Genomic DNA, 115,343 nt, shown 5'->3' on the forward strand with positions numbered 1-115,343 from the left:
GCAAGAACGCTTGCGCCGGGTCAGGTTGCAGGACCGGCATGTCTGGGCGCCACGCGTAGCGCGCATGTCCGACCTGGCTCGATCGTTCACGCGAACGGACACGGGGCGCGAAATGGATGATAAGGTCGCCCCGCGGGCCGGTCGCCCGTCCACGTCAGGAGCATACGATGACCGACAATGGCGCGATGATGGTCGGTGCTGCCACCGTATTCGCGGTCGCCGACATGGCGAGGAGCGTGGCCTATTATCGCGACATGCTCGGCTTCGACGTCACGTTCCAATATGGTGAGCCGACTTTCTATACCTGCCTCTGCCGCGACGACGTCGCGCTGCATCTGAACGCGTCGACCAACACCAAGAGACTGCCCGGCCATGGCGGCCTCTGCGTATTCGTGCGCGACGTCGACGGCGTCTATGCCGAGTTCGTGGGACGCGGCGTGCGACCCGTCAGCCAGCCGCAGAACTACGATTACGGCATGCGCGACTTCGACGTCCTCGATCCCGACGGCAACCAGTTGACGTTCGGCATGGGTACCGACAAGGCGCGTTGAAACCGTTCGTGGCGATTCCAAAAATATCGCTCAATCTGTGGTTTAAATCACTATCGGCGCCACCGAAGGGGTGTTTGCTGTCGCGCACCGTCCCGATGCGGGATGGCCGTGCTGATGCCACAGGTTCTGAGACTGTTTGAATCCGAGCACAAGGGAGTGTCGCCATGACTGATCGCAGAAAGCCGCCCGGCGCAGTCCGTCATTATGGTGTCCTGGTCGGCTCGGTGGTGGACGGGTTGCAGCGCGCGGACGGCTCGTCGCCGCACTACGAGATTCACATCAAAGGCGGTGGGGACTACCGGATTGCCGTCAACGTCCAGTCTGTCGACGACAGCGAGGTGCTGGCCTATTTCGACGGCGACTTCGCAAGATCGGGAACTCTGGACCTCAAGCCGTATCTGCATGGCGGGCGCGGCTTCCGGCGGCTCGAGACCGGCCCGTCTGGCTCGGGCGGGCTCGACTATCTCCGCGACAAGCTGTTCCCGGTCGATGCGATGCAGCCGATTCCGGCGACCGGCCACGGCGTGTCGCTGAAAAACCTGCTCAACGCCAACGTCAAGCGGGCGAAGGCGGACCACAGCGCCGTCGTGGTAGCCTTCGGCGAATATTTCGAGGACCACGGCCAGACCGACAAGTATTTCCACTTTCGGCCCGAGCGAGGGATTCACGACATCCACATGATGCAGGGCAATCGCGGGCAGTTCGCAAGCGACAATCGGACCCATGGCGACGGCGCACTGTTCCTCTGCTTCGGCAATGGGGCGGAAATCTCCGCGCTGTTCGTGCGCTTTCAGACGCAGTCGCTTCACACCGATGACCGTACCGGTGCGCCGCTCGATTAGTGCATGATGCGCAGAAGCATGAATCGGCTCTTCTGAAGAGAGTTCGCGCGGCACGAGTTCGTCCGCGTTCCTGGTCAACGTGATTCGAGTGCCGTCAGCGACCGTTCCATCGTGCGCAGATTTGCGAGCGCCGTTCCGAACGCGTGGTTTCCGATGCGCCGCCAGATCGCCGAGGTCTGCTCCATTAGGTCCGGAATCGTCAGCCGAAACTCCGCGGCCTGCTGCAACGCCGCCTTTTCGTTGATGAGATATTCCCCGTTCAGCGCGAACAGCACTTGCGCGACGCAGGTGAGCGCGCGGTAGGCGCAGCCGGCGACATGGATCTGATCCTCGCGCAGCGCGGCAAGCTCGGCATTCTCGATGCTGAACAGGATCTCCCAGCGGAAGCGCCGGATCAGCGCCTCGCGCAGCGGCTTTGGATAGGGCAGTGCGATCGACTTCAGCTCCGCGATCACCGCGCGCTCGTCGCGCAGCGCCTGACAACAGGCGATCTCGCCCATCCAGATTGCCGAACAGAACCCGTGCGGATGTCCGGGCTGATAGTTCATGCTGACCTGTCCCGCCCGGCATGCCTCGATCGTACGGCGGACCGCATCGATGTTCCGGTAGAGCAGGTCGACCTTCTGCCCCTCGATCGTCAGCCAGGCGCCGCCGACGATCCACGGCCCCCATTCGCCGATCGATGTAACAGCCGTTGCCTCGGGATCGTCGGCGAGCCGCCGCGCGACCCGTTGCAGACCATCCGTGTCGAGCATTCCGTTGTCCGAGAAATACAGCCCGATGTCGTAGTCGGAGTTTTCGTGCGACGTCCCCCGCGCTCGCGAGCCGCCGAGCACGATGGCCTCGACGCCTGCGACGTCGCCAAGCGCCGATACCACCCGCTCGATGAGCGGATCTTGCTGGATGTCGGTCTGCGCTGCCATCGGGTGAAGCCCCGCACGGTGCTGTGTGCTTCCGGCTGCGGGTATGGTCCTCTTGCGGAGGATGGTCAACTCCCGGGCGGGTGACTGAGTTTGCATTGCCAAGGGGGCTGCCAGCAGGCAAGACTGGCGTGTCGTCCTGACCGGGTGAAATCGATGGCGAACGCCAGACTTGCCGAAACGTCGGATCTTGCAGGATTGCTCGAACTCTTTCGCGTCTCCGACGTCAGCTCACCTGCGGAGCCGGAAAGAGCCGCGGAGATCTGGCGGCAGACCCTGTCGCGCGACGACCTCGCGGTGTTCGTATCGCACGCCGACGTCCGGATCGCCGCCAGCTGCATGCTCATCACTGCGCCCAATCTGCTGCGTGGCGGCCGACGGCACGGCTTTCTCGAGAATGTCGTGACACACCCAGAGTTTCAGGGGCGTGGACACGGGCGTGCGGTCGTTGCCGCTGCGCTGGAGGCTGCCTGGGCCAAGGATTGCCACCACGTGCTCATGCAGAGCGGCCGCAAGGACGCACGCGTGCACCGCTTCTACGAGCGCTGCGGTTTCGTGCCGGGCCTGCGCGTCGGTTATGTGGCGCGCAGGCCTGGCCCGGCATGATCGACGTCAGATCCGTGCCTCCAGGATCAGGTTGAACGGCGTTTCGGCGGCGCGACGGAAGCGCGTCAAGCCGCCCTCGCGCGCGACCTTGCGCAGCCTTGCCTCGCCAGCCTGGGCACCGAGCGCGAGACCGACTTCCTGATCGAGCGAAGCGGGCGTGCAGATCATGGTCGATGCCGCGTAATAGACGCGCCCCACCGGGTTGAGGTTGTCTTCGAGGCGGTCATTGGCGAACGGCTCGACCAGCATGCAGGTGCCGTCTTTCGCCATGGATTCGCGCACGTGGCTGATGGCGCCGACGGGGTCGCCCATGTCGTGCAGGCAGTCGAAGAAGCAGACGAGATCATATCCTTCGGCCGGATAGGTCTTGGCCGAGTGAACGGCGAAGCTGACGCGATCGCCGAGTTTCGCTTCGGCGGCCGATCGGCGCGCGGCCTCGATCGACCCCTCGTGGTAATCGAAGCCGTAGAAGCGGGAGTTCGGGAAGGCTTCCGCCATCAGCCGTGTCGAGACGCCGTGCCCGCAGCCGACATCGGCGACCTTGGCGCCGCGCTTGAGCTTTTCCACCACGCCCTCGAGCGCCGGCAACCACTCCTGCACCAGGTGATGCTTGTAGCCGGTGCGGAAGAAGCGGGCGGTGCCGCAGAACAGACACTCGCTGCGCCGGTTCCAGCCGACACCCTTGCCGGTCTTGAAGGCGTCCGTAATCTTTGGCTCGTCGAGGAACGTTGCCGCGACGACATTGCCGAACGCGCCGAGGAACACCGGGCTGTCCTCGTCGGCAAGCGCCATCGCCTGCTCCGGCTGCATCGAGAACTTGCCCGTAGCGGAATCGTACTCGATGTAACCGGAGGCCGCCTGGCTCGCCAGCCACTCGCGGATGTAGCGCTCCTTCGTCCCGGTCGCGCTCGCGAGCTCGGCCGAGTTCATCGGACCCTTGGCGAGGGCGCGGTAGAGACCGAGTTTGTCGCCCAAGAGGACCAGCGATGCATTCATCGCCGCGCCGAGCTCGGTGACCATCTTACCCATAAAGGCATTCAACCTGTCGGAATTGACTTCCATCACAGTCTCCATGCAATGCGGGGGTATTTACTTGTACTAGCAGTTGCGCTTTGCGCGGACCGCGCGCGAGCATCGGCCGCGAGGAGAGGGACGCTCTCGAAGTCCGCGGGTTCTCTATGTGGGTCAATCCCGTGCGCGGCAGGTTCAATGCGTAGGCGCACACCTCTCCGCGAGCGCGACAGGAATCGCCTCTCGGAGAAGATTCAGCTGATCTCACCGCCCGCAGGTATCAAGACAAACCCGCCACCAGCGGGCGTTGCAGGTGCTTGGCCATCAGCTTCGCCGCCTCGGCATAGCGCCGCGCTTCCAGGACGTCGAGCAGACGCAAATGCTGACGCACGTGCCGTCGCATGCCGTCGCGGTCGGCGAAGCTGCGATAGGCGAACAGGCGCCTGATCGAGTTGACGCGCTTGAGCGCTTCAACGAAGAACGGATTGCCGGCCCCGCGGATGATCTCCTCATGGAACTCGCAGCCGGAGTGATAGATCTCGCCGATCGTCATCTTCTCGAGTTCGCCTTCAAGGACGCGCAGCTGGCGCTCACGCAAACGTGCGATCACCTCCTGCGGTAGCGTGAAATCGGGCTGCGCGATCGCTGCCGGCTCGATCACCGCGCGAAACGCCATCGCCTTGGCCTGTGCTTCGGGGCTGGAGACGGTCTCCGCAAAGCGCCAGCCATAGCCCGGCAGTCGCGCGATCCACCCCTCGGCCGCGATGCGGTCGAGCATCCGCTGCAGCTCGGCCCGGCTCAGATCATAGCGGCGCATCAGCTCCGCCTCGGCGATGTCAGCCGGCAGCCGGCTCGCGAGAACATCGCCAGCGATGGTCGCATAGACCTGCTCGCTGCGCCTGACCGCCGCGAGCGCCGGTTGGGCTGCACCGCTGGTCGGGTTCTTCGCCAGCACGAAGCCGCGATTCGGCTCGCCGCGCGCCAGCCCCGCCGCTTCAAGAGCCTTAAGGCCGAGCCGGATCGGCGCGCGTGAAAGGTCCAGCGCGTCCGCAAGCCTTTGTTCGATCAAGCGATCGCCGGCCTTCATCCCTTCGCGCCGGGCGAGCGCCATGATCAGGCCGGCGAGGTGCTCGGTACGCTCGGAACCGCCGCTCCTGGCGGCGCGCTGTCGGGAACTGTCGGACGTGGTCATTGCAGTGCACGCAAAGTTTAGGACTTGACAGACTGTCCCATGGATTGTTCTTTTGTGCAATAATATACAATCCAGCAGGGAGAGCCCGATGGCGCGCGCGCCGGATGTCCATATTTGCGAGGTCGCTCCCCGCGATGGCCTGCAGAATCTCGACATCTTCGTTCCCACTGACGCCAAATGCGCGCTGATCGACACGATCGCTGCCGCCGGCGTGCGCGAGATCGATGCCGGATCCTTCGTGCCGCCAAAGGTCGTGCCGCAATTCGCCGACGTCGATGCAGTGATGGCGCATGCACTCGTGCACAAGACGGCGACCATCGGCGCGCTGGTGCCGAACCCGAGGGGCGCCGAGCGCGCCATCGTCGCCGGCGTCAACGCCGTCTATTTCGTCATTTCGGCAAGCGAGACGCACAATCGCGCCAATGTGCGTCGCTCGGTCGAAGAGCAGCTCGACGGGTTTCGCGCCGTTCGTGCCGCGATCGACGCCCGGCCGGTGGACCAGCGGCCGCAACTGATGGGTGCGATCTCCACCTCCTTCGGCTGCTCCCTGGAAGGCGAGGTCAGCGAAGCGGCCGTGTGCCGGGTTGCGCGCGCCTTTGCCGAAGCTCGTGCCGACGAGATCGGGCTTGCCGACACCGTCGGCTACGCCACCCCGAAGCTGATCGGGCGGATCGTCGGAGCTGTCAGGCGCGAGGTCGGATCGCAGATGACGCTGCGGCTGCATCTGCACGACACGCTCGGCGCGGGCCTTGCCAATGCCGTCGCCGGCCTCGAGGCGGGGATCCGCCGTTTCGATGCAGCAGTGTCCGGGCTCGGCGGCTGCCCCTTTGCTCCGGGCGCACGCGGCAACATCGTCACCGAGGATCTCGTGTTCATGCTGGAGCGGATGGGGCTCTCCACTGGCATCGACCTCGATCGCCTGATGCAGACGCGGGAAATTCTCGCCCGCCATATCCAGGCCAAACATCTGACGGGGCATTTGCACGAGGCGGGTATTCCCAAGGTGCTGCGGAGGGCGGCATGACGGCGGCTATCCACGAGACCGTATCGGAGCTTCGTCCGCTGGCCGGCCTTCGTGTCATCGAGTTCAGCCAGATGGTGATGGGGCCGAGCTGCGGGCTGATCCTCGCCGATCTCGGCGCCGACGTGATCAAGGTCGAGCCGCCCAAGGGCGACCGCACCCGCTATTTCAAGGGTCCCGCCGCCGGCTTCTTCGCCACCTACAGCCGCAACAAGCGCAGTATCGCGCTGGACACGTCGACTGCGGAAGGCCAAGCGATCGCGCGTAAACTGATCGAAAATAGCGACGTCCTGATCGAGAATTTCCGGCCGGGCCTCTTGAAGCGCGTCGGCCTCGATTACGAGAGCGTTGCGGCCTTTGCGCCAGGCCTGATCTATTGCTCGCTCAAAGGATATCTTCCCGGCCCATACGAGAACCGCCTCGCGCTCGACGAGGTCGTGCAGATGATGGGCGGCCTTGCGTACATGACCGGCCTGCCGGACCGGCCGATGCGCGCCGGCGCTTCGGTCAATGACGTCATGGGCGGCATGTTCGGCGTGATCGCGATCCAGGCTGCGCTGGCCGAGCGGCAGCGCACCGGCCGAGGTCGCTACATCCAGAGCGCACTGTACGAGAACAACGTTTTCCTGATGGCGCAGGCCATGATGTGCGAGGTGGTCAGCGGCCAGCCCTCAATCCCTTATTCGATCAAGGACAGCCCCTGGCCGGTCTACGACCTCTTCGACACCAGGGACGGCTCAAAGCTGTTCGTCACCATCGTCGGTGAAGAGCAGTGGGAGGCGTTCTGCCGCGCCTTTGATCGCGAAGTCTGGCTTGCGGATCCGCGCTTCGCGACGAGCAACGACCGCGTCGACCATCGCGGCTGGCTCATCCCCGAAATCGCGAAGATCTTCAAGGAATGGAATAAGGCCGATCTCGCCGCGCGCCTTGAGCAGCTCGATCTGCCCTACGCGCCGGTGAACAAGCCCGGCGATCTCTTCGATGACCCGCATCTCAACCAGTCGGGCGGGCTGACCGACATTCACCTGCCTGATGGTGGCGAGGCAAAAACGCCGCTCTTGCCAATTTCCATGGACGGCCGCCGCCTGCCCAACCGCTACGATCCGCCGCAGATCGGCGAGCAAACGAGCGAGATCTTGCGCGAGATCGGCCTTTCCCCGAAAGAAATCGAAACGCTGCGGCAAGCAGGAACGATCAAGGTCCCGCCGTCCTGACTGATCGGCGCGATCAAAGAGAATACAGGGAGGAGCTCATGAGTATCACCAGGCGCCAGGCGCTGATCGCGGGCTCCGCATTGGCGGGCGCATCGCTGCTGCCGGGACGATTGCACGCGGAGGGCAAGCAGGTCTCGCTCGCCTTCGGACCGGTGTCGCCGGTCTACGCCATCGGCATGATCGCGGAGCTGAAGGGGTACTTCAAGGACGAAGGGCTCGATTCGAAGCTCGTGACCGGCAACGCCGGTACGTTCGGTCGCCAGACGCTGGCGGCAGGGCAGGCGCTGTTCGCGCATGGCGATGCCAGCCATCCGCTCCAACTCAGCGCGCGCGGCAAGCCCTGCAAGATCCTGCTCGCGACCGAGATGGTGTGCTCCTATGCCAACATCATGGTCCGGCAGGACCTCTACGAGAGCGGCATCAATTCGGTCGAGAAGCTCGCAGACTACAAGCGCGCGGACGGGGCCAAGCCGATCGTCGCGGCCACCGCGATCGGCTCGGGCACCTGGGTGTTCGGCACTTATGTGTTCGAGGCGCGCGGGCTCGGCGACAGGGTGAACTGGGTCGCCGGCGGCGGACCGAATACGATGTTCCCCTCGCTCCAGACCAAGCAGTTCGACGCCATCATGGCGCCGCCGAGCTGGATCGTCGAAGTCGAGAAGAAGGGTTTTGGCAGGACGATCTACGATACCTCCAAGCCCGGCGTATTCGAGAAGGATTTCGGCGGCACGCTGCCGGTTCTCGTGATCTACACGCTCCAGGACACGGTCGAGCAGGACAAGGCGCTGGTGCAGGCCTACGTCAACGCGATCTACCGCGCGTTGGCCTTCGTGAAGGCGACGCCGCTCGCCGACGTGCAGGCGCTGGTCACGCCGAAATATTTCTCCGGCATCGATCCGGATGCTGTCAGCGCCGAGCTCGGCTTCGACAAGTCGACCTGGGCCTATGACGGCGTTATCGACAAGCCGTCGTTCGAACGTGGCGCCAAGCCCTGGTACCGCAAGGGCACCGACATTCCCGAAACCAAGTACGAGAATGTCGTCGACATGAGCTTCCTTGAGGCAGCCAGGGCGAAATACAAATGATGGCCGCCCCCAACCCGGGCCTCGCGCGCGCGAGAGAGGACGATGACAGGGCCGCGGCTCGCACGCGCATCGCCGTGCAAGGGCTCGCCAAACGTTTCAACACGTCCGGCCGCGAGTTCGTGGCGGTCGATGACGTGTCCTTCGAGGTCAAGCAGGGCGAGTTCGTCGCGCTGCTCGGCCCATCCGGCTGCGGCAAGAGCACCATCCTCAACATGGTGGCAGGACTTTTGCCGCGCTCGGGCGGACGAATCCTGATCGACGAGGACACCATCGAGACCGGCACGGTCAACCCCAGGGTCGGCTATGTCTTCCAGCGCGACACGCTGTTTCCCTGGCGCACCGTGGAGCAGAACATCGGCTATGGGCTGGAGATCGCGGGGTTGCCGAAGGCCGAGCGCGCCCGGCGCGTCGCTTCGGCCGTGGAGAAGGCCGGGCTCACAGGTTTTGCGCAGAGCTTCCCGCGCATGCTGTCCGGCGGCATGCGCCAGCGCGTCGCCTTGATGCGCACGCTGATCCTGGAGCCCGAAATCCTGTTGATGGATGAACCGTTCGGCGCGCTCGACACCCATACCAAGCTCGAGATGCACAAGACGCTGTTGGAGATCTGGGAGCGCGAGCGGCAGACCGTGCTGTTCGTGACGCATGATCTCGGCGAGGCGCTGACGCTCGCAAGCCGTATCATCCTGCTCTCGGCGCGGCCCGGGCGGCTCAAGGAGGATTTCGACGTCGCCATCCCGCGGCCGCGCGATCCCGTGGCCGTGCGCGAGACCGCCGAATTCGGCCGCCTCTATTCCCACATCTGGCATTCCCTCGGCGAAGAATTCCGCCGCACCAGGGCTGACTGACCATGGCCAAAAGCCGCACCGTGATCCTGTTCTGGCAACTGGCCATTCTCGCAGCCGTGCTCGTCATCTGGCAGTGGGGCTTCGAATGGAGCAAGGCGTTGCTGCCGAGGGCTTACGTTCCAAAAATCCTCGATCCTTATTTCGTCGCCAAGCCGTCGCTGATCTGGCAGAGTTTTCTGCGGCTTGGCTGCTTCTCCGACACCGCCGGCTTCACCACGTGCATCAAGGGCAACGACAATAATTTGTGGCTCGCCACGCTGGTCACGTTGAAGAACACTTGGTGGGGATTCCTGTTCGGATCGGCGAGCGGAATCGCGGCCGGCCTGATCCTCGGCCGTTCCGATTTTCTGGCCCGCGTGTTCGGCCCCTACATCGTGGCGCTCAACTCGATCCCGCGCATCGCGCTGGTGCCACTCGTCATCCTGATCTTCGGCCTCGGCGATCTCTCCAAGATCGCGACCGCCTGGTTGGTCGTATTCTTCGTGGTGTTCTTCAACACCTTCGAGGGGACGCGCGCGGTCGATCGCGACCAGATCGCTGCCGCCCGTCTGCTCGGTGCCAGCGAATTCACGGTGCTGCGTACCGTCGTGATCCCGTCCGCGCTCGCCTGGGTGTTCGCCTCGCTGCTGCCGGCAGTCTCATTTGCGCTGATCGGCGTCATCGTCGGCGAGTTCATCGGCGCCGAGCGTGGGCTCGGCAAGCTCATCATCGAGGCCGAGGCACGCGCCAACGCCAGCGAGATGATGGTCGCCATCTTCGTCATGATGTTCGTCGGCATTTTGCTGGCGGTCGCCGTGCGCTCGCTGCAGTCCTACCTGCTGCGCTGGCAGCCGCAATTCGAGCCTTCGGCATAGGGGCTCGCGGCTTCCGTCGTCACCGGCTGAACCGCGCCACCAGCTCGACGTGCGGCGTGTGGCGGAACTGGTCGACCGGAACCACGGTCTCGAGCTTGTAGCCGCCGTCGGTCAGCAGCCGTGCATCGCGGGCGAATGTCGCGACGTTGCAGGACACCGCGATCACGACCGGCACCTTGCTTGCGGCGAGTTTTAGCGCCTGCGCCTGCGCGCCCTGGCGTGGCGGGTCGAATACGACGGCATCGAACTCGCGCAGTTCCTGCGGCACCAGGGGGCGGCGGAACAAGTCACGCGGTGCGGCCGCGATTGGCTTCAGGCCTGGCGTCCGCGCGGCTTTCGCAAGCGCTGCGACGGCGCCAGCGTCGCTGTCATAGGCGGTGACGCGCGCCTTCTCGGCAAGCCTCAAGGCAAATGGGCCGACGCCGCAGAAGAGATCGGCGGTCTCCTTTGCCTTGCCGACGCGCTCGCTCACCAGCCTGGCCAGCGTTTCCTCGCCGGCCACGGTTGCCTGGAGGAACGAGCCCGGCGGCAGCGTCACCTCGGCACGCCCCATGCGCAGCGTCGGTGGCAGCCGTTGCAGCACGAGCTCGCCGTGCCGTGTCAGCCGTGCCAGACAATGCTGCTCGGCGACGCCCGAGAGCGCCGCGACCATCGCCGCCGGCAGCGGACCTGAGCCGCGTACGTCGACATCGAGGCCGTTCTCGGTCGCTGTGATCTGGATGTCGAGCGGCTTGGTCACCGCCATTTTGGACGTCAGCGGCTCGGCGACCGCCCAGGCGGCATCGAGCGCGCCGTCGAGGGCGGGATCGAGGATAGGGCAGCGATGGATCGGGATGACGTCATGCGAGCTTGTCGCGGCAAAGCCCACTTTGAGGATCGCATGCGTGCCGAGCCGGCCATGCAGCGTGATGCGGCGGCGTCCCGCGCCGTGCGCGTCGACCAGCGGCGCCACCTCGCAGTCGACGCCGGCCTGTGCCAGCGTCTCGATCACGATGTTGCGCTTCCACGCCTGGTACGGCGCGGCCGCCCAATGCTGGATCGCGCAACCGCCGCAGACGCCGAAATGCGGACAGAACGGCGCGATGCGCTCAGAGCTTGCCACATCCACCGCGAGCAGCTTCCGACGGTCGGGATGATGGCCGTGGACCTGCTCGACCTCGACGGTCTCGCCTCCGAGCGTATAGGGCACGTAGATCGCCTCGCGCTCGTCGAGGCAGACGCCTTCGCCGCGATGGCCGACGTGATCGATTGTCAGGCGCTCAACCACGGCGCGCGCCCAGGAAGAATTCAATATTGCCGTCGCCGCCCGTGATCGGCGAGGGGAATACCTCGATGCCGGTGCAACCGAGCGAGGCAGCGAAGGCTGCGATGTCGTCGCAGATCTCCTGATGCACGGCGGCGTTGCGGATAATCCCCTTCTTGTTGTGCTTCCGCTCGGCCTCGAACTGCGGCTTGATCAGCGCGAGCAGGCTCATCGGTGCAGCCGCCAGCGACAGTGCCACCGGCAGCACTGTCTTCAGCGAGATGAAGCTGACGTCGATAACGACGACATCAGGTCGCGCCGGCAGACGCTTGCCTTCGTAAGAGCGGATGTCGGTCTCCTCCATCGAGACGATCTTGGGATGCCCGCGCAGCGAGGGATGCAGCTGCTCGCGCCCGACGTCGAGCGCGAACACGAGACTCGCGCCATTGGCCAGCAGTACCTCGGTGAAGCCGCCGGTGGAGGCACCGACGTCGAGGCAGATATGGTCTTCGATGTCGATGGGATAGCGCTCCAGCGCGCCGGCGAGCTTGACTCCGCCGCGCGAGACATAGGGATGCGCCGGCTCGGCCTGGAGCACCGCGTCCTCGGCGATCGTCTCGGATGGCTTTGCGACAGGCTTGTCATTGGCGGTGACGAGCCCGGCCTCGATCGCAGCGCGCGCCCGCGCCCGGCTCTCGAACAGGCCGCGTTCGACCAAAAGAACATCCGCGCGCTTGCGGGGAGGGGACATCAGGCTCTCCGGGAGAGTTTGCTTGAGCATGATCCTTTCGGAAAACCACTGCACACTTTGCGCTAACGCGGCCCTTCGGGTCCGGATCATGCTCTAGCGCTTATGTAGCGAGCAATCGCGCGGCCGCCATCCGGACGCAAGTCTCGAACGCGGCAAGATCGTGCCAGACGTCGATGGGCATCTCGGCGGGCGTCACCAGCGGGCAGCCGTGCAGCTCCAGCGCGTGGACCATCATGAGATTGTCGACCAGGCCAAAATCCTCGATCGTCAGTCCCTGCGCATCGATCAGGCGGCCGTCCTCGTTGGCGATATCCATGAAGCGGCCGACGCGGTCGGCATAGACGGCGGGATCGTTGGAATAGGCGAGACACAGCTTGTCGCGGCCGGCCATGTAGCCGAGCTCGTAGACGGTGCCGGGATCGGCGCCGGCACCGCGGAACGGTGTGAGATTGGCGATGATGGCATCGGCCGCATCCATCATCGCCTCGTTGGCGGCGAAGATCTGGCGCGAAGCATCGCTCGCTGCGAGATCGATCGCGTTATCGAGAGGATAAAGGCCGTCGAGCCCGTGCGCGGCGCAGATCGCGGCCTTGCGCCGGCCGATCTCAACCGCATCCGGCAGGAACACGTCGGGGCCTGCCAGATAGATTTTCATGGAGGTTGCGCTGCTTCGCCGAAGGCCGAAGCCCGCCGTCAGGCGAGCTTGACCGTCTCGGTCTTGACGTCCTTGCCGAGCGCCTCGAACACCTTGGCAACGATGCCCTTCGCGTCGAGTCCGGCGCGGCCGTACATCGCGGCCGGCGTGTCGTGGTCGAGGAACACGTCGGGCAGCACCATCGAGCGGAACCGTACGGCGCCGCTGTCGAGCGCGCCCTGGTCGGTCAGGAACTGCGCGACATGCGAACCGAAGCCGCCGACCGAGCCTTCCTCGATCGTGATGAGGATCTCGTGCTCGCGGGCGAGCTTGAGCACCAGGTCGGTGTCGAGCGGCTTCATGAAGCGCGCATCCGCGATCGTGGTGGAGAGGCCGTGCGCAGCGAGCTCGTCGGCCGCCTTTTCGCAATCGGCAAGGCGGGTGCCGAAGGAGAGCAGGGCGATCTTGCTGCCCTGCCGGACGACGCGGCCCTTGCCGACCTCGAGGGGAATGCCGACCTCGGGCATCTCGACGCCGCGGCCTTCGCCACGCGGATAGCGCAGCGCGCTCGGACGGTCGTCGATTGCGACCTGGGTTGCGACCATGTGCACCATTTCGGCTTCATCCGCAGCCGCCATGATCACCATGTTCGGCAGACAGCCGAGATAGGCGTTGTCGAACGAGCCCGCATGCGTGGCGCCATCGGCGCCGACGAGGCCGGCGCGGTCGATGGCGAAGCGTACCGGCAGGCTCTGGATCGCGACGTCATGCACGACCTGGTCGTAACCGCGCTGAAGGAAGGTCGAGTAGATCGCGCAGAACGGCTTGTAGCCCTCGGTGGCGAGACCGGCGGCAAACGTCACAGCGTGCTGCTCGGCAATGCCGACGTCGAAGGTGCGATCGGGGAATGCCTTGTTGAAGATGTCGACGCCGGTGCCTGACGGCATCGCCGCAGTGATGGCGACGATCTTGTCGTCCTTCTGCGCTTCCTTGACGAGGCTCTGGCCGAACACGTTCTGGTAGGCCGGCGCATTCGGCTTGGCCTTGACCTGCGTGCCGGTCGCAACGTCGAACTTGACAACAGCGTGGTATTTGTCGGCGGAAGCCTCCGCCGGGCCGTAGCCCTTGCCCTTCTGGGTCACGACGTGGACCAGGATCGGGCCGGTCTCCATGTCGCGCACGTTCTTCAGCACGGGCAGCAGGTGGTCGAGATTGTGGCCGTCGATCGGGCCGACGTAGTAGAAGCCGAGCTCCTCGAACAGCGTGCCGCCGTCCATCATGAAGCCGCGGGAGTATTCCTCGACGCGGTTGGCGCGGTTGGCGATGATCTTGGGCAGGCGCTTGTTGATCTGCTTGGCTGCCTCGCGCAGCGTGCGGTAGGTCTTGCCAGAGTAGAGCCGCGACAGGTACGCGCTCATCGCACCGACTGGCGGAGCAATCGACATGTCGTTGTCATTGAGGATGACGATCAGACGGGAGTTCATCGCGCCTGCATTGTTCATGGCCTCATAGGCCATGCCCGCCGACATCGCGCCGTCGCCGATCACGGCGATGACGTTGTTCTTGCCGCCAGCGAGGTCGCGCGCGACCGCCATGCCGAGGCCGGCCGAGATCGAGGTCGAGGAGTGCGCCGCGCCGAACGGATCGTAGTCGCTCTCGCTCCGCTTGGTGAAGCCGGAGAGGCCGCCGCCGGTGCGCAAGGTGCGGATGCGGTCGCGCCGCCCGGTCAGGATCTTGTGCGGATAGGCCTGGTGGCCGACGTCCCAGATCAACCGGTCGCGCGGCGTGTCGAAGATGTAATGGATCGCGGTGGTGAGCTCGACGACGCCGAGGCCCGCGCCGAAATGACCGCCGGTCACGGAAACGGCGTCGATGGTCTCCTGCCGCAGCTCGTCGGCGACCTGGCGGACCTGTTCGATCTTGAGCTTGCGCAGGTCATCCGGCGTGCGGATGGTGTCGAGAAGCGGCGTCTTGCTGTATGCGTTCACGGCGATTTCCAATTTTAAGGGCCGAACGACCGTCCGGCGCGAGATGGGTATGCACAATATTGGCGCAGCGCGAGCCCTGACTGTCGGAGCCACCTGCGCGGGGCAAAGCCCCTTCCTTCAAGCTTAAGTGAGCCCAAGTGCGCTCCGGTTCAGTCTATGTGATCTCTGTCACCCAGCTCGGCGTCACCCGTCCCAGCCAATTTCATTAGCGATTTGAAGCGCTTGCCGTCAGCAATACTTGCTCACGAAAGGCTCTCAAATAGCCATAGTCCGCGCAGCTTTACACCAAAGCTGCCGCCAAAGCCAACCCGTTAGGCCCGTGGACGGGTATGCGCGTGCAAGCCTCGGGCCGGTTTGGTTAACCCCGGCTCCGGGCCGGAGGTTCCATCTTGCCGAGTTCCTGGGCAGGAATTTGTCCACGGGGACAGGAATTTTCCAACTCCAGCCGCCGCCAGGCAAACTCGCGGGCGGAGGTGTCGCCGGTCGCGACCGCAAGCGCCGCGTCCGGCAAGGCCATCCGTTCCCGCAAGGGAACCGGGCCGCACACGATCATGAAGAAGTCGTAGGCATGCGGCCGCTCGTTGGCCATCACGAACTGGAAATGGACGCGGAAGAACTGCCAGCGGAACAATTTGTAGTGCTCGGGCGCGATGATCTCTCGGAAGCGCACCGGCACGATGGCGGCAGGATTGCAGCGCGCCGCACCGACGTCGATGCCGTGGGCCGCGATCGGATCGAACTGGAAGAAGTTCATCACGTCCTTGCGGGCCTGGCAGTCGATCCACTCGATCGAGGGCTCGACCGCGAGCTCGCGCAAACGGTCGCGGAAATCCTGTGCCGCCGCGTGATAGCCGACGACCGGACAATTGCCGCCGACCGTGAGCAACATGACCCGGGCGCCGCGCTGTCCGAGCGCAGGATCAAGCTTGAGCGCACGCGCCAGGATTTCGATCGCGAGGAACGAGCCCGAGGAGTGCCCGACCAGCACGATCTCCTCTGCGCGCGTGGTGCGCGCGACCTTGCACAGATGCTCCGCAAAGCGGTCGATGCGCCGGTCCCATTCCGGCTGGCGGCGATGGGCGAATTCCCAGGTCCAGATGTGGTCACGCAGGAGATAGAGCACATAGGTCCTCTCCTCCGTGTATTTCAGCGTGGTGCCGAGCAGCGCCACGAACAGTGCGGCGGCCGCGAGGAGGCTGAAGGGATCGGGGACGCCGAACGCATCCAGCCCTTTCCGGAACAGCCATGCGACGCTGGCCGCGCACAGTGCCTCCACGAGCAGCACCAGATAGGGGTAGCTGACGAAGGTCGCGAATCGCCAGTTCGCCTTGGCGAAGCGCGCGATGGTGCCGCCGAACACGAGCTGGCAGTAGACCCACAGCGCCGCGAACACCGTCTTGCGGATCGGCTGGGCGAGGTCACGCTTGATGAAATCCTCAAAGCGCAGGAAGTCGTAGGCCGTGCGGGTCTGCCAGTCGTCCGCGCGGGTCTCGATGCTCCAGGACGCGATCTCGCCTTCGCTCACATCCTGCGGCCGGCTGATCGTGGTCTTGAGCTGGTAGAGCCGGTCGAACTTGCGCAGCTCGGTGCGGAACATGCGATAATATCGCGCGAGTCCGCGCGGATCGTAGCCCTGCACATAAATGATATGGCGGTTCTGAACGCGCACTGACCCTGTGATCCCGCAAGCCGGCCTGGGGGCCCCGACAGGAGCCTAAGCCTCTCTCCCCCGATTAACGCGCTTCCTCGACGAAAAACCGTCGATGTTGGTCCGGACCGCTGGCCCGGTCCGCATTTTCTGCCCGGGACTATAGCAGTCCGCGGGACAGGCCAAGAGCTATTTGCAGCCTGGCTGCGCGACCTTCGGGCGCATTCCCTGAATATTCTGAATGGGTTGGGGGTATCGGGGAAGGGCGGCTATTGAACGTCGAGGGGCGCGGTGCCGCTCGCCTGGCCGCTGGCGTCCGTGGTGATCTTGTCGACGCGGGCCTCGGCCTGGCGCAAGAGTTCCTCGCAGCGGCGCTTCAAGGCCTCGCCGCGCTCATAGATCGCCACCGATTCTTCCAGCGGCACCTTGCCCTCCTCGAGCCGCTTCACGATCGTTTCGAGCTCCTCGATCGCGCGCTCAAAGGTCAGCCTGGTCACGTCGATTTGGGTGTTTTCGGCCATATCCGTTTCCGATTGCCCGCCCTTCGCTAGGTTACGAAGCAATATTTTGCGGGCGCAATGTGGCGGGTGTCGTCAGGCGCCCATCAGGGCGCCGACATGCGCCGTAACAGATTCTTTCAGTCCTTGCAGGTCATAGCCGCCCTCGAGCACCGAAACAACGCGCCCGCCCGCGGTCTTGTCGGCGAGGTCCATCAGCTTCCGCGTGACCCAGGCATAGTCCTCCGCGCGCAGGTTCAGCGAGGCCAGCGGATCGCGATAATGCGCGTCGAACCCTGCGGAGATGATGAGAAGCTCGGGGCTGAACTTGGTCAGCCGTGGCAGGATCAAAGTCTCGAAGGCGTCGCGGAATTCAGGGCCGCCGTCCTCGGAGGCGAGCGGCGCGTTGACGATGGTGTCGTGATCGCCGCGCTCGGAGCGCGCGCCCGTACCAGGAAACAGCGGCATCTGGTGGGTCGAGCAGTACATCACGGTCGGATCCGACCAGAAGATGTCCTGCGTGCCGTTGCCGTGGTGCACGTCGAAATCGACAATGGCCGCGCGCTTGATGCCGTATTTGCGCTGCGCGTGGCGGGCGGCGATCGCGACGTTGTCGAAGAAGCAGAAGCCCATCGGCTTGCCGATCTCGGCATGGTGTCCGGGCGGGCGCACCGCGACGAAGGCGTTGCGGTGCTCGCCCGCCATCACGGCCTCGGTCGCAGCAACCGCGCCGCCGACCCCGCGCATGACTGCTTCCCAGGTGCCCGGCGACATCGAGGTGTCGCCGTCGATGTAGACCTGGCCGCTGGTCGGCGCGATGTGGCGCAGCTCGGTGACGTAGTGTTCGTTGTGGCAGAGCGTGACGAGGTCGAGATTGCCCTCCGGCGCCTGATCCCGCACCAGGAACTGGAAGCGTTCGTGCGATAGCGCTTCCTCCACCGCGCGCAGGCGGTCCGGCCGCTCGGGATGGCCTTGCGGCGTGACATGGTCGAGGCAGGCCTTGTGGGAGAGAAGAAGCGTGCTCATCAGGTCGGGCTCACTGGACACGGGCTTTTGACGTCGCTTGGCGCATCCGGCGCCAAAAGGCAATGTAAAACGCAATGTAGGGGTTTGGCCGGGAATGGCAAAGGTGGTCCTGTTCCGGGCCGTTTGATCCGGATCAATTGACGCGCAGGATGCGGCTCGGTGGCAGCGGGCCGATCGGGCCGTGCGCCCGGAAGAAGGCAAACAGCGCATCCGCATCGTAGCCGCCGTATTGCGGCGAGGTGCCTTGCTTGGCGACCGTGAAACCGTCGCCACCGACGGCGAGATAGTCGTTGAGGGTGACGCGGTAGCTCGATGCCGGATCGACCGGCTTGCCGTCGAGCGTCATCTTGTCGGCCACGACGCGCTCGCCGAACGGCTTTGAAGCGTCCCAGACATAGCTGAAGCCGTTCGACACCTGGAGGATCCGCGGCCGCTTCGGATCGAGCCATTGCTGCTCGAGCATCTCCTTGAGCCGGCTGCCCGTGAGCGTCAGGGTAACCAGACGGTTGCGGAACGGCTGGCTCGCGAACACTTCGCCAAAGGACACCGCGCCGTTCTCCTTCGGCACGATGTCGGTGCGGATACCGCCGGGATTGGTGACGGCGATGACGGCGCCCCCGTCCTTCGCATCCTTCGTCGCGGCCAATTGCGCATCGGCGATGACGTCGCCGAGCGCGCTCTCGCCCGCCTCATTGGGCACGCGCGACAGCGTCTGTGTCACCGAGCCAGCCGGACGGTTGGCGATGGGGGCAGCCAGCTTGTCGTAGGCCTCGATCAGCGCGGTCTGCTCGGGATCCTTGGCGAGCGAGGCGTTCGCGACGATCACGTTCTCGGCTTTCGCGCTGACGACGTCGCGCGTCGCGGAATCGAGTGTGACGTCGATCGCGGTCACCAGCGTGCCGTATTTGTCGCCGCTGGTGACGAGACGGCCGTCGATTTGGCAGACGTAAGCACGATGCGTGTGGCCGCTCACGACGACGTCCACCGCGCGGTCGAACTTCTTGACGATGTCGACGATCGGCCCTGAAATGCCCGGGCATTCATTGTAGTCGCCAGTCGGCTCGCCGCCTTCGTGGATCAGGACCACGATCGCCTCGACGCCGCGCGCCTTCAGTTGCGGAACAAGCGCGTTCACCGTGTCGGCCTCGTCGCGGAATTCGAGTCCGGCAATGCCTTTTGGCGAGACGATGCCAGCGGTGCCCTTGAGCGTCAGCCCGATGAAGGCGACAGGGATGCCGTCGAACTCCCTGATCTCATAGGGCGGCAGGATACTCTTTCCGGTCGCGGTCTCGATGGTGGAGGCCGCAAGATAATGGAATTTGGCACCCGTGAAGGGATGCGGCCCCTGGCATCCGTCTTCCGGATGGCAGCCGCCGTTCTGCATCCTGAGCAGCTCGGCCTTGCCCTCGTCGAACTCGTGATTGCCGACCGAGGTGATCGCAAGCCCCATCATCGACAGCGATTCGACCGACGGCTCGTCGTGAAACATCGCCGACAAGAACGGGCTCGCCCCGATAAGGTCACCGGCCGCCACGAAGATCGTATTCTTGTGGCCCTCGCGCAGTTGCTTGACCAGCGTCGCCATGTACTCGGCGCCGCCCGCCGCGACCGTCACCTTCTTCGCCTTGTCCTCGGGATCGCCGATGCGGATGCCGCCCGGCGGCGATCTGAGATTGCCGTGGAAATCGTTGATCGCAAGGATGCGCAGTTCGACCGTCGCGGAGCCCTGGGCAAGAGCGGGCGGGGCACAGCCGAGTGCAAGGGCGAGAGTAGCCGGGATCAGGCGAAGCAGGTGTCGCATGGAACAAGCCTAAACGCTCCGCGCGAAGATTTCACGAAGCTTGTGACGAAGTCGCCGCGAACTCCACTTCCTTCTCCCACAACAAGGGGAGAAGGGAGGGAAACGCGCGCCCTACCGCTTCTTCCTGGCGGCAAAGGCGTTGAAGGCGGCGACAGCTTCATTCGACCGTATGCGCTCGCCGAACAGGTGGCCCTCCTGGTCGATGCGGCGGGTGAGTTCCTCCGGCGGCCCCCGCAGCAGCTTGCGTGAAATCGCGACCGCCTCGGCCGGCAACCTGCAGATCTCGCGAGCGACCTTGCGCGCTTCGGTTTCGGTGTGCCCCGGCGAGACCACAGCATTGACGAACCCCGCCATCTGAGCCTCCTCGGCTGTGAAGGTTCGCCCCATCACCAGCATCGCGAACGCGCGCTGGTGACCCATGGTTCGTGGCATCAAGAGGCTCGCGGCCCCCACCGGAACCAGACCGAGGTTGATGTAGGGTGCAGAGAACGTCGCAGCCGTCGACGCGAGCACATAGTCGCAGTGGAACAGCAGCACGGTGCCAATGCCGATGGCGACCCCGTCCACCGCCGCGATGATCGGCTTGACGTTGAGTGCGAGGGAGTAAAGGAACTTGGCTCCGTTCGACAGCGCCTCCGGGCGCGACGTATCGGCGTTCAGGAAATGGTCGATGTCGTCGCCGGCGGTGAACACGCCAGAGCCGCCTGTGATGATGATGCAGCGGACGTTGGGGTTGTTCTGCGCGGTGTCGATTGCGTGGCCCATCTCGCGATACATGTCCTGTGTGATCGCGTTCTTCTTGCCCGGCCGGCGCAGCGTGATGATGCGCGTCGCGCCTTCGTTGGTGACGATGATCTGGCCGGTCATGCTTCCCAGTCCCCAATAGCAGCCCGCGGCACCGTTGCCCCGGCCTGTCGTTTTCCCGTCAGCCTACATCATCTTGCGGAGCTGCCAAACCTGCGGTGGCTGTTTTCAACGGTGGCGCAGTTGCATACCACCCCCGGCGCCACCGCGGTCGCATATGCGGGACAGGCGATGCAACAAAAGGCTACAATGATTTGGTTGAAAAACCAGGGCGTGTACGGCAGAATCGATCCGATCCGCGCGTTCGGCCTCGTCGGCTTCGTGCGCAGCCTGACCGGCGACGACACGGCAGCGCTGACGCTATGCGTGGTGCTCGACCTCGTCGCGGCGGTCGCAGTTTTGATGCGGCCTAGGCCGGTCCGCGCCTCGGGATGAGGGCGCGGACAGTTCAGGCGTTACCCCAGCAACACCGCGTCCGCCGCTGCGACCGACTCCGCGCTCTCAGTCACGGTGCGCTCCAGCGAGCTCGCCTGCACCGTGATGTTCTCGGCGAAGAAGCGGGCGAGCGAGACGTAGCGGGGCGCATCAAGGTTGCCGTCGCTCTTGGCCGCGAGCGCCTCGCTTGCCAGCATGCAGCCGCCGAGCGTCGCACCAAACTGCTGGAGATAGGGCGTGGCGCCGGCGAGCGCGTCGTTCGGCGCCTCGGCCAGCCGCTCCAGGAGCCACTTGCTGGTGCGCTTGAGCGCGTCCAGCGCCTCGCGCAATTTAACGCCGGTGGTGCCGAAGGCGGGATCGTTGGAGGCCTCGACCTGCTTGATGATGCCGGAGAGCTCGCCGAGCAGCGCGAAGACCGCGGTGCCGCCGTTGGCCGCGAGCTTCCGCGTGACGAGGTCGATCGCCTGGATGCCGTTGGTGCCTTCATAGATCGCGGTGATACGCGCGTCGCGATAATGCTGGGCCGCGCCGGTCTCCTCGATGAAGCCCATGCCGCCATGAACCTGGACGCCGAGATAGGCGACCTCGTTGCCGACGTCGGTCGAATAGGCCTTTGCGATCGGCGTCAGCAGCGCCGCGCGCGCCGCGGCCTCGACCCGCACGCCGGGATCCTTGGCGCGCGTCGAGACGTCGATCGCGACCGCCGTCGCATAGCAGATGGTGCGCGCGGCCGCGGTCTGCGCCCGCATCCGCATCAGCATGCGCTTGACGTCGGGGTGCACGATGATGGCATCGGAGCCGTCGCCCTTCTTGCCGAGGGCGCGACCCTGCTTGCGCTCCTGCGCGTAAGCGAGAGCCTGCTGATAGGCGCGGTCGGCGACGCCGACGCCTTCGAGGCCGACGCCGAGGCGCGCCTGGTTCATCATCGTGAACATGCAGCGCATGCCCTGGTTCTCTTCGCCGATCAGAAAGCCGATCGCGCCGCCATGATCGCCCATGGTCATGGTGCAGGTGGGGGAGGCGTGCATGCCGAGCTTGTGCTCGACGCCGGACGCATAGATGTCGTTGCGCGCGCCGAGCGAGCCGTCGGCATTGACCATGAACTTGGGAACGAGAAAGAGCGAAATGCCCTTGGTGCCGGCAGGGGCGTCGGGCAGGCGCGCGAGCACGAAATGCACGATGTTGTCGGTCATGTCGTGCTCGCCATAGGTGATGAAGATCTTCGTCCCCTTGATGCGATAGGTACCGTCGGCCTGCCGCTCGGCGCGGGTGCGCAGCGCGCCGACGTCGGAGCCGGCCTGCGGCTCGGTGAGCTGCATCGTGCCGGTCCATTCGCCGGTGACGAGTTTCTCCAGATAGATCTGCTTCAGCTCGTCGTTGCCGTGCGCCTCGAGCGCCTCGATGGCGGAGGCCGTGAGCAGCGGGCAGAGGCCGAAGGCGACGTTGGAGGCGCTCCAGATCTCGGTGCAGGCCGCGTTGATTGCGAGCGGCAGGCCCTGGCCGCCGAAGCCTTCCGGTCCCGAGACCGCGTTCCAGCCGCCATCCGTCCAGCGCTTGTAAGCATCCGGCCAGCCTGGCGCGGTCGTGACCTTGCCGTCGTCGAGCTTGATGCCGTTCTCGTCCCCGACGCGGTTGAGCGGTGCGAGCACGTCCGAAGCGAACTTGCCGGCTTCCTCCAGCACGGCTTGCACGATATCGGCGTCGAAATCGCCGTAATGGCCTGCCTCCACGGCGGCCTTGAGGCCCGCGCCGTGATTGAGCGAAAGCAGCATGTCGTTGATCGGCGCGCGGTAGGTCATGGCGTACTCCCGGAAACCTCGTTGGCGCCGTATTCCCACGAAACCGCCGAGGTCTCAATGGCCGGGAGGGCCAAGTTTCGTGACTGGGAGGCCAGGCTGGCTGCGGGGCAGGGCGCCGATATCAGGGTGGCGCAAACCGTGCCCGGAACGGGCGAATTTACGCGCCGAGGCGGTTGAAATGCTCGCCTTCTCTCTATAGACCGGCGGGGCAAACGGGAATCTGCGGTGGCCTGTGCTTTCCGCCGATCCCCGGAGAAGCGCCGTTGGGGCGTAGCCAAGCGGTAAGGCAGCGGATTTTGATTCCACTCGGAATGGCCGGTTTTGCGCCTTTTCGCTCTACCGATTTCTACGAAACCTCAACAAAAACAGGCAAAATCCGCGAACCCTTACTGCAAATTCCAATGCCGTGAGGTTCGCAAAAATTCCCGTTTAATTTCAAGGACTACCAAGCAGTCTCGGCGGCTCCACGCAGCATGGACGCAGCATGGAGGTAAAGCAAATCGAGTGTCCTTGGCGATGAGCCCGGAGCAGATGCTCGTTAGCCAGTCGGGATTTTTCTTTGCAGTTTGAACTCGGCAACCACGCCGCGTGTATCTTCAAACCAAGCATCGACTGCCGCAAATACGTCACGCTGCATGACACGCGACCATTCCTGGACTGTAGCATCCAGTGCTCGCGTGTTTGCCCGTACAAATTCGGGCCGATCGAGCCATTCCTCGCCCTTGCTCAGCAAGTAATCTGTCGCAACGCCGCCCGTCGCTCCTAGGACCCAACCCGCGGCCGTACCAAGGCCTGGTTCAACCATCGTTCCTGCGGCGGCACCAATGATCTGCGGACGCATGGCGGTAACGACTTTGGTTGCGGCCTTTGCGAAGATCGGAGCAACGGCTCGCTCGAAGGCCGGCGCGGCGCTCCGGGCGACCAGGACCGAGACGGACGCGGCCCCTGTTCCCCTGAGAACCGTCCTGAATCCTTCGTCATCCACTGCGTCGCGCGGCGCTTTCCATTTTTGTTGGTCCCATCCGAGCGAAACGTCCAACTTCGCCAGCGGATCGATATGCTCTAGGTGCTTGGTCTCGCGGTTGAGATAGTCTTGAACGCGGTCATCAAGTGTCGTGACCACCCTGAGATATTCCTCGTGCGCCTCGGCCAGAGTGCGCGCGATACCGGCTTCGAGTATCCGAAAAGAACAAGTGCGGCCGTCGTGGACAAGAGCCCCCTGATCGATGCGCGTCTTTGAGAGCGAAACGGCTTGGGCCCAAGCCACCGTATCGCGCGGGAAAGACGTGAAAATGCGTGTTCGCTTCGTGGCGCGATCTCGGGTGCGGCGATCTCCGTTAGATGATCGCGCGGGCCGGCAATATCTGAACTTGGACGCTTTATCGCCACATTCGTCTCCATCGCGGTATTTGGTACGATCGAGATAGGCCATGTAGCCTAGGCGATTCCGCTTCTGCCGGCAATGAAGTGCAGCCGGCCATCCCGACGATCCGGCACGCAAGCGTTCGACCGTGTTTAATCGTCTATCTCGATTCAATCGCGCGAGAGGCCGAAGTCGAGAGGATAGCGCGCAGCAGGTTTCCGCTCGTTGACGGGTATACCTGCATCAACGAGCTGGGTGCGCATCCAGCCGTTACGTTCAGAAGGCCCTTGATGATTTGCAAGCACCACGCGTGCGATACGGATGGCTTCGCGCAATTCTCGCGCAGATTTGGATGTACCCTCCACCCTCTCTTTCGCCAGTTCTGCAAAATCGATCCACCACTGATCGTTGTGCCCCCAATGAAGGAACGTTCCTGGATAAACATCCCCCTCCCAGAGGCGCATGAAGTCAGCCTTTTCGAGATGCTTTCCGTGAAGAGTGCACGCCCCCGGATGGTCAAAAGTCCGATAGAGCCTCCGGGCAGGCAGCAATACTCGAGGAGTTGATATTTGCCCGTGCCGCCGACATGGCTACTCGTTGGATGGTCCCAATGGAAGGTGACCCAACGAAAGTCATCAATCTCAGCCGCCACGATGGATTCAAAATCGTCTTCGCTCTGCCGCACGAAGACGATGCGCCGTGGATTGAGCCGTTGGATGGAATCAAATTGCTCTTCTGCGCCTCGATAGTCTTCTGGATCAACGCGGAAGGGGGTCTGTTTTCCTTCGAGCAGCCACTGCTCGTTTATGCCCAGCGCCCGCGCGAGATTCACCAGCTCCGATGCAATCACATCGGAGCGGCCCTCTGTAATGTCTTCGAGCTTGCGCCAGTCTGGAAATCCAAGGTGCTTCGAAATGCTCTGCAGAGTGAACCGCTCGTTCACGCTGCGCCGATCGTTCATCAATTCGACCGCCGTTGCTAGGCGCGCACCAATTTGCTTTGCAATTGTTGATGCCGTCGTTGCGTCGTGAAATACCGGGCTTGCGACAGCGATGAGGCCGTACCGGATGGCAAGGTCGGCGTGCTCGCTCAAGCGGCCTTCAAGCCAATCCCAACCATGCACTTGCACCTCAAAGCTCCCGTCGCGCGCATGGCGCTCGCTTATCTCGGCGGCCGCCTTCTTTAATCGCACGTCGTTCGGGCCCGTTGTGAGGACCACAAAGACGTCGAGCCTTGGATAGAAGCTGCGCGCCTTCGCCACTTCTTCGCGCAACTCCTTCTGTGTAAGCCGACTATTCGTCCAAGCTGAACCGTCACCACGGCCACGACATTGAATGCCGACTTGGACGCGCGTTCGCTGATCAATGCCCGATACGTCGACACCTGATTGCGGCTGGCCGTTGCGGCCATGCAGGTCCATGTGGACGTCGCCCGTAATCCTAGCGAACAGATCCCGAGTTAGTCGTTCGAATGCCTGCCAATCCTTGGGACGATTGAGCGAGGTGGCACTGCTTAATCCGGCGGCAAAGGCTCGGACTGCTTGACGACGTTCACGTTCGGCGAGTGGTGCCATATTCAAGTCGCGACTTTACGCGCCCCTGTGCCCATGGATGAACTCAAGCCTTACTCAGTCATTTGTCGTGTGCTCCGGAAATAGTCCCGGCATCCAGCGCGAGGCGAGGGTGGCGGGGAAAGCCAGCAGCAATGGGTCGCGCGGGCCTTTTGAAACGAGGACTCCTCGGCTGAGGAGCTCCGAAACAATACGCCGGGCATGACGTGGTGTCAGATCGAGAAGATTGGCAACATCGCCACGCGGCAGCTCGCCGCGATAGAGGATCGCTTCAACCACGGCACCTGCTTTCGGGGGAAGTCTGCTGAGGCGCGTTTCCTCCTCCGCCCACAGCAATATGCGCGTGCGCAACCGATCTGGCTGCATCAGCGATTCCATAAAGTTGACTTGGTCTATGCAGGTCTCCAAGAAGAACCGCGTAAACGAGGCGAGTGCTTCTTCGCTGAGGTTGCCCCGGCCGTCCAAGTCATTGCGCCGCGGAAGATCGCACTGGGTGAGATGCTGTTTATATGCGCCATCACTTCGAGCAAGCCCGCGAGCGACTGACCACACGGCGCCGGTATCGAGCCCGTCCAAAAGCATTGCGTGCGACATCAGGCGTGTGACGCGGCCATTGCCGTCGAGGAAGGGGTGAATCCACAAAAGGCGGTGATGCGCGGCAGCGGTGGCCAAAATCGCGTCGGCTTTTCCAACGCCGCTGTATGTTTTCTCGAAATGGGCGAGGAAGCGCGGAACAGCGCCAGGGCTGACGGCGATATGACGTCCCACTTTTACGTCGCGAAGCCGCAATTCGCCGGGTACAACCCGAATTCGTTCTTTTGTGTCGGGCTCCTCGATCCACAACATCGCGTCGGGAAGGTGCTCGCAGAAACGGCGGTGGATATCCCGGATGCCGTCCGTGGTCACAGTGCGACCGCGCAGATGGCCTTCGTCGATCCAGCGCTGCACCGCGATATGTGCCTTGGCTTCGAGCTGAAGATCGCGCTTTTTGGGATCGGCGCTATAGTCGTTCTTCAGGGCGCGTTCGATATCGACCGGGTGCGTATCGTGCCCCTCGATAAGGTTGCTGTAGTAGCAGTTCATGGCTCGGACGAGATCGGCCAAAGAGCCCAGCAGGCTTTGCGGCAAGCTTCTCTTGAAGCCGGCCGATTTGCCGACGAGCTCGACCGCCAAATCGGTCAGCTCGCCCCGATGGCGGGAATCCTCTCTGATAAGGAGCGGTTCCATTGAGAAGACCGCCTCGCCACGATCAGCAGCCGTAGAAATGTCCTCTTTTTTGTCCTCAATGTTCTTTGTCATAAGTATAGTTATATCAGATACATACGAAAAAATCATCTAAGAAATTGAACGAGCTAAAGTCCTCATAAATGTCCGTCTTGTCGATAGGTTGAGGTTTCCCAACCTTCGCCAATACATTGAAATTGTTCTCAAAATGTTCTTTAGGTCTACCCTCAACCCAGATAGTGAGTCGAAACAATCGGTCCATGTCTGACGAACAACTTCATCCGCCGGCAAGCTGGGACAAATTCGAAGAGATCTGCGCCGATCTCTTTTCGCGCATTTGGAACGACCCAGAACTCGTCCGCTACGGGCGAAGCGGCCAGCGGCAAAAGGGCGTCGACATTTATGGAAAGCAAAACGGCGCCGACTCCGGTGTTCAATGCAAAGGAAAACGCATTTGGCCGCCGACCAAGCTGACGATTTCGGAAATTAATGCGGAAATCGAGGAAGCCAAGAAATTCCGTCCCGCCCTCAAGACCTACATTATTGCGACCACCGCGGATAATGACGTTGCCGTCACGGACCATGTCAATGCGATTTCTGAGAAACATGCCGCTGAGGGGCTTTTTCGCGTAACTGTTTTTGGCTGGCGTGAACTCACGCGCCGCATTGATGATTTTCCTGAATTAAAAGAAAAGCACTTTGACATTATCACGCTTCGCGGAATGAAGCGCACAATGCCGGGCGAGATTGCCGAGCGCCTCGTCGAAGAATTGAAAAATGCGAATATTGTCATTCCGCCAGGCGCAGATCATGGGACCAAGCCCCAATCCAATTTCGTTGATGAAGGCCTCGCCGAAGCTATCGAACGCGATGTCGCGCATCGTTATGAACGAGCCCTTCAACGATCGGTCTTTCCCGAATTAAGTAAACAGGATGAACTGGCGCAGCTTGCGGCTGAAATCATTGACGCCAAAGGCGCAGCCCCGTCACCCGGCTTACGACGAACCATCTTACTGCGGGCCGCAAGATCCGCCGCCGCTCACGGCAACCTGACAAATGCGCGCATTTTTCTGACTGCCGGCCAAAATTTATCAGGCGCCGATTCCGACGCACCAGCCCGCGCGCGCGTGGCAGTCGCCGAGGGCAATATCAACGAAGCGATTCAGATACTGCGCGACCTCTCTGACGCAGATTCACGCTCGGTTCTTCTAAGTATTCTGGCGAAAGAGCGAAGCGAGGACCAAGCCCTAGCCTGGATGACCGAGAACAACGTGTCGTCCGCGCAGCTAACTGCCTTGGGCATCTTTAGTCTCTGCACGATCTATCTGAAGAGGGGCGACCTGGACGCAGTCAGCCGCGTTCTGGCTCAAGTAACGCCGGCGCAGCTCAAAGAACTTCCCTATTTGCATTTTCTGAGGGGGGTTATCAGTTTCGCGCGGCTGCTGCCAGTAATGGAACAGGCAACAGTACTCAGCGGCCTCCCCATGGACGTGCGCAACGCGCGTCCCGTTATCGGCGGGCAGGAGCTTTCCGTCATCCTCGATGCCGCGATCGACGATTTTCGAGAGGCGCTTCCCTACGCAGTAACGCTCGGCCTCACGCATGCTCCGCGGCTTATCCAATTTTACATCAGGTGGTGCGAGTTATTGCATCCGACGCGCAAGCCTGCTGCACTCGCGCAGCTTCGCAGCGACATGGAAGATAACATGCGCGCTGTCGCCAATGTGCAATATGCGTTCGCCTATCTCGATGGCTATTCGCCAGAAGCGCTCGAATCCTATCTTCAGCGCCGCGATGCTCTCGGTGGGCTGAATGACGACGAGCTCCGCGCGGCCTTTGTCGTCAGCTTGAACAAGAACGATGCGTCCGGCCTCGCCTCGCTGATCGCCGCGAAACGGCAGCAGGCCGAGGCCTCGTTTGGCAAGAGTGGCATTCTTTCCCTTGAAATACAGGCACTCGCAAAAAGTGGCGATGCGACGTCGGCGAAAATAGTTCTCGAAGATAATCTCGCGCTCTTCGATGCAAGCCAAATCGCCAGCTTTCGCGCGGAGATCGCAAAAGCTGAAGGCGCCGATCCGGTTGCCGAACATATGCGTCTCTATGAAGAGGAGAAGACGCCCGAAACTCTACGGACGCTCGTCGATGTTCTCGTTTCGAAAAGAGACCATGTCGGCATTGCGAAATACGCCAAATTACTGTTTGCCGAGACCAAAGATCCGCGCGACATCGCGATAGCCGCGGAAGCCGAAAGACTCGCCGGCCTTGGCGACGATTTCGTCCGTACGTTCGATCTGCATCCTTCACTGCAGGATCATCCGCCTTTCCTGAGGTACTATGCATGGCAATTGTTCCGGCTCGGCCGCTTGCCTGAAGCCAAGGCAATTGCAGAACGTATCGAGAAGAACGACTCTGAACATCGCGATCTGCAACTCGAGGCCGCCATCGCCATCGAAACCGGCGAATGGGAGACGCTTGCGGGGCCACTGGCAGCCACTCTCGATCTCTCACAGGCCTCGGACGGCCTCACGCTCATCCGCGCCGCCCACCTCTCGCAGGCGTCGAGCCAGGGGCCTCTAATGGATCTTATCACCGCGGCCATCGCAAAGGGCGGCGACGATCCAAATGTCCTGCTGGGTGCTTATTTCCTTTATGTTGAACAAGGACTCGAAGAGGAGCGCCCGGAATCCCATGAGTGGTTCCGAAAGGCGCTCGCCCTGTCCGGTCCTGACGGGCCAGTTCAATCCTTCGAGATCAAGGATCTCCTCGCGCAGCAGACGGATTGGAATCAGCACACGCGCTTCGTTACCGATAAGGTGGTCGCGGGGGAGTTTCCGCTTGCGGTTGCCGCACCGGGCTTGCGAACAACCATCGTCGATGTCGTACTACGAAATCTGATCCGTAATGCGGCGATGACTGATAGTCGCCGAAAGGTCGCCCTGCCACTCTTTACCGGCAACCGGCTTCCGGCGCCGCCTGGCTTGACGACGTCCCTCGCTCTAGACATCACGGCTCTCCTCGTACTCGGCTGGCTCGGCATCCTGCCCCTGATCCTTGAGACCTTTCCAAAAGTCATTCTACCAGGCGGTGTCTTCGCGGAGCTCTTCGAAGGTCGGCGCCGGATACGCCGCGGCCAGAAGACAAGGCTGCGGAAGGCAAACGAAATACGCGAGGCCATTGCAAAGGGACAGATCAAGGTCTTGCGCTCGCCGGTCCTCGTTCACGACGCTTTGACCGCTGAAATTGGCGTTGAACTCAGCGCGCTCCTTCGCGAAGCCAAAGCAACAAATGGAATTGTCGTCCGGCCCGCACCGGTAACGCGTGTTGGCCTCGCTGAGACCGGCGTCGCCGATATGAGCGCGCATGAGGGCCACCTGTCCGACATGCACAGCCTGCTGAAGGTGCTGACCGATCAGAACGCAATCGATGAAGAGGCGGAGACGTCCGCCAAGCAGTACTTTACTCTCCAGGACAAGATGTGGGCATCACCTGCAATTCCCGACCCCGCACGCCCGATTTACCTGGATGGTCTGGCCCTCTCTTACTTGCAATATACCGGGCTGTTGGTCGCGCTCCTTCGCACGTTCCCCAACGTCTATATCCATCAGTCGGCCGAGGATGAAGCCAACGCCTTGATCGAAGACGACCAGAACGTGGCTGAAGTCTTTCGCGTCATCGATGATATTCGCTCGGCTGTGCGGCAGGCAAATGCGGCCGGGCATATTACGTTCGGGGCCCGGCGTGCGCAGGCCAATGAGTCTGAATTTGACGGCATGCAATCAAGCTTGAATCTGATTTCAGACCTGACCGATGTCGATGCTGTCGCAGTTGACGATCGTGCGCTTAACAAGGAGTTGTTTGCGGCCGATACCGCGGGGCGCCGTGCGCGCATGGTAACGACCCTCGACCTGCTTGAAGAACTCCGTGTTCGCGGTACGTTGACCGATGAGCGGAGCCGGGTATTGCGCTATCGCCTGAGAGCCGCTGGCGCCTTGCTGATGCCGGTCACGGCGAGCGAGCTCGTGGCAGCAGCAAAACGTAATCGTCAGAACGAGGCCCCCGAGTTCAAGGCCATTCGCGATAGCCTTGATCTGGCACGGGTTTCCGAGACGCCACAATTTCCCGGTGAGATGCGCTGGTTCATGAGCCACGTCCAGGCGACCCGTATATCTATCGCTCGCATCTGGAATGAAGAACCCGACGAGCAGCGCGCGCGGATACTTGCTACAGCTATCTTCAATATGCGGATCGTACCAGACGACTGGATCGACCGTTGGGGCGATCATCCGCCTCCGAATTGGGTGGACGCTGTCCGAGGCGCTTTGCTCGGCGGATTTGCGGTGCCGATCGAAATCGGGGATGACGAAAAAGTAGCTGCCTACCAGAAGTGGCTCGACGACGTCGTCATGGCTGATGTTCGCTCCCTATCGCCGGAGTTCTATCAGCGGGTCGTCACCTATCTACGCAGCTTTGCGCTTACACCGTGGAGCAAAGACGAAGAAGACGCGGAGGATGAGGATGAATAAGCCAAATCTCTCGCCCGCCCAACTCGCGCAATACAAGGTCGTGTTCGCATTGCGTCGTCTCGGCTCCACGCTGCAGAGCGATGTCCTGGCAGATGGTGCCATCGCCCGCGAGTCCAGTATCGGAATTTCGAATCCGGTCCATTTGCCCGACGGCGTGACTCTCGATCGCAACAGCCTTTTTGAAGCATTTCAGAAGGCGACTGACGGTGAGGCGATTCCGGCCCTCAAAGACACCGATGGCGCCGAGCGGAACCTTAAGCTCGAAATTCAGAATGAAAACGGGGTTCTTTCCTACGGAACGAACCGTATTGCCTTTCCGCAAGCAGGCCTGCTCTCCAAAAGTCCCGCCAAGAGGCGCTCCCTGCTCACCGGGATTCTCAAGGGTATCACGTTGACGAGACGAGCCGCGGAGCAGCTTGAGCAAATCATAAGCAAGCAAGACTATTCTCAAGCCGACTTCTTCGCCGTGCGAAAGATACTGGCCGGCACTCCGGAAGGATTTGCCACCAGCCTCCACGAAGTCGTCCGCAATAAGGGTGAACTTTCGAAAGACGATTTTCTTCCTTCGGAACCTTCGCATTGGACGAACCTCACCGCGGCCCACCAGGCATCCGAACGGCTCGCCGATTTTATCAGCAACGAGCTTGCCGAGGAACGTTCCTGGCGTATTGCTCAAGATCCTGTTGCAGCAATCGACACAATCTCATTGACTTTCGGGAGCTCAGAGACGGTTCCTTTCGAACTTATGCGGGCAATCAACATAGACGACCTGCTAGCAGGCCTCCGGTCGCTGCTTGAGGTCTCAGATCCCGTCGCACTTGCAGGAGCCTTCGAAATCTGCGCGGATCGGGCGGCTGATGATCTGCGGTTTGTCGAGATGGGAAGTGCCCTGCTTGACCGGCTATTGAGCGACACAGCGCGCCTTCTTCGTGAGCTTGAAACTTTTGCTGCGGCATTTGTCATAGCGACCGCGCATCTTGCCGAACACGAAGATCTTCGCAAGAAGCCCGTATTCTGGCGCCGAATTGCCGCAGCATCCCATGCCTCCCTCGTGGCGCGAATACTTGGCAGCTCACCGGATGACAAGAGTTCGCTCTTGAATTGGGCCATACGAATTCGTGGCAAGACTTACTATCTGTCAGTCCTGAATGACGCTCGCGCCGGAGCACGCTGGCGCGCCGACTGGATCACTCCCAAACATGTAGCCGCAGATCTCTACGGCCGCCTTCTTGGTGCCTTGCAGAAAATAGGCGAGGCCGCGCCACAAGTCTGGCGCGACAAAATCAAAGATGCAGAAAGTACTATCCTGAGCGATAACCTGCCTTTGGCCCAGTCGTTTCCATCCCTTCTCCAAGGCGCAGCCCCCAGTGCGGAAAGACCTCCGATGGAGACGGATGTCGGGCGCATGTATGCCGAGTTCATGAGCGAACCGACAGTCGAGATGTTTCTCTACTTCATGCCCATCGTCTATGCCTTTGGCTTTTCGGCTGACGCGCGCAATGCTGTCCTCACCTCGATTCAAATGCTCCGGGAAAAACTGTCGGCGACGCTGCCAGAGATGGCGCAGGCCGCTCTTGGCCTCGCGGCCACGATCGCGGCACAAAACCGCGACACCGAAATCGCCGATGCTGTCGCGATAATCGCTGTTGAACGCGTTGCCTTTGATCACGGTATCGATCATCTGTTGTGGACCGTGACGACGCTCGTGGAATGCGCAGCAGCACGCACCGATCGCAAAGAGGCGCTTACCGCACTGGCCCGACGGCTAGAAAACCTTGCCTTTGTGGCACCACCCAAATTCCTTGCAGAAGCGGTCGATACGTTGCGGATTTTGCAATCCCTCGATCAGGAATTGGCAGTGTTGCTTGGACGGCCGATTGCAACGGCTCGGCTTGGGCTGTCCGGTTCGTCCAATTGAGGTTTGCTGAGGTGGCACGGAATCCTTCTCACGGGTCTCTAGCCTGAATTGATTGAAACGTTCCATGGCCAAGAAGCAGAGAGAAACAACGAAGGTCCAAGGCGACGACACGCTCGCCGGCGGCCCCATATTGGAAGCCGTACCTGTCAAGGTATTCGATCTTACGCCGGAACAGCGAGATACCGTGGCGCTACTCGATCGTCTGCTCGGAACGGCGATTGCGGATCGTTACACGGACTTTTGTCGGCTCTCCGCCGGAGCGGGCGAGCTGCGGGTAGCGAGACCTATTGCCGCTCACGCGCTTCGTGAACTGGATTCGCTGTTGCGTCATGTTCTTGAAGTGCCCATGGATGCCAAAGCTGCGGAAGACCAAAAGACCACCGAGCTGATTGCGAAAGCGCAGCAGAGCTTGCTGGAGCAAGGCTTCGATGAGCCCACGGTTCAACGTGCCACGAAGGCTCTGAGGCCGCGCTTCAGCCACAAGAACCAGATCCGCAAAATTGTAACCCGCCTCGGTCTTACTCCGGACGGCGATGTTGCGAAATGTTGGGGTGCACTTAGCGATAGTGCCGGAAAGGCTCATCAGCGCTCTTTTCATCATTCGCTCGCGGTCGATGACGAATTCCGAACCCAATATCAACAGCCTCTCGACACAGTCATACGCGCCGTCGCAGTCGCTCTGGAAGGCCGCTACGTCGTGCTGATGCGCCGTGTTGAAGAATTGGCGGCGTTACCAAATCGGTCCGAAGCGGTTGCTCTTTTTGCCAGCGAAATTCCAGGTGCGTTACCTCTTCAGAAGCATTTCTTTGAGAGGCTTCAGTCGGGCGATTGGCTGCCACATCTTGCCAGAGCGCGGCTCCTGGGCGAGCCGCTTGCCGATTCAGCGACTGGCGGTGAAATGCGCTTTCGCCAATGGCCTGCGGGAGGTTTCCTCCTCAGAATGGCCGCATCGGACGATGCTGTGACGCGGAAGGGCGTCGCCGATGCCTTAAGAAGCGTGGCGTCGTCCCTCCATCCTGACATCCATGAGAACGGATTGGAGATCTTGGCAGCGCTTCCGGCTGAAGAGTCAGCGCCGCTTTCCGATCTGGCCGTCGGTTGGCTCAGCCGCGAGAACAGATCATTCTTTCTTCAGGCTCCTGAAAAGCTCCTGAAGAAACTCGCTGAAGCAGGGCAGAAGAGCGCCGCGCTCACCATCGCCCAGTCTCTTCTCCAGATTTGGGACCGTAACGGGGAGATCGCCAGCCTCTATGGCCACCATATGTATGAGCATCATTTGCCGTCGATGGTGGTCCCGCTGACCAAGGCTTGCGGCGAAGATGCGCTCAGGCTGTTTATCGAGCTGCTTCGGGAAGCCACGCGCGTTACGGATCGAGATACATGGGGCTTTCATTCTTCTGATCCCATCGCGAACGACGACCGGGCTCAGCATGATATCTACGACGCACTCTTGAGCGCTGTACGCCGTTCGGTCGAAACGCTTGTTGCGGATAATCCTGGCGAGATGCGTGCCATCGTCGGCATTCTAACTTCTCAAAACTCGAAGATCTTCACGCGGATTGCGTTACATGTTCTGGCCCAGAACCCTGTCGCCGCGCCGGAATTGGCAACACAATATTTGCTTGATCCGGAACTAATCGAGGCATCGTGGGGCCAGCACGAGTATGCCTCGTTAGCGCTCGCATGGTTTCCCTCGCTGACTCCCGAGGAGCAAAACACCGTATTGGCCGTGGTTGACGGCATCCCCGCAAAATATGGCCCTGCGTGGAAGTTAAGGTTTGAGGAACACACCAAGGCACCTCCGACAGCCGAGAATGAACGCAAATTTGGCGCGTCGTCGATCAGGGACGCCGTATGGAAATGGCGTGCCGTTTTGCCGCCCGAGAGACAAGAAGCCCTGAACAAGATCGTCGCCGAACTCGGAGACCCGGACGCCTGGAAAAACCGGATGTTCCCAGAAGAAGTAAGTCCGCTAACGGGAGCGGACTTCTCATCGAGGCCCGTGCCGAACATCGCCGCCTTTCTGAAATCCTGGCGCCCCGAAACAGGGCCACAGCGGCAAACCGTAACAGCACTAGCGCAAGAACTGCGAAACGCGGTAGGCAGCGATCCTAAGGCTTACGCCGCCAGCGCAGACCAATTGATCGGTTTAAAGCCGATCTATATTCGACGAGCGCTGGAAGGAATTCAGAACGCGGCGAACAACGCTCAAAGCTTTGACTGGGGCAACGTGCTCAAGCTGATCGAACATGTCTTCGCTCAGCTTCATCAGAGGATTGATCCAGCGACAGTCGCTGATGGCGATGACAAGGATTGGGTTTGGGCCTGCAAGGCGGCGTGCGATACGCTTGCATCAGGACTGCGGCGCGGAGCCACTGGTATCGGATTTGAGCACACCGCCGCTGTTCGCCTCCTCGTACTTACAATCGCAAAATCGGCTCCACGGCAGCCCGAATTGTCCGATTTCGAGGAACGCTTCGCAAGGGAGCCGTTCTTTGCGGCCCAAGCCACCTTGAGGGGAATTGCCCTCGAGCTCTGCATCCTCCTGATGTTCTGGCTAAGCAAAGACCCATCCAGCACGTTTGGCACGTTGCCACGGCAAACGCTGTCTAATCTCCCTGAAATTCAAAGTATCCTGGAAGTCGAGCTGGCGGATCGCTCATCGAGCGGACGAATCCCCTATGCCATCGTGGGGTCGTATCTCCGCTATTTGCTGTACTTCGGCGAAGATTGGCTCAAGCCGAGGATGAAAGCGCTCTTCCCGACCGACGATGGCGCCTTGCGTCAATCGGCATGGCTGTCCTTTCTTGGATTTGGCCGAGGCCCGCTCATAGATCTAGTTTCTGATCTGCACGATTGCTATGCGGAAGAAATTGCTCGATCCACAACGCCCGACAAGGGGTCGGACCGCGACTTCCGTCAGGAGAGCCTTTGTCAGCATCTCATCATCTTACATCTCTGGGGTGGGTTGCCGGACGATCTGCTTGAGCAGTTCTGGCGCGATGCGCCCGAGCGCATGAAGCGGTATGCGATGTGGTATCTCGGCACTCAGTTGGACCTGCCGAGCTCGTCACTGCCGGACGAGATGCGCGCGCGAGGACTCTCGTACTGGGAACGAAGGCTCGCGGCAGCCATTGCTGCGCCCGACCCCGACCCATTCCGCGAAGAGGTAGGCGCGATCGGGCAATGGTACGTGCGTCGTCAGATCGACGATCAATGGCTCCTCGACCAACTAACAAAAATGCTGCACGCCGGGTTCGTGCCAACGGATGTATTTAGCGTCGTCGATCGGCTTCACAAGATGTCAGAAAATCATCCGAATGAGGCCGTTGCCGTGCTTTCGGCGCTCCTGAAGAGTCCGCGTGTCGAGCGAGCAGCCTATGTTACCCAGAGGGATTTCATCCGAGCGATTTTGAAGGCGGGCCTTGAAAGCGACCTCGCAGAGAGCAAGAAGCTGGCGGAAGAATTGATTGGATTCCTTTCGACGATCGGTGAAACAAGTTACATCGATCTCCTCCGCACACCAGATGCGTAAGGTATCCACGATCATGCGGCCAGGATCTCCAGCAGTTCGGTACGGCTGAGTTCGCGGCGTTCCAATAGCGCTGTGGCTACTTTTTCCACCAACGGCCAATTCTTTTTGAGCAGGTCCTCTGCCTCCTGTCGTGCGGATGCCAAATAGGCGTCGCGGTCGTCTTCGAAGTGCACTCCCTCAGTAACGAACTGCCTCGCCGAGCGATCATCATTGGCATCACCTTCGTCGTGAGCGCGCCCCGGATACTTGATGTCGTGCGCTATGGTCCCTGCGACTTCGATCAGGACACGGGTCCGTATGTATTTTTTCTTCGTCTCGGACTGATCGAAATGGCGAAAGACGCTCGGCGGCAGGTCGTCTTCGAAATCTGTCCTCCCAACTACGCCTTTGCCGTCCCCAACAATTGACACCGAGAGCGGATAACGTTCACGCACGCAGCCCATCACTGCATGTCCCGCTTCGTGATAGGCCGTCTCTTCCTTGTTCTCTTCCATTTGCTCGGACATGGTCGTGCGCGTGCTGGGTGGACAGCGTCGAGTTTAGCCTGTCACTGCCCCTTCGAAAACATCCAGATCAGCCGAGACGTGTGTGGCCGTCAAGGCCGCTCGCTTCCTGCGGCGCTACTGCAGGCCAGGTCGAGCAGCTTCTGACAGTCCCGCCTTCCGATTGGATCGATGCGCTTTTCGTCCACCTATTGACGTGGCGGATCGGGCGAAGGGCGTTACTGGCCGGATTCGAGAACCCTGTTCTCCTGGGTGGCGATGAAGTCCAGCAGCTTTGACTTGCGAGCGCAAAGCATCGAACCAAGCCGAAAGATCGGTAGCCGGGACGACTCCACCAGATAATACACCTTGCGCCGATTGCGGCTGCGTTGATCGTCGCTTGTGCCATGAAAGAGGAAATCGGCGATCGCATCGGCGCCTTTGAGGATATCGTCGGCAAGGTGAACTTGTTTGTTCTGGGGCGCGGCGTCTGGCTGCATTTGTCCTCCTGATGTTGTTGAATCGGCCTCCTGTGAATACGGAAGGCATCCTTCGGCACGAGAGATGAAAAGCCCCCCATGAACGGCCTCTGTGGTGGTCGCTACGGCCGACTGCCAGAAATGGGTAATCCATCTCTTGCGGGGCGGCGCTTGCTTCGAGAAGAGGCTCGAAAGAATATTTCGATTGTCTTTTTTTGGTAGCCCGCAAGTCAATTTGAAAATGCTGCAACGCAAAACATTCGCAACGGCTCCGTGTAAAATATCCCCTGTGCACACCCGGATATTCGACGCACATATCATCGCGTGAGGTGAGGGCCGTGCTCGGGACGTCTGCGAATGCCCGCACGAGGTGCGATCAGGTAGCTGCGGGCGTGTCGTGTTGGTCAAAGAATCGCGCGACGCTGCTCAATGAGCATCGCCGCGGACACGAGTCCGGTTCGCAGTACAAAACCTTCCCGGTATTTCCAGCGCGATTCCCAACCCTTCCTGTCGGGAAAGCTGTGCGCTTTCGCTACACCAGAAGCTCCTCAACCACGAAAAGGAGATCTCCATGAAAGTCCTCACACTCGGGAAAGCGAAAGTTCTCACCATCGGTAAAAGACTTGTGCCTCTCGAACAGGTCGCGTGTGTCGAACCGTTCGACCCGGCAGCTAACCCTGAGTTCAAGCCCGAGAAGGAGTTCAAGTCGCGCTTGATCCTGCTCAACCGCGATATCGTTCTTACCGTGCAGTCGCCGCAGGAATTCGCAACCGAGCATGGCTTTCATCTCTTTACGGAAGATAATGTCGCCGTGAACCAGGCGATCGTCTTTCGGGTCGAAATGTTCGAGCCCACCGAAGACTTCAACCCCACGAAGCCATACAAGACCCGGCTCAAATGGCGCGACCTCGCGGGCAACGAGCGGAGTAAGCTCCTCCTGACCACACCTGAGGCAGTCATCCAGGACCTATTGAAGAGCAAGGTCGAAACACGGGCGAACCCGACGACCAAAGCCCGGCGCCCTGCTCGCGGTCGCAGCGGATCCCGCCGTATGGAAGGATTCCAGAGCTAGGTATCGGATGATTGCGATAGAGGGCCCTGCCGGACCGGATCCGGCAGGGCTTTTCCATGCCGATCAGAAATGAAATCCACGCATGAGCATCACGCGGCGGATGTTCTCCAGCGTCGTGATGGCATCAAGTCGCCCGATGCTGCCTGCATCAAGGCCGTATAGCGTGAGTTCGGTCTCAACAGCCAGATTACACAGCTCCATCCGCGTTAGCATCATCAGTTCACTGACCGTCCACGCCTGCATCTTCGCCTCCATCGTTTCGGCCGCGCCAATCGCGGCCTTCGAGGAGGCCGTTGCGCCGGAGGAGGCGGATGCATCGCTTGCGACCGTAACGCAGTGAAGGAGTGCTGTGCACTTGCATCCGGCCGGACGATCGGTGCGACAATGCTTGGAAGGGCTGCGAAAGACGGTTGGCACGCAGGCCCGGAGTCAGGTTGATGACGCCCCACTGCCCGGACGAGCGGTTGCTTCCTGCGACAATCGGCTGCTAGTCTCTGTTCACAACTGGGGCGGGTGCAAACGGTGACAGACGAGGTTGATCTCGAAACGCGGCTGGCGGCCGCCATAACCGATCCGGACTTCGAGAAGCTCGAGCTGGCGATGCGCGAGCCAAATATTTTTCGGGCGCTTGCAATCGAGCGGCAGGAAATCCGCCACTCAAATTTCTTCGCCTACCTGCTCGACCCCGGGGAGAACCACGGTCTCGGCGATATTCTGCTACGCAAGTTCCTGCGCGACATTTTCGCCGATAGCCGGGCGCAAGGGCGCACCCTGTTCGATGCAGATCTGATGGATTTCAGCGACGTCGACGTGCGGCGCGAGTGGCGAGGTATCGATATTCTGATCGACTTTCCGAACGATGTGATCGTCGTCGAGAACAAGGTCGACTCGTCGGAGCACTCGCAGCAACTCAGTCGCTACAGAGGCATCGTCGATGGAGAGTTCGGCGGAAAGCAGAAGCACTTCGTCTTCCTGACCCCGCTCGGATCAGACCCCGCCGATGAGAGTGATCGAAAGGTCTACATCAACTATTCCTACGAGCAGATTGCGAGCATCCTCGCCAATGTGCTCGAGCTCTACCGGGACTCAATAAGCGACAAGATGGCGCTCTACATCGAAGACTATCTTACAACGATCAATCGTGAGCTTCTCATGAACGACAAGCTGAATGACCTGGCCCGAAAGGTTTACAAGGCCCACAAGTCCGCGTTCGACTTCGTGTTCGAAAATCGCCCCGACCCGGCCAGCGTCCTCTATCCATATTTCGAAGAGGAGCTGAAATCCCGAGGATTCGTCATCGGCTCACGCAACAAGGGATATATACGCTTCACGTCGAAGGAGTTGGCGGAGAAGTTACCGCGAACAGGCGTGGCATGGCCTGACAAGGAGGTGTTTCTGTTCGAAATCGATTACTTCTGGTCAGACAAGAACGCCGTGGCCAAAGCGATCATTTCGCCTGGCAACGAAGTAATACGTGAAGCGATCCTCTCGGCGGCCACTGACTTGAAATTCTTCCGGAAGCCGGAAGGAAAGAAGTGGTCTTCCTTCTACCTGAAGAAGTCCAAGTTTGTTGCTTCGGAGGTGTACAATGAGGATGAGGGTGAGATCAAAGCCAAAGTAAAGCACGTCGTTGAGAACATTGAAGCCGATGCGAACGAAATATTCGGTACCGTGGCCAAGGCCGTTCCGGCCGGTGCATAGCTGCTGCCACGCAGTTGGGGTATGCTAGGTGATCAGGTGGAAATTGGCCGCTGTCAGGCTCGCGAGACTGATGCCCTTGAGCGTGATGTGATCGGTCGGGCTCTCATCGACGATTGTGTCGGCACTGCCGGCTGCCTGGTGCAGATGCGTCGTTGCCCAGGTCGCGAAATCCTGGAAGGCGCCCTGACCGGCTAGTTCCAGGATATCGGCGTTCGATCCGCTTCCAGCATGGAAGTGCGTGACGGTATCGGTGCCTGATCCCGGTTTGAAGACGAAGGTATCGCCACCCGCCGAGCTGCTGGTGAAGAAATCCGCGACCCCGGACGTAGAGGTCAGCTCCGCATTCGCCACATAGGCCGTCTGCTGATGCGAGCCGTCAGTTTGCGTGCGATCAATGCTCACCAGCGTGCCTGCGGAATTGTAGGCATCGTGCTCGGCTGTGTACGTCTTGCCGGTAATATTCGATTGATAGACATCCTTTGAATGGTCGGTATGGACGACCGTTTCGCGTGTCAGAACACCTGCGACATAGCTGAAGCTATCCGAGCTTCCATCGGTATCGACGACGCTGTGTGAGGTGAGGGTGCCTGCCGCGTCATACTGGTTGGTGGTCTTTGTGCCGTCCGGAGCGAGATTGTAGTCATAGTCTTCCGTGCCGTCGGCATGGAAACGGAACACCAGATCCAGCGTGCCCAAACTGTTATAGCCGTCATGTTCGGTGACGTAGGTCTTGCCGGTGATGTTCGACAGGTAGACGTCCTTCGAGTGGTCGGCATGGACAATGGTTTCATTGGTCAGCAGGCCGGCGGTGTATGTTTTGCTGTCAGAGATGTCCGGTGCACCTGCGGCATATTTGATGACGTCACTGGTCAGGCTGCCGTTCGCGTAGTTCGTCGTTTCCGATGAGCCATCGGTATGGACAACGGACTGGGTCTTCAGATTGCTGGAGGCGTCATACTGGTCAGTCGTTTTCGTGCCATCGGCAGCCAGGTTGTACGTGTAGTCGATCGATCCATCAGCGTGGCTACGAACGACGCCCGTGAGCGTACCTGCCGCATTGTACACGTCATGCTCGGCGACGTAGGTCTTGCCGGCAATGTTGGTCTGATAAACATCCTTCGAGTGATCGGCGTGAACGGTCGTTTCGCTGGTCAGGATGCCCGAAGTGTAGTTTTTGCTGTCCGAGATGTCCGGCGCGCCTGCGGCATACTTGACAACCTCGCTGGTGATCACGCCGTTCACATAACTCCATGTATCCGACGAGCCGTCGGCATGGACGATGGACTGCATCTTCAGAAGGTCGGCAGCATCGTACTGATCGGTGGTCTTCGTCCCGTCAGTTGCGAGGCTATAAGTGTAGTCGACAGAGCCATCGGCCTTCGTGCGAACGATGGAAATCAGCACTCCTGCTGCATTGTAGCTGTCATGTTCGGCAACATAGGTTTTGCCCGTGATGCCGTAGTACCAGACGTCCTTTGAGTGGTCAGCGTGCACGATTGTTTCGTTTGCCAGTACGCCCGCCGTGAAATTCTTCGTATCGGAGATATCCGGTGCACCCGCGGCATATTTGAGGACTTCGCTGGCTATCACGCCATTGACGTAGTTCCAGACTTGCGAGGAACCGTCAGCATGGACAACGGAGTGCGACTTCAGAAGGTCGGAGGTATCGTACTGGTCGGCCGTTTTGGTGCCATCCGCCGCCAGGCTGTAGCTGTAGTCGGTAGAGCTGTCGGCCTTAGTACGGATCACGGATAAGAGAACACCGGACGCGTCATAGACGTCGTGTTCGGCAACGTAGGTCTTGCCGGCAATGTTGGTTTGATAGACGTCCTTCGAGTGATCGGCATGAACGACGGTCTCACTGCTGAGGACACCGGTCGTGTAGGATTTGCTGTCTGAAATATCCGGCGCACCAAGGGCATATTTCAGTACGTCACTGACGAGGACGCCGTTGGTGTAATTCCAGACATGGGACGAGCCATCGGCGTAAAGCACGGTGTGGGATTTAAGCGCGCCACTTGCGTCATCAAGATCCGTCGTCCGGTTGCCCGACGCATCCAGCACGTAAGTGTAAGCAAGGGAGCCGTCCGCATGCGTGCGCGTGACGGCGATCAGCACGCCTGCGGGGTTATAGGCATCGTGCTCGGCAACATAACTCTGGTTCTGGTTCTGGTAGATATAGACGTCTTTGGAACCATCGGCGTGAACGACGGTGTCCCGGGTTAGCACACCGGCCGTGAAGGACCTGGTGTCAGACAGATCGGGTGATCCCGATGCATACTTGATGACTTCGCTTGCAATGATGCCGTTGCTGTAGGTCGCCGTATCGGTCGTGCCGTTGGCAAGGACCGTGACCACGCTCGAAATGACACCGGATTTGTAGGTGGTCGTTACTGTTGAGGTGAGGTGACCGTTGGCGTCATAGTTGACGACCTTCGTGGTGGTGGACGTAACCGTGGTCACCGCAAAGGAATAGCCGTCGACAATCTTTGAAAGCGCTGCCTGATCGCTGGCGATTACCTGCGCTATGATGCTTGAAGATGGTTCAGGCAGGACGTGCGTGTCGGTAAGCCAGATGGCTGCGAGGCCCGTCTTTGCGGCGAGGGCATCGAGTTGACTAGCGATACCCCCCGCCGTCCCGACCTCAATCAGGCTTGCAGCAGTCTTATCGCTGACGCCGCCAGTGGCTGAGGTAGCGACCGCCGTGATGGAGTGCTCTCCCGCGGTGAAGGAGGGCAGGTTGGCCGTGAAGGTGCCATCTGCGGCGCTGACAACGACTGAGGAAATCAGCGAAGCGCCGTCATAGAAGTTGACCGTGTTTCCCGATTGCGTCGTGCCCTGAACCGAAGTAACGGGGCCGCCCGCACCTGACGAAAGTCCGGCGACTGACCACGACAGGGTCGGCTTGAGAAGCGCATTGATCTGCTGGGCCGTCAGGTTCGTACCATCGGCGAATTTGACGCTCGCTACCTGGTAGGCGCTGCCAGCGAACCAGTTCTGCACCGTGATGGATTCGTTGCCGATCGCAATCGCAAGGTCACTACCGGACTGGCTGAAATGAAGGCTGGATGACGTAATCCCGGTACCAAATACGATGTTCGAATGGCTGCCGTCCGTGTGAAAATCATTGATGATATAGTTGCCGGCCGTGCTGGCGTAAGTGAAGTCATAGGTATTGTTGCCGTTGCCGCCGGTGATAGCGGCGTTGCCGTGTCCAATCAGGAAATAGTCGCTGCCATTACCACCATTCATGGTGGTGAAGCCCTGGCCCGACGAAAAGTAGTCGCCGCCATTGCCTCCGGTCATCGTGACGGTGCCGGTGCTGTGGCTTGCATCCAGCAGGCCATTCAAACCGTTGCCGGCGATCAGGGTGTCGTTGCCGCTCGTGCTACGGGCCATCAGTTTGTCGTTGTTGCCATTGCCGCCATGCAGCGTATCGTTGCCCGATAGGCTCGCCGTCAGGACTTCGCCGTTGGCGTCATTACCGATCAGGATGGTGCCGCTGTTCGATGCGGCAGTCATGTTGATGAGATCAGTGCTCCTGCCAGCGAGGGAATAAGTGCCGCCCGTGACTGCCGTGATGAGGGCTGTTGGGGCCGGAAAACCTGGAGGAAACGAGCCGTAGACACTCTCGATAGACGTAAAGCCGGCCAGCTGGCTTGCCGTCAGGGAAGTCGCACTGGTGACCCCGAGAGTCTGGATGTTCGTGTAAGTGAGCTGCGAGATATCGCCATTCGCAAACAGCGTGTTGGTACCGCCGCCGCCATCAATGCTCGTGCCCGGAACGGCCGTTCCGTCCACTTCAAAGCCGTCGTCGCCCGCGCCGCCTCTGGCGATATCAACGCCGCTGCCGAGAACAAGATAATCTCCACCATCCCCGGCGATCAGTGTGTCATTGCCACTGCCAGCCATCAGGGTCTGGTTTTGTCCATTCCCTCCAATGAGCGTGTCATTGCCGGACGACTGCGTGGCATTGAGTTGCACGTTGTCGGCATCATTGGCGATGAGTGTCGTATCGGTCGATGAGGTTGTTTGCAGCGCGTAGCCATAAGTGCCGCTGATGGTCTTCCCGACCAGAGACCAGGTACCGCCTGTCGTCAGGGTGAGCAGCAGATAGCCATTGCCTGCAAAGGAAGTGAAGCCATTGAACTGGTCACCGGTAAGCGTGGCATAATTTGTTTGGAGGGTTTCGATGCCGGTGATCGTGTAACCGGTGAGATCTCCGTTGGCTGAAAGGGTATCTATGCCCGTTCCGCCATGAAACTGGCTGCCGGCAGCGGGCGTGCCGTACATGCCGATATTAAAAGTATCGCCACCGTTGCCACCGTTGAGGATATCAAGACCTGCCCCAGCATTCAGCACGTCGCCAGCGCCGTTGCCGGCTGTCAGCGTGTCGGCCCCGGATGTGCTGGCCGTCAGAACTTCGCCATCGGCGCTATCACCGATGAGGGTAGTACCGTCAGAAGACTGTGCGGTCAGATTGATGGAGGCGCTGGATTTGCCCGAAAGATCATAGGTGCCGCCAGTCGTCCCGAATATTGTGCCGGAACCCTCAATCGTGATGTAGGAGTTGAACTGCGCGGCCGTCAGCGAGACGCTGCCATTGACCACAAGCGGGGTTCTGGCCGCGATGATGGTCGGATCCCACATGGTACCATCGGCAAACTGGATGGCGTCGATCTGGTTTGTGGCGCTGCCGAAGTAGTTCTGGACCGTGATGGGGTCGGTACCCTCGGTGATGACCAGATCGGTACCTGACTGGGCGAGGGTTACATCAGACGCCGAAACGCCTGTTACAAATCTGATGATCGTATGATTTGTGCCGGTATCATCGTTGATGATCGTGACATTTTCGGTCGCAGCACCCGAAACAATGTACGTATTGTCGCCAGCGCCGCCGTAGATGGTCGAGCTGCCGGCGCCGACGATGAAGGTATTGCTGCCGGTGGCGCCCGTGGCGTTCAGGACGTCGTTCTGACCATTACCGGCCCTGAGAATGTTGTTGCCCGTGCTGTAGTTCACATCGAGGACATCACCATCCCCGTTGCCGGCGGTGAGGGTATTATCGCCCGAGCTGTAGGACGCGTTGAGTGTGTCGCCGCTTCCGTCGCCGGCCGTGAGGCTGTTGTTGCCGTAAGAGCCAACAGCGGTCAGTATGTCTCCGGCGCCATTGCCGACGGTCAGGGTGTTGTCACCAAAACTTGGAGAGCCTGCCATTGTCGGAAGCGCCATCATCGCGGCGTTCCCCACACTGAGGGTGTCGCCGTTCCCGTCGCCAGCCTTCAGGACATTGTCGCCAACGCTGTCGGCTGCATTGAGAACATCATAGTTGCCGTTGCCGGCTGTCAGGGTGTTGTTGCCAAAGCTGCTCGATGCATCGAGCGTTTCGTGGTCGCCATCGCCGGTGATCAGCTTGTTGTCACCGTCGCTGTTGCTGACGTCCAGACGGTCATAACCGGAGGTGTTGGTCACATCGAGATTATTGTTACCCGAGCTTCCGCTTGCATCGAGCTTATAGCCCTGGCCGGTACCCGCCTTCAGGGAGTTGTCGCCAGTGCTGTCGCTTACATCGAGATCGGAACCGAAACCGGCGCCATTGCTCCCGGCGACGGCATGGCTGGCATCCAGTGTATTGTTGCCGCCTGTTCCGCTCGCATCGAGCGTGTAGTACGCGCCGGAGCCCGTGATCAGGTTGTCGTTGCCAAGTGCGCTGGCCGTCAGGACCTCACCAGCGTTGTCGTTGGCGATTAGCTTTGTGCCGGCATTCGTTTCCGCAGTGAGATCGAAAAAGTCGCTCGTTTTGCTCGATAGATCGAAGGTACCGCCGGTGCCGGCAAAGATAGTCCCGTAGCTGCCCTGGATCGCGTTAAAAGCGGCGAACTGCGAGGCCGTCAACGTGATGTCGTTCGTCTGAAGCGTCTGAATGCCAGTGATCGTGGCGCCAGTGATATCGCCGCTAGCTTGCAGGACATCGTTTGTTCCATACCCCTGAACTTCGCTGCCATAGGCAAGGCCATCGGCTGCCACGAATGTGTCGCCGCCAGTGCCGCCGATTAGTTTGTCGACGCCTTCACCGGCCACGAGGGTAGCACCAGCGCCGTTGCCGGCCTGCAACGTGTCATTGCCGAACAGGCTCGCGGTCAGGGTCTCGCCATTGGCATCGTTGCCAATCAGTGTGGTTGTACCCCAGTCGGTAGCGGTCAGATTGTAGCTATCGGTGGTTTTACCAACGAGCGAGAACTCCCCTGAAGTTGCTGCTACGATCGTGCCGCCGCCGACGATGGTCTGAAAGCCGTCAAACTGAGCGGCGGTGAGTTCTATGCTTCCGCCACCCCCAAAAACGAAATTATTGCTCCCGGTGCTGGGTGATCCGAACACGCTATCCAGTGACCAGCTAACATTCGTCGCGGTGTTCAGCGTCTGAATGCCACTGATGGCAAGCTCGCTGATATCACCGGTGGCAACGAGTATGTTGTTGGCGCCGGCTCCTTCAAGCACGCTCCCAGCCGCTGGAGTTCCTCCCGTACCTCCAGCCGAACCTCCAATGAATGGAGATGCCAAAGTTGCATTTACGATAAAGAGGTCGCCGCCAGTGCCGCCTGTGAGAGATTCGATGCCGGTACCCGCAATGAGCACTTCGTTCTGGCCATCCCCGGCGATTAGCTTGTCATTGCCCCCACCCGCAATAAGCACATTACCGAACCCACCGCCGGCCATGAGGGTGTCATTGCCATAAAGGCTTGCCGTGAAGGTGGTGAGCGTAGCATCAGTGGCGCCGATGAGCGTTGTGCCGGTCCACGAGTCTGCTGTGAATCCGGCATAACGACCGTGAAATTGTGAATCGGTTTGCGAATATGTGCCGCCATCAGCGAGCGTAAGGACATCGGCCCTGCTGCTGGTCGGATAGATCGTCTGAAATGCGTCATATTCTGCGCGCGTGACGATGGTTGTCGAATAGATCGACAATATCAGTTCCTGGACGCCTGAAATCGTGTCGCGTGTGAGATCGTTCGTCCCCGGTCCGGGCTCGATGATATTGTTGGTTACCGTTTCCGTCGTCCCATCCGGCAAGGTGTAAGTCGTCAGGCCGGTCATGATAGCGCCTGGAGCTATCGGCCCATCTTGGTTTGAATTGAAGAGATATTCATGTCCCAAAGGGTACGAATATCCCGTTCCGTTGTATGAGAAGCTTCCCTGATATGTGTATGGTTGGGCCGCAGGATGTGCGGTGTCGAAATGCAGGGCACTGAGTTGGCTCGTTGATAGTGGTGAGCCAAGTTGGGCGAGGTCATTTTCGATGACATCCAGTGGAGGACTGCCGTTACCCGCCGATAGCGTAGTTGGCGCGGTGATCCCGGAAATCTCGATAGTGCTACCGTCCAGCAGAGTCATGGAGCCGGCGGCAGTGTTCGCATTCAGTTCGAGCGTACCTATCGACGCCCCGCTCGCGGTCGTCAGATTGATCGTGTAAGTCCCGGCAAGAAGACTGTGAGAAGCTGACGAATAGGAACCCCGATCGAGCGTTAGGGTCTGTCCATTGCCGAAGGTGATGGTTTGTGTTGCCGGGAGTTTGGATAGGCTGGCATCATGCAGCGTATCGAGTTGTTGTGATGTCGCGACAGATGCGCCGAGCTGTGCGAGGTAGTGGTCGAGCGTCGCCTCGGGTATCGCCGCGGTATCCGTGATAGCGGTCAATTGAGAGGCGGCGCTCCCAGATAGATCAATAACCTCCTGGTCAGTAAGTTTGAGGGACGTCGGTATGCCCGTTGCACTTAACGTGAGGATGCCAAGAGGTAGCCCGCCATCAACCAAGGCAATGTCGATTGTGCCATCAGATTGAAAGCCGACGTTGCTATAGGTTCCAGTAGCGAGAGTCAGAAAATGTCCCGTCGCATCCGGCGTATCGATGATCAGGGCGCCGCTGTCGTGACTGTCGAGGCTCGCTCCGACATAGTAAAAATGGTTCGAGCTGGTAGGATCGATCACGAGTACCTGCCCCGCAGGCGCAGGCGTTAGCGTACCGAAGAGAGCAGAGGAAACAGCTGAAACTGGGACATGCACTAGCGCGCCTGTCTGGAGTGTTGTAGCGGACAAGTCTACGCCGAACACGGCGTTGATGCGTGTTAATGTCGCCCCATCATAAGCGGAATTGAATACAACTGACGGGCTAAGCGCTGCTGCAATACTGTCTGCTGTATCGCCAGAGTTCGCGATATAGTATCCGGCTTGATGCAACGCGTCCGCGGCTACTGCGGAAGTAGTATCTTGTGCGAGTGACGTGTCGTTTTGACCCGTCGTCAGAGTTGGCAAGGCAGGTGCTGTACTTAGCCATGCATCAGCCTTCTCCTGAGTGATGAGTGTCTGAAGAGAATGATTTTCATAGGCGTCATATGCCGCAATTGCTTTGCCAACAACACCTGCCAGTTTCAGTAGTGCTGGCTCTCCTACATGACTACCGAGAAGATTGAATAATTTGGCCGCACCCTTTTGTACGTCGGACACAGGGCTCTTCAAGACCGACGGCTGTGAGTCGAGATAAGCGGCGCCTACAACCGACGTTACCGACGGATCATGTGAAGGAGGCAAAGTTGCCCCTGTCAGGCCGGCCGCAATGTCGGCCAGGGTACCACGCATGTTGGCTTCGACAGGATCATCCTGGACATAGACGTCTTTGAAAATTCCGGTGTATCCGGCGACTGTTTTTCCCTGAGCTGCTAGGCTGCTCACCGCGGAAGGCGAAATCGGCAGTGAGTTCTGGGCGAACCCGCTTAATCCATTCTGTAAGGCAAAGGTTTGCGCCAACCCACCGCCCAGACCGTAGCCATCAGTAAAGACGTTCGAGTCTGGATATTTCGCCTGGATACTTGCCAGCGCTTCATTCGCTTGCGCTTGAATTGCAATCCAAACGCGATTCCCTGCGGTAAGAACGTCCGAAGCCAGGTCGGCGTAGTTTTGTGTGCTACCGAAGACAATGGCTACCTGATGCGTGCTGTCATTGTAAAAAACGAGGAAGCTGCCCAGGCTGGGCACCACGCCCTTGGGCGGGCTGTATTGCGAAAGGGCTCCGTCATATGTCCAGCCATCAGGTATCGCATCGGGATTCGGTAGAAGAGACGGAGGCGTAGCTGCTTCGGCGGCTTGCGAAAGCTGTGCTGCAACAAGTGAATCAATTGGGTTGATACCCATTACCGTCCCCTAAAAAGCGCTTCGCTATCAAAACCGGTTCGATCGACAACGTAAAAAACTCACCTAACGTGAACGAAGTCCAATACTAGGTCATGGGTCACGGCTGGCTTGTCGATGATCCGGATCGCGGCAAAGTCGTTTGTTCCGGATGTGGGAGTCGCGGCCTCGACCCAGGCGGAGTTATCTTTCGGTACGAAATAGAAGTCCTGGCTGTGTTGCAGCGTCGAATCCAGAATGGAAATTCTGGTGTTGTAATCGGGTTTGTCAGGAATGATGGCATCGCCAAACAGAACGAGAGATTGATCCGACGACCGGTACGCGATTTTTGCTTCCCCAACTTCATGATCGACCGAGAAGCGCTTTGTTTCATGCAAGTTGCTGTCCAGGGTCACAGAAACAACCTTATCTGTAACTAAGGCTGTGAGTTGGAGGTCGGGAGACGAGAACGTCGGTCGGGCAATTGAGAACATTCCATCGAGCACTGTCTGTGCCCGCATGTCACCTTGCAAACTCATGCTGACGACTTCAGTCATGCCGCGACGCGCCGCTGCAAAAGCGAAACCGTTTTTGGTCTCTTGAATTTGGCTTATATCGTGCGGTAATCCAACCAGCTTGCTCGAAATAGGAAAAAGGTGCTCCCACTTAGCGTTTCCAGCTTCGTCGAAAGCCATAATCCAGTAAAAATAATCGAGCTTACCCGGAGGGCCTTGGGTACCCGCAGGTTTTGGCGTTGCGCGAAAAGCAATTCCAAGTGCAAGAACAGTATCTGCAACATGAGCGCATCTAGAAAAGCTACCGTAGGCATGATCAGGTTCACTTTGAGGATGAAGCACCTGCTCGCCGAGTAGCCTGCCATCGGCATCGAGGTGAGTTAGCATGGCCAGAAGGCTCTCATGACCAGCGATACCGGGATGAAATCCCGGCTCCTGTCGAACCATTTGGCCACATTCAAAGCTGCTACTGTCGGGCATGACGATCGCCCCATGAAATTCCGGGCTCGCCGACAGGTTTTCCGGGAGAACTTGCAGGGATGCATAGTAACGCCATTTTACTTTACCATTGCTATCAACACGCGTGACGGACGCTTTGTGAATCGGATGGTTCTCCGCGGCGGTAATCAGAAGATCACCATCACCAAAGGAATTGATTGTGAAAGGCTGACTCGAAGCGCTGTTGCGTTCAAGGATGATTTCTTTTGTGAGCGCTATACGATCCGACTTGGATGTGTCGCCCGTCACCGCTGCCGTGGCGGCGTTGGAGATTTTGAAAATCAGAACAATGGCTACAAACGAAAGGAGAAAACAGAACCTGAGCATAAGCCTCCGATGTGTGTCCCAGCCGCAACGGCATTGCGAGATTTGCAGCCATCCTGCTCAACTTCAGGCTGCAAGCAAGGGCGAAATTACTTTCGTCGTAGCGGCGGGCATAGGGGAATGTTTGGTAGGAGATGGGACTAACGAATTTTGGCAACAAACTGCGACTACGGGTTCAGCGAGTCTGCCTGATCATTGGGCAGATGCAGCATGTATGAAACCTGACTGCGGTATGACGCTGGTCGCTTTCTTGTCCGAACGCTTGGCGAGATTCTCCGAAATGGGCCAGTTAGTTCAGGCCCGGTACATCGCCACGCAGCAGGTGTCGGTAGGCCCTGCTCGGTCATCCATCTGGCGCGTGCAAGGTGGCTCTCATGAGCCTGACGCGTGCGTTGGGGCGCGCGTTCAGGATCGATGTGCAGCGCGACGCGAGCAACTTCGCGCCAATCCGCACCTTTGGCATCGGCATACAGCAGGCGGAAATAGGTAATCAGGTGTTCGAAGCCATAGGGCGTCAGTATCGTATCGGCGGGCGCCACGTCGGCGACGTCCGGGTCGAGCGGCAGCTTTCGCATAACGTCTCCTGAGATGGGCCAGACAGTCCCCGCCGGTGAGCTGTGCGGGAAAGTGGGTGATGACGGTCTGAGATTCGTCAATCAAGGGTGGCTCGGATAGTCCCCAAAAGCGCACCACGTGGTGCGCCAGGAGCACCGCCGGACCTGTTTCTCATTAAATGCGGCGCGTCCGCTTTGCGGACCGGGCTCTATGAGCGCGCTCACCGAGCCCCCAGAAGGAAGTAGGGGTCTCGGCCCTCCGGGTAACGATCCCATCGCGCAAGGGCTGATGTGCTCCTCGCCGGGGGCACTCGGAAAAGGGGCTCGCCTGCGGCGACCGCTATCACTGCCCCGTTCCCGGGTGCCCTTTTAACCGGTCTCGTCGCTGCACTCGTTGCGCGTGCCGGCTTCGCCGTCGCTATGCTCACGCGCCCCGGGTGCCATTTCGCGGGACGATGCGCTGCGCGCACGCCGGTTTCAGCTTCGGCTTCTCGTGCCGCTGCCGCGGCGTTGGCTTAGGGCTCCGCCCTCGCGCGCCACAAGGGCAGGCCCTGCGGGTTTTGGCTCCCCCGCGCGCTTTGATTTTTTGCGAGCGCGGTCCCCCCAAAAAAGTTGCTACGCAACTTCCTTCGACCCTTGCGCCTTGCGCACCCGCTGCTCGCCGCGAGGCAGGGGTTATGGCGGCCTTTCGCCGCGCACAACCCCAGCCAGGAAGGATATCATGAACAATCGAAAGACCGTTCCCGCCGAGCGTCTCCTCACCTCCGCCCTGCGCCAGAAGCTGATCGAGAATGGTCGACGTCAGGCCGCGGTCAAGGGCACGCCCGACGAGATCGACTTCGAGCCCGTCGTGAAACTGTTCAACCCGTGCGGAGCGGGTACCTGGCTTCTCACCGAGATCGATCCGTCGGACGAGACCGTGGCGTGGGGCCTCTGCGATCTTGGCATGGGCTTCCCGGAATTCGGCACCGTCAGCCTGACCGAACTGGGCGAGCACCGTGGCAGCCTTGGCCTTGGCATCGAGCGTGACCTGTACTTCAGGGCACGCGGGCCGATTTCGCGCTACATCGATGCCGCGAACAAGGCGGATTGCATTGCCAAGGATATCGACAACTAGGGCGTCGCCAGTGGAGGCGCTTCGTGCGCCTCCCCAGCGTCCTAGCGACCGCGTTCGCGCTGCCTTTCCTGCTCATCCGCTATGTGGCGGCTGACGATCCTGTCCCACGCGTAACCGTCAAAATATTCGATCGAGCCGCCGCCGCCATTCGCGTACCAGCTCCAAGCCTCGGCGCGCTCCTTCTCGACTTGCTGGGCGGCATTGAGACCGCGAAGGGGCTCCCCGGTTGCCGTCAAAGCCTGCGGTTGGTTGTCGCCACTCATTGAAAACTCTCCGTTCGAGGCCGAACATCGTTGGTCGCGTTGCTGCTACTGCTGCGGACGCCGTTTCTCCTGCCGGGCGCGCTGGTGGTCCGTCGAGACGTACAAGGACTGACTTCGGCGCTTCTGGTCGACTTCGTCTTGCCGCTTGTTGGGCTGTGCCGAAAGGTAGGTCTCGCTTGCCGTGACCAACAGATAGCCGCTGTCAAGCCCGCACAGGATTCCCAATACCCACGCGAACCAATTCTGAAAGCCGAACACGAGCCAGAGCGCTAACGTCGCGAACACGAGGCCCCAAGCAAATTGCCAGACCGCGGCGATAATCCGGCCGCCGGATACGACGAACTGAGCAACAGTGCGGAGCGGTTCAGTCATGTGATGCCTCGGAATTAGTCCACGGGTGATGGTCAACGCCCGCACATCAAGGCCCCTCAGCCGCGATGCGGCGTGGTGCCCCGGAGTTGCGGGCGGTTATTGATCGAGAACATCAGCGGACCAGTAGCTCCTCGATGTTCTTGCGCGCCTCGTGCAGAGCGGCCTTGAGCTTGAACTCCGGATTTCGCCGGGATTGGATTTGCTCCAGCAGTGGCAATGCGGCATTCAGAGCGACATGGACCCGCACCAGACGCGCATCCAGATCGTCCATCGCCTTGAGCTCCTGGGCCCACACGTAACCGAGCAGCGTCGATTTTCGGATGCTGAGGCGGTTCTTGAAGTGGAAGGACGGGATATGGCTGCGTTCGAGGGCGAAGTAAGTCGCGCGCAGGGCCTGCGGGTCGCTGCGCGCCTTCCAGTACGTCGCGATGGCCCTGGCACCCACCAACATGTCCTCGGCGAGTGTGGGGTAGTAGACAGCATCCGGGGTCCGGACGCGCACCCTCGCTTCCTCCGGAAGTTCGGATGGATTGACGGTCTTCAAGTCGATGTCGTCGTTCGTCATTGCATCACCTTCGCGGTATGATCCAAACCATTCTTGCGCGGCCGGCCGGGACCGCGCTTCTGCGGTGCCGCCTGTGGGCCCTGCGGCTCGGGCCGCTCGGGCATCTCTGGGGTTTGGTCTTCCGACCGTTCAGCTTCCGCCAATCTGGCTTCATGCACGAGCGCCCTCAGATGTTTTCTGGCTGCCCCCATGCAGTAGGTTGAGGGTCTGCCGATTCCTTTGAGCGTCAGAAAAGCTGCATCGACGCCTAGGATGAACAGGTCGATCAGCACGGTCGGTACGGCCGCCCATGGGTCATCGTGGACGACCTGGAAAAGCGCCTTGATCCTCGCGACCAACGACAGATCGCGCGGCACGAATCCCGGCGACGCTTCGATCGCCGCCTCGATGTTCGACGGCCGGTTGGTATCGAGCCTGTCGAGAATCTGGCGTTTCTCCTCCAGCGCCGCTCGCACCTGTGCTAACCGGCCGTCGTTGGCAACCAGCTTCGACGTCGTGGCGTCCGACGTCTTGCGGTTGGACTGTTTCAAGAGGCGGTCGACCTCAGAGGCGAGGGAAGCTTCCGCACCGAGCGCGAGCTCATACTCCTTCTGCACCCGCGCCCGCTTGGCATCTTCGTCCTTAGCCGCCTTCTGCGCCGCAACCGCATTCAACGAATAAAACTGTTTGGTCAGGACCGTACGGACAGCATCGCCGTTCAATGAAAGGCCAACGAAGATCGCTGTCAGAAATGCCAGCAGCAGCATCAACGCAACCCGGATGGTCTTGCAGACGCGCGAAATCGCGTCGGCGCCGATCGTCACATTCGCGCCAAAACCGCCCCGGCGCAGGGAACGCATGCCCGCCGGAAAGATGGCGGACCGAATGAAGGCGACGTGGTCAACCAGGCCGATGAAGATCGCGACCAGGATCGACATCATCGTGATCAACACGCTGAATGCAGTCTGGAGCAGGTTGTGAACGAGGAAAATGAGCACGATCGTCAGCAGGACGACGTACAACAGGAACAGGCAGCCCTCGGTGATGGCCGTGATCTTCTCGCCCTTCGAGCACTGTGCGAGCAATTCAGGATCATCGTAGCCCGCAACGCGCAATGCGAGCGTTGAAACGGAGTCGAGGAACGAAGACGTTTCGAGTGATTGCAGCGAGGACGAGATCTTTCGATCCTCGTCCGGTTGCGGCTCTGATGTCACAGTGTCGGTCATGCTGGTTCTCCGCTGGTGGATAAAGTGGACGTGAGGAGCCGTGCGGCGCCGAGAGGACGGCGTCGTTGTTCGGTTTCAATGGTCAGGGTTGTGCCCCCCTAGTCGGCGACACAAACTCACAATCGGTCGGGGGCTCTGACCGATTGATTTGGAATAACAAACGGGAGATGCGTGTCGCCGACCTATCAGTTCGGCAACCGCCAGCGCTGCTTATCGTCGGGCCGCCTCAGCTCGGAAGGCCCTGAGCGAGGTTGGCTTGGCGCGGTGGGTAACCTAAGCGATTACGTCGGCGCCAAAGTAAACGCTAAATGCATCATGTATTGCCGTATTTCGGCCGTACGAAGCGCTGGAGAATCTCGATCAGCTCTGGCACCGCCTGATCCGATGTCTGGGATAGAAGCCAGCGGATCAAGTTCAACCTTTCCTGCTCCGCGACACCGCGGGTGAGCAATTCGACTGATTTAGCAATAGGTATCGGTTGCTCGGCTTTTTGAGTTCTTTTGACGAGAGCACAAAGTCCCAGGAAAAAGAACTCTTTGGTGGTGCCTTTCGCACCCTGCGCTTCGGCAGGCGCGTGACCGAAGTGACGAGCGAGATCGGCAACTGATGTCGCGCGATCGGAAAATTGTTCGGCAAGGTATGCGACGCCGGCTTCGATCGACTGAAGCTTCGCTGCATGCAGGGCAAGCGGCCAGACGGTCTTGTGAGCGGCAATATCGAGGCTAAGCTTCGTGTATTTGTAGCGGGTGGCACGCTTTGCATTTGAATTTGGGAGCTCCAGCTCGCCAAAGGACTTCGCTACAATTACTCGCAATTCCTTGATCGACTTTCGGTCGGCCTTCGAGGGAGTCCAAACCGTCGCGGAGTAGATGTAGAGAACAGCGGCGGCCAATGCGTGGAAATTGGCTTCGCGCGCGGTTCTGGCGCTCCGCTCAAGATAGGCGAGCCAAGCGGCTGGCATGGTCGGGTCGCAAATCGCCTCCAGTGCGGCGACCGGCAGATTGGCGGTGATGGTGAGTTCGGTATTCACGCGCCCTCCGATTGTCCACGTCGCGGATTCGCGACCAATTTCGACAAAGAAGTCACTCGCCGCTGAGCCAAAGCTCGGGCGGGAAAATCGTGAAAAGCTGATGAAGAACAGCGCAAGTTCGCCAGCCCCTCGATGTAACCAATAACCGAGTGGGCTTCATAAGTAAATAGGTCTACGACATAAATTTATGTCGGTTCGGGTTTTTTGCTTCTTGGCCTACCTCTTGGTCGCGACGACGTTGTTCGCGATTTTCGCTGCTGGCTGCGATAGCTCCGCTTTTGGTCCCGCAGAAATTCTCGAACTACTTCCATTTTTGTTCGCTCGATGGGATCAGTGATGGAGCGGAGCTTTGCTTCTGATCCGGTTGGAAGGTCGAGCCATGCTGGAAGACCTTCAAGACTAATCTTCCGAGTTATTTGGATGTGCAACGATGAGTCGGCTCGCGCGAGGATTTCTCGCGTAAGACCTCGGTTGAGCCATCGATTATAAATGATGTGGACGTACTTGAAAGCGTTCGTGTGATAGGACCAGTCACGCTCTGCACGCTCGTCCCACGAGTTTCTCTTTCCATGCGCGATGATCGCCTTCACATCCTTCTCGGATAAGATAGGGAAGGGCTGATCCTTTGGCTGGCTCAGTCTCTCAGTAAGTAATGTTGCTTCGTCTCTGATTATCTCGCGAAGCTTTTCCTCTGGGATAACGCGTCTAGGCAAGTCATAGCCGGGGCTCGGGTTTTCGTGTTCTGGGCTGATACCGTAGTACTTTAGAATCCGAGTCTCAATGGCTTTTCGTATTTCCAGAATAACGGCATCCTGGTGATCGAAGCCATCGTGATGAAGGTAGCTTCGAGCTGCTTCGAAGTCTGCTTGGGCAAGTTCCAAAAGAAGTGCGCAGCGTATGCCGCGCACTTCTTTGAGAGTTACCTCCTTGTCAACGTCGGCGCGTAGCCATGCAATCAAGTGTCCGTAGGAGTCGAGCGCCTTATCGATGTGACCGAGTTGACGCTGTGCGTCAGCCTTCGCGTGATACGCATTGCGCAAGAGCGGTAGGATCTCATCCCCGTCTGTGCTGCGTAGAAAGCCGATGAATTCATCACAAGCGTCGATTGTCTTGTCGTGAAGCTCTTGTGCTCCTCTCGTTAGGATAAGTTGGTACATGGCTAAAAGTAGCCAGATGCGCATATCAGCATCTAACTCATAGACTTTCGTTTCAGCGACTGATCCTAGGAAATCGACCGCTTCTTCGAACCTTCCAACCTGGCACAGCGCAATGCCAACCAATGTTGAAGCGACGGCGCCAATGGCTCGCAGCTCGGGATCTTTTTCATCGCGAATTCTTCGCTGTGAGCCAAGAACGATTTGCTGACTGAGATCGGAAAGAGCCGCCCCGTATTCTTCAAGCTTGAAGTACGCCCATCCGCGATAGTGATATGAGTGCAGATCGTTGGGACTGAGCTCGATCGCCTTCGTAAAGTCTGCGATTGCAGCTCGAAGATCGTTCCCTTCGAACTGAGCGAGACCTCGGTTAAACAGCGCGAGTGCGTTATCAGGATCACGCCGTACTACATCGGACAGACGCTCAGTATGGGGGCGGCCCGAGGCGATTTCGAAATTGATGATCTTCGCGCCTTCTAGCTTGTCGAGCGGGTAGTCCTTCGGCAGATCTGCGAGATCTATCGGCCTGTATAAGACCCTGACCTTTATCGACGAGAGGACTTCTCTGGGAAGTTTGAGCGGTCTCACTGTGGCTAAACTGGACACTTGATGTGTTCCATATCCTTCGAAGTCGGCAAGAACCTATCAGCTCAGAGATGGGCGGCCGCATTTTTCAGAATCATTTGTAACCTTTTGAAGGGCCTAAGTAAGCCGTTGACCGTCGATATGAATAGGAACAAAAAGGGAACTTTATCGCGCGGCAAGTAGCACCCTTAAGAGAACTGCTAGCCCGCGGGGCTAGCCTCAACGCCGTGTTCTAGGCACGCCATCCCACTCTGCACCCAAGTAGAGAACCTCGGAGATACGGGTAGACGTTCATTCGCTCCCCTTCGAAAAACTTTCGCACGCATTGAAAGCATTTGAGACAGCCTGACCTCGCGACGCGCGAGCCGTGTTATACTCAGGCATGAAAGCATCGTGGTCAGTCGCGCTCGCTTCGCCGCGCTTCAAACCGTCGTTGGCGGACGAACTCGCACGCCACGAGAGGGAGAGGGCGCCTGCGCCGCTCGCGACATTTGTCACTCGCGATCCATTCGAAGGCTACGCGCGGGCGCTTACGACACGCGGTGGCTTGATGTTTACCTACCGGGACCAGGCGGCGAATGCGTTTCTCGACGCGTTGCGCTGGTCGGTCTGGCTTGGAGCAAATGGCGCTGTTGGCTGGTGGCTGCTGCAAAGCACACTGTCCTGGACCGGGACGGCCGGTGCTTTCGCGGGAGCAGCCCTGATCATCACCTTGCTTGTGCGTTGGAAATTCAAGCGGTGGCACAGCATCGAAATCCATCCCGACGGTATGATTGCCGACGGCCGATTCTTCACCCTGGATGCGATGGGTGAACAATGGCCCCAGTTGCAGCCCAAGAGTGATAACGGCGATCGCCTCGTCTTGAGCGGCGTCTACGGCACACGGTTCATCGAGTTCTGTACAGCGAACCGTCTTGGCCGCAAGGATCGAAGTCCCGAGCGCCTGGCGGAAGATCTTGAGATGGCAATGGAGCAACTATGGGGCCGCCGGGACGCCTTTGCCCCGGCGGCCCATGCTTCAGAGATGTAAGCCGTTGGCGAAACGTGCCCGAATGCGTGCCACGTCTTCATGGGAAAGGCGCGAAGCTACCGCCGGCGGCCGGCCTTTTATCATGAGCAACTGGCTCTCGTGCTCACGCGCGAAGCCCTGCTCGAACTCCCAAGGCGTGATCAGCTTGCCAAGCCGTTGAGCGACGTAGTTGAGCGTTTGGCCGTCACCATTCGCAAATACCTGAACCAGTCCGGAGTTGCCGAGGAAGCTTTCCCAGGACTGGGGATACGTCTTCTTCAACTGGGTGATATCCTGAACTACGAAAAGGGGCCGGATTCCGAAGCCTGGGAAGTAGCTTGAGGCGCGCTCCATGAACGGCATGTTCAAGGTAGCGAATTCCTCAAGGACGAACAGCACAGGAAGCCGGTCTCTGGGGTAGGTCCCCAGACTTTCAAGAACTGTGCAAGCAAGCTGCACGACGACCCGCAACCAGCGTGAATGAGATTCCATCTGACCGACCGGCAGACAGAGATAGATGCTCGTCGGCCGGTCACCACGCAGGTCCGCAAGCTTGAAATCAGAATGGCGGAGTGTCCGCTGCAACAGAATGCTGTCGAGAAAATCCGTATGCACGGCAGCGGTGCTGAAGATTGATCCCCGTTCTGTCGGCGGCGTTTGACCGAGACGGCCAGACATGCCGGCTGCAGCTCGGCCGAACGGCGCGTCGAGGTTTTTCATGTTGTCTAGGAGTGCGCCCATTAGAACGGCTTGCATGTCGAAATGGCGCTTTTTGTCATGCTTGGAGGCAGACGCCATCATGGCCGCGGCTGCCCTCTGTCCTTCAGTGACAAGCGGTCCATAGGTCAAACACAGCAACTCACGCACGGTGATTAGGTGCCGGTCGCGCTTGGGTCGCGTGAGCGTGATGAAGATCAGTCCGGCCAGCAACGTGCGCGCGCTGTCATTGAAGTGCTTGGCGTTGCCACCGCCCTCGACATCCGGCACCAGAGCGTGCGCAACCGCCATCACATCGCCGACGATGCGAGGGCTTTGGGGATCGAGCTCGGCCAGCGGATTGAATGACGCACTGGGCCCATCGTGGACACCAAACGGATCGAGCACATGCGTCACATGGCCCATTAGACGTCTCAAACTGGCCGTCTGCGCAAGCTCTCCCTTGGGGTCAAGCACTAGCATGGAGCCGGAATAGAGATAGAAATTGGGTTCAAGAATCGTTGAGGTCTTGCCTGCACGTGTGCCGGCGATCAGCATCATCGGCCGGTCGTCAGCGTAACCAAGAAATGTCTGGCCGAGCTTGCCAATCATGAGTTGCCCGAACTCATATCGATAGCCCATCAACTCACCCGGAGACATGTAGTAGTTCGTTCGCTCGCGGTCCTTCTTAAGCCGGGCAATCGGTATGCCGCGCCTTACATGTTCCTCCATGAGTGCCCGCGTCCGTTCATCCATGTTGGGCAAGCTTGGATAGGGGTGAAGTGATGTCCGCTCGATCGGCGCACCGTATTTGCTGAATTCGTCCCATGCGAAACGCATTCCAAATCTCCTTTGTCCGAGATTGAAACTGGTACGCGCTCAGGCTCGATCTCGGCGCCGGAATGTTTCGCAATCCGACAAACTCCGTATCCGTCGTACTCAGTGTGGGTGGCCGTGGATCAGTCAATGTCTCAGCCTGATTCACGACGTGCCCTCGATGCTAATCGCTCCAAGCGGGCTTGCGTTGGCGTTCCTTGGCGAGCGTATCGGGCCGGTTGGACTGCGGTGTCGCTCACGCCGTTTCCTTTCGGTGAAGCCCGCGGGGCTTGAAGGATGCGGGTTCTAGGGCCGTCGTCGGCGCGAAGACCGTCAATCGCTTTTCCCCAAAACGAAGAGGCGGTTGCGCTTAAGGGTGCGCAGACCGCCTTTCGTTTCGGGTCCACTCAAAAGCGATTGACGCGCGCCCGGAACGCCGCCCCTCGGAACCGCATCAAGCCCCGCGTCGGGGCTTCACTTTGTGAAAGGAAATACCATGAGCAGCCAACCACACTTCATCGCCTACAGTGTCAAGGAACGCGACGGCAAAGCCATCTGGACCAAAATTGGAGCCGGGTTCCTGCACCAGAAATCAGGTTGCACGATCCAGCTCGACGCATTGCCGCTGGGGGACCGCATCGTCCTCCTCGAACCGAAGGACGACAAAGCTGGTTCAACAGCAGCCGGCAACGGAGGTGCTCCATGAGCACTTCTTTCATCACACCCGGTCACGTGCGCGCCTTCCAGGCTGTTACGACGCAGCTCTATGGCGAGGTGACCCTCGCCAGTTGCCGCATCGACGGCAAGCCGGGCGTTGCAATCGTCCTGATGGAGCATGTCGGCGAGGGCAAGGTCGGTGTCATGCCACTGTTCGTGGCCATAACTGAGAATATGAACATCGTATTCGCAGGTGAAGCCGAGGGTGACGGAGGCGAGGGCGGCGGCCCGGCCCGCGGGTTTAAGGCCGCTAAGAACGTCACCACGCCAAATCGCGACATTTCGTAACCGCCGCGGGTCCCCGCCGGGTAACTGGCGGGGCTTGCCGGCATGTTGCAGCTGAAGCGCCGTTGCAAGTCTGTCGTTATGAATACGGCCGTCTCTTCTCATTCGAAGAGACTTAGCCGAAAGACAACATCGATGATGACGAGAGGGAATTCGCATTTCTTGGCGGACTCTTTTTGGCTGGGTTTACATGAGCGTTGCGCGAGCGAGTGTTTTCCGTGGTCATGCCAATGTTCGCTACGGAACGGTTGAGAAACATCGACAATCGTTCTCGATAGTTCTACCGAGCTCGATTTGCATATTTCAGGATGAGATCAATACGTAGGGGCATTGTGCGCCAGACCGCGGCCTTAGTGCGTCAAGGGGGCTTCCACCCAGAACGCAAGAAAATGTCCGCTGCGCGTCAATTTTCCTGCGTTCCGGGTCCCTGCGAACCCCCCTTTGACGCCGGCCGCGCTCAGTCGCCCAAAGCCCCTACGATTGTAAAACTCAACCCATACGACGGACATCAAGATGATAAGCCTTCTACAGCAGATACCGACCATCTTGGCTCACATCCTTCTGGGCGCCTTATACATCCTGAATCTTATATTTGTCCTATTCGCTCTCGTGGATGCGGCCTTCCGCTTTTGCGCGCGAGTTCAGGAGTGGTGCGAGTATGAGGCATCGCGTGTTCGTCGAACTGATCCCGAGCCGAAGATTGTCGTAAAGGCGCTATTGATTGCACTCGGTCATTCCTATTTCTCACGATCATGGAACGATGCGGCGAATGACAATCTTTGAGAATTACAAATCCTTTCGATGGTCGGGTGACTCATGACCAGTACAATTGTCGGCGTCTACATGGCGGGGAAAAGGCTACGTAGGCGAGATGTCCGTTTCCCTAGGGGAAACGGTTCTCGTTGGGGGCCGGAGAGGTGGCCCCCAAACCCCAGGACGCATGCGCTCTGCCAAGAAAGGATGACATGGGTCGACCGAGAAAAACTGAACCGCGTGACAGGCAATTTAATCTGAGCCTGACAGCGACTGAATATGAAAGCATCGTAAGGCGAGCAACCGCACTAGGCATGCGGCCGATCCATTTTGGACGGGCTATTCTGCTCCGCGTAGACGGCGGGGCCGTTTCCAAGCCGCAGCCCGCAGATAATGGCGCCCGCCTTGTCGCGCTACAGCTATCGCGGCTGGGGAATAATCTGAATCAGCTTTTGCAATATCTCCACACGACCGGAGATCCGGTACCTGCCGATCTCGAGCCCCTGCTCAACGACATCCGCAACCTGATCACCAGGGTGCGCGGATGATTGTGAAGAATTCCGGTGACGGGAAATCCTTCGGGCCGCGCGCCGAATATCTGACCCATGACAAAGATGCGAGGACCGACGAGCGCGTCGATTGGACCAAAACTCATAACCTTGCCAACGAAAATGTGCATGCCGCAATCGACGAGATGCAGTTGACGGCTGAAAATGCCGAATTGCTGAAGCAGGAAGCTGGAGTCCGTGGAGGCGGCCGACGCGCGGAAAAGATATCAAAGCACTACAGTCTGAATTGGGCCATTTCGGACAGCCCAAGTCAGGAGCACATGATCGAGACTTGCCGCGATTTCCTTCGCCATATGGGATGGCATGAACATCAGGCAGTTTTCATCGCCCACAACGACAAGCCATATAAGCACGTCCATATCCTGATAAATGCAGTGCACCCGGAAACCGGTTTGCGCCTCAATGACGATTTTGAACATGAGCGGGCACAAGCGTGGGCGCTCCAGTACGAACTCAGCCAAAATCACGTTCATTGCACCGAGCGGCTGAAAAATGCGAATGAGCGCGAAAAAAATATGCCGCGAAATATCTGGATGAGTTTTCAGCCTTACGAGCAGGAATTTCTGAAATCGGAACAACACTGGCAACAGAATGTGGAGGTTCCCGAATATCAGCCCAAAAATCGGAAAAGCGCTGAATGGGAGATCTTCAAGGAAATCCAGCGCGATGAGCGCGATCAGTTTTATGCTGACGGAAAAAGGGAATTCAAAGCGTTGCGAGCATCGATATATCGCGAAGTTCGTGAAGAATTTCGCGAGCGATGGGGCGATTATTACAAGGCAAAAAAGCTCGGAAGGAAAGAGGACCAGCACAGCCTTGAAAAAGTGAAGTCGGAAATCATCGCCGATCAGAAGGCAGCGCTCGAACCGCGCCGCGACGCCGCGTGCGCGGAGCTATTGCAAGCGCGAGAGATCAAACGTCAAGAACTCCGCGAACGCCAAACGAAGGAGAGGGCCGAATTCCGTGGGCGGCTCGAACTTGGAATAGACAATTCCGACTTCTTCCACCATCTGACCACCGGACGCGAGCGTCGCGAGGAGATCGGCCTAGGCTTTCGCGAGGCTGCCTCCGAGGTCACGCGGAGTACAACGGTTGAGCAGACGCGATCGTCGGAGTGGGCTGAGGTCGAGCATGACAGCCGGAGGCGCCTGTCACGAGTGGGCCTTCTGCAAGCCGCGGAGTTTGGGCCGCGCAAGGCCGCGCGCGCAGCGGGGGCGCTGGTCGACGGAGTGTTTTCCTTTCTGACGAACTTGGGGTCGGCGCCGCCCGAGCCCATCTCCTCGCAAGAGAGGGCAGATCAATTCCGGGAAGCGGCCGAAAATGCGCTCAAGCAGGAGCAGCATCGTGGACGTGAGGAGGAGGATGCCGGATGGCGCGAGCGTCAAAGGGCGATCTCCCGAGAATGAGCCAGGGGCCGGCCCCGCCACGGTCGAGCCCCCATCTTTCTTGGCGAACCAATTGGCAGATGATGCAGGCATTGACAGGCTGGCGGAAGAGACCGAGGCGGAGGAACTGGCGCTCGAGTCCGAATTCCGTCGCAAGCTGAGAGGTCTGCGGTGGTTACCAAGGCAAGCCCGGGCGGGAGCGCGGCGCGAACTCCATGAATGGCTGAGAGCGTCGCTCAGGGCTATGAAGGAACGAAAGGCAACCGATCGGCGTGTGGCGGCCAGTTGGCGGCGCAAAAGGCTTGCTGAACGCAGCCGCCAACATAATCGACTTTCCGGGCCACACCCCTGATAGGTCAAGGACGCCGTACTAGTCGGCTGGAAACGGCGCCGAGCCAAACAAGCGTTTCCAATTGCTGCGGAGGCAATCTTCATATTTCACATTGATGTCCTTTCCCCCGGCTGCCGCCGGCACGGCTCCTTCAAAGAAGCAGCGGTATTGCAAAGCAGGAGGAATGCGATCCCGAAGTCGAGCGCTCTTGGCTCCATCGATTATTGCCAATGCCTCCTTTGCATTCGCATTTCCCTGCGCCGCGGATTTGTTCAGCCATGACTTTCCCTTTGCGATGTCCTGAGGCGCTCCCATTCCGGCCACGTACATCGCGCCAAGAAAATATTCGGCTTGTTCATCGCCGGCTTCGGCGCCACTCTGGAACAAACGCATTGCTTCAGCTTGATCTTTGGGGACGCCTTTGCCATCGAGGTAGAGAGACGCAAGCATCGTTCGCGCATCTATTTGGCCAGCATCGCTTGCATTACGAAACCATTCGGCTGCAACCGCATAGTCTTGGTGCACCCCTTTTCCTTCATTGTACATGAGCCCAACGTGCAGCTGGGCAAACTGATCGTTCTGATCTGCAGCCTTGCGGTATAATTCCATCGCTTTTGCATAGTCCATCGGGGCCCCTTCGCCGTACTCGTACATCCAGCCGAGATTCGCCTGAGCGTCAGAGTCATTTTGAGCGGCGGCCTTACTAAAGAAGTCAAATGCTTTGGCTTTATCGACCGACACTCCCCAAAGACCTTCCCGGTAGGCGTGCCCCATCCTCGACTGAGCCAGTGCGTCGCCCTGCTCGGCGGCCTTTCGATACCAGAAGACGGCTTGCCGCCCATCTTTCGCGGTACCAAGTCCGCCAGCGTAAAAATTGCCCAGTATCGCTTGGCTACCTGCATGCCCCCGATCTGCCAGGATTCTGAGATGGATAAATGCTGTCGCCCAATCGTGCTTTCTTGTGGCCTCCACCACGCGACGCGCCGCTTCCTCGGTCGACATGGAAGCTGCTGCCGGTGAGCTTTGTTGCGCCTTGGCTACATCGATGTGCCAACGAGCGCTCATTGGAATGCACGTGAAGACGATGGCTAGCGAGGCAAGACCCAGAACATATGCGCGGTGCCCGGCTTGCGAATTTGAAACAGTTCTCACGCCAGTGAGACTGTATGGCCGATAGTGTTTCAGCCTGCCGGAAAAGGCTTGATATTGGCTCTCGGGAGACGCTAGACTCTAAGACGAATTTTCTGCCGATCGCACACTCTTCGCAGATTTTTAGGGGACTTCTCGTGCTTCAACACTATCGGCCATTTTGTTTCAGGCACGATGATGCAAGCACCGAGACATACCGATCTGACCCTGTACGGCTTAAACGGTGACCGCAAATATCTGAATGCGGTTGAACGGCGTCGGTTTATTCGGGCGACTAAAGAGTTCTCGACCGATGTCCGCCTTTTCTGCCTGACGCTTTGCTTAAGTGGTGGTCGGATTTCAGAAGTTCTCGCTATGACCCCGGCGGGTCTCGATCTCGAGGCCGGCACTGCCAACCTGATTACACTCAAGCGCCGCAAGCGCGGAGTCATCCGGCAAGTACCTTTGCCAAGCGATTTGCTTAGCGAGCTCGACCGCACCTTCGGCATCAGGGATCGGCAGCGTTACCCTCCCAAAGCGCAAGGTCGGATCTGGAATTGGAGCCGCAGCACCGCCTGGCGGCGCGTGAAGGAGGTCATGGCCGAAGCCGAGGTCATGGGCCTAGCAGCCAGCCCCAAGGGTTTGCGCCACGCGTTCGGAGTGGCTGCATTTCAGTCTTCCGTCCCGCCTCATCTGGTTCAACGCTGGTTTGGTCATGCCTCGCTCCGTACGACAGGCATCTATTGCGACGTCAGCGGGCCCGACGAGCGCAGGTTTGCCGAGCGCATGTGGGCGAACGGGTCTCGTTGGTGGCTTGGTAGCCGGGCCGGCCGAAGCAGCTGTGCTGCACTGATCAAGCACATCTTGAGACTAATAAGTCTGACCACAAGCACTCTGCTCGTCGTTGCGCGCCGGCCAGTGTCATCGGGCGAGCTGCGCAATCGAAAGAATGAAAATGTTTTGTAATGGCAGCCGTCCAGGATTCTCAGCGCCGCGGACCGATGTTAGAATCCGCATGAGGGTGTCTCATGTCAGTTCGCAAGCGTAAATGGATCTCTCCTGGTGGCCTCGAAAAGGAGGCGTGGGTCGTCGACTATGTCGATTTGCGCGGCAAACGGCGAAACAAGCAATTCATCCGCAAAAAGGCTGCTGACGAATTTGATACGACCGTAAAAGGCGAGATGCGGGCCGGAACGCACACCGCTGAGACGGCAAGCATAACGGTCAATGAGGCCGGCGATCGATGGATCGCGAATTGTGAAAACGCCAGCCTTGAGCGCACAACGGTCGACGCCTACCGCTCCCATCTTGAACTTCATATCAAACCATTCCTCGGCGTTCGCAAGTTGACCCAGCTCACGGTACCGATGATCACCGATTGGGAGCGAAAGCTCAGGGATGGTACCGCAGATCAAAAGCCGCGTTCGACAGCAATGATCAAGCGTGTCCGCAACGACCTCGGAGCGTTGCTCAGCAATGCGATGGATGAAGGCCTGGTTGCCCGCAACGTTGTCGCAGAGATGCGGTCCAAACGCAGGCGCAACGGTGCTCAGTCTGAGCGCCGGGCCAAGCGTAAGCTACAGGTCGGCGTCGACATTCCTACGCCGGAAGAAATCAAGGCCATGGTCGGCGCCATGGAGGAGTATTGGCGACCGATTTTGCTGACGGCAATTTTCACCGGCCTTCGCGCATCCGAGTTGCGCGGCTTGCGATGGGCAAATGTGGATCTGTCCCGCCGTGAACTGCATGTTCGGGAGCGGGCGGACGAGTACAAGCAGATGGGCCGGCCCAAATCGGAGGCTGGCGAGCGAACGGTACCCCTGCCGCCGCTTGTCGTCGCAGAACTCCGACGGTGGAAGCTGAAGTGTCCCAAGACCGACCTGGGGCTGGCCTTCCCGAGCCCGGTAGAGGGGGTGGGCATCGTCGGTCTGACCTACATGGTCAAACGGGGACTGTGGCCGACCCAGATTGCCGCGGGGATCACCAAGGTGGGCAAAAACTCGAACGGTAAGGTCGCTACCGTAGCCAAGTATTCAGGTCTGCACTCGCTGCGGCACTTCTTTGCAAGCTGGTGCATAAACCGCAAGGTCGATGGTGGTCTCGAATTGCCCGTCAAGATGGTCCAGGAGCGCCTTGGGCATTCGACTGTGGCCATGACCCTGGACATCTACGGCCACCTGTTCCCCCGGGCAGACGACACCGAGGAACTAGCCGCGGCAGAGCGTGCTCTATTGGGTTGAGCAAGGGCGCGCTAACTTGAAGCTTGGCCCGTCCAGAACTCAGTAAGCTCCTCTAACGCCGTCCGCGCGGCTTGGTAGACCTTCGATCGAAAGGTTGGGACGTCCCAGCGCGCATCTGAAAAGCTGTAGCCATGAGGCTCAGCAAGCTCGTATGCAAGCCGCGCAATCAGATCGTCATGGCGTGCGGTTGCGCGAAGTCCGAGGCCGAGCGACGTCCCTCGAAGCCAGAGGCGAACTGATTCCGGCGTTTCGCCGTCGAACGTAATATGCTGAATCCGCCCTAAAGCTGAATAGATCATAGCCTCGGCGAAGTCGGACGAACCGTAGCGTTCGACGCCGAGCCGGTGAACAGCGCTCGGGGCATCGTCATAATTGAGCAAACAGGGTTCAAATTCTGGAAACTCTTCGGCCGCAGCAATCATGAGTCGGAAGAACTCGTGAATTTCGTCTTTACCGCTCTCCCCATCAGCAGGAGGTGTGCCGTCAACGTTAGAATGAGCGATGACCAACAGTAAACGGCCAGGGGTGCTGGACCGCGGTACCAACTGGCCCTCCGGGTCGACAAAGTCAGCCTCGGCCAGGATTCGCATGCTAGTGTCCCCAATCGCGGCAATTAGAGTGACCCGCCACGAGGCAGCTCCTCGGAGGAGAAAGCCGTCTCAACGATCGAGGATTGTCGCGGTGCTCCTCTGTCGCCGTCCTAGACTATACCCGCCGTTCGCTTGGCAGCTGCCCCTGGCTGGCAAAATATGGTGGAACTAGCCCTCGGAGTGGGTGCTCTGCTATAGAACATGAGTCTGGGCAGAGCCTGGACGCAGCATAGACGCAGCATGGCGGGTTTTTCGAAGACCATTTGCAAAATCCAGTCGTTGCGACTATACGCATAACCGCCTAAAAGCACTGAGCTTTTTAGGATTTCCCGAGCACTTTTTGGGGCGTAGCCAAGCGGTAAGGCAGCGGATTTTGATTCCGCCATTCGGAGGTTCGATCCCTCCCGCCCCAGCCAGCACATAAGCTGCAGCACTATTTCCGCCAACCAGGAGGGCCGAGGTCACGCTTGGCTGGGCGATTGCCTCTACCAGGCGGCTGCCGCCACTTCAATTTGAGCTGCTCGCGCCACGCGTGCAGCAGCATAAGGTCCCTCGGCGGCTGCGGTTCATGCTGACCTGATCACGTTCCTTCTGGTGCAGACGTTGCCGCCGAAGGGATCGTTGCGATGACATCGGGGAGCGGATCGTTATACTGCTCAAAACAATTGCGATGGGAGCCGGCCCGAGCGGCGCTCTGCGACAAGGACAACGCGATGAACGAGACGATTGGCTTCCCCGATCCCGGCCTCGACCTGTCGGACGGCTTCAAGCCGCACACCTCGCACTGGGGCGTGTTCTCGGCGCGCAACAGTGAGGCCGGGCTAGAGGTCAGGCACTATGCGGGGGATCCCGATCCGAACGGCATCATCGACAATTTTCCCGGCGCGCTCCGCCACCAGGCGCGCATCGCCCAGCCCGCGATCCGCCGCGGCTGGCTCGAGCGTGGTCCGGGTCCCGATGATCGTCGCGGCCGCGACGAATTCGTCTCCGTGAGCTGGGAGAAGGCGCTCGACCTCTTGAGCGGCGAGCTGTCGCGCATCCGCGACACGCGCGGCCCGTCGGCTGTGTTCGGCGGCTCCTATGGCTGGTCGAGCGCGGGCCGCTTTCATCACGCGCAGAGCCAAGTGCACCGCTTCCTCAACATCGCGACGGGCGGCTATGTACGGTCGGTCAACACCTATTCCTCGGGCGCATCCTCGGTGCTGCTGCCGCAGATTTTGGCGGGCTACGAAGACATCACCAAGCGCAACGTCACCTGGGAGCAGATCGCAACCGAGACCGAGGTCTTGCTGGCGTTCGGCGGCATGGCGCTGAAGAACTCCATGGTGGCCGGCGGCTCGATCAGCAAGCATGTCGAGCGCGGCGCCATGGAAGCGGCGCGCCGGCGCGGCTGCGAGTTCGTCCTGGTCAGCCCGCTGCGCGACGATCTGCCAGCGGAGGCCGGTGCCGAATGGATGACGTGCGTGCCCGGCACCGATACGGCCCTGATGCTCGGCATCGTCCACACGCTGGTCGAGGAAGGTCTGCACGATCAGGCCTTCCTCGATCGCTACACCGAAGGCTGGCCGGTCTTTCTGCGCTATCTGACCGGCGAGAGCGATGGGCAAGCCAAGAGCGCGGAATGGGCGGCCGCGATCTCCGGCGTCGATGCGCCCACGATCCGCGGGCTGGCGCGTCGCCTTGCCGGGAGAAGAGTGCTCATCACCGTGTCCCATTCGCTCCAGCGCGCCGAGCATGGCGAGCAGCCGGTGTGGATGGGCATGGTGCTGGCGGCTGCGCTCGGGCAGATCGGCCTTCCCGGTGGCGGCTACGGCTATTCGCTCGGCGCGATCGGCTATTACGGCCGCCGCGTCAACGACGTGCCCGGACCGACGCTGGGTCAGGGGCGCAATGGCGTCGCCGATTTCATTCCGGTGGCGCGCATCGCCGACATGCTGCTCAATCCCGGCACCACCTATCGCTACAATGGCGAGACGCGCACCTATCCGGATATCCGTCTGGTCTACTGGGCCGGCGGCAATCCCTTCCATCACCATCAGGACATCAACCGCCTGCGCAAGGCCTTCGCCAAAGTCGACACGCTGGTGGTGCACGAGCTCGCCTGGACCGCCACGGCCCGGCATGCCGACATCGTGCTGCCCTCGACGATGACGCTTGAGCGCGAGGACATCGGCTATTCCACCAACGATCCCTTGATGGTCGCCATGCACCGCATCGCCGAGCCGTTTGGCCTTGCACGCGACGACTATGAGATCTTTGCCGATCTCGCCGATCGGCTCGGCGCCCGCGAACCCTTCACGGAAGGGCGCGACGCACGGCAATGGCTGGAACATCTCTATGAGCCGACCCGCGCTTCGCTGAAAGCACGCGGTCTCGAGGCCCCAACGTTCGAGGAATTTTGGCAGCGCGGCAGCCTGGTCGTGCCGCAACAGCCCGACGATGGCGGCAGGTTGCGCCGCTTCCGCGAGGACCCGGTCGCTCACGCGCTGCCGACGCCGAGCGGACGCATCGAGATTTTCTCGGCGAAGATCGCGAGCCATGGCGATGCGGACTGTCCCGGCCATCCGGTCTGGCTCGAGAAGACCGACGTTCCGAAGCCAGGAGCGCCGTGCTTCCTCGTCGCCAACCAGCCGGTGACGCGTCTGCACAGCCAGCTCGATTTCGGCGGACATTCGATTGCAGCAAAGCACCGCGGCCGCGAGGTTGCGCGCATGAATCCGCGCGACGCGGATGCTCGCAGGATCAAGGATGGCGACATCATCCGCCTGTTCAACGAGCGCGGAGCCTGCCTTGCCGCGGTGCATGTCACCGACGGCATCGCGCCCGGCGTCGTCCAGCTACCGACTGGCGCGTGGTACGACCCGATGGATCCGGAGGAAGAGGCGCCGCTCTGCGTTCACGGCAATCCGAACGTGCTCACCCGCGACATCGGCACCTCATCCTTCGCGCAAGGCTGCACCGGCCAGCTCACGACCGTCGAAGTGGAGCGGTTCACCGGTAATTTGCCCCCGATCCGCGCTTTCGATCCGGTGTAGCGGACGCGGGGCGCGTAGGGGACAGGCAGGAACTTGAAACCTGGCTCCCACCGGCCCTTCACGAAAGCATCCACCGGCTTCGATGTAATGAAGAAGACGGCTGCCATCTCACCCCACAGACTCGAGACTCGGTAGCTCGTAGGGCTTCGGAGCCACCACAGATCGATAATTTGCGACCAACTGACATAGTCGCTTTCATCGCGGCATGGGTGGACCTACGCCTCGAAAATCGCACCTGTCTGATCGCTGCGGGACCGCCGCGCAATCCAAGAAGACTGGGATCAGATTGGAATTTGGAAGCGCCTCAATCAAAAGTCGCTAGCCGGCTTCTGCAAGCCGCGGGGAGCGACGCCCGCCGGAGGCGAAGAACGTGCGCTTGAACCTGTTGACGGCGCGGATTGCGAAACCGAACCCGATCGGAGTGGTTTGGCGCAAGAAAGCGATCTTCTTCACATAGCCCTCGACATGCCATTTCGCGTGCGCACCCTTGCGGAAAAAGATCACGTCGCCGACGCCGTAGCGTTTCGGGGGCATGCCCTCGCTCTCGAGTACGATCGATCCTTCGAGGATAATGATGGTCTCGTCGAGGTCGTAGTACCAGTTGAACTTGCCCTCGGTGCAGGACCAGATCATGGTCTTGGCAGTGGCGCACGCGCTGGTCGACAGCACGTGCTCGCGCGCTTCCGGATTGCCTTCAATGATCTGTGATGCATTGATCGGCGACGACTTGAGATCCACGTTGCAATGGCCAGCTTCAATCAGTGCAAGCGACATCAATCACCTCACAAAATTGGATAAATTGTGCACGGCTTCAAAAGCACCTCCGGAGAGAGGCCTAGTTGCAAAAGCATCCCAGTGAGAGGCTTAGTTGCCGCTGTAGGATCATATGTTGCGTAAGCAATATGAAGACGCCATTTTGTCGCAACCCAAAATCGCGGCGACAGATCAGCAGGCCCGGTATCATAGCGCCTAACTGCTCCGATCTAGCACAAAAGGAGTGCTCCTTTTTAGCAATCTTCCAGCCGGGCTCATTTCGTTTAGAACTGCTTAGCCGGCTTTCGGTACCCACTACGGGCCGGGAGGGCAGTGCCGCGTTCTTGGCGGGGTCAGGTTGCTGAGCTGGTAGATTGCGGCGGAGGCAGAGCCACGCCAGAATGGCCCCGGGCTGAGGCTGCGGCTTTATCGGAGTTGTTGCCGATGCCCCGTTCGCCATCGATCGTGCCGCAAAATGCGAACCATGACACGTACCTCGTATTGCTGGAGGCGTTTGGGGGTGGCTAGGCCGTGCCTGGCGCGAGATCGGACGCGAACAGTATGCCTATCGCGAGATGCTGATCCGCGACCTCTTGGACGGAGTGTGCACTGATCCCGTGCGCATCGTCGCCTTCAACAGCGCCGAAGGTTGGTCGCGGGATGTCACGAGCGAAATCGCCGCCGAGCTGAAGCAGTGCTTGGTCAAAGGGGAAGATATCCCGCCCTCTTTGCAGTATTTGTTAGAGATGGCCACCCAGCATTGATCTTTTGCCGCTTGAGGCCCGCATGAAGTTCTCGAACGAACGGCGGCAGATCATCCCTCGCGCGGCTTAGTATGCGCGCCCCAGAGCGGACCGGATCATCCAAGACGCCCGCCGCGCGACACCGGAACCGCCCCGACGGGGCGGCCCGATGCCGCGTGACCTTGGTTGGCTGGTTAGTGCAAAGGCCTAGCGAGGAAGTTGGCCTGCTGCTGAGATGATGCCGACAATGCCGTCTCTGCCTGCGCGAAATGCGACTCGCCGCCGAAATCGCCCGCCATCATCTGATTCAGGACGGCGTAGGCCTTCGCGACGGCGCCTGCGGCAGGATCGGTCGTCGTCATGGTGGGAGTGGACGCGACGTGCGATGCTCCGGTGTCGCTGAGCGTTGTCGCCGCATGTGCAAAGTCGGGCCGATGGCTCAACCAATGAGCGACGTCCGCGAGGTGGTGCGACTGCCCCCAAGACCTGCCGTCCCCCGACACTGTCGCTGACGTAGTCGACGATGTCGTTGACGTTCCCGAACTTGTCGTGGTCGCCGGTGGATCGATCACCGTGATGGTCTGCGCCGCGCTGGTGATGGGCGTCCCGGTGTTGTCGGTCGCGGTGACCGTCAGCGTCGCATGCGGTTTACCGTTACCTTGGTAGGAGGAGCTCAGCGAGAGACCGCTGTTGACCTCGGCCGCGGTCAGTGTGACCGAGCTTCCGCTGAAGGTCTTACCGTCCAGGTTGTCGGTGATGGTCTCGTATTTCGGCAATCCGGAGATGTTGACCGTCACATTGTCGCCCGCATTGGGCACGCTCACCCCCAGGCCCAGCGGGATGCTGCCGCCGGGGCTGACATAGAGCGAATTACTGGCGACTGTGAGCGTCGGCGCGGTGGGGGCCGCAGGCGGCGGAGGCGGTGCCGCAACCGTCACGGCGTCGGCTGCCGAGGCGGCGCTGGTGTTGCCGGCGATGTCGGTGGCGGTGGCGGTGAAGCTGCGGCTGCCAGGGGCAATCGTGCCGGTGTCGAAGCTCCAGGCCCCGGTGCTGCCCGTGGTGACCGTCCCGATCTGAGTGTTACCGTCATTGACCTTGATCGTGCTGCCGGCTTCCGCGGTCCCCTTCAGGACAAGGTCGGTGAGAGTCGTGCTGCTGCCGACCGCAGCACCTGCCTGCGAATAGGCCGCCAGCGTTGGCGTGACCGGCGCCTGGGTGTCAACCGTGAAGGCGAGCGGGGCGCTTGCTGCACTGCTGCCTGTTGCATCAGTCGCTGTCGCGGTCAAGCTATGGCTACCGTCGGCGAGATGGCCCAGCGCATAGCTCCAGCTGCCGTCGCTTGCGGCGGTCGCCGTGCCAAGCTTGGAGCTTCCGTCATAGACGCTGACCGTGCTGCCGGCTTCTGCCGAGCCCGTCAGCTGCTGCGTCGTCGTGTCCTGTGCGGCATTGACATAGCCGTTGACGATCGCCGCATCGGCAAGCCCAGTCGGGGCCGTAGGCGGCGGAGGCGGTGCCGCAACCGTCACGGCGTCGGCTGCCGAGGCGGCGCTGGTGTTGCCGGCGATGTCGGTGGCGGTGGCGGTGAAGCTGTGGCTGCCACGGGCAATCGTGCCGGTGTCGAAGCTCCAGGCCCCGGTGCTGCCCGCGGTGGCCGTCCCGATCTGAGTGTTACCGTCACTGACCTTGATCGTGCTGCCGGCTTCCGCGGTCCCCTTTAGGACGAGGTCGGTGAGAGTCGTGCTGCTGCCGATCGCAGCACCTGCCTGCGAATAGGCCGCCAGCGTTGGCGTGACCGGCGCCTGGGTGTCAACCGTGAAGGCGAGCGGGGCGCTTGCTGCACTGCTGCCTGTTGCATCAGTCGCTGTCGCGGTCAAGCTATGGCTACCGTCGGCGAGATGGCCCAGCGCATAGCTCCAGCTGCCGTCGCTTGCGGCGGTCGCCGTGCCAAGCTTGGAGCTTCCGTCATAGACGCTGACCGTGCTGCCGGCTTTCGCCGAGCCCGTCAGCTGCTGCGTCGTCGTGTCCTGTGCGGAATTGACATAGCCGTTGACGATCGCCGCATCGGCAAGCCTAGTCGGCGCCGCAGGCGGTGTCGGCGGAACTGTGGTGCCGCCCGATGATGACGTGCCGCCCACACCCTGCCAGCCGACTGCCGTCGACCCGGTCACCATCGTGAAATTGCGAAAGTCGGCGGTTACGGTCTCGGTAGGACCTGCGTTGCGGTAGAGCCCATCCATCCAGTAGGTGCCGGCCCCATAGCCGAGCAGGCCGGTGTAATTCACCACCTGTTTGCCGTCGATCGAGACATCGAGATAACCGCCCGCGCCGGTGTTCGAGAGCTTGGATTGGATATTGATGTCGTAATAGCGGCCGGGCACAATCGGGTTCGGGTCGGTCCAGAGTACCATGTTGACCATATTGGACCCCGCCCCGTTGCCGGGATTGCCGCCGGGCGGACAATAGCGAGCGACAACTTGCAGATGATTGCCGGCGAGCTGGATTGCGAACGGCGGTGACGTCGCCACACCACTCACGGAGTCGTCGTTGTGCATTTCCCCAGTCACAAACCATGACGCCGTGTTGGTGAACGTGTTGTTGGGCCCGTTCGGCTGCACCATGAACTGGTAGTCGATGCCGATGGGAGTCCCGACGGGAATGTCCTGAGCACCGCCTGGCCCGGCGTTCGCGGCACAAATCTCGGAGCGATCGACTGTTCCAGAAGTATCGTAGGGGCCCGCGTCGCCCGGTTGAATTGTAAATTGCAGAGTTTGCGAGTCAGGATTGGTCAGGCTGTAGCTCTTGCCCGCAGTGTGCACTCCGTAGATGTCGCCGCCGATGGTTACACCGCGGGTCTTCGGAATGGGAGAGAACGACGTGATCGTGCCGGTAGTATCCAATTCAGGACTCCATCGAGTTACAGAGTTGTTTCTCTTGACGTTGACAAAGGGATTCTGCTGCCGCGCATCGTGAAGGCGCGCGACCTATTGCATGCTCGCAGCACGCGAACACATTCATGTGCCGCGCCCCGCGAAGGCGCGAGACACAGCGCACGCCCGCAGCGCGAAGCACCGCGAACCGATTTCAAAGCAGTGGGAATTTTGAAGCTGGCCCCCCCGACTGCTGGGCCAGATGGCTAATTAGGAAGTGTGGCGAAAAAAATAGGTGAGCATGGCGATAATTTGCAGTACCGGAGTCCTACGGACGTCACCCCGCAAGTGGAATGCTGAGGGCGGAGGCTGGATGATTCTTTTCAGGCTCAAGGAGCGCCCTGTCGCACTCGGCTTTCCGCGGTCGTCATACCGGAGGTGCGCCGGCGCGCGGTTGAGCGCGCCCCCTCGGTGTCACCACTGGCCTTGCTCTCCTGCCTTTGGGCCAATCGATGGTGCCGTAGCGCCCAATCTTTCCTGCTCGCCCGGTTGCCCTCTGCGCTGGTCGCTCCATTCATTGGACGTCGATCGAATTGCCACGGCTGGTGTCCGGCCTACGGCTTGACGTAGGTCCAGCCCTTCTCCTGCAACTCCATCACGCGCACGACGCCGGACTTCACGACCTCCGCCTGCCGCACAATCGGGATATCCTTGCTCTCGGCCTTCCGCATCCTCTCCTGGGTGTTGCCGCAGGCTTTGAACGAAACTTCGGGCGTGCTGAGGGCCATCTCCTCGATACGCGACTTCACCGGTGACGTGTCGTCACGGAGCATGTTGAGGCCGGGCCCAAACGTGACGACCTCGATCTTCACCTTCTCGCCGGCGTCTTTGTAGTACTGGGCAACGTTGGTCGCGTTGTTGAGGGCGAGATTCATCGCGGCCGGGTCGTTGGTATTCACCTGCAGGATCAGGTGATGCTCTTTCTTATTCGTTGCAGTGGGATCCTCCATACGGGCTAGCGCGGTTCGCATCTGCGTCGCCGTCGTTCGCTTCGCTATGTGGTGCCGCGCAGGGCTTGCCTTGCGTGCGACGGGTTGTCCGTCTTCGGGCGTCCAGTATTTTCCGCCCTGGTCCGCGGCCGCGAACGACGCAGAAACAAGAACGGCGATCGCTCCCACCGCGACCGTCCTGGCAATATGGTGAAACCTGATCATTATGCTCCTCCATCAAAGACAATCATTTTCACATCATCAATGGTTGGGCGTTGCGATGGCGCGCGGCCATCTGCACGCCGCGGCCATCTTCGCGCGCGCTGCGTCCAGCCCGGCGAGCGAGAACGTCCCGTCATGGGCGGTCCTGCCCCGAGGCGAGAGAAGGACGATGAGTTCCCCATTGTCCGGAAGCGACTGGAGCAAGCGAACGACATCCCCCGCGAACGCGACACCGGGACCGAATGCCGGCACGGTTGCTGCGACCTGCACCGCTGGATTATCGTTGACACGATAGGAGATTGCATCGTCACCGCCGCCGCGGGCGATGTCGGGTCCTGCGAGCACCAGCTCTGTCCGGCCGCCGCGGCAGCGTATGGATAGCTGCATCGCGGACTCGCTGGTTCCGCTGCGGGACGATGTCGTCGCGGTCGCGATCAGCGAGTAGTCTACCGGCGAGGTCGTCTGGCTGACGATCCACTCCTCTTCGGGCGTCGGACGGCGCTGAGGCGCGACGGTGCGCGTCAATTTATCCAGACACCCCAGGCGCTCGGCGTGTTCCTTCTGAAGGCAGGAACGGAGCTGCGTCATTGGATCCTCGGCGAACGCAATGCTGCCTGTACTCCCGAGTGCAAAAAGAAGCAGGATGGCGGCGCGTTTCATTGCGATGCATGTGTTGTGCGAGGCTGACGATCGAGCCACGCCTGCGCCGCAGGGACGCGCGTGAGACCCGGAACCGTCGCAGCGAGGTTGATGGATTTCCACTTCGGATCGAAACCGGGCGCCTGCAATCTGTCGATCCGGGAGAAGAGGTGGTCGACGAAGCGCGCGACGCGCTCGGAGCGGTTCGATTTGGCCGGCCAATTGAAGGCGACCAGAGCGGTCGGCACGGCGATCGTCGAAACCCGTTCGCCCTGCTTGATCAGATTGGGATAGTCGGTCGCATCGAGAGAGGCGGGAAGATAGTAATCCTCGAACTTGCTGTCGTACGGGACAGGCAGGAACTTGAAACCTGGCTCCCACCGACCCTTCACGAAAGCATCCACCGGCTTCGATGTAATGAAGACGACGGCTGCCATCTCACCTTTGCGCATCTGCTCAAGTGCGAGCTGGTGCGGAATGAACGTTTTTTCCACCTCGATATTGAGGCGGCTGAAGATCATCGGCCCCGAATAGGCCGCAGCGGTACCCTGGTTGTTGAAATTGACCTTCTTGCCGGCGAGGTCGTTCAGACTCTGAATCTCGGGTCGAACGAAGATCTGAAGCTCGGACGGGAACAGATTCATGACATACGCAATTCGTTGCTGGATGTCCGGCACCTGGCTCTTGTATTCCTCGAGCGCGTCGGAATTGATGATCGCCGCGTCGATGCCGCGCAAATAGAGCAGGGAATTCAGGTTCTCCGTGGCCCCGCGTGTGACGACCGGAAGAACATGGAGGCTGTCCCCATCGTCGACGACGCGCGCGATCTCCGCCGCCAGACGGATCGGTGCGCCCTCGAGGAGACCCCCGGCCAGGCCGACAGTCCAGGCGTTCATGGCCATCACTTCCGGCCTTGGCTGCGCCGGCGCGGACCGAACCGGGTGAGGCTTCTGGGGCCGCAAATTCAGGGGCCGCGCATCCGCCGAAGGCTGAATGGCCAGGAGCAATGGTGCGAACGCGGCCAGCAAGAGCAGCCGACGCCATCCTGCAAATCTTTTCATCGACCCACTCCTCTACACATGCTGCATCCGTGTCGGGGCTTTCGATCCCCGATTGCGCATTGCTGACCTGGAACATCGGTGCACGAGATCGCGCTATCGACGCAGCGCTTCGAATCGCGCCTTCGCCTCCTTGATTCCTCCAGCTTCGGCCCGCGCGTAAAGAGTTCGCGCTTTAGTGAGATCGCCCTGCGTTCCATACGTTCCGAAACTTGGAAGGATCAACGGATCGTAGGTTTCCGCGAGTGCGAAGCTTGCTTGGGCGCTGCCCATCTCAACGGCGCGCTCCAGCACGATCCGCGCCGCGCCGATGTTTCCCTGTTCAAGCAGTACGCTCGCGCGCGCGATCAATTTCGCCGCTTGCACCCCGTCGTTAGGATTGACCGGAGCATCGCCCTGGCTGCGCGCCGCCATGGCCTGGACTGGCTTGTCTTTGACCGGCTTGTCTTGGGCCGGTTTGTCTTGGGCCGGTCTGTCTTGGACCGGTCTGTCTTGGACTGGCTTATTTTGGACGGGCTGGATCTGGATTGGTCGTGCCGGCGCTGCGGGCGGCTCCTCGCGGGCCGCCTGGCCGGTGGTCGCGGGCTGAGACGCTGCCGAGGGAATTTTCGCCACGAGCGCGCCGTTGGCTTGACGCGCCAGTGCGAGATCCTTCTCCAGTCCCTCAGTCCGCTCGCGTTCACGCAGCAACAGGCTGCGCAGCTCGGCCGTGTCGCGCTCTCCGGCCTGCTTGATCCGTATGACTTCCTCGCTTGCCTTGGACGCGCGCTCGGTCTGCGCGTCGAGATTGCGGCTGGCTTTCGCGAGATCCCGGGCCAGCTGCTCAGTCCGTTCGCGCTCGCGTTGCTGCGATAGCCGTAATTTGGCTGTATCGCTCGCTTCCTCCTGTTTGAGCTGCGCCGCTTCCTCGCTGGCTTTGGTCGCCTGAGCCTCGTACGCGTAGATCTTGCTGCGTGCCATGGAGAGATCCTGCGCCAGCGCATCGGCTCTCTCGTGCTCCTTTTGGATCGATCGCCTCTGTTCCGCAGCGCCAGCTTGTGCTACCTGCGCCAGCCTGGCGACCTCGTCGCTCGCCTTGGTCGCCAGCGCCGTCTGCGCATCGATATCTCGTCGCGCGGCAGTCAGCGCCTGCTCCAGCTGGCCGGACCGATCCCGCTCCTGTTGCAGGGATTTCTGCAGCTCCGCCGCGCCGCTCTCCCCTGTCGCTTTCCGCAGGGACGCGTCCTCGCTGGCTTTCACCACCAGTGCCGTTTGCGCCTCGTATGCATAAATAGCGCTTCGCGTCAGGGAGAGATCCTGCGCAAGCGTGTCGGCCCTTTCGCGCTCCTTCTGCATCGATTGCCTCAAGTCCGCGGCACTGGCCTCCGCCGCCCGACTTCGCTGCGAAACTTCCTCGTTTGCCTTTGCCGCCAGTGCAGTCTGGGTTTCGGCATCGCGCCGCGCGGCCGCGAGATCCTGTTCGAGCCGCGCCGACCGCTGGCGCTCCTGCTGCAGGACCTTGTGCGACTCCGCGACGCTGCTCTCGCCCGCCTGTTTCAGCCGGGACGTTTCCTCACCGGCTTTCGTCGCCAGCGCAGTCTGGGTTTCGGCATCGCGCCGCGCGGCCGCGAGATCCTGTTCGAGCCGCGCCGACCGCTCACGCTCCTGCTGCAGGACCTTCTGCGACTCCGCCACGCTGCTCTCGCCCGCCTGTTTCAGCCGGGACGTTTCCTCACCTGCTTTCGTCGCCAGCGCAGTCTGGGTTTCGGTATCGCGCCGCGCGGCTGCGAGATCCTGCTCCAGCCGCGCTGACCGCTGGCGCTCCTGCTGCAGGACCTTCTGCGACTCCGCGACGCCGCTCTCGCCCGCCTGTTTCAGCCGGGACGTTTCCTCACCTGCTTTCGTCGCCAGTGCAGTCTGGGTGTCGGCATCGCGCCGGGCGGCCGCGAGATCCTGCTCCAGCCGCACAGATCGCTCGCGCTCCTGCTGCAGCGATGCCTGCAGCTCAGCCACGCCACTCTCGCCCGCTTGATTCAGCCGGGAAGCTTCCTTCAGTCGGGAAGCTTCCTCGACAGCCTTCGCTGCCAACGCCTTTTGGGTTTCGGCATCGCGCCGCGCGGCTTCAATACCCTGCGCCAGCCACTCGGCCCGATCATGCTCCTGCTCGAGATGTTGCAGCAACTCGATGTCGCGCCTTGCAAGGGCAAGTTCGCAGGACAGTGACTCTGCCCAGTCGCGTTGCTGTTTCGGAGGCTGCGGTGGGGCTCCGGTGTCGCTGGTCGTCGCTTGCGCAATGTGCAGCGATTTGTTGCGGCCGCCCAGGCTCAGCGGCAACGTCTTGAACTCGTCTGAATCGAAATAGCGGGCAGTCGTCGCCTGTCGCGCCTCTGCAGGGTGTCGCAACTGATCCGGCGAAGCCTCCGCTTCCGACACCCATGTCATGGCGAGCATGACCGCTGTCATCCACAGGAGTGCACATCGTCCCCGCGTGAGGGAGATCTTCACCACTTCCTCGTTGAGCATGACCGTGCGACTCATCTGCAATCACCTGTCGCTTGGCGATACGAATTCCTTCAGATGCCTAGGCTACGGATTGTGATCATCGAAGCCGTGAACTGTTCTAAACTGCCTTCCCATGTATTTCGCGAATTGATCTGATCGCCGACGAACTATGGCGGTCCGGCCGTCTTCGCAAATGAGACGACCCCTGTGGGCTGGAGCCTGGCGCCGTCCATTCCCGCGCCTGTCTTCAGGACGCACCAAGGACAAGAACCGCAAGCGCTTCTATTGCGTCCCGAAAAGGGACGCGGGGCAAGCACTACAGGTTGGTACTCCGTGTGGCCGAAACAAAACGGGTCAACAATTCTCACGTGCAACCACAATCAACCATGCTAGAAGTCTCGCTTTTGCTGCTTGAAGAACGGTAGCAGCTTCTCGAAAATCTCATCCCGATGCCGTTCGATTTCCCGGTTGAGTGCATCACTAAAGCCGGGTGCATGGGTATGGATCGTTTCCCGGTCTGCTGAAACTTTTGTCGGCGTTCCGTCGAGGTCTACCCAGCCGCTCAGGGCCTTGCCGTCCCATTCAATCGTCTGCGTGTGACTAATCGACAAGCTGGCCTCCAAGTAGCGCCTTCCTGGATCGCCATTGCATTACTATCAACCCTAAGGAAAGCAGAAGCTATTGTTGCCAAGAAACAGGGCTTTAGAACAACTGCCATGGATGGGTACTCCCTATGCGGGTCAGCCGGTACAAACCGCTATTTGAAATCATAAGTCGAGCGTTCAATGATGCTTTGCATCTAATCGGCCGTGTGCCGATCCAGAGCGAGCGCGGCCCGCAACGTCGAGGCGTTGGAGGAATCCGGAGTTTGGCTCAGTGTCCGATCACTTTGGAGTACTCTCCTTTCGTCCATGCACATCAGGAATTGTGCACGCCTGTGTCAGGAGGAGGTGGTAACCTTTGACCGAGTGTTCGACCGCTTAGGTGGGGCATGAATTTTGCCGAAGGGGTTTCCGCAGCAGGACATCGGAATTGCCCCAGAGCAACCGGCGCCGCTACCTAGATCAATGCTACATATGAACACGCCTTGCAGACCCGTAAGCTCAGCGTAGAAACTCGCAGGTCGATCTCGCTCAAGCTGGATGCGCTGCAGCCGACTGAATCGTCCAAGGCTCGCGGCCTGGGCGCGGCGTACGAAGAAATATTTGCTGAAGGGTTACGAGTATTGATGTTGCCGTTTGCGGTGGCTGGAGGGAGCAGGCTCTTGAAATCGAGTCTCAGAAATGAAGAGCCCCGGCTGGGGCTGCCAGTCGAGGCGCTTTAGTGGTTACTAACGCGCTTCTTCGGCTCGTAGCCTGGTTGCTCGCGGCCGCGGTCACTTTCGTAACGCTCGGACCTCAAGGCGCTCGGCCTTACCCCGTTCTCGGACAGCAAGGCGATCACGCGCTCGCCTTCCTTCTGGTCGGGATTTTCTTCGGTCTTGCCTATCCGCAGCGGCGGTGGACTGTTTCAGCAGTCGCCATTGCCCTGATCGGCCTGCTTGAGATTTTGCAACTATGGGTGCCGGGACGGCACGCGAGGTTTGAGGATTTTGTGGTCGATGCGCTCTCGGCCTCCGTTGGCTTCGCACTGTCCGCAGCGGCCAACTGGATGATGGCGCAATTTGGCCAAGATCCCGGCGCGGTGACGCGCCCACGTCCTTAGTGAGCACACTGATCTGGCTCGCCCGAGGCTTCTTGCGAGTCACATGCCCAGGGCGGATCGGCGCCTTCTCTGAACCTTTCTTGCTTCGACGTCACAGTGCGCGAGGGGATCTCCGACGCAATGGCAAACGCGGTGCGTCCGCTACGTCGTATGTCGGCGACCGCGACGGTCGTGCTGCGTGCGTCCACTGTCAGCACTATGCGAGTGCTGTTCCTGCGGCCATATTTCACGGAAGCGACGTCGTCGGCCCGGGGGCGGGGGGCCACACGCTACGGTCGGCGATGCGCCGGTGGCCGTCGTCGTGCAAGGACCTGATCAGTTAGGTGTCGATAAAGACAGGTGCGATCGCATTATGGTCTGCCTCGCGGGCCTGGCGAGTTCTCCGTAGGTGAGGATTGGTCACCCGAGAGCAATGTAAGGCCTCCGAACCGCTGCTGTGCCTATTCGCGCACGATGTCGGCGAACAACAAGTGTGGCTGGGCCTCGACCCGCGAAGTCAACACGATGGCGTGCTGCCAGGCCGATCCACATTCGCGGGATCGCGCTGCAGGTGATGCAGTTGATCGAGCCGTCACCGACTGCAACGCCTGCGCCGGTCCCTCGGCAGCTTGCTCCCGGAGCTGGATCTCGGTCGTTCTCGACGCCGATGGCAGAATGGAGGACCTGGTCTGCCTCTAGCGCGGGCGCAGGGGGTACGCGAGCTGACCGCGAGACGAAGCGGCTCTATCAATCGGACCTAGTGCATTGGTGCGCGGGCACTCCGCCGCCGCTTTGGTCGGTGCCGCGGATCGTCGAATTTGAGCTCGGCGACCAGTCGCCAAAGCTGAACCTCGTGACCGTCCGCTAACCGCCCGGCCCGCTCGGTTGCGGACGCGTCGTCCGGGCAGTGAAGGTTGACCACGCCCCCCAACTGGCCGTGTTCGTCCAGTACGTATGCACGATAGTGCGGCATCGCTATTCCCCACGCGTGACATATCCTACCTTCCAGCCTCGTCCGCAGCGTGGAGATTTTGGGTCATTACGAGCTACCTCTCTTGGACAGCATGTTTGCTGCCCGTCTCGCCAGGAACCGCTCAGGCGGTCCGACCATTCGGTGCCCTTTCAATCATTTTGGGAGCGCCCGCCAAGCCGTGACGGCGGAGACGCCTGGATTCCCGGACTTTCGGACGCGCGCTAGCTTGATAGCCGCTGGGGTTCTGCAATTGCCAACGCCAATGGTCTGTACACATTGCTGCAACGATCGGGTCGACCTCCAGCCCTAGGCCGCCATCGCAAAGGTCGGGTCGGCATAGCAGACGGCGACACCACCGGCCCGGCGCGCCTTGATTTCACAGGGCACCGCCAATGGGATCAAATGGGTTCCGGCTCGTGAGCTTCGCCGATTTCTGCTTCGGGGCAGCGCCCCGCCGCATTGGAGTAACGGAGCGAGACCGAACGAAGATTGTGAGACGCATCGAGCCTATACCTGCCTAGGCAAAGGCAATCTCCCGTTGCAGAATTGCGACGGCGCTTGTTATCTCTGCCCGACGCGCACCGAACCGCCAGCTGTCGAATCGGTCTGGCCTGTCCCAGGTGAAATATTTGAATTGCCTAGCCTTCGGGGAGGGACGGCAGGACCATCCTGGTATTGGAGGCTGACCTCGACGGCGTCACCCGGCTGCAGTTCGGTATCTTCGCTTGCGATGATCCGTTCCTGCCCCTTAGCGCCCTTCCTGATGATGGCAATCTCCGCGTTGTTGCCGGCTCCTCGCACGAGTTGCGATCGAATCATCGCAGTGTACTGAAGCTTCTCGCCGACGCTCTGCAGCTTCTCGCGAATTTGATTGAGCCTTACGCTGGTATCTTGCAGCTCACGGAGCAGGTCGAGCCTCCGCTGGTCATCTAGCCTTGCCAGCTTTCTGACGAACTCGTCCTGCTGCTTCTTGACCTGCAGCAGTTGCGCAGAGGTTTGCAGCTTCCTGGTTGATGACAGCAGCACCGCGCGACGTGCATCCGTAACGCGAGGGCTGATCAGGGAGCCCTTGCCGAAGAGCTCGGTCGCTTTCTGCAGTTCTTCAAGATCTCCCTGAAGTCCCTCTTCGTCCTTCTTCTGCTGCTCTGACAGCACACGGACCTCGTCATCTCCCTGCCGAATGCCGTGCTGAAGGAACGTCTTTTCCTGCTGATAATCACTCTGCTTGGTCTTCAAATACTCCGTTTCTGCATTAACGATTTCCGAGATCGCCGATCGAGCTAAGGGCGCATCCATCAGAGCGCCTGGACTGATCTGGGCTCCCTCTCCAAGTTCAGACTTGATGCGCCACATACGCGCCTGTTCTTTGGCCAGCTCTGTCCAAAGCGAACCATACTCGCTTCTCAAGTCAATTGACTCGAGATACGGGTTGTTCATTCTGATACGCATGGTTTCGTAGCCGCCTGCCACGGCGACGAGCTGGCGTGCGGTGATAGACGGACGATAAGGGTACTCACCCGGCTTCGATACATCCCCATTTACGTATATGGGCTTGTATTCCGCGATAACCGTCGTGACCTCGTCTGCGTCGATCACGACAACCGTCTCACGGCCATCCGGTGTCCTCGCCCGAAATACCTTGCTCGCCAGTGCAGCCCCGATTTTGGCTCGGATCTGCGCTAAGGGCAGGCCGGCCACTGGAAGCGTTCCGACCAGTGGCAACGAAACGTTCCCGTCAATTTGGACGGCAGCACGATGCCGCAGATCCGGCACGCCCGCCACGGCAACCTCCAGCACATCTCCAATGTTTACCAGATATTCGGCCTTTACTTGAGTGGTGGAAATTGTCAGACCAACAGCCACCAAGCCCCATTTGATGCAACGAACGAGGTCGCTGCCAGAGACGTCGATGTGGAAGCTATTGCGCAGTCTGGAGTTCGGCATGGCGGCAATTCCCTGTACGAACGTGGTCCGAGTGAAGTCTTTCAAATCTCTCGCGGAAGGCAGCACGTCAACATCGCTTCCGTCCGAGCAACCGACAGGCGATCTGCAAAACTACGTTCTGTTCTCTCATTGACGCCGAACCGCTCGTCGCCGTCTTCCGCTCTGTCCGACTGATCGGTCGTCTATTGATCATACCCAGCGAACCCATTGGGACGGGCGCTTCGATTGCTGCCCGAATCTAATCCCGCGCTGTCGCGCCTCAATCGACCATCGTAGTTACCCACTTATTGCCCCGTCCCATCCAGTTATTGCCAATTTCCATCCAGTGACCCGGACTGTACTTATTCAGCCAAAGTGACGAGTGATTGGGTGGCTGACTGCTATGAACTATGCGTCCTTCACCAATTTGCCGGCCTCTACCAAGCTCCCGGCACATGCGGTCGATGGCGGCAGGGCGATCGAAGGAGGCGTTGGAAGGAGCAGATTGACTGCTCTATTGGTATTGGCAGCAGGTACCGAGTTCCTGCTCGTAGCCGGGTCGGCCTATTTCGCAGCTGTCCTCTATCATCGAGTGGTCTTGCTGGGGTCGCCGGATTCCGCCAGGTACATTCCGGAATCCTTTCTGATTTCCACATTGGCGTTGCTGGTTTCCATAGGACTTCGGCAATATTCCCGAATCCTGACGCAGCCCCGCCACGTCTTCCTATGGAGCGGGGCCAGCAGCGTCCTCCTCGTATTCTCCTTCTTCGTCTCAACGATATTCGTTCTGAAAATCTCCGGGGATTACTCGCGCGCGACCGTCATCGTCCAGGCTGGGTGTGTCCTCCTCACCGTGCTCTGCACACGGGCAATATGGTTTTCAGTGCTACAGCCCGCTATTGCGTCTGGTCTGATCGATGCCAGGCGCGTCATCCTTATAGGAGACCCGGCTCACTGCTTGCAGTTCTCTGCACGTGCTAAGGGTACCGGAATTCGGACCATCCGCTCGTTCGACTTTCCGCGGGCCCGCGCCGATTCCTCGGTTCCGGCTAACCTCGACGCCGTCCAAGCGCCACCTGATGTCCGCCAACTGCTCGCGGACTGCCGTCCCCTCCGAGCGGATGACGTTGTCATATTGCTTTCGGAATCAGATGTTGGCTCTGCTCTCGCGCTTGCCGGCGCCCTGTCAGACCTGCCAATAGACGTTCACGTCGTCCCTGTTGGATCCATCGATCTGATGGCCGTGTCGCGGATCACTCAGTTCGGCAACATGGTGACGATGCGGATATTCCAATCCCCGCTCACTCCCTTCAACCGAGCCATCAAACGGGGAGTCGATATCGTCGTTGCAAGCGCGGGCCTTGTTGTGACCAGCCTCCTTTTCGTGATTGTTCCGCTCGCAATCAAACTCGAGTCTCGTGGGCCGGCGTTTTTTCGACAGACGCGGCACGGCTACAACAACGAGCCCATTCGCGTGTTGAAATTCCGATCGATGACCGTCATGGAGGATGGCGACAACTTCAAACCGGTCACCAGACACGATCCGCGCGTGACCCGTCTTGGACGCCTTCTGCGCCAGACCAATGTCGACGAGCTTCCGCAATTGTTCAATGTTCTGGCCGGCAGCATGTCGATCGTCGGGCCCCGTCCACACGCGACCTCGCAAAACGAGCTGTTCAATGAGCTGATTTCGTCATTTTCCCGCCGCCACAATGTCAAGCCTGGTATTACAGGTTGGGCTCAGGTCAACGGGTATCGTGGCGACGTCGACACGCTCGAGAAGATGCAGCGTCGGGTGGAGCATGATCTGTATTATATCGACAACTGGTCACTCATTTTCGATCTTAAGATCATAGTCATGACGTTCTTTTCCAAAAAGGCGTATTGGAACGCTTTTTGACGCGACCCGATCTGCAACTCCTTGTGCTGACTGATTCGTTTCGTTTGGCTTGGTAAGATCGCAGGCCGTATTGGACGTGCACACCGATACTCTGCGGCGGTCCTGTCCCTCGTTTCCTTCAGCAATGCAATGGCTGCGTCGGCTTCGCGGAGCCAGCTCTGCTGGAGGACGAGGGTCCTGCTGAAGACGGATCGGCTCCTGATAGTCGGAGAGATAGACGCGAGTGCCCTATCGACGAGGTGCTTGCGGATGCGGAGTATCGGGATCGTCGCCCTGGAGCTTCGCCACGCTCGCCGACGTGATCGCGCGCGCATCCGAGCTCAAAATCCGCAACCGGACGGTGCCGGCGGCGCTCGCGGTCTCCGATGTTGGCAAAGGTGCGGCTTTTGCTCGCCGCACGTGTCCTTCGCACGCGCAATGGCTGCACGCGTCAAGCAAGGCGCCGGCAGCACCTTCGTACCTCGATGTGTCGCAGCTCGGGCTCTTTCCTGCCAGGAGGAGCCTCATTCGGAAGGAGTACCCTAAACGGGATAGTAGCGCCTCCGGCCGTAATGAGTTTTGCCAACCTGCTGCTTCTGAAGCGCACCAGCCTGCCACGCGCCAAGCCAAACGGTCGTAAACCGTTGCGAGAACGATAGGGCCAACTGTTGGCCGTTCGATGTCTCGAACGAGATGTCCCGTTCATGAGCGGTGGCGCCTTCGGTCGTTCAATTTTCATCCGACCATAATTCCAGATTGGCTCGGATAATGCGAAAGATTGAGACGGTTAAGACGATCATCGCTATGGTCGCTGCTGATACAATTGCAGTGAACATGATCGACCTCCCTTAGAGAGAGGGAGCGCTTCTGCGAGGGCACGAAGAACTGCCCCGAGAATCGATGCTCCTGGGCAGAGAAATCTGCCGGCACCGTCGCAAGGGATGGACGAAACAGCAGCTTGCTCGCGGCGTAATCAGACGACTAATCCAATGAGCTCGCAATTGAGAAACTGGCTTACCTCCTCAGTGATCTATTCTCCTCCGCGAGTGTTGGAATCGAAAGGGGCCGTGCGCCGCTCCTGCCAGAGCGAAGCTCATCCGAACGGGTCGCGCAGCCAACGCGTCAGGCCGACCGGTCAAGCGACGCCGATGGCGCCGTTGCCTTGCCAAGGGTAGTGCGGCAGAGAGCACTTGCGCTTTATTGTCAATCAGCTAGCTGCAGCGGGCCCTTCGATGCGAAACTGGGCCTTGTATTTGATGAGGTATGGCGGCACCGCACCGCGCGATCAAGCAGCGCTTGATTGATCCGATCCGTGGCCAGAACCTGCAGATCAGTGGGGAAAGGCGGCGCTGACCTGCAGGTTCGCCCGAGCCGGGAGAGTCGGTTTGCGGATGATAAAGATGACGTCGTTGTAATCGGAGCTCAGGCGGCCGAGGGACAGGACCTGAAGCGTTTTCTTGTAAGCTTGCAGCAGCTTCTTCTTGAGGCTGTAGTTGTTCAGGCCGCTGGCGCCAGACAGCCCGTATTCGGCGGCAAGGACCAGTCCGTTCTCTCCGCAAAAGGCCCGAATGCCTTCGCGCGAGACCACCTTGTCGTAGGTGACTGGGTAGGGGCCGTAGCCAGGCTTGCCGGCGTTCTTGTATCCGAGGATCAGGCGATAGAAGAGCACGTGAATCCAGTGCGGCGTCATCCTGGCGGTGAAGCCGTGCGCGGAGAAGGGGTCGGGGATCATTATGATGATCAGCCCGCCCGGCTTCACCCATCTGTTGAAGTTCTCCAGGACCTGTCGCGCGCCCGGCACATGCTCCAGCACGTAGGAATTGAAGATGACGTCGAAGGTCCGCTGACCGAAATCAGTCGTGCGCAGATCCCCGACGATGCCTTCGTGGAGGTCTTTCGTTTCGTCGCGGCGGATGCGAAGGGCTTCGGCGTCGAGGTCGATGCCGGTCAGAACATAGCCGCCATCGCCGATGTCAAGGCACCACCTCCGGCCACATCCAGCTTCTAGGATCTCAAGAACCCTGCCAGGATTCTTGATTGAGCGAATCTCGCAGGAGATCGTCTCCATCGCGTGATCCCAATCGGTCGTCAGCGGAATTCGGGTTCGTGCTTTCATCGACTTGGCTCCGGCTGGCCTCTCCGATGCGGCGCACTCAACTGTGGCGTTTCAGCTCCGGCGACCTGGGCAACGGTGTGCGGAGAGTCCAGGGTAACGTGCATATACGCTCGTCTTCTACCGTCAAATTCGCCTCAATTGCCGGCCCTTTCGGATTACCCCGTGGGCTTCCCTTGGACTTCGCGTTGAAGGCGAGGCTCATCATGCGGGCCGTCGCGGGAAGGACCGGCCGGCCTTCGTGGACATTGATGGCCCGAACGACGCCGGTCTCCAGCGGTTGGATCAGCTTGGTCCTGCCGCTGGAGATGATCTTGCCGGCCGTGGCGACGATGTCGACTCCGCCGAAGATAGCCATACTATCGCGACGTAGAAGATCCGCTTCGCCTACCGCTCCCGCAGCGATTCTTGCTTGTATCTCGCCAGCGGCGAGAGAAGATAGCTGATGATGCTGCGCGCGCCGGTCTTGATCTCGACCGTGACCGCCATGCCGGGACCGAGCTTGACGAGCTTGTCCTCCACCTGCATGTGCGTGCGATCGAGTGAAACGCGCGCCGCATATTCCAGCTCCTGACCTCTCGGCTCGCTGCTGCTTTGCACCGCGCCCGACGCCCGGTCATTCAGACCGCCTTGCTGCCTGTCGTGCGTTATGGCATCGGTTGAGACGCTCAACACGTCCCCATGGAGGAGTCCGTAGCGCGTGAAGTTGAACGTATCGACCTTGATCTCCGCCTTCTGCCCCGGGTGAACGAACCCTATGTCGCGGTTGGAGAGCATGGCCTCGATCTCGAGCTGACTCTCGCTCGGGACGACGATGGCGAGCGCCTGCGCCGGCGTCACCACGCCGCCCACAGTATGAACGGCGAGCTGTTGCACGACGCCGTCGACGGGTGCAGTCAACTGCTGGAGTTTGGTGCGCCGCTCTGCCTTGACCACTTCCTGCGCCGCGCTCGCCGCCTTCTGATCGGCTTTCGCAAGTGCGTCATAGGTCGCGCGCCGATACTCCGCGGCGGTCCTTTCTTTCGTTTCCTTCAGCAGGGCGATGGCCGCGTCGGCCTCACGGAGCCGGCTCTCCTGCAGGTTGAGGTCCTGCTGGAGAGCGACCAACTCCTGGTACTCCTGGAGATAGACCACCTTCGACGCCAACGCCTTGTCGACGAGCCCCTTGCGAATATCGACCCGCTCCTGGAGCACCGGAATCGTCGCCTGGAGCTTCGCGACGCTCGCTAACGTGGTCGCCCGCTCCGCTTCCTTCTGACCTTGCTGGCGCTGGATCTCGGCGAGCTTGGCGTTCTGCTCGGCGCGCTGGCTGATCAGAAACTGGCGATGCATCTCGATCTCCGCGGCACTTGCGCTCTGCGGTGGCCGGAAGGCGGCAAGCGGATCCTCGGCGAGCGCCGCGCGCAGCCGCGCGACGTCGAGCTCGGCCGCTAACAGATCGCTTCTCTGCCGCTCTTGATCGGCCTCCGTCATGGTCGGGTCGAGCTCGATCAGGACGTCGCCGGCCTTGACGGTTTGTCCGTCGCGGACGTGGATGGCCCGGACTACGCCCGTCTCGAACGGCTGGATCAGCTTGGTGCGCCCGCCCGGCACGATCTTGCCCGTCGCGGTCGCGACGATATCGACGCTGCCGAACGATGCCCACAACAGCGCGATGCAAAAGACCGCGATGATGCTCACCCCGATCGCGCGCCCGACCGGCGACGGTGGCGTTTCGGTGATCTCGAGCGCCGCCGGCAGGAATGCGATTTCGTGCTCACGGCGGCGAGGCTCGCGTCTCGGAAACGGAACGATATTTCGACTAGCGGACGTCATGGATCCCGGCCTGCAGATAGTGGAGGTTTGCGTAACGCCCGTTCGAACGGATCAGTTCGTCATGGCTGCCGTCCTCGACGATGCGGCCATGCTCGAGCGTGATGATCCGGTTGGCGTTGCGCACGGTCGAAAGTCGGTGCGCGATGACGAACACGGTCCGTCCAGCGGAAATCCGTCTCATGTTCTGCTGGATGGCGCGCTCGCTTTCATAGTCCAGCGCGCTGGTCGCCTCGTCGAAAATGAGAATGCGCGGATCGGTGATGAGCGCGCGGGCGATCGCGACACGCTGGCGTTGCCCGCCGGAGAGAGTGCTGCCGCGTTCGCCGACGATGGTGTCATAGCCCTCCGGCAGCTCCAGGATGAAGTCGTGAGCGCCCGCGAGCGACGCCGCCTCGATGACGCGCTCCATGGGCATGGCCGGGTCGGCGAGCGCGATGTTCTCGCGGATCGAGCGATTGAAGAGCACGTTCTCCTGCAGGACCACGCCGATCTGGCGCCGAAGCCAGGTCAGATCGACCATCGCGAGGTCGACGCCGTCGACCAGCACGCGGCCGCTCTCCGGTACATAGAGACGCTGAATCAGCTTGGTAATGGTGCTCTTGCCTGAGCCTGAAGAGCCCACGATGCCGATCACCTGACCGGGCTCGACGTTGAAGGACACGTCGTGCAGCACTTCGGGACCGTCGATGCGGTAGCGGAAGGTCGCGTGCTCGAAGGTGACCTTGCCGCGGATCGGCGGCAGGGCAGCGCGGGCCGGACTGAAGCTCGGCTCGGGCATCGTGTTGAGGATGTCGCCGAGACGATCGATCGACAGACGAGCCTGGTGGAAGTCCTGCCAGATCTGCGCGAGCCGAAGCACCGGCATGCTCACCCGCCCTGCCAGCATGTTGAACGCGACGAGCTCGCCGACGGACAGGTCACCGCCGATCACCAGCCGGGCGCCGAAGTAGAGCGTTGCGGCGGTGACCAGCTTGTTGATCATCTGGACCGCCTGGCTCGCCGTGTTGTTCAGGCTGAGCACGCGGAAGCTCGCGCCCACATAGCCGGCGAGCTGCTCCTCCCAGCGTCGCTGCATCTGCGGCTCGACCGCCATCGCCTTCAGCGTTTCGACGCCCGTGACGCTCTCGACCAGGAAGGCCTGGTTCTCCGAGCCGCGATTGAACTTCTCATCGAGGCGCCGGCGAAACAGCGGAGCGGCGCCGGCTGAAATACCGATGTAGAACGGGAACGAGGCAATGACGATCAGCGTCAGCGATGTCGAGTAGTAGAACATCACCGCTAGGAAGACGAAGGTGAACAGGAGATCGATAACCAGCGTGAGCGCCGAGCTCGTCAGGAACTGACGGATGTTCTCCAGTTCGCGAACACGTGCAACCGAATCGCCGACGCGGCGCGTCTGGAAATAGGCGATCGGCAAGGCCATCAGGTGACGGAACAGCCGCGCGCCGAGCTCGACGTCGATTCGGTTCGTCGTGTGCGCGAACAGATAGACGCGCAACGTGCCGAGAACGGTCTCGAACACGGTCAGTGCGACGAGGCCCATGATCAGGACGTCGAGCGTGCTCATGCTTCGATGCACGAGCACCTTGTCGATCACCACCTGGAAGAACAGCGGAGCGATGAGGGCGAAGATCTGAAGGAAGAACGACGCGGCCAGCACTTCGCCGAGCAGGCGGCGATACTTGTGGACAGCACCGATGAACCAGTTGATATCAAATCGCCGGGAGAGATCCGTCAGGGCCGCACGCCGGGTCATCAGGATGATGTCACCGTCCCAGACGGCCTCGAGCTCGGCCTGGCTGATGGATTCAGGCTGGGGAGACAATGGGCGCTGAACCAGAAGCTTGTCGTCGACGACCTTGCCCAGGATCAGGAAGCCGCCGTCGCGCAGCACGGCAATTGCCGGCAGTGGCGTGACCGCAAGCCTGTTCCAGCCCGACCGCTGAACCCGGGCCTTGAGCCCGAACTCCCTGGCACAGCGCAGGATTTCGGTCGTACCGATTCGCGCCGTGCCCATGCGATGCCGAATTTGCGCCGGGTCGGCCGCAATGCCATGGCAACGCAGCAATATCGCCACCGCAATGAGCCCCGACTCATCGCCGATTTCAGGTTCGGCGGCCACCGCCTGGACGGCCATGTCGGGCTGATCGGGTGTCCACGTGCGCATCGCGATATCGCGGGCACGCACGAAGACCTCACGGGCGTGCGTCAGCATATTGCCGGCGTGCCTCAGGGCATCGCCGGCACGCCGTGCCAGATCAAGCGCCGGGATATTCATGCCGGCAAGGGAATCAAGCAACCGGTGCACGAGGCTCTGTGAGCCGGCCAGGATCAAACGGCCGTCCCAGACTTCTTCAAACTCCGCGCGCGTCATCATGTTCGGACGCGATGCGGTTGGATGCAGCACAAGTGCCGTCTGGTCATCGACCTTGCCGAGCAGCAGGAATCCGCCATCTCGGAGCGAGGCGATTCCGGGCAGCGTGGTGCTCGCAAGTCGCTTCCAACGCGTCGTGCGCGAACGGACTTTGACACCGAATTCGTGGGCACAGCGAAGCATCGCGCTGATGCCGATATCGTTGCTCCCGCAACGGTCGCGGAGCTGGTCAGGCTCGGCGTTCACGCCATGAAGGCGCAGGAACAGAGCCAGGGCTCGAAGCCCGAGGTCTGCGGCATGGGCATTTCCATTCTGGATCGCCATTTATTTTACTCAACCCTTCGCGGCTACCGACCGCGTGTGATGTTCCTTCTCATGCATTCACGATCATTGACGGCGCCGCACCCAGGCGCTGAGCCTGGGTGCGGCGAGGCGAGGCGCTAATGCGGTCTGGCCAGCAACGATTCTTGCCCCAAACCGGTCGCTTGCGACACGGCCGACACGATCTGACCGGCATCCACCCGGCCGGAATTGCTGGCCAGATACTGGTTCAGCAGTGCAAAGCTCTGGCTCGCCAGGGACGCCGTGCTCGTGCCGTTCGCGACCGGGTGATCCGTCACGGAGATCTGCTGCGGCGCGGAGGTCGCAACGCCGCCGCCGGTGATCACATCCCTGATCTGGCTGAACAGCGCAGAGCCATGACCCGCAAGGTCCTGACCTGCCAGAGACGTTACGCTTGCTCTGAGCGCAGATACGCGATCCGAGAGGCTGGTCGGCAGTGACACGGAGGTCGTGCTGGTGCCGCCCGACTGGACTACCGGCGTCGCTGTGCTCGTGCCGGTCGGATGCGAATGATCCGTTACCGTCGTCGTCGGCGACGTTGTGGTCGTTGTGGTGGTCGCAGCAGGTCGGGGATCCACCACGGTGATGGTCTGCGGCGAGGCCGTCGCAACGGCACCGGTGGTCGGATCCTTTGCGCTTGCGGTCAGCGTGAGCGTTGCGGTCGGATGGGCTCCGCCGCGATAATACGAGTGCAGTACGAGCCCGCTGTCGACCTGCGCTGCCGTCAAGGTGATGTTATTACCCCGGAACGTCTGACCATCGAGCTTGTCGGTGATCGTCTCGTACTTGGGTAACCCCGTGATGTTCAGGGTCACGACGTCGTTGGAGTCGGTCGTTTTCACCTTGGTGCCCAGGTCGACGGTACCGCCTCTTCCAGCCACCCAGAGCGAGTGATCCGCAATGGTGAGGACCGGCTTGGTCGATGACGGCGTGGTGGTGCCGCCGCCGGAGACCGGCGTGGTGGGAGAGGTCGGCGTGGTGGTGCCGCCGCCGGAGACCGGCTTGGTGGGAGAGGTCGGCGTGGTGGTGCCGCCGCCGGAGACCGGCGTGGTGGGAGAGGTCGGCGTGGTGGTGCCGCCGCCGGAGACCGGCCTGGTCGGAGAGGTCGGCGTGGTGGTGCCGCCGCCGGAGACCGGCGTGGTCGGAGAGGTCGGCGTGGTGGTACCGCCGCCCGAGACCGGCGTGGTGGGAGAGGTCGGCGTGGTGGTGCCGCCCACACCCTTCCAGCCGACTGCCGTCGACCCGGTCACCATCGTGAAATTGCGAAAGTCGGCGGTTACGGTCTCGGTAGGACCTGCGTTGCGGTAGAGCCCATCCATCCAGTAGGTGCCGGCCCCATAGCCGAGCAGGCCGGTGTAATTCACCACCTGTTTGCCGTCGATCGAGACATCGAGATAACCGCCCGCGCCGGTGTTCGAGAGCTTGGATTGGATATTGATGTCGTAATAGCGGCCGGGCACAATCGGGTTCGGGTCGGTCCAGAGTACCATGTTGACCATATTGGACCCCGCCCCGTTGCCGGGATTGCCGCCGGGCGGACAATAGCGAGCGACAACTTGCAGATGATTGCCGGCGAGCTGGATTGCGAACGGCGGTGACGTCGCCACACCACTCACGGAGTCGTCGTTGTGCATTTCCCCAGTCACAAACCATGACGCCGTGTTGGTGAACGTGTTGTTGGGCCCGTTCGGCTGCACCATGAACTGGTAGTCGATGCCGATGGGAGTCCCGACGGGAATGTCCTGAGCACCGCCTGGCCCGGCGTTCGCGGCACAAATCTCGGCGCGATCGACTGATCCAGAATCGTAGGGGCCCGCGTCGCCCGGTTGAATTGTAAATTGCAGAGTTTGCGAGTCAGGATTGGTCAGGCTGTAGCTCTTGCCCGCAGTGTGCACTCCGTAGATGTCGCCGCCGATGGTTACACCGCGGGTCTTCGGAATGGGCGAAAATGACGTGATTGTGCCGGTAGTATCCAATTCAGGACTCCATCGAGTTGCAGAGTTGTTTCTCTGTGACGTTGACAAGGGAATTCTGCTGCCGCGCATCGTGAAGGCGCGCGACCTATTGCATGCTCGCAGCACGCGAACACATTCATGTGCCGCGCCTCGCGAAGGCGCGAGACACAGCGCACGCCCGCAGCGCGAAGCACCGCGAACCGATTTCAAAGCAGTGGGAATTTTGGAAGCTGGCCCCCCCGACTGCTGTGCCGGATGGTTAATTAGGAAGTGTGGCGAAAAAAATAGGCGAGCATGGCGATAATTAGAAGATAATTAGGATTAGAATCGCACGACGCACCTGTGGCACCTACGGCATATGCCTGCCGTTGCTGCGGAATTCGGAGACGTCCCCTTTTGGGGGAAGCGAAAAAGATTTCCACCGTTGATATCAATGTATGTGCTCGCCGTCGTGAATGATCTTGTGGCCTCGCTCCAAGCAGTTCGTCACGACGCTGGCAAATGTTGTGGGTGCTGCTGGTCGAGGCGTCTTGTGGCACCCGATCTCGTCCTTTCCCGCTTTCGAACCGAAAGGCACTTGGTTATGGACCCAAGCACTCGCCCGCAGACCCATCAGTCGCTCTCTTCGCGAGCGAATCGTCGGCAGCTCAGCTGTGACGCCTGATCAATGAGCGGATTGCGATCGCTTAGCTTCCGCCGCGATTGGGATATGGTCGGGCTCGTTCGCGTTGCGGGCTTACAGAGCAGTGATAATGGCTTGATGCGAGATTTCCGCCGAGCCCAATGAGAGCCGCTTTGATCAGCGGCGGCTGCCTAGTTCGGCAATCAGCGAATATAGCTGGCTGTAAGCAACTTTGCCCTTGTGAAGCAATTCCAAGTTCGGACCGCGCTCAATGGCGTTGTCGAGGATCTTTAGCGCTGTTTCCGCGTCAAGATCCGGCCGATGCTGCATGCAGCCACTCCGCAGTAAGTAGCGATCAACGTCGAGCAGGTCCGATCGGTAGATCGAGACTGTTGGGATACCGAGCACTGCCATCTCCCGGGTCATCGTCCCACCAGCGCCAATAAATAAATCGCAATCGGGAGCAATGTCTGCCAGGTCGAGTGCGGTGTCGATCACGCGTATGCCTTTGAACTTTTCGGCTCTGTAGTGTGCCCCCTGCGCGCGCCCTCTTGGTAGGACGGTCAAAGCGACATGATCGCGAAGCCCAAGCAAAAGACTATCCAAGAAATTGATTTCACTCTTGTAGTACTGGGCGGTCCAGGGCTCCGGCCTCACGTACACTGCTCTGCGCTGATCCTGCATCGTTTTATCAGTGCGTCGCGACATGAATTGATCGGCAAAATACCATAGATACATGCCTTCCTTTATTCCAGGAAAGTGGCGCACCTTGGCGGCGCGAGCCCCCTGCCAGCGCACTCTGCTGATGTCGAGGAACTCAGGCAGCATGATCACATCGGCGAACAGAAAAGCTGGCACGTTTCCAAGAGCGTGCTCGTTGTCGTTCAAATAGATTGATCGGGCACCCAGAAGTCGCGCGACGACCGGCGAATGGAAGGAACTTTGCGAAACTGCGAGGTCAACTGAACGGTCCTTGAGAAAACGGTACAAGTCGCGCACTCGCACCGGATACCCTAGAAACTTTCTGCCGACGTTGGCCCCGTAGTGCTTACCGACGATTTCGTAGTTGAGCCGATGCAGATTCAGCAGATCAACCGTGTTCGCGAGCGCTCGAGCCGTTATGATTACTTCATGCTCCCCTTGAAGCTCGCTTATAAGCCTTCGAAACATGTTGATGTGGGGCGAGTTATGTAGATCAAACCAAATGTTCATCATCAGTCCAAACTTGCTTGCCGGCCCAGACCACGAAACCGAACTCCGCGTCCTTCCAATTCGGTCCTCAGTCTTGGAAAACTGGAGTTCTGCACATGCTTGGAAAGAGATCCCGAAGACGTCAACGCGTGGCATCCGAACTCACACCCACAAGCATAGTCTTTTGAACCGGTCCGCAGTTCTACCCTTTTGGATTACCGATTCTCGACCTCCAGAAGAAGCCGAGACCAGCCGATCGGGGAATGGACGGCCTTACCGTGATTTCGTACGGTACGGCGCCCGCGTTGGAAATGACGGGCTTAAACCTGACGTCCTGGTAAACCTGACGTCCTGGAAGGTGTCGTTTAGGTCACCAAGATTCGGTTGTCGCGAGAGTGACAAGCGTATTGACATCAACCATGTGAGGCGTTTTTGAAATCCGTTTTAGGCCGAGCCGCCTGGTACCGTGACCGCCTGGCGGCTATGAGTGCGGCGGAGATTGCTCACCGCCTGGTCGAAACTGCCAGTAAGCAAACGGCGCGGTGGCATAGTGGCGGCTGGGATGGGGTTGAGTCATTTGGTCCGCTGACTACCATACCCGGCATTCGTTCCCGGGTTATCGCCTCTTCATCGGATCTATCCGCTCTCATAAGCTGCGAAGCCGACAAGGTCCGTGCGGGCCGTTTTTGTTTGCTCGGTGCACGCTGGCCGAAGCCGTCTTCGATTCCACCGGATCCGTCGTTCTGGCGTATCGATCCTGAGGACGGCGGGCCACTTCCGCAATGGGACGCCTATGCCTTCGATATTTCATTCCGGCACGGCATGAACACGCGAGATATGAAGCCTATTGTGGAGCTCAATCGACTGCAATTTCTGGTTCCTCTCGCCGCCGATGCGTTGGTCGAGAAACATGACGAGTTCGTGCTTTTGGCCGGTATGATTAGGTCATGGATGGCAGGCAATCCACCCTTTCGTGGACCAAGCTGGATTTACGGTATCGACGCCGCACTTCGTGTCATCTCGGTCGCGGTGACGCTCTCGATCATCGGCGCCGATCGTCTTGACCGCGTTACACGCAGTGCGGCGCTTCGCTTCTTCTTCGCACATCTCGACTGGATCAAGCGATTTCCGTCACTGCATTCCTCCGCTAACAATCATCGGATCGCCGAGCTTGCCGGACTGGTTGTCGGTTCGATCATGGCTCCGGGATTCCCCGATGCAGCGGCATTGCGCGAGAACAGCTGGCGCGCGTTGCTCGCGGAGATTGATCAGCAAATTCATCCGGATGGCGTGGGGGCTGAACAATCTCCCAGCTATGCTGCGTTCTCGATTGAGCTGTTTCTTGTTGCGGCCACCGCCCTTGGACGCGAAGGCAGCTTGCCAGCAACTACCGTGGATCGGCTTTCCGCGTGGTGTGAGCATTCCCTTTGGTTGATGGACGCCGATGCAAAGGTGCCTGCGATCGGAGATTGCGACGATTGCCGAGTTATTGCGACAACACAGGCGCCTGAGCCAACATACGTCGCCTCCGTTGTCGCAGCCGTTTCGGGCTGCGTTGGCCGCCCAGATCTTGCCCCACCGGCCAAAGATCCAAGCATTCGCGATGTAATCCTGGGATCCGCCGCGGTAGCACCGGCACAACGTGTAGGAATGCGCTCATTCACGAACGGGGGCTACTCGATCATCCGAAGCAGGCATAAGGATCCTGTCGTTCTGACATTTGATCATGGACCAATTGGCTATCTGTCAATTGCTGCTCATGGCCATGCAGACGCGCTTTCCATCTGGCTGTCTGTAGGCAGCCAACCTGTTATCGTAGACGCCGGAACGTATCTGTATAATCCGAATAGGAAGCTGCGGGACCAGTTCAGGGACACCGCCGTTCACAACACTTTGAGTCTTTCCGGAATTGGATCAAGTCGTCCGTCTGGGCCGTTTAATTGGGCGAGAAAGGCGAATGCGCGCCTCGTATCATCCGAAGCTACTCCAATTGCGCGGGTTGTGGCAGAGCATGACGGCTATGTCGGGCTATATGGCGCAAGGCACCGGCGTACAGTGGAGTTTGATGACGTTTCGCGGTTTACGATTATCGACGAACTCGTCGGAGCTCCCACAGATCGAAGCGTTACAGTATCGTTTCTCATAGACCCGAGTTGCCAGTCAACGGTCGAGCCGGATCGGAGCGGGGTGCTGATCACACGCAGCAATCTTCAACTCGTTCGAATATCAAGCGCGGGCCCATTGAAAGCTAGAGTAGTTCGGGGCGACCAGGCGACAGGACTTGGTTGGTTGTCGCCATCCTACTGCGTGCGCGTCCCTACCGATCAGATCCTTTTTGAGGGGCATCTCCGCGATAGAAGGTCGACCATCACGATTGACGTCCTCTAACTAATTTAAAGCGGGATGAGCTTAGGTTGAATCTTGGGATTCCGAAATCAGTGTGTTTTCTGAATCGCCAGGTATTTCAGCGACGAATGAGGCCGCCGGAGCCGCTGGGGTAAAAGTTGTTCACGCGGATCGATGCCGGGCAGGGATTCGAGTGTCTTCTCAACTTGGTGAGGTGAGGGACAATGTTCAGGTCGAGTTGATCGGCGGTGCGGCCGCCGGTGGCGCGTTGCCTTCGAGCCGCTCCAGGAAGCCGCGCAGATATCCGATTCCACTCGTCCAATGGTAGTAGTCTCTGCCGTGCGAAACACGCGCGAGGAAGTAGTCGACCATGGGTGCGACGTCGACGAGGACAAACGGGATATATCCCCGCAGATAGGCACGTTTCACGATGCCCAGGCGTTCCATCTCCGGATAGCAGTGGCGTGGGTCGATCTGTGCAGCGAACACCGGGTTGTGTAAGAAGACGCTGACCGTGCGCTGCTGACCGCTCCAGTCTACGACGCGCATGTCGGCAGGCCGTTCGAGATAGGCCTTGACCGGGAATTGGTCGCGCAGAATGCCTTCGACTATGTGAATTTCGGTCAGGTGCGAGCCGTCCAGCTCCATGAACAGCACTTTCCCGCCGTGGCGATAGAGGCGGCCGTAGGGACCGTTGAGGTGAAACGGCACGGGATCGTCCTCGTGCCCGGCGGCCCACTCCTCGGCATCGCTTCCCCACAACGCCACCGAATGAGTGGGGTGCACGCTGCGCGTCGTGCCGCGGCTGCGTCGGAATACCTCGTTGATCAATCCCATCTGCGAAGGCGTGCGGCGCACGTCAAAGATAGGATCCGTCGCTGCATACTCCGACATTGAGCTGCGGAACGGCGACGTCGTCATCCAAAGCAGCCCCCTGGGCGTTACTCGTTCCTTGAGGTGCTCGAGCAGCGCAGGTATTCCTCCCTGGATTTGGGCGAGCACCGCGCTATGCGAGTGGATGCTCAAGCGATCTCCGCTGCCAATCCTGAGTTGATCGAGCACCGCTTCGACCTCTTCCAGCTTGAGCGGGTGACCCGCTGCCAACTCGCGCCGGAAGCGTCCTACGTGTCTGTTTCGATAGAAGCGACGCGCCCGATTGAACAGCGGTGACATCAGGTGTCGATTCGCATTGTTGCGCCGCGTGGCCGCCTCGACTCGCGGGAAGGCCTCCTCGAGGAAACAGCAGACCGGCTCCTGGTCGTCCAGCCCCCAACCAGCCTGCTGCTCCGCCATTGCGTCAGCGCCGCTAGACAGTATCGTGGCCAAGCCTTCGACCGACGGCGCCGACAGAAAGGCCAAAAGGGGCATGGGACGCCCAGCATAACCCTCGATCTCGAGCAGCAGGTTCACCACTGCTAGCGAGTCCGCGCCGAGGCCAAGAAGATTATCGGACCAGCCGATTGGCGAGACGCCCAGCACGTGCTCGCAGATCGCCTGCAGCTCCTGGCGAAGCCGGTCACCATCCGGGATCGCTCCACGGTCCGGCGCCGGCGCTCGCGATACCCTGACGGCTGCAGGCGCTAGGACAGTCGGATGCTTGGCAATCGTTTCGAGGCATTCCGGGTTCTGCAGGGCGTCACGGTTCCGTACAGTGCGGCCATTCACCGCATCCCGCGCCGCCGCCTCGGAACGCTTGCCGCTAAAGGTGACTGGAAGCGCATCGACCTGCGCGATGCGCGCCGGCGCGAAGGCGGGAGAGCCGCAGCGCGCAAGCTCTGAGCGGATGTGCTTCGCCAGCACGTTGTCGAGTACCAGGCCTTCGCGCAGCACGACCAGCAGAACCATGCGCGAGCCGCCCGCCTCCTCCTCGGCCTGCTGCTCGACCGCCATTGCCTCGCGGATCTCCCCGATGTCAGCGAGAATGCGGTAGATTTCCGCGGTGCCGATGCGGATGCCGCGCACATTGAGGACCCCGTCGGAACGGCCATGCAGCCGCCAACCGCCATGGGTTGTGGCCTCGATCAAATCGCCATGCGTCCAGAAGCCGGGGTTCTGGGCGAAATAGGCGGCGTGGAAGCGCGTGCCGTCGGCGTCACCGTGAAAGCCAAGGGGGCGCGAGGGGAACGGATTGGCGCATACCAGTTCGCCGATCCGCGCCTCCGGATCGTCAGGCGGCGGTAGCGAGCGCACGTCGAGGCCGAGACTGCGGCACTGTGCTTCGCCGCGATGGACAGGCAGATTCGGATTACCCAGCACAAAGCAGCCGATGATGTCGGTGCCGCCCGAGATCGACTGCAGCGGTATCGTGGCCTTCACCTCATCGCGGACCCAGTCGTACTGGCGGGGATGCAGGATGGAGCCGGTGGAGAGCATAGCCCGCAGGGCAGAAGGATCGAACACTCGGCCCGGGGACAAGCCTGCCTTCTCGCAAAAGTCTAGATAGGCAGGGTTGGTGCCGAACACGGTCACGCGCTCCTCGGCGACGATCCGCCAGAAGGTCTCCGGCGCTTCGAGCGGCCCATCATAGAGGACGATCTCCACGCCGGAGGCGAGCGCGGAGAGCTGCCAGTTCCACATCATCCAGCCGCAGGAGGTCTGGAAGAACAGCTTGTCGCCGGTGGCGAGATCGCAGTGCAACCGGTGCTCCTTCACATGCTCCAATAGAGTGCCGCCAGCACCGTGCTGAATGCATTTCGGCGGCCCCGTGGTGCCGGAGGAGAACATCGTGAACAGGGGCTGGTTGAACGGGTGGCGCAGCCAGCTCGGCCGGTCCTCGCCACCAACGGTGTCGCGGAGCAGATCGGCGAGCCTGTGCAGGGGCACCGTCCTGTCGCCGGCGGGAAGCGAGCCGTTATCCAGCGAGATGATCGCGACGAGGTCCGGCAGGCCGGCTGCCGCTCCGGCGACGCGCTCGGCGACGGGGACGCCCAGATCCCATGGCTCTGCCCGGAGACAACCGAGCAGCACCACGGGCCCGAGAGGGGCGAAGCGCGCGAGGATAGCGGGAACGCCCATGTCCGGCGCGCAGCTGGCGAAGGTCGCGCCAAGGGCAGCGGTGGCCAGGGCGCCAATGACCGCCTCGGCATTGTTGCGTGCGATCGCCACGACATGGTCGCCACGGCGCACACCCAGCTGCTGCAGCGACGTCGCCAGCCGGGCGACCGCGACGCGCAGTGCGCCACGCGCGAACCGGTCGCGGCTGCCGCCGGCGTGGCAAGCCGTCAGGACAGGCTGGTCGGGAGCGCCAGCGAGAAGGCACTCGGCGTAGTTGAGACGGAGATCCGGGAAAAAGCGGGCGGTCTCGCAGATATCGCCGACACAGACCGGCTCGACCGCGCCGTTCCTAGGTAGCTCGCACCACTCCAGGAAGAGGCGCCAAAAGCTGCGGAACTCCTTCACCGAGAAACAGTCCATCGCAGCATGATCGGGCAGGTTCTGCCCAGTGCGAGCCTCGCACCATTGTCTGAAGGCGGTCAGTTGCGAATGCCCGACAGCACTGTCATCAGGACGGAACACCACTTCCCTCCACTTCCGCTTGCGGACGGCGAGCCCTTCCTCGCGATAACGCGGGTAGATCCGGTTGATCCCCGATGGCTTTCCCTCGCCGCAGCAGCACGAACAACCGGCGGTAGCCGAAACGCCGCCGCTCGTTGTCGAGGTCCCGCAACCGGCCGTGCGGAGGCGCGTCCGCAGGCTTGAGCGATAACGAGCCCGATGCTGCCCTCGTATCGGCTGCCGTATTCGGAGGCAGAAGGGCCTTTGAGTACTGCCGGACAGGCCATCCGCTCTCCGACCCTCGATTGATCCTAATCCCGCACTGCCGCGGCTCAATGGACCATTGTAGCTACCCCCCATACGCTACCCATTTATAGCAATATCCCCTCCGCCTTATGCAATGCAGAAGCGCCTCGCTGGTGTTCTCATCGGGTGCGTGAACTTTTAGGGCATTGAAAGCCGTGGCCCTTGTTAGGGAGACCGCTATGGTCAATGTTGGTTTGATCGGGCTTGGCAAGATGGGACTCTCGCATCTTGCGATTGTCAACGCGCATCCCGAGGCTAAGCTGATCGGCATTTGCGACACCGCGAGCTATATGTGCAGCATCCTGCACAAATATACAGGCATCGAAGTGTTCTCCAATTATCGGGAGATGCTCGATCAGAAGTCGCTCGACGCGGTGATCATAGCGACGCCTTCGCGATTTCATGGCGAAATGGTCCGCGAGGCTCTCCTGAGAGGCCTGCACGTGTTCTGCGAAAAGCCGTTTTGCCTGGATCCGGCCGAGGGGATCTCCTTGGCCGAGTTGGCTGACCGGAGAGGTGTCGTCAATCAGGTGGGATATCATTATCGGTTCGTTGGGGCGTTCAACGAGGCCAAGCGTCTGCTCGATGCACAGGCGCTTGGCCGAATTCATCACCTCAGGGTCGAAGCCTATGGCCCGGTGGTCTTGCGGCCCAAGGGCGGGACGTGGCGAGCGAAGAGCATCGAGGGCGGCGGTTGCCTCCATGATTACGCGTGCCACGCAATCGACATTGTGAATTATCTCGTTGGCAGGCCCGATGGCGTGAGCGGGACAGTGCTCAACAAAATATTTTCCCGCGACGTGGACGACGAGGTCTACGCGACGCTGCATTTTCCAGATGGCATGACGGGTATGATTGCCGCCAATTGGAGCGATGACAGTTTGCGCAGAATGTCGACGCAGGTCACGCTCTGGGGCACGAATGGCCGTATGATCGTCGATCGTCAGGAAGTGAAGACATATATTCGAGGTGCTGCGGGGAGCACTGGTGCGGCAAAAGAGGGGTGGGACATTCGTCACACAACCGATTTTCACAGTGACGTGTGGTATTACCTGCGGGGCGAGGAATATTCGGCGCAACTCGACTACTTCATCCGATGCATTGCGGAAGGTCGCCGGGAGAACATCTCGTCTTTCGCGTCTGCGGCGCAGACAGATTGTGTCGTGTCCGCGATGTTGCAGGATGCCGGAGGCGTGTGGCGACGAGTAGTAGATGCCGGAGCCAGGACCCCAGCTCAAAGCCGAACGGACGAGGGAGGCTTGCTGTCTCTCGTCACGGGCGCACTGAGGTAGAACCTATCTCCGATAGGGAAGGGCAGGAGGACCGATGGATCGGATACTGTTCGGCGACAACCAGTTCTTCGGCATCAATCACATGTCCGAGGAAAAGGCGCGGGCGCAGGCTATCCGCTTTGCAGACATCCGGGAAATTATCAATCTGCTGGATGTCGCCTATGACAGCGGAATCCATGTCTTCATGTGCACGACGCATGATCGAATCGCCGAGCTCTGCGCGCACGTCCGTGCGCACCGGGAGCGATATTCGGAGTTGGAGTTTTATCCCTGCATGCCGTACGCCCACAAGTACGCAAATGCCGTGACCGAGCACGGAATGCTTGAGGCATTGAAGCGGTTTTTGCCCGCACAGAACGCGCTTTCTGCGCTGGTGAGGGGTGGTTTATCGGTCGCGACGCGGGATGTGGAGGGAATGGCGCGACTCCTGATCGATGCCGAGATGAAAATGTTCAGCGGACTGAGGACCCCTGTTATCTTCCTTCAGAACGTGGTCACCGACCTGTTGCTTGGGATGGGAATTAAAGACGCATTCCGCATTTTTGCCGACCACGTGCGAGACCGCTACAACGCCGAGCCGGGCTTTATAACGATGAATATGCCGCGTCTGCTCGATGTGCTGGACGAGATTGGCATAGAGAATCCGATCGTATGCGCGAACATAAATAAACTGGGCTTTCGGATGTGCGGCGGTATCGATCTCTATGAGAAGATGATTGCGTCGCGCAGGTTCAGGCCCGTGGCAATGTCCGTCTTAGCTTCCGGAGCGATCGACCCGCGCGAGGCCATCGAATACGTCTGCAGTCAGAAGAAAATAGAATCAATCGTGTTCGGCGCATCCAGCAAGGGCAACATTCTGAACACGAAGAGGCTCATCGAGGAGTGTAGCGTCGCGTAGGCTTGGCATGTCTCGGCCTGCGGGCCAATTCGCGCGAGACCGACGTCGATCGACTCACCGAAATTCTTGCGCTCTGTGCAAGGGAGGGCTTCAAACCGTATTTTCTCGGAGCGACTTCTGTTCCGCTGATTGATGACTTAATCGCAGCGGGCTCCAGAAGGGCATCTGTGGCGGTTATCATCTGATTGTCGTCGAGGTTAAGGCATTTAGCATGTGTGGGATCTTTGGATGGGCTCTTGGGGCCGCGAAGCGTCAGGATCGCCAGACACTTATCGGCCTTACGGATCTGATGTTTCATCGGGGGCCGGACGGCTCGGGCTACTGGCTTCACGAGACCTCTGATGAGCGATTTCAGATCGGCTTCGGCCACCGCCGGCTTTCGATTATCGATATCGGTGGCGGCGGGCAACCAATGTCGAGTGAGGATGGTCGCTTCACCTTAATCTTCAACGGCGAAATCTATAATTACCTCGAACTGCGACAGGAGCTCGTTGCCCTTGGCCATCGTTTTCGCACGAACTCAGATACCGAAGTGCTTATCGAAGCTTATCGCGCTTGGCACCTCGGCGCAGTGGGTAGATTTCGCGGCATGTTCGGCTTTGCTCTGTGGGATGAAGCAGAGCAGCGCCTAGTATTGGCTCGCGATGCATTCGGCAAAAAGCCGCTGTTTCTCGCCGAGCTGCAGGGCGGTCTTCTCTTCGGCTCAGAGATTGAGCCTCTCGTTCGGTTTCCCGGCTTCAGCCGAGCGTTCGATGCCGAAGCACTGGGCCACTATCTTCTTAATCGCTATGTTCCTGGGCCTCTCACGTTCTTTCGTGCAGTGAGAAAGCTGCAGCCTGGTCACTACGCCGTATGGCAGAATGGAACGCTTAAGACGACACGCTACTTTACGCCACCAGTTGCGACGACGATGCCGGAAGTCAAGTCATTCGGTGACGCAGTTCGTTTGTTCGAAGGCACATTCGATGAGGCTGTCCGAATTCGGATGCGTAGCGACGCACCTTTCGGAGCCTATCTTTCGGGTGGTGTCGACTCGTCGGCGGTCGTTGCGACGATGGTTAAGCATAGTACGGAGCCCGTGCGAACGTTTTCTGTAGGATTTCGGGAAACGGAGTATTCGGAGCTCGATCATGCACGTGCCGTTGCAAGTCAGTTTGGTACCTTTCACAATGAACTATTCGTCGAGCCCGATGCCTTCATGGAGCATTGGTCAACTGCCGTCTTACGCCGTGGTGCGCCGGTCAGCGAGACGTCTGACGTTCCGATCTTCATGCTTTCGGAGATGGCCTCTCGTAGCGTGAAGATGGTACTAACGGGAGAAGGCGCAGATGAGTTGATGGGGGGATATGCGAAACATCGGGCTGAGCGGTGGATCGGTCTGTATCAATGGCTGATGCCACACTTGCTTCACGAGCGGGTAATCTATCCACTGGTACGTTCATTGCCGTATGGGATGCGGCGCGTAAAGATTCTTGCATTGGCTGCGGGCGAACGCGACCTGGTGAACCGCATGCGGGTCTGGTTTGGCGGCACTTCAGTTGCTGAAGCTGAGGCGATGCTCGGCCGCCGCCTCTCGGCAACGCCGCCGGACATCTATCCATATTCGTCGGGGCTCGAATCTAGTCTACGGCGTACATTATTCTTCGATCAGACATCCTGGCTTCCTGATGATCTGTTGGAGCGCGGCGATCGAATGATGATGGCGGGGTCGATCGAGGGGCGGATGCCATTCATGGATACGATGCTGGCTGGCGTCGTAGCGCGCTTTCCGGACGAGTTTCTGACCGGAGGCAAAGGCGGTAAGACGGTGCTGCGGGCAGCAATGGACAAGATCCTTCCACAGTCAATCCTGCGGCGGAAAAAGGTCGGATTCCGTGTGCCCGTCGGAGAATGGTTTAGCGGCCCTTACCAGGATTTCGTACAGGACATGCTTGTGAGCGAAAGCTCCAGTGTAGCGCGTATGATAAGCGGCCCTAAGCTGCGTAGGCTTGTCGCAGAGCACCTCAGCGGTCGACAGAACCACGAAAAGGTTCTTTGGTCGGTGATAAATCTCGAGATGTTCTTGCGTGCATTCAAGATAGCAACATGAAAGGAGCCGGCTCCTGCCTTTTGTATCGGTCTGCGGAGCTTGGCCGAACGAATTATTTCGACACCAACCTCCAAATCACGTCGGAGTACCGACGTGGCATGATCTTGGATATGAGCGCACATAGATCATCGAACTTGGCGCTTGAGCTTCGGGGGATAAGCGTTTGAACAGCCCGATCTCGGTGGTTCGCTGCCGGACACAGACAGACAAAGCTCGCGTTAGCGAAACGAAACCCATTGAGAAGATGGCTGGTCGGCTTCAAGTTGTCATCTTTACTCCCGCCTCCACAGGTGGCCAGGGAGGCATAGTTCGTATGATGGACGAATTGCGTTGTGCGCTTCAGGTGGATCGCTTCGCAAACATAAAGATCCGTTTTGTCACAACTCGAGGTCCTGGCTCGATACTACTGTCGCCCCTATTTCTTACGCAGGCAATTGTACGTCTGATGCTGCTTCGGCTGCTCGGACGAGCGGATGCTGTGCATATAAATCTGTCGGCCTTCGGCAGCACGTATCGCAAGCTCATCTTAGCCCGCATCTCAAGAATTTGCCGATTGCCATATGTGCTCCATCTACATAGCGATCAGTTTGATCAGTTTTGGGATTCTCGGGGCAGTATTCTGAAGAAAGAAATAGATCTGATGTTTCTCAGGAGCCAAAAGGTTATTGTGCTTGGCAATTACTGGAAGCAGGTTGTTGCTGACAGAGTACCGGCTTGTTCTGCAAAAATTGTCATTGTTCCGAATGCCACACGAACAGCTGACTTCAGAGATCCAAACATCATGAAGCAGGCAGCCAACATTCTCTTTTTGGGACGACTCGGGCCAAGAAAAGGTGTGCCTGAACTTGTGAGGGCGTTGGCGAGCTTGGGTTCAAAGTCCGGCTGGAGGGCTACGCTCGCAGGTGACGGGGCGGTGAGCGATACGAGAGCCGCAGTTGAGCGAGCGGGGCTTGGCGATCGTATATCGGTGCCAGGTTGGGTCGGTCCAGCGCAGGTTGAGGCACTTTTGCGCGCGGCTAATATTTTGGTGCTCCCATCCTATAGCGAAAATCTTCCGATGTCGGTGATTGAGGCCTTGGCTCACGGCGTGGCCGTCGTTTGTACCCCAGTAGGGGCACTTCCGGATCTCATCGAACACGAGAGGATTGGACTGATCGTCGAGCCCGGCGATGTCGAGGGGCTTGCTTCTGCATTGGGACGCGTCATTGACGATCCCGAATTGAGACAGCGCTTGGGAGAAAACGGGAGGACGCTACATAGAAGCCGGTTAGCCATCGAAATTTGTGCTGAACGCTTCGTTGCGATTTGGACTGAAGCAGCCCACCCGGGAGAGCGCTGACATGCGTATATTGCACCTTACTGAGTCTCTGCGCCGGGCAGGGAAAGAACGACAAATCGTCGAACTGTTGAGGGGGCTTTCCCTTCACCGTGACATAGAGTCATTCGTCGCGGTTACGGACGAGGACGAGGTTCGTTACGAAATTGATCGTGATAACGCGCAAATTATTCAACTCGTTCGGAGAGGCAAGAGAGATTTTCGGCTTTTCAAGAGTTTGTACGAGCTGGTCTCCAATTTGAAAATAGATATCGTTCACTCCTGGAGCCCGATGTGTTCCGTTTATGCAGCTCCGGTTGCGAAACTGTGTGGCGCAGCCTTCGTCAATGGCTTTGTGCGAGACGCGCCGTCGCATATGACGCTGTGGAATAAAAACTATCTCATGGGCAAGCTGACTATCCCATTTTCAGACATCGTCGTCGCCAATTCGCGCGCGGGCCTAGCTGCGTACCTTGTTCCCAAGCGAAAAGGTCTATCGATCTACAATGGCTTCAATCCTGCAAGAGTCCTTAACTTGACGGACGAGGCAGAGCTGCGGAGCACGTTGGGCATCACGACCCCCCACATTGTCGGGATGGTTGCCAACTTCACGCCCAGAAAAGATTACGCAACCTTTGTCGAAATGGCTTGCCGCATTTGCCATCTTAGGGACGATGTTACTTTTATCGCTGTCGGTGACGGCGAAACGCTGTGGCAGGTGCGCGATAGCGTCCCACCAGAACATTCGCGGCGCATACAGTTTCTGGGGCAGCGGAGAGATATAGAAAGTGTCGCGAATCTCTTCACTGTGGGAGTTCTCGCTAGCAACAGCCGTCTACACGGGGAGGGTATTTCCAACGCAATAACGGAATGCATGGCGTTGGGTAAGCCAATTGTGGCAACAAACGATGGGGGCACTCCTGAATTGGTCATGGAAGGGCAGACGGGATTTCTTGTGCCGAGCCACGACGCTGGAGCGTTGACGGATCGTGTGCTCAAACTCCTCAACAATGCTGAGCTTGCCAATGATTTCGGTATAAAGGGGCGGCGGCGTATTGAAACGGCGTTCTCGCTCGATACGATGACTAACGCGTATCTCTGCCTTTATCGCGGGTTGGCGGATAAGAGGGCACGCGCGTCGCGTGACCCGAGCCCAGCGACTTCGGGTGAACATCCGCGTCGATCGCGGTCCTCTCGAGGATGCTCCTGACAATGGAAAGCCCGCGGTATTGGACGGTGGCGGCAAAGACTTCCATTTCAATTCGACCTATCGCGTCATAGTGAGTGGTGTCTCCATACCCGATGGATCAATAGCTCCGCTTCGGAGGTACCACATTCGGGTGCGCGGGCCTTCCAACATCCACTTCTGCGCCGCCGACTTCGCGAGTGCCGTCGGCTAGATTGCCAATGGACTCAGGCGGAACATCTCAAGCGGTTCGCGTCATCGAACAATGAAATGGGAAGACCTTGGCCTTGAATGTGCGGGAAGTCTGGTCCCGCAACTTCGCTCCGGCCACCAGGAAGGATGAAAGGAATTGAGCCTCAAGAAAGAAGCCTTCTACCTACTGCGCCGGGCGACCTCCATATCGAAGCGTCAGTATCTCAAGTCACGCCTATGGCGGCTACGCCTGAAATGCGCCCCCCTGATCCAAGCGTGGAACGGGACCTTCTCGACTGCCGAGCTTGAGCTCGAGATTCGCCGGCATCTGCCGGATGATTTCGACATTCTTATGGTGCATTGCTCTTACAATAGCCTGACCCCAATGTATCGCGACGATCCCGGCAAACTGCTCAAGACCTTCCTGCGCATCGCAGGGCCCGATCGAACATTGGCCATGCCAGCCTTCTTTTTTGGGACTTCTGAGAAGTACTATCTCGACTACTATCGCGCCAATCCACAGTTCAACGCGCGGCGCACGCCGTCACAGATGGGAATTGTGAGCGAGCTATTTCGTCACTTAAGAGTCGTCTTGCGTAGCCTTCACCCGACCCACAGCGTCTGCGCGTTGGGGCCTCTTGCCGAAGAACTTACGCGTAGCCATCACCTGAGCTCCGCAGAGTGTGGGCCACTGTCACCGTTTGGGGTGATGGCGCGATACAAGACGGTGATTCTTGGCGTCGGCACCGAATATTATCGTAGCCTCACGCAGGTTCACGCCATCGAGGATCACATGGGTCCCGACTTCCCCATCCCGCGCGAGAGCGAGGAGCCCATCCGCGTTACCCTGATTGACGGTGCCGGCCGGCATATTCCGTACGTGATGTCGCCGCCTCTCTCGCACAAGTTCGTGCTCAGGATTGAGAGACTGGCCGGATTCCTTCGCCCGGGCGTGCTAACGGCGTGGAAATACAAGGGCGTTCGGCTCTACTGCGTTGAGGCCTCGGAGATTAACCGCGCGCTCGGAGCTGCCGCCGCGTCCGGCAAAACGCTATATATCGCGGCCTAGGCGGCCTCGCGACAAAGCGCGCCTTTTCTGTATTGCGAGCAGGGACAACCGATCATGATGTTGACTTATTTTGCCGCTGAGAGCGTTCGCGACTTCTTCCGCATTAAGTTCCCGGGTCAAAAAACGTCAGAACGATTGACGGATGATCGACATCACCTTGAGGCGGCGGTCGCGTTCATCACGCGATCCATAGAGCAGGGGAAAGGGTCCGCGTCCTCGAAGGGATATAAGGTAGGGAAAGGATGGCTGCCTCCGTATCGAGAGACCACCGGGTACATCATACCGACGCTCCTCGATTTGGCTGATCACCTCAAACGACCTGATTTGGCCTTGACCGCGGAGCGCCTGGGCGAACGGCTCTCGGAACTGCAAGAACCGAGTGGCGGCTTTGTCGAGCGCGATCTCTGGCCGGACTCCAAGCCGGTCGTCTTTAACACCGGCCAAATCCTTCACGGATTCAACGCGCTGATTTTACGTCGTGAACGGAAAGATCTCATCCCCTACGCGCGGCGGGCGGGTGACTTCCTCGTCTCATCTGCTGACGAAACCGGATCCTTCGTGCGCAACGAGCACTACGACATGGTGCACTCGTACAACGTCAGAAGCGCCTGGGCGCTGCTGACGTTAGGTAGGCTGCTGGGAGAAACGAAGTATGAAAATGTTGCGCTCGCCAATGCCGACTGGACGGTGTCGCAACAGGTCGACAATGGTTTCTTCCTCAACAACGTCTTCCAGCCAGGCTGGAACGCCAACACACATGGCATCGCTTACGTGTTGCAAGGGCTAATCGAGATCCACTGCATTTCGGGGCGCGCGTCCTACCTCTCTGCCGTTCGCCGCGCAGCCGAGCGCATAGTTTCGGTCTATGACACCAAGCATTGCATGGCTTCCGAGATTGGCGAAAACTGGGAGTTTCTCGCGAGGCATTTGTGCCTCACGGGGTGCGCGCAATTGGCGATCGTGTTCTTCAGGCTCTATGGCCTGGAAGGTGACAAGCGATTTCTCAACGTAGGACTCAATCTGCTCGACGACGTTGCTGCGACGCAGAACGTGATGTCGCCGGCGAAACCCTACTATGGCGGGATCAAAGGCTCATTCCCCATCTATGGCCGCTATGCCCCGCTGCAATATCCGAACTGGGCAACCAAATTCTTCATCGACGCACTGCTCGCGAAGCAAAGAGCGCTGACTGGTCCCACTGGTCGGTCGACTCAACTGTCAGCTAGTTAGATCGCCGGAAACAGCGCCCCATCGCGTGCACTCAGATGTTCGTGGTCCGATTACAACAACACACGATCGGACTGGCATCCGTCTGCATGGTTTGCCCGGCGCGATGTAGCGCCGGTCGACGCGGCTCTGCTCGACCCGGGTGAGGATGGCGGCGCCAGGCACTCGCGCGCGCCTGGCGTGCATTCTCTGCTCGGGAGGAAAAAGCCGCCCGCCTGCCTTCCTAGGATAAGCGGCAGGGAGCACTGGAGCTGGCTGCCTATCGCTTTGATTATAACCTTGTCCCTCGAGAGAAAAAACCTCCGCAAACCCAACCACCACGACTGCATGGATCGTACGGGGGGCGCGAGCGGGCACGTACACCATGAACGGAGCGTTGTGCCGTTCCAGAATCGGAAGCGCCACCGAGATATTGTCGCGGTGGCCATCGTCGAAAGTTAGAACCGCATAACGGCGCGATCGATCGTCCCATGCCGGCTTCTCAAGGCATTCATCGAGGCTGACGATTGACCGTCTCTCCCGGCGCAGCCAACTAGGCGCATATTCGAAATCGACGCTCCGATCATCAATTCCGACTGACAATCGCGCTGCATTTCATGAAACAAGATAATGGCGGCTCTAGCAGCGAGGCGTGCGAGAACAAAGGGCCGTTCTCAAACTCGGCTCGCGCCGTAGTAGAGGCAACTTTCTAGAATATGGTTCATTGCAGCCTGCTTAGCGGAGCTGCAGCTCAAAAATCATGGAACCGCGTTGATCATTTGGTCAAACGAAAGCAGCGGGGAGTCAAACTTCTTCGATGAGTAGACCTTATGACCGGAAAGGATAATCAACACGTCCGCCCAACCGTCCACTTTTTCGATGGGGAAGAGTTCGAAATCCCAATCTTTTACCAGGGGATCGTGGCAGCGGATTTCGTATTGTTTTGAAAGAATCTTTGCAATTTCCAAAACCGGCGTCTCGCGAGCATCGTCGACGTCTGGCTTGTAACTCACTCCCAAAATGCCGATTTTCTTAACAGATGGGTCAATCTTGTCTTGAATTCGCGCGACAGTATGCTTCGGCATCTCGTCGTTCAGTTCGCGAGCGGCTCTAATAACATTCAGATCGTTGATGTCTTCGGTTAAAAACCAGGGATCGATGGCGATACAGTGACCTCCGACGCCGATTCCAGGCTGCAAAATACCGACGCGCGGATGTTTGTTTGCAAGCTTAATCGCAGCGGAAACGTTGAATCTGAACTTGTCGGCAATCAGGGAAAACTCATTCGCCAAAGCGATATTGACGTCGCGGAAAGTGTTTTCCATGAGCTTTACGCACTCGGCGGTCACCAGATTCGTCCGATGAATCGTCCCCTTTGTGAAGGTCGAATAGAGGCGCGCCGCTCTTTCCGCCGCTTCCGGCGATTTGGCGCCGATGATTCGATCGTTGTGAACGATTTCATGTAAAGTGTTGCCGGGAATGGCACGCTCGGGGCAGTGCGCAACATCGACCTTGAGATGTTTCGATCGGAGGATCGGAAGTACGATGTCTTCACACGTTTTTGGTTTGATCGTTGATTCAATGATGAGCAGATTGCCGTCCTTCATGACTGGAAGAAGACTGTTGACGGCCGAAAGAACGAAGGACAAATCGCATTTCTTGTTGTCGTGTGGAGTCGGTACGGCCACAATGAAAACATCCGCCGCCACAGGTCTCGTTTGAGCCTTGAAGTTTTCAGTCTTCAAAGCCGTCGTCAATAACTCAGGAATACCTTTTTCATCGAACGGGCAGTGAC

At 59.9% G+C, this 115,343-nt stretch carries 82 protein-coding genes, 1 tRNA gene and 4 pseudogenes (2 of these 87 running past the window's edge); 36 read left to right on the plus strand and 51 right to left on the minus strand.

The window, feature by feature from the left end:
* Positions 1-40, minus strand: the 5' portion of a protein-coding gene (locus tag QQL28_RS16085) for a hypothetical protein (RefSeq protein ID WP_284266959.1). Its footprint begins 161 nt before the window's first position; 40 of the gene's 201 nt are visible here — the first part of the coding sequence; its start codon is at positions 38-40; its stop codon lies off the left edge, out of view.
* Positions 41-167: 127 nt separating this feature from the next.
* Between QQL28_RS16085 and QQL28_RS16090 the strand changes: the two genes are divergently transcribed.
* Positions 168-551, plus strand: a complete 384-nt coding sequence (locus QQL28_RS16090) for a bleomycin resistance protein (protein WP_284266961.1) — start codon at positions 168-170, stop codon at positions 549-551.
* A gap of 164 nt (positions 552-715) precedes the next feature.
* Positions 716-1,393 carry a DUF2278 family protein gene (locus QQL28_RS16095; RefSeq protein WP_284266963.1) on the plus strand — a complete coding sequence of 226 codons (678 nt, stop codon included), beginning with the start codon at positions 716-718 and terminating at the stop codon, positions 1,391-1,393.
* 74 nt (positions 1,394-1,467) lie between these two features.
* Here QQL28_RS16095 and QQL28_RS16100 read toward each other — a convergent pair whose 3' ends face one another.
* The gene (locus QQL28_RS16100; RefSeq protein ID WP_284266965.1) at positions 1,468-2,316 is read right to left on the minus strand and encodes a nucleotidyltransferase domain-containing protein; all 849 of its coding nucleotides are present in this window, start codon (positions 2,314-2,316) and stop codon (positions 1,468-1,470) included.
* A gap of 153 nt (positions 2,317-2,469) precedes the next feature.
* Between QQL28_RS16100 and QQL28_RS16105 the strand changes: the two genes are divergently transcribed.
* Positions 2,470-2,919, plus strand: coding sequence for a GNAT family N-acetyltransferase (locus QQL28_RS16105; RefSeq protein WP_284266967.1), 450 nt, complete (start codon positions 2,470-2,472; stop codon positions 2,917-2,919).
* Between the two features lie 6 nt (positions 2,920-2,925).
* Here QQL28_RS16105 and QQL28_RS16110 read toward each other — a convergent pair whose 3' ends face one another.
* On the minus strand, positions 2,926-3,981 hold the full coding sequence (locus QQL28_RS16110) for a class I SAM-dependent methyltransferase (RefSeq protein ID WP_284266968.1): 1,056 nt from the start codon (positions 3,979-3,981) through the stop codon (positions 2,926-2,928).
* Between the two features lie 229 nt (positions 3,982-4,210).
* On the minus strand, positions 4,211-5,122 hold the full coding sequence (locus tag QQL28_RS16115) for a GntR family transcriptional regulator (protein ID WP_284266970.1): 912 nt from the start codon (positions 5,120-5,122) through the stop codon (positions 4,211-4,213).
* Positions 5,123-5,210: 88 nt separating this feature from the next.
* Here QQL28_RS16115 and QQL28_RS16120 point away from each other — a divergent pair, with 88 nt between their 5' ends.
* The 5 genes from QQL28_RS16120 to QQL28_RS16140 are packed head-to-tail and all read left to right on the plus strand — an operon-like array spanning position 5,211 to position 10,141.
* Positions 5,211-6,146, plus strand: a complete 936-nt coding sequence (locus QQL28_RS16120) for a hydroxymethylglutaryl-CoA lyase (protein WP_284266972.1) — start codon at positions 5,211-5,213, stop codon at positions 6,144-6,146.
* Complete coding sequence (locus QQL28_RS16125) at positions 6,143-7,357, plus strand: CaiB/BaiF CoA transferase family protein (RefSeq protein ID WP_284266975.1); 1,215 nt, start codon at positions 6,143-6,145, stop codon at positions 7,355-7,357. The genes QQL28_RS16120 and QQL28_RS16125 overlap by 4 nt, the downstream gene beginning before the upstream one ends.
* Positions 7,358-7,395: 38 nt before the next feature.
* Entirely contained in the window at positions 7,396-8,442 is a 1,047-nt protein-coding gene (locus tag QQL28_RS16130) for an ABC transporter substrate-binding protein (protein WP_284266977.1), read from the plus strand.
* A complete protein-coding gene (locus tag QQL28_RS16135; RefSeq protein WP_284266979.1) occupies positions 8,439-9,287 on the plus strand; it encodes an ABC transporter ATP-binding protein in 849 nt (282 codons plus the stop codon). The genes QQL28_RS16130 and QQL28_RS16135 overlap by 4 nt, the downstream gene beginning before the upstream one ends.
* 2 nt (positions 9,288-9,289) lie before the next feature.
* On the plus strand, positions 9,290-10,141 hold the full coding sequence (locus tag QQL28_RS16140) for an ABC transporter permease (RefSeq protein WP_284266981.1): 852 nt from the start codon (positions 9,290-9,292) through the stop codon (positions 10,139-10,141).
* Positions 10,142-10,160: 19 nt separating this feature from the next.
* Here QQL28_RS16140 and QQL28_RS16145 read toward each other — a convergent pair whose 3' ends face one another.
* The 9 genes from QQL28_RS16145 to QQL28_RS16185 form a co-directional block, all read right to left on the minus strand.
* Positions 10,161-11,408, minus strand: a complete 1,248-nt coding sequence (locus QQL28_RS16145; protein ID WP_284266983.1) for a class I SAM-dependent RNA methyltransferase — start codon at positions 11,406-11,408, stop codon at positions 10,161-10,163.
* Positions 11,401-12,135: a TlyA family RNA methyltransferase gene (locus QQL28_RS16150; protein WP_284266985.1), complete on the minus strand. Its 735-nt coding sequence runs from the start codon at positions 12,133-12,135 to the stop codon at positions 11,401-11,403. Before QQL28_RS16150 ends, QQL28_RS16145 begins: the two co-directional genes overlap by 8 nt.
* 100 nt (positions 12,136-12,235) lie before the next feature.
* Positions 12,236-12,790, minus strand: a complete 555-nt coding sequence (locus QQL28_RS16155; RefSeq protein ID WP_284266987.1) for a nucleoside 2-deoxyribosyltransferase — start codon at positions 12,788-12,790, stop codon at positions 12,236-12,238.
* Positions 12,791-12,828: 38 nt separating this feature from the next.
* A complete protein-coding gene (dxs, locus tag QQL28_RS16160) occupies positions 12,829-14,757 on the minus strand; it encodes a 1-deoxy-D-xylulose-5-phosphate synthase (protein ID WP_284266989.1) in 1,929 nt (642 codons plus the stop codon).
* Positions 14,758-15,115: 358 nt separating this feature from the next.
* A complete protein-coding gene (locus tag QQL28_RS16165; RefSeq protein ID WP_284266991.1) occupies positions 15,116-16,426 on the minus strand; it encodes a hypothetical protein in 1,311 nt (436 codons plus the stop codon).
* 248 nt (positions 16,427-16,674) lie between these two features.
* Positions 16,675-16,926 (minus strand): exodeoxyribonuclease VII small subunit, encoded by a 252-nt coding sequence (locus tag QQL28_RS16170; protein ID WP_027526545.1) that lies wholly within the window; start codon positions 16,924-16,926, stop codon positions 16,675-16,677.
* A 72-nt stretch (positions 16,927-16,998) separates the two neighbouring features.
* Complete coding sequence (locus tag QQL28_RS16175) at positions 16,999-17,928, minus strand: histone deacetylase family protein (RefSeq protein WP_284266995.1); 930 nt, start codon at positions 17,926-17,928, stop codon at positions 16,999-17,001.
* A 133-nt stretch (positions 17,929-18,061) separates the two neighbouring features.
* Positions 18,062-19,729, minus strand: a complete 1,668-nt coding sequence (locus QQL28_RS16180) for a bifunctional metallophosphatase/5'-nucleotidase (RefSeq protein ID WP_284266998.1) — start codon at positions 19,727-19,729, stop codon at positions 18,062-18,064.
* A 111-nt stretch (positions 19,730-19,840) separates the two neighbouring features.
* The gene (locus QQL28_RS16185) at positions 19,841-20,596 is read right to left on the minus strand and encodes an enoyl-CoA hydratase-related protein (protein WP_284267001.1); all 756 of its coding nucleotides are present in this window, start codon (positions 20,594-20,596) and stop codon (positions 19,841-19,843) included.
* A 186-nt stretch (positions 20,597-20,782) separates the two neighbouring features.
* Here QQL28_RS16185 and QQL28_RS16190 point away from each other — a divergent pair, with 186 nt between their 5' ends.
* Positions 20,783-20,968: a hypothetical protein gene (locus QQL28_RS16190; protein WP_284267147.1), complete on the plus strand. Its 186-nt coding sequence runs from the start codon at positions 20,783-20,785 to the stop codon at positions 20,966-20,968.
* Between the two features lie 20 nt (positions 20,969-20,988).
* Here QQL28_RS16190 and QQL28_RS16195 read toward each other — a convergent pair whose 3' ends face one another.
* The 4 genes from QQL28_RS16195 to QQL28_RS16210 all read right to left on the minus strand — a co-directional run bounded on the left by QQL28_RS16195 (position 20,989) and on the right by QQL28_RS16210 (position 26,999).
* Positions 20,989-22,767, minus strand: a complete 1,779-nt coding sequence (locus QQL28_RS16195; RefSeq protein WP_284267003.1) for an acyl-CoA dehydrogenase family protein — start codon at positions 22,765-22,767, stop codon at positions 20,989-20,991.
* A gap of 538 nt (positions 22,768-23,305) precedes the next feature.
* Entirely contained in the window at positions 23,306-24,199 is an 894-nt protein-coding gene (locus tag QQL28_RS16200) for a hypothetical protein (RefSeq protein ID WP_284267005.1), read from the minus strand.
* A gap of 91 nt (positions 24,200-24,290) precedes the next feature.
* Positions 24,291-25,703 carry a helix-turn-helix domain-containing protein gene (locus tag QQL28_RS16205; protein WP_284267008.1) on the minus strand — a complete coding sequence of 471 codons (1,413 nt, stop codon included), beginning with the start codon at positions 25,701-25,703 and terminating at the stop codon, positions 24,291-24,293.
* A 54-nt stretch (positions 25,704-25,757) separates the two neighbouring features.
* Complete coding sequence (locus QQL28_RS16210) at positions 25,758-26,999, minus strand: Fic family protein (protein ID WP_284267009.1); 1,242 nt, start codon at positions 26,997-26,999, stop codon at positions 25,758-25,760.
* A gap of 185 nt (positions 27,000-27,184) precedes the next feature.
* Here QQL28_RS16210 and QQL28_RS16215 point away from each other — a divergent pair, with 185 nt between their 5' ends.
* The 3 genes from QQL28_RS16215 (at position 27,185) to QQL28_RS16225 (ending at position 36,900) form a co-directional block, all read left to right on the plus strand.
* Positions 27,185-31,447 (plus strand): HTH domain-containing protein, encoded by a 4,263-nt coding sequence (locus QQL28_RS16215; protein ID WP_284267011.1) that lies wholly within the window; start codon positions 27,185-27,187, stop codon positions 31,445-31,447.
* Positions 31,440-33,365 carry a hypothetical protein gene (locus QQL28_RS16220; protein ID WP_284267013.1) on the plus strand — a complete coding sequence of 642 codons (1,926 nt, stop codon included), beginning with the start codon at positions 31,440-31,442 and terminating at the stop codon, positions 33,363-33,365. Before QQL28_RS16215 ends, QQL28_RS16220 begins: the two co-directional genes overlap by 8 nt.
* Positions 33,366-33,429: 64 nt before the next feature.
* Positions 33,430-36,900, plus strand: a complete 3,471-nt coding sequence (locus QQL28_RS16225) for a hypothetical protein (RefSeq protein WP_284267015.1) — start codon at positions 33,430-33,432, stop codon at positions 36,898-36,900.
* Positions 36,901-36,911: 11 nt separating this feature from the next.
* Here QQL28_RS16225 and QQL28_RS16230 read toward each other — a convergent pair whose 3' ends face one another.
* The gene (locus tag QQL28_RS16230) at positions 36,912-37,406 is read right to left on the minus strand and encodes an FtsH/Yme1/Tma family ATP-dependent metallopeptidase (protein WP_284267017.1); all 495 of its coding nucleotides are present in this window, start codon (positions 37,404-37,406) and stop codon (positions 36,912-36,914) included.
* 215 nt (positions 37,407-37,621) lie between these two features.
* The gene (locus QQL28_RS16235; protein ID WP_284267019.1) at positions 37,622-37,882 is read right to left on the minus strand and encodes a DNA-binding protein; all 261 of its coding nucleotides are present in this window, start codon (positions 37,880-37,882) and stop codon (positions 37,622-37,624) included.
* 550 nt (positions 37,883-38,432) lie between these two features.
* Here QQL28_RS16235 and QQL28_RS16240 point away from each other — a divergent pair.
* The gene (locus tag QQL28_RS16240) at positions 38,433-38,933 is read left to right on the plus strand and encodes a hypothetical protein (protein WP_284267021.1); all 501 of its coding nucleotides are present in this window, start codon (positions 38,433-38,435) and stop codon (positions 38,931-38,933) included.
* A 63-nt stretch (positions 38,934-38,996) separates the two neighbouring features.
* Here QQL28_RS16240 and QQL28_RS16245 read toward each other — a convergent pair whose 3' ends face one another.
* Positions 38,997-39,176 carry a hypothetical protein gene (locus QQL28_RS16245; RefSeq protein WP_284267023.1) on the minus strand — a complete coding sequence of 60 codons (180 nt, stop codon included), beginning with the start codon at positions 39,174-39,176 and terminating at the stop codon, positions 38,997-38,999.
* A gap of 279 nt (positions 39,177-39,455) precedes the next feature.
* Between QQL28_RS16245 and QQL28_RS16250 the strand changes: the two genes are divergently transcribed.
* Entirely contained in the window at positions 39,456-40,634 is a 1,179-nt protein-coding gene (locus tag QQL28_RS16250) for a PDDEXK-like family protein (protein WP_284267025.1), read from the plus strand.
* A gap of 24 nt (positions 40,635-40,658) precedes the next feature.
* On the opposite strand, the gene QQL28_RS16255 is transcribed toward QQL28_RS16250, so the two are convergent.
* The 3 genes and pseudogenes from QQL28_RS16255 to QQL28_RS16265 all read right to left on the minus strand — a co-directional run bounded on the left by QQL28_RS16255 (position 40,659) and on the right by QQL28_RS16265 (position 51,708).
* The gene (locus tag QQL28_RS16255; protein ID WP_284267027.1) at positions 40,659-49,820 is read right to left on the minus strand and encodes a beta strand repeat-containing protein; all 9,162 of its coding nucleotides are present in this window, start codon (positions 49,818-49,820) and stop codon (positions 40,659-40,661) included.
* A 59-nt stretch (positions 49,821-49,879) separates the two neighbouring features.
* Entirely contained in the window at positions 49,880-51,136 is a 1,257-nt protein-coding gene (locus tag QQL28_RS16260; RefSeq protein ID WP_284267029.1) for a hypothetical protein, read from the minus strand.
* A 286-nt stretch (positions 51,137-51,422) separates the two neighbouring features.
* Positions 51,423-51,708: pseudogene (locus tag QQL28_RS16265) on the minus strand (DNA -binding domain-containing protein).
* Positions 51,709-52,408: 700 nt separating this feature from the next.
* Here QQL28_RS16265 and QQL28_RS16270 point away from each other — a divergent pair.
* Entirely contained in the window at positions 52,409-52,804 is a 396-nt protein-coding gene (locus tag QQL28_RS16270) for a DUF2958 domain-containing protein (protein ID WP_284267031.1), read from the plus strand.
* A gap of 41 nt (positions 52,805-52,845) precedes the next feature.
* Here QQL28_RS16270 and QQL28_RS16275 read toward each other — a convergent pair whose 3' ends face one another.
* The 6 genes from QQL28_RS16275 to QQL28_RS16300 all read right to left on the minus strand — a co-directional run bounded on the left by QQL28_RS16275 (position 52,846) and on the right by QQL28_RS16300 (position 57,999).
* Positions 52,846-53,067, minus strand: a complete 222-nt coding sequence (locus QQL28_RS16275) for a hypothetical protein (RefSeq protein WP_284267033.1) — start codon at positions 53,065-53,067, stop codon at positions 52,846-52,848.
* 45 nt (positions 53,068-53,112) lie between these two features.
* Entirely contained in the window at positions 53,113-53,439 is a 327-nt protein-coding gene (locus tag QQL28_RS16280) for a hypothetical protein (protein WP_284267035.1), read from the minus strand.
* A gap of 112 nt (positions 53,440-53,551) precedes the next feature.
* Positions 53,552-54,004, minus strand: coding sequence for a hypothetical protein (locus tag QQL28_RS16285; RefSeq protein ID WP_284267037.1), 453 nt, complete (start codon positions 54,002-54,004; stop codon positions 53,552-53,554).
* The gene (locus QQL28_RS16290; protein WP_284267039.1) at positions 54,001-55,098 is read right to left on the minus strand and encodes a hypothetical protein; all 1,098 of its coding nucleotides are present in this window, start codon (positions 55,096-55,098) and stop codon (positions 54,001-54,003) included. The genes QQL28_RS16285 and QQL28_RS16290 overlap by 4 nt, the downstream gene beginning before the upstream one ends.
* A 424-nt stretch (positions 55,099-55,522) precedes the next feature.
* Positions 55,523-56,239, minus strand: coding sequence for a hypothetical protein (locus tag QQL28_RS16295; protein WP_284267041.1), 717 nt, complete (start codon positions 56,237-56,239; stop codon positions 55,523-55,525).
* Positions 56,240-56,424: 185 nt separating this feature from the next.
* Positions 56,425-57,999 (minus strand): tetratricopeptide repeat protein, encoded by a 1,575-nt coding sequence (locus tag QQL28_RS16300; protein WP_284267043.1) that lies wholly within the window; start codon positions 57,997-57,999, stop codon positions 56,425-56,427.
* A 361-nt stretch (positions 58,000-58,360) separates the two neighbouring features.
* Here QQL28_RS16300 and QQL28_RS16305 point away from each other — a divergent pair, with 361 nt between their 5' ends.
* A complete protein-coding gene (locus QQL28_RS16305; protein WP_284267045.1) occupies positions 58,361-59,008 on the plus strand; it encodes a hypothetical protein in 648 nt (215 codons plus the stop codon).
* Here QQL28_RS16305 and QQL28_RS16310 read toward each other — a convergent pair.
* The gene (locus QQL28_RS16310; RefSeq protein ID WP_284267047.1) at positions 58,997-60,523 is read right to left on the minus strand and encodes a type IV secretory system conjugative DNA transfer family protein; all 1,527 of its coding nucleotides are present in this window, start codon (positions 60,521-60,523) and stop codon (positions 58,997-58,999) included. The two genes, QQL28_RS16305 and QQL28_RS16310, sit on opposite strands and share 12 nt — an antisense overlap.
* 472 nt (positions 60,524-60,995) lie before the next feature.
* Between QQL28_RS16310 and QQL28_RS16315 the strand changes: the two genes are divergently transcribed.
* The 4 genes from QQL28_RS16315 to QQL28_RS16330 all read left to right on the plus strand — a co-directional run bounded on the left by QQL28_RS16315 (position 60,996) and on the right by QQL28_RS16330 (position 64,229).
* Positions 60,996-61,205: a hypothetical protein gene (locus QQL28_RS16315; protein WP_284267049.1), complete on the plus strand. Its 210-nt coding sequence runs from the start codon at positions 60,996-60,998 to the stop codon at positions 61,203-61,205.
* Complete coding sequence (locus tag QQL28_RS16320; RefSeq protein ID WP_284267051.1) at positions 61,202-61,504, plus strand: hypothetical protein; 303 nt, start codon at positions 61,202-61,204, stop codon at positions 61,502-61,504. Before QQL28_RS16315 ends, QQL28_RS16320 begins: the two co-directional genes overlap by 4 nt.
* 962 nt (positions 61,505-62,466) lie before the next feature.
* Entirely contained in the window at positions 62,467-62,802 is a 336-nt protein-coding gene (locus QQL28_RS16325) for a plasmid mobilization protein (protein ID WP_284267053.1), read from the plus strand.
* A complete protein-coding gene (locus tag QQL28_RS16330; protein WP_284267055.1) occupies positions 62,799-64,229 on the plus strand; it encodes a relaxase/mobilization nuclease domain-containing protein in 1,431 nt (476 codons plus the stop codon). The genes QQL28_RS16325 and QQL28_RS16330 overlap by 4 nt, the downstream gene beginning before the upstream one ends.
* Positions 64,230-64,578: 349 nt before the next feature.
* On the opposite strand, the gene QQL28_RS16335 is transcribed toward QQL28_RS16330, so the two are convergent.
* Positions 64,579-65,604 (minus strand): tetratricopeptide repeat protein, encoded by a 1,026-nt coding sequence (locus QQL28_RS16335; RefSeq protein WP_284267057.1) that lies wholly within the window; start codon positions 65,602-65,604, stop codon positions 64,579-64,581.
* 258 nt (positions 65,605-65,862) lie between these two features.
* Between QQL28_RS16335 and QQL28_RS16340 the strand changes: the two genes are divergently transcribed.
* Complete coding sequence (locus QQL28_RS16340) at positions 65,863-66,633, plus strand: tyrosine-type recombinase/integrase (RefSeq protein ID WP_284267059.1); 771 nt, start codon at positions 65,863-65,865, stop codon at positions 66,631-66,633.
* 62 nt (positions 66,634-66,695) lie between these two features.
* On the plus strand, positions 66,696-67,907 hold the full coding sequence (locus QQL28_RS16345; RefSeq protein WP_284267061.1) for a tyrosine-type recombinase/integrase: 1,212 nt from the start codon (positions 66,696-66,698) through the stop codon (positions 67,905-67,907).
* Positions 67,908-67,918: 11 nt separating this feature from the next.
* On the opposite strand, the gene QQL28_RS16350 is transcribed toward QQL28_RS16345, so the two are convergent.
* On the minus strand, positions 67,919-68,497 hold the full coding sequence (locus QQL28_RS16350; protein ID WP_284267063.1) for a hypothetical protein: 579 nt from the start codon (positions 68,495-68,497) through the stop codon (positions 67,919-67,921).
* Positions 68,498-68,838: 341 nt separating this feature from the next.
* On the opposite strand from QQL28_RS16350, the gene QQL28_RS16355 reads away from it, so the two are divergent.
* Both QQL28_RS16355 and QQL28_RS16360 read left to right on the plus strand, forming a co-directional pair.
* Positions 68,839-68,913, plus strand: a tRNA-Gln gene (locus tag QQL28_RS16355).
* Positions 68,914-69,210: 297 nt separating this feature from the next.
* Positions 69,211-71,532, plus strand: coding sequence for a molybdopterin guanine dinucleotide-containing S/N-oxide reductase (locus QQL28_RS16360; protein WP_284267069.1), 2,322 nt, complete (start codon positions 69,211-69,213; stop codon positions 71,530-71,532).
* Positions 71,533-71,540: 8 nt separating this feature from the next.
* Here the strand turns inward: QQL28_RS16360 and QQL28_RS46130 are convergent.
* Positions 71,541-71,645 (minus strand): annotated as a pseudogene (locus tag QQL28_RS46130) (TAXI family TRAP transporter solute-binding subunit); the annotation flags it as partial.
* Between the two features lie 205 nt (positions 71,646-71,850).
* Positions 71,851-72,306 (minus strand): cupin domain-containing protein, encoded by a 456-nt coding sequence (locus QQL28_RS16365; protein WP_284267073.1) that lies wholly within the window; start codon positions 72,304-72,306, stop codon positions 71,851-71,853.
* Positions 72,307-72,860: 554 nt separating this feature from the next.
* Here QQL28_RS16365 and QQL28_RS16370 point away from each other — a divergent pair.
* Positions 72,861-73,049 carry a hypothetical protein gene (locus tag QQL28_RS16370; protein ID WP_284267074.1) on the plus strand — a complete coding sequence of 63 codons (189 nt, stop codon included), beginning with the start codon at positions 72,861-72,863 and terminating at the stop codon, positions 73,047-73,049.
* A gap of 173 nt (positions 73,050-73,222) precedes the next feature.
* Here the strand turns inward: QQL28_RS16370 and QQL28_RS16375 are convergent, their stop codons facing one another.
* The 6 genes from QQL28_RS16375 to QQL28_RS16400 all read right to left on the minus strand — a co-directional run bounded on the left by QQL28_RS16375 (position 73,223) and on the right by QQL28_RS16400 (position 81,895).
* Complete coding sequence (locus QQL28_RS16375; RefSeq protein WP_284267075.1) at positions 73,223-75,925, minus strand: Ig-like domain-containing protein; 2,703 nt, start codon at positions 75,923-75,925, stop codon at positions 73,223-73,225.
* Positions 75,926-76,509: 584 nt separating this feature from the next.
* Positions 76,510-77,109, minus strand: coding sequence for a DsrE family protein (locus tag QQL28_RS16380; protein WP_284267076.1), 600 nt, complete (start codon positions 77,107-77,109; stop codon positions 76,510-76,512).
* Positions 77,110-77,145: 36 nt separating this feature from the next.
* Complete coding sequence (locus QQL28_RS16385; protein ID WP_284267077.1) at positions 77,146-77,694, minus strand: hypothetical protein; 549 nt, start codon at positions 77,692-77,694, stop codon at positions 77,146-77,148.
* A 68-nt stretch (positions 77,695-77,762) separates the two neighbouring features.
* Positions 77,763-78,806, minus strand: a complete 1,044-nt coding sequence (locus QQL28_RS16390) for a TAXI family TRAP transporter solute-binding subunit (RefSeq protein WP_284267078.1) — start codon at positions 78,804-78,806, stop codon at positions 77,763-77,765.
* Between the two features lie 93 nt (positions 78,807-78,899).
* A complete protein-coding gene (locus QQL28_RS16395) occupies positions 78,900-81,320 on the minus strand; it encodes a hypothetical protein (RefSeq protein WP_284267079.1) in 2,421 nt (806 codons plus the stop codon).
* Between the two features lie 353 nt (positions 81,321-81,673).
* Positions 81,674-81,895, minus strand: coding sequence for a hypothetical protein (locus QQL28_RS16400; protein ID WP_284267080.1), 222 nt, complete (start codon positions 81,893-81,895; stop codon positions 81,674-81,676).
* Positions 81,896-82,371: 476 nt separating this feature from the next.
* Between QQL28_RS16400 and QQL28_RS16405 the strand changes: the two genes are divergently transcribed.
* Both QQL28_RS16405 and QQL28_RS16410 read left to right on the plus strand, forming a co-directional pair.
* On the plus strand, positions 82,372-82,608 hold the full coding sequence (locus QQL28_RS16405; RefSeq protein WP_284267081.1) for a hypothetical protein: 237 nt from the start codon (positions 82,372-82,374) through the stop codon (positions 82,606-82,608).
* A gap of 35 nt (positions 82,609-82,643) precedes the next feature.
* Positions 82,644-82,988 carry a VanZ family protein gene (locus tag QQL28_RS16410; RefSeq protein WP_431309608.1) on the plus strand — a complete coding sequence of 115 codons (345 nt, stop codon included), beginning with the start codon at positions 82,644-82,646 and terminating at the stop codon, positions 82,986-82,988.
* A gap of 1,513 nt (positions 82,989-84,501) precedes the next feature.
* Here QQL28_RS16410 and QQL28_RS16415 read toward each other — a convergent pair.
* On the minus strand, positions 84,502-85,884 hold the full coding sequence (locus tag QQL28_RS16415; protein ID WP_284267084.1) for a polysaccharide biosynthesis/export family protein: 1,383 nt from the start codon (positions 85,882-85,884) through the stop codon (positions 84,502-84,504).
* Positions 85,885-86,266: 382 nt separating this feature from the next.
* Between QQL28_RS16415 and QQL28_RS16420 the strand changes: the two genes are divergently transcribed.
* A complete protein-coding gene (locus QQL28_RS16420; RefSeq protein ID WP_284267085.1) occupies positions 86,267-87,763 on the plus strand; it encodes an undecaprenyl-phosphate glucose phosphotransferase in 1,497 nt (498 codons plus the stop codon).
* A gap of 1,309 nt (positions 87,764-89,072) precedes the next feature.
* Here QQL28_RS16420 and QQL28_RS16425 read toward each other — a convergent pair.
* The 7 genes and pseudogenes from QQL28_RS16425 to QQL28_RS16450 all read right to left on the minus strand — a co-directional run bounded on the left by QQL28_RS16425 (position 89,073) and on the right by QQL28_RS16450 (position 98,178).
* A complete protein-coding gene (locus QQL28_RS16425) occupies positions 89,073-89,810 on the minus strand; it encodes a class I SAM-dependent methyltransferase (RefSeq protein WP_284267086.1) in 738 nt (245 codons plus the stop codon).
* 85 nt (positions 89,811-89,895) lie between these two features.
* Positions 89,896-90,213 carry a hypothetical protein gene (locus tag QQL28_RS16430; protein ID WP_284267087.1) on the minus strand — a complete coding sequence of 106 codons (318 nt, stop codon included), beginning with the start codon at positions 90,211-90,213 and terminating at the stop codon, positions 89,896-89,898.
* A gap of 29 nt (positions 90,214-90,242) precedes the next feature.
* Positions 90,243-91,670, minus strand: coding sequence for an HlyD family type I secretion periplasmic adaptor subunit (locus tag QQL28_RS16435; RefSeq protein WP_284267088.1), 1,428 nt, complete (start codon positions 91,668-91,670; stop codon positions 90,243-90,245).
* A complete protein-coding gene (locus tag QQL28_RS16440; protein WP_431309611.1) occupies positions 91,657-93,807 on the minus strand; it encodes a type I secretion system permease/ATPase in 2,151 nt (716 codons plus the stop codon). Before QQL28_RS16440 ends, QQL28_RS16435 begins: the two co-directional genes overlap by 14 nt.
* A gap of 246 nt (positions 93,808-94,053) precedes the next feature.
* Positions 94,054-94,368 (minus strand): annotated as a pseudogene (locus tag QQL28_RS46135) (cysteine peptidase family C39 domain-containing protein); the annotation flags it as partial.
* Positions 94,369-94,484: 116 nt separating this feature from the next.
* A complete protein-coding gene (locus tag QQL28_RS16445) occupies positions 94,485-96,362 on the minus strand; it encodes a heparin lyase I family protein (RefSeq protein ID WP_284267090.1) in 1,878 nt (625 codons plus the stop codon).
* Between the two features lie 778 nt (positions 96,363-97,140).
* Positions 97,141-98,178 (minus strand): DUF354 domain-containing protein, encoded by a 1,038-nt coding sequence (locus QQL28_RS16450; protein WP_284267091.1) that lies wholly within the window; start codon positions 98,176-98,178, stop codon positions 97,141-97,143.
* Positions 98,179-98,586: 408 nt separating this feature from the next.
* On the opposite strand from QQL28_RS16450, the gene QQL28_RS16455 reads away from it, so the two are divergent.
* Entirely contained in the window at positions 98,587-100,542 is a 1,956-nt protein-coding gene (locus QQL28_RS16455; RefSeq protein ID WP_284267092.1) for an alginate lyase family protein, read from the plus strand.
* A 186-nt stretch (positions 100,543-100,728) separates the two neighbouring features.
* Here QQL28_RS16455 and QQL28_RS16460 read toward each other — a convergent pair whose 3' ends face one another.
* Together QQL28_RS16460 and QQL28_RS16465 are read right to left on the minus strand one after the other, a co-directional pair.
* Positions 100,729-104,016 (minus strand): acetoacetate--CoA ligase, encoded by a 3,288-nt coding sequence (locus QQL28_RS16460; protein WP_284267145.1) that lies wholly within the window; start codon positions 104,014-104,016, stop codon positions 100,729-100,731.
* 6 nt (positions 104,017-104,022) lie between these two features.
* Positions 104,023-104,173: pseudogene (locus tag QQL28_RS16465) on the minus strand (IS3 family transposase); the annotation flags it as partial.
* Between the two features lie 307 nt (positions 104,174-104,480).
* Between QQL28_RS16465 and QQL28_RS16470 the strand changes: the two are divergent.
* The 7 genes from QQL28_RS16470 (at position 104,481) to QQL28_RS16500 (ending at position 113,572) form a co-directional block, all read left to right on the plus strand.
* Positions 104,481-105,593, plus strand: a complete 1,113-nt coding sequence (locus QQL28_RS16470; protein WP_284267093.1) for a Gfo/Idh/MocA family protein — start codon at positions 104,481-104,483, stop codon at positions 105,591-105,593.
* Between the two features lie 34 nt (positions 105,594-105,627).
* A complete protein-coding gene (locus tag QQL28_RS16475) occupies positions 105,628-106,491 on the plus strand; it encodes a hypothetical protein (RefSeq protein ID WP_284267094.1) in 864 nt (287 codons plus the stop codon).
* 211 nt (positions 106,492-106,702) lie between these two features.
* Positions 106,703-108,580: an asparagine synthase (glutamine-hydrolyzing) gene (asnB, locus tag QQL28_RS16480; protein WP_284267095.1), complete on the plus strand. Its 1,878-nt coding sequence runs from the start codon at positions 106,703-106,705 to the stop codon at positions 108,578-108,580.
* Between the two features lie 244 nt (positions 108,581-108,824).
* A complete protein-coding gene (locus QQL28_RS16485) occupies positions 108,825-109,919 on the plus strand; it encodes a glycosyltransferase family 4 protein (RefSeq protein ID WP_284267146.1) in 1,095 nt (364 codons plus the stop codon).
* A 1-nt stretch (position 109,920) separates the two neighbouring features.
* Positions 109,921-111,105, plus strand: a complete 1,185-nt coding sequence (locus QQL28_RS16490; protein WP_284267096.1) for a glycosyltransferase — start codon at positions 109,921-109,923, stop codon at positions 111,103-111,105.
* A gap of 325 nt (positions 111,106-111,430) precedes the next feature.
* Entirely contained in the window at positions 111,431-112,342 is a 912-nt protein-coding gene (locus QQL28_RS16495) for an AAC(3) family N-acetyltransferase (protein WP_284267097.1), read from the plus strand.
* A gap of 54 nt (positions 112,343-112,396) precedes the next feature.
* A complete protein-coding gene (locus QQL28_RS16500) occupies positions 112,397-113,572 on the plus strand; it encodes a prenyltransferase/squalene oxidase repeat-containing protein (RefSeq protein ID WP_284267098.1) in 1,176 nt (391 codons plus the stop codon).
* Between the two features lie 734 nt (positions 113,573-114,306).
* Here the strand turns inward: QQL28_RS16500 and wecB are convergent.
* Positions 114,307-115,343: the final stretch of a non-hydrolyzing UDP-N-acetylglucosamine 2-epimerase gene (wecB, locus tag QQL28_RS16510; protein ID WP_284267100.1), read on the minus strand. It continues 1,204 nt past the right edge of the window; only the last 1,037 of its 2,241 coding nucleotides appear in the window; its start codon lies beyond the right edge, outside the window — the gene reads right to left on this strand; the stop codon is at positions 114,307-114,309.

Origin of the sequence: Bradyrhizobium iriomotense (genome assembly GCF_030160715.1) — a bacterium.
Classification (GTDB): domain Bacteria; phylum Pseudomonadota; class Alphaproteobacteria; order Rhizobiales; family Xanthobacteraceae; genus Bradyrhizobium; species Bradyrhizobium iriomotense.

What these genes read in the sequence shown, in the direction of transcription:
- QQL28_RS16090 (WP_284266961.1), top strand. Translation starts at nt 168, where the DNA reads ATGACCGACAATGGCGCGATGATGGTCGGTGCTGCCACCGTATTCGCG.
- QQL28_RS16095 (WP_284266963.1), top strand. Translation starts at nt 716, where the DNA reads ATGACTGATCGCAGAAAGCCGCCCGGCGCAGTCCGTCATTATGGTGTC.
- QQL28_RS16100 (WP_284266965.1), bottom strand. Translation starts at nt 2,316, where the DNA reads ATGGCAGCGCAGACCGACATCCAGCAAGATCCGCTCATCGAGCGGGTG.
- QQL28_RS16105 (WP_284266967.1), top strand. Translation starts at nt 2,470, where the DNA reads ATGGCGAACGCCAGACTTGCCGAAACGTCGGATCTTGCAGGATTGCTC.
- QQL28_RS16110 (WP_284266968.1), bottom strand. Translation starts at nt 3,981, where the DNA reads ATGGAAGTCAATTCCGACAGGTTGAATGCCTTTATGGGTAAGATGGTC.
- QQL28_RS16115 (WP_284266970.1), bottom strand. Translation starts at nt 5,122, where the DNA reads ATGACCACGTCCGACAGTTCCCGACAGCGCGCCGCCAGGAGCGGCGGT.
- QQL28_RS16120 (WP_284266972.1), top strand. Translation starts at nt 5,211, where the DNA reads ATGGCGCGCGCGCCGGATGTCCATATTTGCGAGGTCGCTCCCCGCGAT.
- QQL28_RS16125 (WP_284266975.1), top strand. Translation starts at nt 6,143, where the DNA reads ATGACGGCGGCTATCCACGAGACCGTATCGGAGCTTCGTCCGCTGGCC.
- QQL28_RS16130 (WP_284266977.1), top strand. Translation starts at nt 7,396, where the DNA reads ATGAGTATCACCAGGCGCCAGGCGCTGATCGCGGGCTCCGCATTGGCG.
- QQL28_RS16135 (WP_284266979.1), top strand. Translation starts at nt 8,439, where the DNA reads ATGATGGCCGCCCCCAACCCGGGCCTCGCGCGCGCGAGAGAGGACGAT.
- QQL28_RS16140 (WP_284266981.1), top strand. Translation starts at nt 9,290, where the DNA reads ATGGCCAAAAGCCGCACCGTGATCCTGTTCTGGCAACTGGCCATTCTC.
- QQL28_RS16150 (WP_284266985.1), bottom strand. Translation starts at nt 12,135, where the DNA reads ATGTCCCCTCCCCGCAAGCGCGCGGATGTTCTTTTGGTCGAACGCGGC.
- QQL28_RS16155 (WP_284266987.1), bottom strand. Translation starts at nt 12,790, where the DNA reads ATGAAAATCTATCTGGCAGGCCCCGACGTGTTCCTGCCGGATGCGGTT.
- QQL28_RS16170 (WP_027526545.1), bottom strand. Translation starts at nt 16,926, where the DNA reads ATGGCCGAAAACACCCAAATCGACGTGACCAGGCTGACCTTTGAGCGC.
- QQL28_RS16175 (WP_284266995.1), bottom strand. Translation starts at nt 17,928, where the DNA reads ATGAGCACGCTTCTTCTCTCCCACAAGGCCTGCCTCGACCATGTCACG.
- QQL28_RS16180 (WP_284266998.1), bottom strand. Translation starts at nt 19,729, where the DNA reads ATGCGACACCTGCTTCGCCTGATCCCGGCTACTCTCGCCCTTGCACTC.
- QQL28_RS16185 (WP_284267001.1), bottom strand. Translation starts at nt 20,596, where the DNA reads ATGACCGGCCAGATCATCGTCACCAACGAAGGCGCGACGCGCATCATC.
- QQL28_RS16190 (WP_284267147.1), top strand. Translation starts at nt 20,783, where the DNA reads ATGATTTGGTTGAAAAACCAGGGCGTGTACGGCAGAATCGATCCGATC.
- QQL28_RS16195 (WP_284267003.1), bottom strand. Translation starts at nt 22,767, where the DNA reads ATGACCTACCGCGCGCCGATCAACGACATGCTGCTTTCGCTCAATCAC.
- QQL28_RS16200 (WP_284267005.1), bottom strand. Translation starts at nt 24,199, where the DNA reads ATGGCCTATCTCGATCGTACCAAATACCGCGATGGAGACGAATGTGGC.
- QQL28_RS16205 (WP_284267008.1), bottom strand. Translation starts at nt 25,703, where the DNA reads ATGGCACCACTCGCCGAACGTGAACGTCGTCAAGCAGTCCGAGCCTTT.
- QQL28_RS16210 (WP_284267009.1), bottom strand. Translation starts at nt 26,999, where the DNA reads ATGACAAAGAACATTGAGGACAAAAAAGAGGACATTTCTACGGCTGCT.
- QQL28_RS16215 (WP_284267011.1), top strand. Translation starts at nt 27,185, where the DNA reads ATGTCTGACGAACAACTTCATCCGCCGGCAAGCTGGGACAAATTCGAA.
- QQL28_RS16220 (WP_284267013.1), top strand. Translation starts at nt 31,440, where the DNA reads ATGAATAAGCCAAATCTCTCGCCCGCCCAACTCGCGCAATACAAGGTC.
- QQL28_RS16225 (WP_284267015.1), top strand. Translation starts at nt 33,430, where the DNA reads ATGGCCAAGAAGCAGAGAGAAACAACGAAGGTCCAAGGCGACGACACG.
- QQL28_RS16230 (WP_284267017.1), bottom strand. Translation starts at nt 37,406, where the DNA reads ATGTCCGAGCAAATGGAAGAGAACAAGGAAGAGACGGCCTATCACGAA.
- QQL28_RS16235 (WP_284267019.1), bottom strand. Translation starts at nt 37,882, where the DNA reads ATGCAGCCAGACGCCGCGCCCCAGAACAAACAAGTTCACCTTGCCGAC.
- QQL28_RS16240 (WP_284267021.1), top strand. Translation starts at nt 38,433, where the DNA reads ATGAAAGTCCTCACACTCGGGAAAGCGAAAGTTCTCACCATCGGTAAA.
- QQL28_RS16245 (WP_284267023.1), bottom strand. Translation starts at nt 39,176, where the DNA reads ATGCAGGCGTGGACGGTCAGTGAACTGATGATGCTAACGCGGATGGAG.
- QQL28_RS16255 (WP_284267027.1), bottom strand. Translation starts at nt 49,820, where the DNA reads ATGGGTATCAACCCAATTGATTCACTTGTTGCAGCACAGCTTTCGCAA.
- QQL28_RS16260 (WP_284267029.1), bottom strand. Translation starts at nt 51,136, where the DNA reads ATGCTCAGGTTCTGTTTTCTCCTTTCGTTTGTAGCCATTGTTCTGATT.
- QQL28_RS16270 (WP_284267031.1), top strand. Translation starts at nt 52,409, where the DNA reads ATGAACAATCGAAAGACCGTTCCCGCCGAGCGTCTCCTCACCTCCGCC.
- QQL28_RS16275 (WP_284267033.1), bottom strand. Translation starts at nt 53,067, where the DNA reads ATGAGTGGCGACAACCAACCGCAGGCTTTGACGGCAACCGGGGAGCCC.
- QQL28_RS16280 (WP_284267035.1), bottom strand. Translation starts at nt 53,439, where the DNA reads ATGACTGAACCGCTCCGCACTGTTGCTCAGTTCGTCGTATCCGGCGGC.
- QQL28_RS16285 (WP_284267037.1), bottom strand. Translation starts at nt 54,004, where the DNA reads ATGACGAACGACGACATCGACTTGAAGACCGTCAATCCATCCGAACTT.
- QQL28_RS16305 (WP_284267045.1), top strand. Translation starts at nt 58,361, where the DNA reads ATGAAAGCATCGTGGTCAGTCGCGCTCGCTTCGCCGCGCTTCAAACCG.
- QQL28_RS16310 (WP_284267047.1), bottom strand. Translation starts at nt 60,523, where the DNA reads ATGCGTTTCGCATGGGACGAATTCAGCAAATACGGTGCGCCGATCGAG.
- QQL28_RS16315 (WP_284267049.1), top strand. Translation starts at nt 60,996, where the DNA reads ATGAGCAGCCAACCACACTTCATCGCCTACAGTGTCAAGGAACGCGAC.
- QQL28_RS16320 (WP_284267051.1), top strand. Translation starts at nt 61,202, where the DNA reads ATGAGCACTTCTTTCATCACACCCGGTCACGTGCGCGCCTTCCAGGCT.
- QQL28_RS16325 (WP_284267053.1), top strand. Translation starts at nt 62,467, where the DNA reads ATGGGTCGACCGAGAAAAACTGAACCGCGTGACAGGCAATTTAATCTG.
- QQL28_RS16330 (WP_284267055.1), top strand. Translation starts at nt 62,799, where the DNA reads ATGATTGTGAAGAATTCCGGTGACGGGAAATCCTTCGGGCCGCGCGCC.
- QQL28_RS16335 (WP_284267057.1), bottom strand. Translation starts at nt 65,604, where the DNA reads ATGAGCGCTCGTTGGCACATCGATGTAGCCAAGGCGCAACAAAGCTCA.
- QQL28_RS16340 (WP_284267059.1), top strand. Translation starts at nt 65,863, where the DNA reads ATGATGCAAGCACCGAGACATACCGATCTGACCCTGTACGGCTTAAAC.
- QQL28_RS16345 (WP_284267061.1), top strand. Translation starts at nt 66,696, where the DNA reads ATGTCAGTTCGCAAGCGTAAATGGATCTCTCCTGGTGGCCTCGAAAAG.
- QQL28_RS16350 (WP_284267063.1), bottom strand. Translation starts at nt 68,497, where the DNA reads ATGCGAATCCTGGCCGAGGCTGACTTTGTCGACCCGGAGGGCCAGTTG.
- QQL28_RS16360 (WP_284267069.1), top strand. Translation starts at nt 69,211, where the DNA reads ATGAACGAGACGATTGGCTTCCCCGATCCCGGCCTCGACCTGTCGGAC.
- QQL28_RS16365 (WP_284267073.1), bottom strand. Translation starts at nt 72,306, where the DNA reads ATGTCGCTTGCACTGATTGAAGCTGGCCATTGCAACGTGGATCTCAAG.
- QQL28_RS16370 (WP_284267074.1), top strand. Translation starts at nt 72,861, where the DNA reads ATGCTGATCCGCGACCTCTTGGACGGAGTGTGCACTGATCCCGTGCGC.
- QQL28_RS16380 (WP_284267076.1), bottom strand. Translation starts at nt 77,109, where the DNA reads ATGATCAGGTTTCACCATATTGCCAGGACGGTCGCGGTGGGAGCGATC.
- QQL28_RS16385 (WP_284267077.1), bottom strand. Translation starts at nt 77,694, where the DNA reads ATGACGCAGCTCCGTTCCTGCCTTCAGAAGGAACACGCCGAGCGCCTG.
- QQL28_RS16390 (WP_284267078.1), bottom strand. Translation starts at nt 78,806, where the DNA reads ATGAAAAGATTTGCAGGATGGCGTCGGCTGCTCTTGCTGGCCGCGTTC.
- QQL28_RS16395 (WP_284267079.1), bottom strand. Translation starts at nt 81,320, where the DNA reads ATGAGTCGCACGGTCATGCTCAACGAGGAAGTGGTGAAGATCTCCCTC.
- QQL28_RS16415 (WP_284267084.1), bottom strand. Translation starts at nt 85,884, where the DNA reads ATGCCGAACTCCAGACTGCGCAATAGCTTCCACATCGACGTCTCTGGC.
- QQL28_RS16420 (WP_284267085.1), top strand. Translation starts at nt 86,267, where the DNA reads ATGAACTATGCGTCCTTCACCAATTTGCCGGCCTCTACCAAGCTCCCG.
- QQL28_RS16425 (WP_284267086.1), bottom strand. Translation starts at nt 89,810, where the DNA reads ATGGAGACGATCTCCTGCGAGATTCGCTCAATCAAGAATCCTGGCAGG.
- QQL28_RS16430 (WP_284267087.1), bottom strand. Translation starts at nt 90,213, where the DNA reads ATGGCTATCTTCGGCGGAGTCGACATCGTCGCCACGGCCGGCAAGATC.
- QQL28_RS16435 (WP_284267088.1), bottom strand. Translation starts at nt 91,670, where the DNA reads ATGACGTCCGCTAGTCGAAATATCGTTCCGTTTCCGAGACGCGAGCCT.
- QQL28_RS16440 (WP_431309611.1), bottom strand. Translation starts at nt 93,807, where the DNA reads ATGGCCGTCCAGGCGGTGGCCGCCGAACCTGAAATCGGCGATGAGTCG.
- QQL28_RS16450 (WP_284267091.1), bottom strand. Translation starts at nt 98,178, where the DNA reads ATGATGAACATTTGGTTTGATCTACATAACTCGCCCCACATCAACATG.
- QQL28_RS16470 (WP_284267093.1), top strand. Translation starts at nt 104,481, where the DNA reads ATGGTCAATGTTGGTTTGATCGGGCTTGGCAAGATGGGACTCTCGCAT.
- QQL28_RS16475 (WP_284267094.1), top strand. Translation starts at nt 105,628, where the DNA reads ATGGATCGGATACTGTTCGGCGACAACCAGTTCTTCGGCATCAATCAC.
- asnB (WP_284267095.1), top strand. Translation starts at nt 106,703, where the DNA reads ATGTGTGGGATCTTTGGATGGGCTCTTGGGGCCGCGAAGCGTCAGGAT.
- QQL28_RS16485 (WP_284267146.1), top strand. Translation starts at nt 108,825, where the DNA reads ATGGCTGGTCGGCTTCAAGTTGTCATCTTTACTCCCGCCTCCACAGGT.
- QQL28_RS16490 (WP_284267096.1), top strand. Translation starts at nt 109,921, where the DNA reads ATGCGTATATTGCACCTTACTGAGTCTCTGCGCCGGGCAGGGAAAGAA.
- QQL28_RS16500 (WP_284267098.1), top strand. Translation starts at nt 112,397, where the DNA reads ATGATGTTGACTTATTTTGCCGCTGAGAGCGTTCGCGACTTCTTCCGC.